The sequence below is a fragment of the Pseudomonas sp. FA-1 genome, assembly GCF_056856075.1.
In genome coordinates this window covers 1-111886 of the sequence record NZ_JBWXTH010000001.1, presented here as the reverse complement: position 1 = coordinate 111886, position 111886 = coordinate 1, and the positions used below count along the sequence as shown (strand labels likewise).

Annotated in this window: 102 protein-coding genes and 2 pseudogenes (1 of these 104 cut by a window edge); 44 read left to right on the top strand and 60 right to left on the bottom strand. The window is 64.9% G+C overall.

Going from position 1 to position 111886, the window contains the following annotated elements:
* From AC1MHZ_RS00520 to AC1MHZ_RS00495, 6 genes are all read left to right on the top strand, one after another.
* On the top strand, positions 1 to 430 hold the 3' end of the coding sequence (locus AC1MHZ_RS00520; RefSeq protein ID WP_084854231.1) for a branched-chain amino acid ABC transporter substrate-binding protein. It extends 707 nt beyond the left edge of the window; the window shows 430 of its 1137 coding nt (coding positions 708-1137); its start codon lies beyond the left edge, outside the window; its stop codon occupies positions 428 to 430.
* Between the two features lie 157 nt (positions 431 to 587).
* Positions 588 to 1502 carry an ABC transporter permease subunit gene (locus tag AC1MHZ_RS00515; RefSeq protein ID WP_084854233.1) on the top strand — a complete coding sequence of 305 codons (915 nt, stop codon included), beginning with the start codon at positions 588 to 590 and terminating at the stop codon, positions 1500 to 1502.
* A gap of 2 nt (positions 1503 to 1504) precedes the next feature.
* On the top strand, positions 1505 to 2809 hold the full coding sequence (livM, locus tag AC1MHZ_RS00510; protein ID WP_324817887.1) for a high-affinity branched-chain amino acid ABC transporter permease LivM: 1305 nt from the start codon (positions 1505 to 1507) through the stop codon (positions 2807 to 2809).
* Complete coding sequence (locus tag AC1MHZ_RS00505) at positions 2806 to 3681, top strand: ATP-binding cassette domain-containing protein (RefSeq protein WP_084854238.1); 876 nt, start codon at positions 2806 to 2808, stop codon at positions 3679 to 3681. Before livM ends, AC1MHZ_RS00505 begins: the two co-directional genes overlap by 4 nt.
* Complete coding sequence (locus AC1MHZ_RS00500) at positions 3678 to 4394, top strand: ABC transporter ATP-binding protein (RefSeq protein ID WP_084854241.1); 717 nt, start codon at positions 3678 to 3680, stop codon at positions 4392 to 4394. Before AC1MHZ_RS00505 ends, AC1MHZ_RS00500 begins: the two co-directional genes overlap by 4 nt.
* A 660-nt stretch (positions 4395 to 5054) precedes the next feature.
* Positions 5055 to 5822, top strand: a complete 768-nt coding sequence (locus AC1MHZ_RS00495; protein ID WP_482965923.1) for an SDR family oxidoreductase — start codon at positions 5055 to 5057, stop codon at positions 5820 to 5822.
* Positions 5823 to 5869: 47 nt separating this feature from the next.
* Here AC1MHZ_RS00495 and AC1MHZ_RS00490 read toward each other — a convergent pair whose 3' ends face one another.
* The 4 genes from AC1MHZ_RS00490 to AC1MHZ_RS00475 all read right to left on the bottom strand — a co-directional run bounded on the left by AC1MHZ_RS00490 (position 5870) and on the right by AC1MHZ_RS00475 (position 8652).
* Positions 5870 to 6121, bottom strand: coding sequence for a hypothetical protein (locus AC1MHZ_RS00490; RefSeq protein ID WP_084854249.1), 252 nt, complete (start codon positions 6119 to 6121; stop codon positions 5870 to 5872).
* 52 nt (positions 6122 to 6173) lie between these two features.
* Positions 6174 to 7292, bottom strand: a complete 1119-nt coding sequence (locus tag AC1MHZ_RS00485; RefSeq protein WP_084854251.1) for an AGE family epimerase/isomerase — start codon at positions 7290 to 7292, stop codon at positions 6174 to 6176.
* 105 nt (positions 7293 to 7397) lie between these two features.
* A complete protein-coding gene (locus AC1MHZ_RS00480; protein ID WP_084854253.1) occupies positions 7398 to 8030 on the bottom strand; it encodes a TetR family transcriptional regulator in 633 nt (210 codons plus the stop codon).
* Positions 8031 to 8151: 121 nt separating this feature from the next.
* The gene (locus AC1MHZ_RS00475) at positions 8152 to 8652 is read right to left on the bottom strand and encodes a phage infection protein (RefSeq protein ID WP_482965922.1); all 501 of its coding nucleotides are present in this window, start codon (positions 8650 to 8652) and stop codon (positions 8152 to 8154) included.
* A gap of 320 nt (positions 8653 to 8972) precedes the next feature.
* Here AC1MHZ_RS00475 and AC1MHZ_RS00470 point away from each other — a divergent pair, with 320 nt between their 5' ends.
* Positions 8973 to 11036, top strand: a complete 2064-nt coding sequence (locus AC1MHZ_RS00470) for an AsmA family protein (RefSeq protein WP_084854255.1) — start codon at positions 8973 to 8975, stop codon at positions 11034 to 11036.
* Between the two features lie 64 nt (positions 11037 to 11100).
* On the opposite strand, the gene AC1MHZ_RS00465 is transcribed toward AC1MHZ_RS00470, so the two are convergent.
* Together AC1MHZ_RS00465 and osmE are read right to left on the bottom strand one after the other, a co-directional pair.
* Entirely contained in the window at positions 11101 to 11631 is a 531-nt protein-coding gene (locus AC1MHZ_RS00465; RefSeq protein WP_084854306.1) for a ferritin-like domain-containing protein, read from the bottom strand.
* Positions 11632 to 11678: 47 nt separating this feature from the next.
* Positions 11679 to 12020 (bottom strand): osmotically-inducible lipoprotein OsmE, encoded by a 342-nt coding sequence (osmE, locus tag AC1MHZ_RS00460; RefSeq protein ID WP_084854257.1) that lies wholly within the window; start codon positions 12018 to 12020, stop codon positions 11679 to 11681.
* Between the two features lie 125 nt (positions 12021 to 12145).
* On the opposite strand from osmE, the gene AC1MHZ_RS00455 reads away from it, so the two are divergent.
* Positions 12146 to 13036, top strand: coding sequence for an esterase/lipase family protein (locus tag AC1MHZ_RS00455; RefSeq protein ID WP_084854260.1), 891 nt, complete (start codon positions 12146 to 12148; stop codon positions 13034 to 13036).
* Here the strand turns inward: AC1MHZ_RS00455 and AC1MHZ_RS00450 are convergent.
* Positions 13017 to 13910: a DMT family transporter gene (locus AC1MHZ_RS00450; RefSeq protein ID WP_482965921.1), complete on the bottom strand. Its 894-nt coding sequence runs from the start codon at positions 13908 to 13910 to the stop codon at positions 13017 to 13019. The two genes, AC1MHZ_RS00455 and AC1MHZ_RS00450, sit on opposite strands and share 20 nt — an antisense overlap.
* 137 nt (positions 13911 to 14047) lie before the next feature.
* Here AC1MHZ_RS00450 and AC1MHZ_RS00445 point away from each other — a divergent pair, with 137 nt between their 5' ends.
* From AC1MHZ_RS00445 to AC1MHZ_RS00435, 3 genes are all read left to right on the top strand, one after another.
* Positions 14048 to 14833: an AraC family transcriptional regulator gene (locus AC1MHZ_RS00445; protein ID WP_324818518.1), complete on the top strand. Its 786-nt coding sequence runs from the start codon at positions 14048 to 14050 to the stop codon at positions 14831 to 14833.
* A 73-nt stretch (positions 14834 to 14906) separates the two neighbouring features.
* Complete coding sequence (locus AC1MHZ_RS00440; protein WP_084854266.1) at positions 14907 to 15179, top strand: PsiF family protein; 273 nt, start codon at positions 14907 to 14909, stop codon at positions 15177 to 15179.
* Positions 15180 to 15250: 71 nt separating this feature from the next.
* Positions 15251 to 16258, top strand: coding sequence for an AI-2E family transporter (locus AC1MHZ_RS00435; protein ID WP_084854268.1), 1008 nt, complete (start codon positions 15251 to 15253; stop codon positions 16256 to 16258).
* A gap of 134 nt (positions 16259 to 16392) precedes the next feature.
* On the opposite strand, the gene AC1MHZ_RS00430 is transcribed toward AC1MHZ_RS00435, so the two are convergent.
* Positions 16393 to 17664, bottom strand: coding sequence for an Hsp70 family protein (locus tag AC1MHZ_RS00430; RefSeq protein WP_084854271.1), 1272 nt, complete (start codon positions 17662 to 17664; stop codon positions 16393 to 16395).
* 164 nt (positions 17665 to 17828) lie between these two features.
* Here AC1MHZ_RS00430 and cbpA point away from each other — a divergent pair, with 164 nt between their 5' ends.
* Together cbpA and AC1MHZ_RS00420 are read left to right on the top strand one after the other, a co-directional pair.
* A complete protein-coding gene (gene cbpA, locus AC1MHZ_RS00425; RefSeq protein WP_084854273.1) occupies positions 17829 to 18776 on the top strand; it encodes a curved DNA-binding protein in 948 nt (315 codons plus the stop codon).
* Positions 18777 to 18778: 2 nt separating this feature from the next.
* The gene (locus AC1MHZ_RS00420; protein WP_084854275.1) at positions 18779 to 19084 is read left to right on the top strand and encodes a chaperone modulator CbpM; all 306 of its coding nucleotides are present in this window, start codon (positions 18779 to 18781) and stop codon (positions 19082 to 19084) included.
* A gap of 204 nt (positions 19085 to 19288) precedes the next feature.
* Here the strand turns inward: AC1MHZ_RS00420 and AC1MHZ_RS00415 are convergent, their stop codons facing one another.
* The 12 genes from AC1MHZ_RS00415 to cbiE form a co-directional block, all read right to left on the bottom strand.
* Positions 19289 to 19807: a GNAT family N-acetyltransferase gene (locus tag AC1MHZ_RS00415; RefSeq protein ID WP_084854277.1), complete on the bottom strand. Its 519-nt coding sequence runs from the start codon at positions 19805 to 19807 to the stop codon at positions 19289 to 19291.
* A gap of 39 nt (positions 19808 to 19846) precedes the next feature.
* A complete protein-coding gene (cycA, locus tag AC1MHZ_RS00410; protein WP_084854279.1) occupies positions 19847 to 21262 on the bottom strand; it encodes a D-serine/D-alanine/glycine transporter in 1416 nt (471 codons plus the stop codon).
* 228 nt (positions 21263 to 21490) lie between these two features.
* Positions 21491 to 22855: a PepSY-associated TM helix domain-containing protein gene (locus AC1MHZ_RS00405; protein WP_482965920.1), complete on the bottom strand. Its 1365-nt coding sequence runs from the start codon at positions 22853 to 22855 to the stop codon at positions 21491 to 21493.
* A gap of 57 nt (positions 22856 to 22912) precedes the next feature.
* Entirely contained in the window at positions 22913 to 24952 is a 2040-nt protein-coding gene (locus tag AC1MHZ_RS00400) for a TonB-dependent copper receptor (RefSeq protein WP_482965919.1), read from the bottom strand.
* Between the two features lie 68 nt (positions 24953 to 25020).
* Positions 25021 to 25455 (bottom strand): DUF2946 domain-containing protein, encoded by a 435-nt coding sequence (locus AC1MHZ_RS00395; RefSeq protein ID WP_416767202.1) that lies wholly within the window; start codon positions 25453 to 25455, stop codon positions 25021 to 25023.
* A 16-nt stretch (positions 25456 to 25471) separates the two neighbouring features.
* Positions 25472 to 25954, bottom strand: a complete 483-nt coding sequence (locus tag AC1MHZ_RS00390) for a copper chaperone PCu(A)C (protein ID WP_084858777.1) — start codon at positions 25952 to 25954, stop codon at positions 25472 to 25474.
* Positions 25955 to 26000: 46 nt separating this feature from the next.
* Positions 26001 to 26390: a DUF2946 domain-containing protein gene (locus tag AC1MHZ_RS00385; RefSeq protein ID WP_084858776.1), complete on the bottom strand. Its 390-nt coding sequence runs from the start codon at positions 26388 to 26390 to the stop codon at positions 26001 to 26003.
* A 172-nt stretch (positions 26391 to 26562) separates the two neighbouring features.
* Complete coding sequence (gene vapC, locus AC1MHZ_RS00380; protein ID WP_084858775.1) at positions 26563 to 26973, bottom strand: type II toxin-antitoxin system tRNA(fMet)-specific endonuclease VapC; 411 nt, start codon at positions 26971 to 26973, stop codon at positions 26563 to 26565.
* A complete protein-coding gene (vapB, locus tag AC1MHZ_RS00375) occupies positions 26973 to 27203 on the bottom strand; it encodes a type II toxin-antitoxin system VapB family antitoxin (RefSeq protein ID WP_084858774.1) in 231 nt (76 codons plus the stop codon). The genes vapC and vapB overlap by 1 nt, the downstream gene beginning before the upstream one ends.
* Before the next feature lie 45 nt (positions 27204 to 27248).
* Positions 27249 to 28013 carry a cobalt-precorrin-6A reductase gene (locus AC1MHZ_RS00370; protein ID WP_084858773.1) on the bottom strand — a complete coding sequence of 255 codons (765 nt, stop codon included), beginning with the start codon at positions 28011 to 28013 and terminating at the stop codon, positions 27249 to 27251.
* The gene (locus AC1MHZ_RS00365; protein ID WP_084858772.1) at positions 28010 to 29104 is read right to left on the bottom strand and encodes a cobalt-precorrin-5B (C(1))-methyltransferase; all 1095 of its coding nucleotides are present in this window, start codon (positions 29102 to 29104) and stop codon (positions 28010 to 28012) included. Before AC1MHZ_RS00365 ends, AC1MHZ_RS00370 begins: the two co-directional genes overlap by 4 nt.
* Positions 29097 to 30308: a precorrin-6y C5,15-methyltransferase (decarboxylating) subunit CbiE gene (gene cbiE / locus AC1MHZ_RS00360; protein ID WP_084858771.1), complete on the bottom strand. Its 1212-nt coding sequence runs from the start codon at positions 30306 to 30308 to the stop codon at positions 29097 to 29099. The genes AC1MHZ_RS00365 and cbiE overlap by 8 nt, the downstream gene beginning before the upstream one ends.
* Before the next feature lie 177 nt (positions 30309 to 30485).
* On the opposite strand from cbiE, the gene cobG reads away from it, so the two are divergent.
* The 7 genes from cobG to AC1MHZ_RS00325 all read left to right on the top strand — a co-directional run bounded on the left by cobG (position 30486) and on the right by AC1MHZ_RS00325 (position 37045).
* A complete protein-coding gene (gene cobG, locus AC1MHZ_RS00355; RefSeq protein ID WP_084858770.1) occupies positions 30486 to 31811 on the top strand; it encodes a precorrin-3B synthase in 1326 nt (441 codons plus the stop codon).
* Positions 31804 to 32430 carry a precorrin-8X methylmutase gene (locus tag AC1MHZ_RS00350; protein WP_084858769.1) on the top strand — a complete coding sequence of 209 codons (627 nt, stop codon included), beginning with the start codon at positions 31804 to 31806 and terminating at the stop codon, positions 32428 to 32430. Before cobG ends, AC1MHZ_RS00350 begins: the two co-directional genes overlap by 8 nt.
* Positions 32430 to 33161, top strand: a complete 732-nt coding sequence (locus AC1MHZ_RS00345) for a precorrin-2 C(20)-methyltransferase (RefSeq protein ID WP_084858768.1) — start codon at positions 32430 to 32432, stop codon at positions 33159 to 33161. The genes AC1MHZ_RS00350 and AC1MHZ_RS00345 overlap by 1 nt, the downstream gene beginning before the upstream one ends.
* On the top strand, positions 33149 to 34855 hold the full coding sequence (gene cobJ, locus AC1MHZ_RS00340; protein WP_084858767.1) for a precorrin-3B C(17)-methyltransferase: 1707 nt from the start codon (positions 33149 to 33151) through the stop codon (positions 34853 to 34855). The genes AC1MHZ_RS00345 and cobJ overlap by 13 nt, the downstream gene beginning before the upstream one ends.
* Before the next feature lie 117 nt (positions 34856 to 34972).
* Complete coding sequence (locus AC1MHZ_RS00335; RefSeq protein ID WP_084858766.1) at positions 34973 to 35662, top strand: hypothetical protein; 690 nt, start codon at positions 34973 to 34975, stop codon at positions 35660 to 35662.
* Between the two features lie 50 nt (positions 35663 to 35712).
* On the top strand, positions 35713 to 36399 hold the full coding sequence (locus tag AC1MHZ_RS00330; protein WP_084858765.1) for a hypothetical protein: 687 nt from the start codon (positions 35713 to 35715) through the stop codon (positions 36397 to 36399).
* Positions 36392 to 37045 carry a hypothetical protein gene (locus AC1MHZ_RS00325; RefSeq protein WP_084858764.1) on the top strand — a complete coding sequence of 218 codons (654 nt, stop codon included), beginning with the start codon at positions 36392 to 36394 and terminating at the stop codon, positions 37043 to 37045. Before AC1MHZ_RS00330 ends, AC1MHZ_RS00325 begins: the two co-directional genes overlap by 8 nt.
* Here AC1MHZ_RS00325 and AC1MHZ_RS00320 read toward each other — a convergent pair.
* The 14 genes from AC1MHZ_RS00320 to AC1MHZ_RS00255 form a co-directional block, all read right to left on the bottom strand.
* Positions 37038 to 37634, bottom strand: coding sequence for a MarC family protein (locus AC1MHZ_RS00320; RefSeq protein WP_084858763.1), 597 nt, complete (start codon positions 37632 to 37634; stop codon positions 37038 to 37040). The two genes, AC1MHZ_RS00325 and AC1MHZ_RS00320, sit on opposite strands and share 8 nt — an antisense overlap.
* 210 nt (positions 37635 to 37844) lie before the next feature.
* Entirely contained in the window at positions 37845 to 40616 is a 2772-nt protein-coding gene (locus tag AC1MHZ_RS00315; RefSeq protein WP_482965918.1) for a hybrid sensor histidine kinase/response regulator, read from the bottom strand.
* A gap of 134 nt (positions 40617 to 40750) precedes the next feature.
* Entirely contained in the window at positions 40751 to 42043 is a 1293-nt protein-coding gene (gene purD / locus AC1MHZ_RS00310) for a phosphoribosylamine--glycine ligase (RefSeq protein ID WP_416767194.1), read from the bottom strand.
* Between the two features lie 182 nt (positions 42044 to 42225).
* Positions 42226 to 43833 (bottom strand): bifunctional phosphoribosylaminoimidazolecarboxamide formyltransferase/IMP cyclohydrolase, encoded by a 1608-nt coding sequence (gene purH, locus AC1MHZ_RS00305; RefSeq protein ID WP_224457041.1) that lies wholly within the window; start codon positions 43831 to 43833, stop codon positions 42226 to 42228.
* A gap of 76 nt (positions 43834 to 43909) precedes the next feature.
* The gene (gene fis, locus AC1MHZ_RS00300; protein WP_008093076.1) at positions 43910 to 44230 is read right to left on the bottom strand and encodes a DNA-binding transcriptional regulator Fis; all 321 of its coding nucleotides are present in this window, start codon (positions 44228 to 44230) and stop codon (positions 43910 to 43912) included.
* Entirely contained in the window at positions 44227 to 45240 is a 1014-nt protein-coding gene (dusB, locus tag AC1MHZ_RS00295; protein ID WP_084858759.1) for a tRNA dihydrouridine synthase DusB, read from the bottom strand. The genes fis and dusB overlap by 4 nt, the downstream gene beginning before the upstream one ends.
* Before the next feature lie 370 nt (positions 45241 to 45610).
* Positions 45611 to 46930 carry a DUF3426 domain-containing protein gene (locus AC1MHZ_RS00290; RefSeq protein ID WP_416767191.1) on the bottom strand — a complete coding sequence of 440 codons (1320 nt, stop codon included), beginning with the start codon at positions 46928 to 46930 and terminating at the stop codon, positions 45611 to 45613.
* 39 nt (positions 46931 to 46969) lie between these two features.
* Positions 46970 to 47848, bottom strand: coding sequence for a 50S ribosomal protein L11 methyltransferase (prmA, locus tag AC1MHZ_RS00285; protein ID WP_084858757.1), 879 nt, complete (start codon positions 47846 to 47848; stop codon positions 46970 to 46972).
* A gap of 253 nt (positions 47849 to 48101) precedes the next feature.
* Positions 48102 to 49457, bottom strand: a complete 1356-nt coding sequence (accC, locus tag AC1MHZ_RS00280; RefSeq protein ID WP_084858756.1) for an acetyl-CoA carboxylase biotin carboxylase subunit — start codon at positions 49455 to 49457, stop codon at positions 48102 to 48104.
* A 17-nt stretch (positions 49458 to 49474) separates the two neighbouring features.
* Positions 49475 to 49942 carry an acetyl-CoA carboxylase biotin carboxyl carrier protein gene (gene accB, locus AC1MHZ_RS00275; RefSeq protein ID WP_084858755.1) on the bottom strand — a complete coding sequence of 156 codons (468 nt, stop codon included), beginning with the start codon at positions 49940 to 49942 and terminating at the stop codon, positions 49475 to 49477.
* 98 nt (positions 49943 to 50040) lie between these two features.
* Positions 50041 to 50493 (bottom strand): type II 3-dehydroquinate dehydratase, encoded by a 453-nt coding sequence (gene aroQ / locus AC1MHZ_RS00270; RefSeq protein ID WP_070090423.1) that lies wholly within the window; start codon positions 50491 to 50493, stop codon positions 50041 to 50043.
* 180 nt (positions 50494 to 50673) lie between these two features.
* The gene (locus AC1MHZ_RS00265) at positions 50674 to 52458 is read right to left on the bottom strand and encodes a protein-disulfide reductase DsbD (RefSeq protein ID WP_482965917.1); all 1785 of its coding nucleotides are present in this window, start codon (positions 52456 to 52458) and stop codon (positions 50674 to 50676) included.
* A 118-nt stretch (positions 52459 to 52576) separates the two neighbouring features.
* Positions 52577 to 53356 carry a methyl-accepting chemotaxis protein gene (locus AC1MHZ_RS00260; RefSeq protein WP_482966031.1) on the bottom strand — a complete coding sequence of 260 codons (780 nt, stop codon included), beginning with the start codon at positions 53354 to 53356 and terminating at the stop codon, positions 52577 to 52579.
* A 1394-nt stretch (positions 53357 to 54750) separates the two neighbouring features.
* Positions 54751 to 56124: a diguanylate cyclase gene (locus tag AC1MHZ_RS00255; protein WP_084858752.1), complete on the bottom strand. Its 1374-nt coding sequence runs from the start codon at positions 56122 to 56124 to the stop codon at positions 54751 to 54753.
* Positions 56125 to 56370: 246 nt separating this feature from the next.
* Between AC1MHZ_RS00255 and AC1MHZ_RS00250 the strand changes: the two genes are divergently transcribed.
* The 5 genes from AC1MHZ_RS00250 (at position 56371) to AC1MHZ_RS00230 (ending at position 61360) form a co-directional block, all read left to right on the top strand.
* Positions 56371 to 57438, top strand: a complete 1068-nt coding sequence (locus AC1MHZ_RS00250; protein WP_224457033.1) for a DUF2333 family protein — start codon at positions 56371 to 56373, stop codon at positions 57436 to 57438.
* Positions 57439 to 57440: 2 nt separating this feature from the next.
* Complete coding sequence (locus tag AC1MHZ_RS00245) at positions 57441 to 57977, top strand: NUDIX hydrolase (protein ID WP_324817699.1); 537 nt, start codon at positions 57441 to 57443, stop codon at positions 57975 to 57977.
* A gap of 297 nt (positions 57978 to 58274) precedes the next feature.
* On the top strand, positions 58275 to 58646 hold the full coding sequence (locus AC1MHZ_RS00240) for a translation initiation factor Sui1 (RefSeq protein WP_084858749.1): 372 nt from the start codon (positions 58275 to 58277) through the stop codon (positions 58644 to 58646).
* Between the two features lie 152 nt (positions 58647 to 58798).
* Positions 58799 to 60712: an arginine decarboxylase gene (speA, locus tag AC1MHZ_RS00235; RefSeq protein WP_084858748.1), complete on the top strand. Its 1914-nt coding sequence runs from the start codon at positions 58799 to 58801 to the stop codon at positions 60710 to 60712.
* 192 nt (positions 60713 to 60904) lie between these two features.
* The gene (locus tag AC1MHZ_RS00230) at positions 60905 to 61360 is read left to right on the top strand and encodes an REP-associated tyrosine transposase (RefSeq protein WP_482965916.1); all 456 of its coding nucleotides are present in this window, start codon (positions 60905 to 60907) and stop codon (positions 61358 to 61360) included.
* A gap of 33 nt (positions 61361 to 61393) precedes the next feature.
* Here the strand turns inward: AC1MHZ_RS00230 and AC1MHZ_RS00225 are convergent, their stop codons facing one another.
* Positions 61394 to 62731 (bottom strand): MATE family efflux transporter, encoded by a 1338-nt coding sequence (locus AC1MHZ_RS00225; protein WP_482965915.1) that lies wholly within the window; start codon positions 62729 to 62731, stop codon positions 61394 to 61396.
* A 202-nt stretch (positions 62732 to 62933) separates the two neighbouring features.
* Between AC1MHZ_RS00225 and AC1MHZ_RS00220 the strand changes: the two genes are divergently transcribed.
* Positions 62934 to 67835 (top strand): alpha-2-macroglobulin family protein, encoded by a 4902-nt coding sequence (locus AC1MHZ_RS00220; protein WP_482965914.1) that lies wholly within the window; start codon positions 62934 to 62936, stop codon positions 67833 to 67835.
* A gap of 121 nt (positions 67836 to 67956) precedes the next feature.
* Here AC1MHZ_RS00220 and AC1MHZ_RS00215 read toward each other — a convergent pair whose 3' ends face one another.
* The gene (locus AC1MHZ_RS00215; RefSeq protein ID WP_084858744.1) at positions 67957 to 68250 is read right to left on the bottom strand and encodes a hypothetical protein; all 294 of its coding nucleotides are present in this window, start codon (positions 68248 to 68250) and stop codon (positions 67957 to 67959) included.
* An 83-nt stretch (positions 68251 to 68333) separates the two neighbouring features.
* Here AC1MHZ_RS00215 and pbpC point away from each other — a divergent pair, with 83 nt between their 5' ends.
* Together pbpC and AC1MHZ_RS00205 are read left to right on the top strand one after the other, a co-directional pair.
* Entirely contained in the window at positions 68334 to 70682 is a 2349-nt protein-coding gene (gene pbpC, locus AC1MHZ_RS00210) for a peptidoglycan glycosyltransferase PbpC (RefSeq protein ID WP_143515246.1), read from the top strand.
* Between the two features lie 113 nt (positions 70683 to 70795).
* Complete coding sequence (locus AC1MHZ_RS00205; RefSeq protein ID WP_465001469.1) at positions 70796 to 72448, top strand: ShlB/FhaC/HecB family hemolysin secretion/activation protein; 1653 nt, start codon at positions 70796 to 70798, stop codon at positions 72446 to 72448.
* Here the strand turns inward: AC1MHZ_RS00205 and AC1MHZ_RS00200 are convergent.
* The 3 genes from AC1MHZ_RS00200 to AC1MHZ_RS00190 all read right to left on the bottom strand — a co-directional run bounded on the left by AC1MHZ_RS00200 (position 72436) and on the right by AC1MHZ_RS00190 (position 73590).
* A complete protein-coding gene (locus AC1MHZ_RS00200; protein ID WP_482965913.1) occupies positions 72436 to 72846 on the bottom strand; it encodes a hypothetical protein in 411 nt (136 codons plus the stop codon). The genes AC1MHZ_RS00205 and AC1MHZ_RS00200 overlap by 13 nt on opposite strands.
* Before the next feature lie 101 nt (positions 72847 to 72947).
* The gene (locus AC1MHZ_RS00195; RefSeq protein WP_084858740.1) at positions 72948 to 73355 is read right to left on the bottom strand and encodes a response regulator; all 408 of its coding nucleotides are present in this window, start codon (positions 73353 to 73355) and stop codon (positions 72948 to 72950) included.
* Positions 73356 to 73392: 37 nt separating this feature from the next.
* Complete coding sequence (locus tag AC1MHZ_RS00190; protein ID WP_482965912.1) at positions 73393 to 73590, bottom strand: Flp family type IVb pilin; 198 nt, start codon at positions 73588 to 73590, stop codon at positions 73393 to 73395.
* 294 nt (positions 73591 to 73884) lie between these two features.
* Here AC1MHZ_RS00190 and cpaB point away from each other — a divergent pair, with 294 nt between their 5' ends.
* From cpaB to AC1MHZ_RS00150, 8 genes are read left to right on the top strand one after another with little or no spacing between them, the layout of a single operon-like run.
* The gene (cpaB, locus tag AC1MHZ_RS00185) at positions 73885 to 74823 is read left to right on the top strand and encodes a Flp pilus assembly protein CpaB (RefSeq protein WP_482965911.1); all 939 of its coding nucleotides are present in this window, start codon (positions 73885 to 73887) and stop codon (positions 74821 to 74823) included.
* A gap of 18 nt (positions 74824 to 74841) precedes the next feature.
* Entirely contained in the window at positions 74842 to 76083 is a 1242-nt protein-coding gene (locus AC1MHZ_RS00180; RefSeq protein WP_416767181.1) for a type II and III secretion system protein family protein, read from the top strand.
* Complete coding sequence (locus AC1MHZ_RS00175) at positions 76080 to 77267, top strand: CpaE/TadZ family protein (RefSeq protein WP_482965910.1); 1188 nt, start codon at positions 76080 to 76082, stop codon at positions 77265 to 77267. The genes AC1MHZ_RS00180 and AC1MHZ_RS00175 overlap by 4 nt, the downstream gene beginning before the upstream one ends.
* Complete coding sequence (locus tag AC1MHZ_RS00170) at positions 77264 to 78520, top strand: TadA family conjugal transfer-associated ATPase (RefSeq protein ID WP_084858735.1); 1257 nt, start codon at positions 77264 to 77266, stop codon at positions 78518 to 78520. The genes AC1MHZ_RS00175 and AC1MHZ_RS00170 overlap by 4 nt, the downstream gene beginning before the upstream one ends.
* Positions 78517 to 79398: a type II secretion system F family protein gene (locus AC1MHZ_RS00165; protein WP_084858734.1), complete on the top strand. Its 882-nt coding sequence runs from the start codon at positions 78517 to 78519 to the stop codon at positions 79396 to 79398. Before AC1MHZ_RS00170 ends, AC1MHZ_RS00165 begins: the two co-directional genes overlap by 4 nt.
* Before the next feature lie 2 nt (positions 79399 to 79400).
* On the top strand, positions 79401 to 80288 hold the full coding sequence (locus AC1MHZ_RS00160; RefSeq protein WP_324816579.1) for a type II secretion system F family protein: 888 nt from the start codon (positions 79401 to 79403) through the stop codon (positions 80286 to 80288).
* A 12-nt stretch (positions 80289 to 80300) separates the two neighbouring features.
* Positions 80301 to 80972 carry a tetratricopeptide repeat protein gene (locus AC1MHZ_RS00155; protein ID WP_084858732.1) on the top strand — a complete coding sequence of 224 codons (672 nt, stop codon included), beginning with the start codon at positions 80301 to 80303 and terminating at the stop codon, positions 80970 to 80972.
* Between the two features lie 19 nt (positions 80973 to 80991).
* A complete protein-coding gene (locus tag AC1MHZ_RS00150; protein WP_084858731.1) occupies positions 80992 to 81252 on the top strand; it encodes a DUF3613 domain-containing protein in 261 nt (86 codons plus the stop codon).
* A 140-nt stretch (positions 81253 to 81392) separates the two neighbouring features.
* On the opposite strand, the gene AC1MHZ_RS00145 is transcribed toward AC1MHZ_RS00150, so the two are convergent.
* Both AC1MHZ_RS00145 and AC1MHZ_RS00140 read right to left on the bottom strand, forming a co-directional pair.
* On the bottom strand, positions 81393 to 82169 hold the full coding sequence (locus AC1MHZ_RS00145; protein WP_084858730.1) for a response regulator transcription factor: 777 nt from the start codon (positions 82167 to 82169) through the stop codon (positions 81393 to 81395).
* A gap of 113 nt (positions 82170 to 82282) precedes the next feature.
* Complete coding sequence (locus tag AC1MHZ_RS00140) at positions 82283 to 82753, bottom strand: A24 family peptidase (protein WP_084858729.1); 471 nt, start codon at positions 82751 to 82753, stop codon at positions 82283 to 82285.
* Between the two features lie 74 nt (positions 82754 to 82827).
* On the opposite strand from AC1MHZ_RS00140, the gene AC1MHZ_RS00135 reads away from it, so the two are divergent.
* Both AC1MHZ_RS00135 and AC1MHZ_RS00130 read left to right on the top strand, forming a co-directional pair.
* Positions 82828 to 83262 carry a TadE/TadG family type IV pilus assembly protein gene (locus AC1MHZ_RS00135; RefSeq protein WP_084858728.1) on the top strand — a complete coding sequence of 145 codons (435 nt, stop codon included), beginning with the start codon at positions 82828 to 82830 and terminating at the stop codon, positions 83260 to 83262.
* Positions 83259 to 85886 carry a PAS domain-containing sensor histidine kinase gene (locus tag AC1MHZ_RS00130; protein WP_482965909.1) on the top strand — a complete coding sequence of 876 codons (2628 nt, stop codon included), beginning with the start codon at positions 83259 to 83261 and terminating at the stop codon, positions 85884 to 85886. The genes AC1MHZ_RS00135 and AC1MHZ_RS00130 overlap by 4 nt, the downstream gene beginning before the upstream one ends.
* Here AC1MHZ_RS00130 and AC1MHZ_RS00125 read toward each other — a convergent pair.
* From AC1MHZ_RS00125 to AC1MHZ_RS00095, 7 genes are all read right to left on the bottom strand, one after another.
* Positions 85871 to 87808, bottom strand: a complete 1938-nt coding sequence (locus AC1MHZ_RS00125; RefSeq protein WP_482965908.1) for a pilus assembly protein TadG-related protein — start codon at positions 87806 to 87808, stop codon at positions 85871 to 85873. The genes AC1MHZ_RS00130 and AC1MHZ_RS00125 overlap by 16 nt on opposite strands.
* Positions 87809 to 88024: 216 nt before the next feature.
* Entirely contained in the window at positions 88025 to 88585 is a 561-nt protein-coding gene (locus AC1MHZ_RS00120) for a DUF4136 domain-containing protein (RefSeq protein WP_084858726.1), read from the bottom strand.
* A 19-nt stretch (positions 88586 to 88604) separates the two neighbouring features.
* Positions 88605 to 89240, bottom strand: coding sequence for a DUF4136 domain-containing protein (locus tag AC1MHZ_RS00115; protein WP_084858725.1), 636 nt, complete (start codon positions 89238 to 89240; stop codon positions 88605 to 88607).
* A 22-nt stretch (positions 89241 to 89262) separates the two neighbouring features.
* The gene (locus AC1MHZ_RS00110) at positions 89263 to 90012 is read right to left on the bottom strand and encodes a methyltransferase domain-containing protein (RefSeq protein ID WP_084858724.1); all 750 of its coding nucleotides are present in this window, start codon (positions 90010 to 90012) and stop codon (positions 89263 to 89265) included.
* Positions 90009 to 90314 (bottom strand): MazG-like family protein, encoded by a 306-nt coding sequence (locus AC1MHZ_RS00105; RefSeq protein WP_084858723.1) that lies wholly within the window; start codon positions 90312 to 90314, stop codon positions 90009 to 90011. The genes AC1MHZ_RS00110 and AC1MHZ_RS00105 overlap by 4 nt, the downstream gene beginning before the upstream one ends.
* A 97-nt stretch (positions 90315 to 90411) precedes the next feature.
* Positions 90412 to 91272 (bottom strand): MaoC family dehydratase, encoded by an 861-nt coding sequence (locus AC1MHZ_RS00100; protein ID WP_368829885.1) that lies wholly within the window; start codon positions 91270 to 91272, stop codon positions 90412 to 90414.
* Positions 91273 to 91274: 2 nt separating this feature from the next.
* The gene (locus tag AC1MHZ_RS00095) at positions 91275 to 92627 is read right to left on the bottom strand and encodes a 3-oxoacyl-ACP reductase (RefSeq protein ID WP_482965907.1); all 1353 of its coding nucleotides are present in this window, start codon (positions 92625 to 92627) and stop codon (positions 91275 to 91277) included.
* 110 nt (positions 92628 to 92737) lie between these two features.
* Here AC1MHZ_RS00095 and AC1MHZ_RS00090 point away from each other — a divergent pair, with 110 nt between their 5' ends.
* Complete coding sequence (locus AC1MHZ_RS00090; protein WP_324818865.1) at positions 92738 to 94015, top strand: acetyl-CoA C-acetyltransferase; 1278 nt, start codon at positions 92738 to 92740, stop codon at positions 94013 to 94015.
* Between the two features lie 139 nt (positions 94016 to 94154).
* Here AC1MHZ_RS00090 and AC1MHZ_RS00085 read toward each other — a convergent pair.
* From AC1MHZ_RS00085 to AC1MHZ_RS00065, 5 genes and pseudogenes are all read right to left on the bottom strand, one after another.
* A pseudogene (locus tag AC1MHZ_RS00085) lies at positions 94155 to 94754 on the bottom strand (methyl-accepting chemotaxis protein); the annotation flags it as partial.
* A gap of 258 nt (positions 94755 to 95012) precedes the next feature.
* Positions 95013 to 95942, bottom strand: a pseudogene (locus tag AC1MHZ_RS00080) (HAMP domain-containing protein); the annotation flags it as partial.
* A 397-nt stretch (positions 95943 to 96339) separates the two neighbouring features.
* Entirely contained in the window at positions 96340 to 96744 is a 405-nt protein-coding gene (gene cueR, locus AC1MHZ_RS00075; RefSeq protein WP_084858718.1) for a Cu(I)-responsive transcriptional regulator, read from the bottom strand.
* Positions 96741 to 99140: a heavy metal translocating P-type ATPase gene (locus tag AC1MHZ_RS00070; RefSeq protein WP_084858717.1), complete on the bottom strand. Its 2400-nt coding sequence runs from the start codon at positions 99138 to 99140 to the stop codon at positions 96741 to 96743. The genes cueR and AC1MHZ_RS00070 overlap by 4 nt, the downstream gene beginning before the upstream one ends.
* 53 nt (positions 99141 to 99193) lie before the next feature.
* On the bottom strand, positions 99194 to 99580 hold the full coding sequence (locus AC1MHZ_RS00065; RefSeq protein ID WP_084858716.1) for a hypothetical protein: 387 nt from the start codon (positions 99578 to 99580) through the stop codon (positions 99194 to 99196).
* Positions 99581 to 99729: 149 nt separating this feature from the next.
* Between AC1MHZ_RS00065 and AC1MHZ_RS00060 the strand changes: the two genes are divergently transcribed.
* Together AC1MHZ_RS00060 and AC1MHZ_RS00055 are read left to right on the top strand one after the other, a co-directional pair.
* Positions 99730 to 99927 (top strand): heavy-metal-associated domain-containing protein, encoded by a 198-nt coding sequence (locus AC1MHZ_RS00060; protein WP_084858715.1) that lies wholly within the window; start codon positions 99730 to 99732, stop codon positions 99925 to 99927.
* Positions 99928 to 100056: 129 nt separating this feature from the next.
* Positions 100057 to 101238: a multidrug effflux MFS transporter gene (locus tag AC1MHZ_RS00055; RefSeq protein ID WP_084858714.1), complete on the top strand. Its 1182-nt coding sequence runs from the start codon at positions 100057 to 100059 to the stop codon at positions 101236 to 101238.
* On the opposite strand, the gene AC1MHZ_RS00050 is transcribed toward AC1MHZ_RS00055, so the two are convergent.
* Positions 101189 to 101386: a hypothetical protein gene (locus AC1MHZ_RS00050; RefSeq protein WP_084858713.1), complete on the bottom strand. Its 198-nt coding sequence runs from the start codon at positions 101384 to 101386 to the stop codon at positions 101189 to 101191. The two genes, AC1MHZ_RS00055 and AC1MHZ_RS00050, sit on opposite strands and share 50 nt — an antisense overlap.
* Before the next feature lie 577 nt (positions 101387 to 101963).
* Between AC1MHZ_RS00050 and AC1MHZ_RS00045 the strand changes: the two genes are divergently transcribed.
* The gene (locus AC1MHZ_RS00045) at positions 101964 to 102677 is read left to right on the top strand and encodes an ArsR/SmtB family transcription factor (RefSeq protein ID WP_084858712.1); all 714 of its coding nucleotides are present in this window, start codon (positions 101964 to 101966) and stop codon (positions 102675 to 102677) included.
* Between the two features lie 24 nt (positions 102678 to 102701).
* Here AC1MHZ_RS00045 and AC1MHZ_RS00040 read toward each other — a convergent pair whose 3' ends face one another.
* The 6 genes from AC1MHZ_RS00040 to AC1MHZ_RS00015 all read right to left on the bottom strand — a co-directional run bounded on the left by AC1MHZ_RS00040 (position 102702) and on the right by AC1MHZ_RS00015 (position 108566).
* The gene (locus tag AC1MHZ_RS00040; protein WP_084858711.1) at positions 102702 to 103652 is read right to left on the bottom strand and encodes an adenosine deaminase; all 951 of its coding nucleotides are present in this window, start codon (positions 103650 to 103652) and stop codon (positions 102702 to 102704) included.
* Between the two features lie 95 nt (positions 103653 to 103747).
* Complete coding sequence (locus tag AC1MHZ_RS00035) at positions 103748 to 105103, bottom strand: 8-oxoguanine deaminase (protein WP_482965906.1); 1356 nt, start codon at positions 105101 to 105103, stop codon at positions 103748 to 103750.
* A 120-nt stretch (positions 105104 to 105223) separates the two neighbouring features.
* On the bottom strand, positions 105224 to 105910 hold the full coding sequence (locus AC1MHZ_RS00030) for an SDR family oxidoreductase (RefSeq protein WP_084858709.1): 687 nt from the start codon (positions 105908 to 105910) through the stop codon (positions 105224 to 105226).
* Between the two features lie 385 nt (positions 105911 to 106295).
* The gene (locus AC1MHZ_RS00025; RefSeq protein ID WP_084858708.1) at positions 106296 to 106886 is read right to left on the bottom strand and encodes an IMPACT family protein; all 591 of its coding nucleotides are present in this window, start codon (positions 106884 to 106886) and stop codon (positions 106296 to 106298) included.
* 9 nt (positions 106887 to 106895) lie between these two features.
* The gene (locus AC1MHZ_RS00020) at positions 106896 to 107558 is read right to left on the bottom strand and encodes a TetR/AcrR family transcriptional regulator (protein WP_084858707.1); all 663 of its coding nucleotides are present in this window, start codon (positions 107556 to 107558) and stop codon (positions 106896 to 106898) included.
* Positions 107559 to 107648: 90 nt separating this feature from the next.
* On the bottom strand, positions 107649 to 108566 hold the full coding sequence (locus AC1MHZ_RS00015) for a LysR family transcriptional regulator (RefSeq protein WP_084858781.1): 918 nt from the start codon (positions 108564 to 108566) through the stop codon (positions 107649 to 107651).
* 262 nt (positions 108567 to 108828) lie between these two features.
* Here AC1MHZ_RS00015 and aptA point away from each other — a divergent pair, with 262 nt between their 5' ends.
* Both aptA and AC1MHZ_RS00005 read left to right on the top strand, forming a co-directional pair.
* Positions 108829 to 110175, top strand: a complete 1347-nt coding sequence (gene aptA / locus AC1MHZ_RS00010) for an omega-aminotransferase AptA (RefSeq protein ID WP_482965905.1) — start codon at positions 108829 to 108831, stop codon at positions 110173 to 110175.
* Between the two features lie 69 nt (positions 110176 to 110244).
* Positions 110245 to 111738: a CoA-acylating methylmalonate-semialdehyde dehydrogenase gene (locus AC1MHZ_RS00005; RefSeq protein WP_084858705.1), complete on the top strand. Its 1494-nt coding sequence runs from the start codon at positions 110245 to 110247 to the stop codon at positions 111736 to 111738.
* The last annotated feature ends 148 nt before the right edge of the window (positions 111739 to 111886 follow it).

Below are 111886 nucleotides of genomic sequence, written 5' to 3'. Positions count from 1 at the left end.
GGTACGCCAACTGCGCGAGCAGGGCCTGAAGGACGTCAAGTTCATGTCCGACGACGGCATCGTCACCGACGAACTGGTGGCCACTGCCGGCGGTGCCCAGTACGTCAATGGCGTGTACATGACCTTTGGCGCCGACCCGCGCCTGCTGCCCGACAGCAAGGCCGTGGTGGAGGAGTTCCGCAAGGCCGGCACTGAGCCTGAAGGCTACACCCTGTACGCCTACGCGTCCTTGCAGGCGCTGGCTGCCGCATTCAACGGCGCCAAGTCGAACAAGGGCGAAGACGCCGCCGAATGGCTCAAGGCCAACCCGGTCAAGACCGTCATGGGCGAGAAGAAGTGGGACAGCAAGGGTGACCTGACCGTCTCCGATTACGTGGTCTACCAGTGGGATGCCAACGGCAAGTACCACCAGCTGGAAAAACAAAAATAACAATGGCTGCCGGCCCGGGCGTGCACTGCCCCGGGCCGCTGCCCCGCGGTACCTGTCTTTATCCGAAGATCTGCACAGTTCTGCGCTGCGAGGGCCGCTTTACCCAAAGCCCGCCGTGGTCGGCGCTCGTGCAATCTCAATCAGGTGAGATTGCGTTATGGATGGTATTTTCCTGCAGCAACTGATCAATGGGCTGACCCTCGGGTCTGTCTATGGTCTGATCGCCATCGGCTACACAATGGTCTATGGCATCATCGGCATGATCAACTTCGCGCACGGCGAGGTGTACATGATCTCCGCGTACCTCGCGGCGATCAGCCTGGCATTGCTGGCCTATTTCGGTATCGAGTCGTTTCCGCTGCTGATGTTGGGAACCTTGTTGTTCACCATCGTCGTGACCGGCGTCTACGGCTTCACCATCGAGCGCATCGCCTACAAGCCCCTGCGTAACTCCACCCGCCTGGCACCTTTGATCAGTGCCATCGGCATTTCGCTGATTCTGCAGAACTACGCGCAGATCAGCCAGGGCGCCCGCCAGCAAGGCGTGCCAACCCTGCTCGAAGGCGCTGTACGCGTCGAAGTGGGCACCGGTTTCGTGCAGTTGACCTACACCAAGATCTTCATCCTGGTGGCAGCCTTCATCGGCATGGCCCTGCTGACCTACGTCATCAAGTACACCAAGCTCGGCCGCATGTGCCGTGCTACCCAGCAAGATCGCAAGATGGCCTCGATCCTGGGGATCAACACCGACCGGGTGATCTCCTACGTGTTCGTCATCGGCGCGGTGATGGCCGCCCTGGCTGGCGTGCTGATCACCATGAACTACGGCACCTTCGACTTCTATGCTGGCTTCATCATTGGCATCAAGGCGTTCACCGCCGCGGTGCTCGGCGGGATCGGCTCGCTCCCCGGCGCCATGCTCGGCGGCATCATCCTGGGGATCTCCGAGTCGTTGTTCTCCGGCCTGATCAACTCCGACTACAAGGACGTGTTCAGTTTCTCGCTGCTGGTGATGATCCTGATCTTCCGTCCCCAAGGCCTGCTGGGTCGCCCGCTCGTGGCTAAGGTGTGAACATGTCTGCTGCCAATCCTGTTTCGCCCAATACTGTTTCTTCCGGTTTCGACATCAAGCGCAGCCTGCTGGAGACCATCGTCGCCGGCTTGCTCGCCCTGATCGTGTTCGGCCCCGTGGTCGGCGTGGTGCTCGATGGCTACAGCTTCAATGCCGAGCCTCGTCGTGTGGCCTGGCTGGTCGGTGGCGTGATGATCGGGCGCTTCATCCTCAGCCTGTTCCTTCAGTCCCCGACGGGGCAACGCATGCTCCAGGGCTTCGAAAGCGGCGGCTCGGGGGTACATGTGCTGGCGCCGGACTACAAGTCGCGGCTGCGCTACATCATCCCGGCGCTGATCGTCATCGCCATCGTCTTCCCGATCTTCGCCAACAAGTACCTGCTCACGGTGGTCATCCTCGGCCTGATCTATGTGCTGCTGGGCCTGGGCCTGAACATCGTGGTGGGCCTGGCCGGCCTGCTCGACCTGGGCTACGTGGCGTTCTACGCCATCGGCGCCTACGGCCTGGCCCTGGGCTACCAGTACCTGGGCCTGGGCTTCTGGAGCGTGCTGCCGCTGGCGGCGATCGCCGCGGCGCTGGCCGGGTGCATACTCGGGTTCCCGGTGCTGCGCATGCACGGGGACTACCTGGCGATCGTGACCCTGGGCTTTGGCGAGATCATCCGCCTGGTGTTGAACAACTGGCTGTCGTTCACCGGCGGCCCGAACGGCATGCCGGCACCGGCGCCGACCTTCATGGGCCTTGAGTTCGGCCGTCGGGCCAAGGACGGCGGCGTGCCGATCCATGAATTCTTCGGCTTCGATTACAACGCCAACCTCAAGTTCGTGTTCATCTATGCAGTGCTGTTCATCGTCGTGCTGGCGGTGCTGTACATCAAGCACCGCCTGACCCGCATGCCGGTCGGCCGTGCCTGGGAAGCCTTGCGCGAAGACGAGATCGCCTGCCGTTCCATGGGCTTGAACCATGTGCTGGTCAAACTCTCGGCCTTCACCATCGGCGCCTCTACCGCAGGGCTTGCAGGGGTGTTCTTCGCCACCTACCAGGGCTTCGTCAACCCATCCTCGTTTACCTTCTTCGAGTCGGCGCTGATCCTGGCCATCGTGGTGCTCGGTGGCATGGGTTCCACCGTGGGCGTGGTGATCGCAGCGTTCGTGCTGACCGTGGCACCAGAACTGCTGCGCAGCTTCTCGGAATACCGGGTGCTGCTGTTCGGCGTGCTGATGGTGTTGATGATGATCTGGCGACCTCGCGGGTTGATCCGTATCAGCCGCGCCGGTGTAGTTCCGCGTAAAGGAGTGGCGCCATGAGCGACGATATCATTCTCTCGGTCGACAACCTGATGATGCAGTTCGGTGGCATCAAGGCGCTCAGCGATGTCAGCCTTAAGGTCCGGCGCAACCAGATCTTCGCCCTGATCGGCCCCAACGGTGCCGGCAAGACCACCGTGTTCAACTGCCTCACCGGGTTCTACAAGGCCAGTGGCGGGCGCATCGAGCTGAACGTGCGCGGCGGCAAGACCAACGTCATCCAGCTGCTGGGCGAGCGCTTCCAGCCAGGCGACTTCGTGTCGCCGGCGCGTTTTGCCAACCGTATGTACTACAAGATGTTCGGCGGTACCCACCTGGTCAACCGCGCCGGCCTGGCCCGCACGTTCCAGAACATCCGGTTGTTCAAGGAAATGTCGGTGGTGGAAAACCTGCTGGTGGCCCAGCACATGTGGGTCAACCGCAACCTGCTGGCGGGCGTGCTCAATACCAAAGCCTACCGCAAGGCCGAGAGCGATGCCCTGGACCATGCGTTCTACTGGCTGGAGGTGGTCGACCTGGTCGACTGCGCCAACCGCCTGGCGGGCGAGTTGTCCTACGGCCAGCAGCGCCGCCTGGAAATCGCCCGGGCCATGTGCACCCGGCCGAAGATCATCTGCCTGGACGAACCGGCCGCCGGCCTCAACCCCCAGGAAACCGAGGCGCTGAGTCGCATGATCCGGGTGTTGCGCGACGAGCACGACATCACCGTGGTGCTGATCGAACACGACATGGGCATGGTCATGAGCATTTCCGACCATATCGTGGTGCTCGACCATGGCAACGTGATCGCTGAAGGCGCCCCGCAGGACATCCGTAACAACCCGACGGTGATCGCCGCCTACCTGGGTGCCGACGAAGAGGAACTGGTATGAGCGCACCCATTCTCGAGCTCAAGGATCTGGACGTGTTCTACGGGCCGATCCAGGCGCTGAAGAAAGTCAGCATGCACATCAACGAAGGCGAGACGGTGAGCCTGATCGGAGCCAACGGCGCTGGCAAGTCGACCCTGCTGATGTCGATCTTCGGCCAACCGCGGGCGGCCTCTGGGCATATCGTGTATCGCGGTACCGATATCACTCGCAAGTCGTCGCACTACATCGCCTCCAACGGCATCGCCCAGTCGCCGGAAGGGCGCCGGGTATTTCCAGACATGACCGTCGAGGAGAACCTGATGATGGGGACCATCCCCATCGGCGACAAGCATGCCGATGCGGACATGCAACGCATGTATGAGCTGTTCCCTCGGTTGAAGGAACGCCGTAACCAGCGGGCGATGACCATGTCCGGCGGCGAGCAGCAAATGCTCGCCATCGCCCGGGCGTTGATGAGCCGGCCCAAGCTGTTGCTGCTCGACGAGCCATCGCTGGGGCTGGCGCCGATCGTGGTCAAGCAGATCTTCTCGACCTTGCGCGAACTGGCCCAGAGCGGGATGACCATCTTCCTGGTGGAGCAGAACGCCAACCATGCGTTGAAGCTTTCCGACCGGGCCTATGTAATGGTCAACGGGCAGATCCGCATGAGCGGGACGGGTAAGGAGCTGCTGGCCAACGAGGAAGTGCGTAACGCCTACCTGGGCGGGCATTGACCTTATCGTTCAATCGCCGGCAAGCCGGCTCCCACAGGTTTGGCGCTGTTCTTCCCTGTGGGAGCCGGCTTGCCGGCGATCGTGCGCCTTAAACGTTATGTGGACAACTTGTCGCACAGCTCGCAGAAAACCCCGCAAAACCGCTTCGCAAGTCGTTGTTTCCACAGGCTTCGCTTTGTCCACGGATCGTGTGGAACCGGCTGTGGAAAACATGGTGGCATGTGCCGCAAAGCCTTTGTTTTCAAGGCTTGCAGCGTTCTGTATATTTTTTGACCAAAAGCATTTCAGGGATGATTTTCCGTTGGTTTCATAGACCTGGGGAAGGCATGCAGACGCCTGGAAAGGTTTGTGGATAACTCTGTGCAAAAGCCTTGGACAGACGGCTGCAGACGGCGTCGCTGAAAGCCTTGGGCCATCACGGCAGAGGGTTTTCGAGAGCCTGTCGGGAGAAAAGAGTTCCGCAGGATGGACAAGTTGCCCCCAATCCGTGGGGAAAGCTTTGTGGATAACATGAGCATAGGCGGGCCCGAGGCCTCTGCCGCAAGGATTTCAGATATCTGGCTATTTCTTGATCAGCAGTTGGATTGGCTTGCTGGCAACCGAGCCGGCGGGCATGCTGCAAGCCTGCCTACCAACTTATCCACCTGAAAGGAGATCAGCATGACGTCCACCGTATTCATTACCGGCGCCACTTCCGGGTTCGGTGAAGCCACCGCCCGACGTTTCGCAAAGGCCGGTTGGAAGCTCGTGCTCACCGGTCGGCGCAAGGAGCGCCTGGATGCCCTGTGCGCCGAGCTGTCGAGCCAGACCGAAGTCCATGGCCTGGTGCTCGATGTGCGTGACCGCAAGGCCATGGAACAGGCGATTGCCAATCTGCCGCCGGCGTTCGACAAGCTCCAGGGCCTGGTCAACAACGCAGGTCTGGCCCTGGGCGCTTCGCCTGCGCAGGACTGCGACCTGGACGACTGGGAAACCATGGTCGACACCAACATCAAGGGGCTGATGTACACCACCCGGCTGCTGCTGCCACGCCTGATCGCCCATGGCCGTGGCGCGAGTATCCTCAACGTGGGCTCGGTGGCAGGTAACTATCCCTACCCGGGCAGCCATGTGTATGGCGGCACCAAGGCCTTCGTCGGGCAGTTTTCCCTGAGCCTGCGCTGCGACCTTCGCGGCACGGGCGTGCGCGTCAGTAATATCGAGCCGGGTCTGTGTGAAAGCGAGTTCTCGCTGGTGCGCTTCGGCGGGGACCAAGCGCGCTACGATGCCACTTATGCAGGCGCCGAGCCGATCCAGCCGCAGGACATCGCCGAGACCATCTTCTGGATTCTCAACCAGCCAGCGCACATCAATATCAACAGCCTCGAGCTGATGCCGGTGAGCCAGGACTGGGCAGGGTTCTCGGTCCACCGCTCGAGCCAAGGCTGAACGGATGCGAACCGGCCTTGGCCGGTTCGCGTAGTGCCTTCGACCCCTTATTTGATCAGAGACAGATAGGTTTGGTTGGGCTCGACGATGCCCAGGGCCTGGAGCACATCGTTGATCGCGTCCTGTCGGCCGAGATCCTCGGCGCTGGCTTGCTTGTTTATGATGCGCCGCAAGCTCAGCAGATAGCTAAGTTTCCCGTGGGCGTGTTCATCGTAGCGCTGGCTGCTGCTGTCGATGATCTTCTGTGCGGCCCTGTTGATCTGCTCTTCTACGAATGCTGCAAAATCGTTGTCGTTCATCGTCATTGTTCCTCCCAGATGGAAGAACAAGGGTGAACCGTGTGATTGCTGGTCAGCAGAGGGAAGTGATGTCTGCACAGGCACTCTTCAGGCCTTCCAGACAGGTCGCCAAGTGATAGGGCGTGGTGGACGGCATGTCGTGCCGGCTGACCTCGCCTTGGCCATCGCGGCATTCATACCAACCCCCAGGATGCAGGAATCGCCCCTGTAGCGCGTGCAGCTGCGCCAGCAACGTTGTCTCGCTTCCCGGCCGCAATGCCAGCGCCCGCAGGTATTCGGCCTGGGCCCAGATGCGTTGGGTGGGGTCGATCACCTTGCCGTCCACATCCAGCATGGCTAGCACCGCCGAATCCTTCACGCCGGACTGTTCGGCATAGGTGAACGCACGATCGATGGACGCATGCAACGGGGTGCCGCGCAACAGCGGCGAGGTGTCGAGCAAGTAGAACCATTCGAACTGGTGGCCCGGTTCGAACCAGTTATCCACAGCCCCACGGGGCTTTTCCAGCATCAGGCCGTGGGCCGGGTCGATGAAGTGGGCTTGCAGGGCCTCGCACAGGTTCAGCAGGGCCTGGCGGGTAGCGTCATCGCTGCGTACCGCCAGCGTTTGCAGGAAGGCCTCGGCCAGGTGCATCTGTGGGTTCTGCAACGGGCCGCTGCCCAGGTCCGACCAGTCTTCGTCCAGGCTGGCCTCATACAGCCCGTCATCCCGAGCGAAACGCTCGGCGACGATATCCAGGGCGGCATTGAGCGCGGACTCCACCAGACCCTCGCGCACCTTGCCCCAGTAATGGGCGCAAGCGAAGACGATGAAGGCATGGGTATAGAGGTCCTTGCGCCGGTCCAATGGCTGGCCTTCGGCATCGATGCTGTAGAACCAGCCGCCGTGTTCGGCATCGTGGAAGTGACGTTGCAGCGAGCGGAACAACGCCGCAGCCCGTTCGGCCGCGCCCGGTTGCTCGATCCGGCTGCTGAACAGGTACAGCTGACGGGCGCAGGCCATGGCTCGGTAGCGTTGGACCGGCATGGGCCGGTGCGTGCCGTCGAGCGCCTCGAAGGGCAGAGCCAATTCGGCGTTCCAGCCCGGGCCTTGCCACAACGGCACGATACGTTCGGCGAAATGCTGGTTGAAGCGGGCCAGTTCGGGGAAAGGGAGGCGGGGGTTGGGCATGAAGGCGCTCGTCGCTATCGGGCAGTGCGCCATGGTAGCAGAACGGGGTTGTGGGTTGCTTTCGCCTTCACGTTCACCAGTGCGGGCTGTCGACGGAGAGCAGGATCAGCCCGGATTGCCGAGCCCTTGCCAGTGCCGAGCGCCGACGAAGATGAAGCGCAGTTGCTGGGTGATCTTTTCCTGTGGCGTCAGGGCCTGGGGGTTGTCGGGATCCGGGCAGTCGATCAGCTCCGGCAAGGTGGCGAATACGGTCTTGACCACCAGGTCGGCCATGACCGCCAGGGCCGCGTTGTCCAGGTGCTGCCAGCGCGCCATACGGGCAAGGTCGGTGGCCAGGTCATCGCTGATATCCTGGCGCAGGCGGGCGATGGCCTGGCGCACGGCCTGGGAGCCGCCGTACTGCTCGCGGGCCAGGAACAGGAACTGGGCGCGGTGCGCGGCGACCACGTCGAGGAAGATGCGCACCGAGGCGTCGGTGATGCCTCCGAGCTCGAATTCGTTGTGCCGCACGAGGCGGATGGTCTGGCGGAAGGTGGCATCGACTTCGGCGACCAGGGCCAGGCCCAACGCGTCCATGTCCGGGAAGTGGCGGTAGAAGCCCGTGGGGACGATGCCGGCGGCCCTGGCCACCTCGCGCAGGCTGATGCTGCCGAAACCCCGGCCGCTCTCCATGAGCTGGCAGGCGGCATCCAGTAGGGCCTGGCGGGTCTGTAGCTTTTGTTCGGCGCGCGGCAGCATGGGGCGGATTCTGTGGCTGTACGGCTGGGCACTCTAGATAAAAAAACGAAGCCCGGTCAATGGACCGGGCTTGGAGGGGAACAGCCAGTGCAGGGAGGGTTGTTGTTCTTGGCCATGGCGATCAGCCCATGCGGCTGAGTTCGACCAGGCGATCGGAACCACCCTCGGCAACACGGTTGTTACGCTCGATCAGGCGATCGGAGCCGCCTTCGGCGACGCGGTTGTTACGCTCGATCAGGCGATCGGAGCCGCCTTCGGCGACGCGGTTGTTACGTTCGATCAAGCGATCGGAGCCGCCTTCGGCGACGCGGTTGTTACGTTCGATCAGGCGATCGGAACCGCCTTCGGCGACGCGGTTGTTACGTTCGATCAGGCGATCGGAACCACCCTCGGCGACGCGGTTGTTACGTTCGATCAGGCGATCGGAACCACCCTCGGCGACGCGGTTGTTACGCTCGATCAGGCGATCGGAGCCACCTTCTGCCAGGGTGTTCAGCGGTTGCGAAACAGTGGCGGCGCTGGAGCGCGACTCGGCGTTCAGGTGTTGTTCCTCGGCCGGCAGGGCGAAGGCGTTGACGGCAAGGGCAGACAGGGCAAGGCTCAGCAGCAGGTGGCGTTTCATGATCTCGGTGCTCCTCTGGGGGGCTGGAAAGTGGGTACGAGGCCAATGCTACGCTTGGTAACTCCAGAGAGAAGTTCATACGGATAATGGTAACAATCGACGGCATTGATACAGCGGGCGAAGGCTCTGACCCGGCCATTTCAGCGCCTCGAGAGATTGTGTGCGCCTGATGCAGGGCCGGTGACGGCCGACCAAAAGCTGAGAAAGGCGCCAGGAAAATCTCCGTTATCATCGCCATTGATAAAACCCAGCGGGTTTTCGTCAGTCCGACATACTAAGTTCGCACCCGCTTCGTGCCATGCAGTCAGGAGAATCACGCAATGACGCGTCCCGTCCGAATCCTCGCCTGGATCTTCACCAGCCTGTTGACCCTGCTGGCGATACTGGTGGTGGTGATCGCTACATTCGACTGGAACCGCGTCAAGCCGCTGCTCAACGAGAAGGTGTCCGAAGCCCTGCACCGGCCATTCGCGATCAACGGCAACCTCGCCGTGCAGTGGCGCCGCGAACCCGAGGAGGGCGGCTGGCGGGCCTGGGTGCCCTGGCCGCACTTCATCGCCGAAGACCTCACCCTGGGCAACCCCGACTGGCTCGAGGAGCCACGCATGGTCGGCCTGGAGCGCGTGGCCTTCCGCCTGGCGCCGTTGCCGCTGGTATTCCAGCAGATCGTCATCCCGCGCATCGACCTCACCAAGCCGACCGCAAGCCTCACTCGGCTGGCCGACGGCCGTGCCAACTGGACCTTCGACTTCGGGCCCAAGGATGAAAATGCCGAGCCGTCCAAGTGGGTATTGGACATCGGCGCCATCGGCTTCGACCAAGGCAACGTGCGTTTCGACGACCAGACCCTCAAGACCCGCATGAGCGTGCAGATCGACCCCTTGGGCAAGCCGATCCCCTTCAGCGAAATCGTCGGCAAGGCCAGTGCCGAGAAAGCCGGTGGTGCCCAGGACTACGCCTTCGGCCTGAAGGCGCAGGGTACCTACAAGGGTCAGGCCGTGTCCGGCACTGGCAAGATCGGCGGCCTGCTGGCCTTGCAGGATGCCAGCCAGCCATTCCCGCTGCAGGCCGATGCACGCATCGGCGATACCCGGGTGGCGCTCGCCGGCACCCTGACCGACCCGCGCAACCTCGGCGCGCTCGACCTGCGCCTGCGCTTGTCCGGCAGCAGCCTGGGCAATCTCTACCCGCTGACCGGCGTGACCCTGCCCGACACCCCGGCTTATGCCACCGATGGCCACCTGATCGCCAACCTGCACGAGCCTGAGGGGGCGCGATTCCGCTATGAAGGTTTCAACGGCAAGATCGGCGACAGCGACATCCATGGTGACCTTGCCTTCGTCGCCAGCAAGCCGCGGCCCAGGCTCTCCGGCACGCTGGTGTCCAATCAGCTGCTGTTCAAGGACCTGGCACCGCTGATCGGTGCCGACTCCAACGCCGAGCAGAAGGCTCGTGGCGGGGCGAGCAAGCAGCCAGCAGGCAAGGTGCTGCCGGTGGAGGAGTTTCGTACCGAGCGCTGGCGGGCCATGGATGCTGACGTCACCTTCAGCGGCAAGCGCATCGTTCACAGCGAGCAACTGCCGTTCAAGGATTTGTCCGCCCATGTGGTGCTGGAGGATGGCGTGCTGCGCCTGGAACCCCTGCGCTTTGGCGTGGCCGGCGGCAACCTGAATTCGAACATCCGCCTGGATGGCCGCAGCGTGCCGCTGCAGGGTAGGGCACGGTTGTCGGCCCGTGGCTTCAAGCTCAAGCAGTTGTTCCCGACCTTCGCACCGATGCAGACCAGCTTCGGCGAGCTCAATGGCGATGCTGACCTGAGTGGGCGCGGCAATTCGGTAGCGGCCTTGCTGGGCACCTCCAATGGTGACCTGAGCCTGTTGATCAATGATGGCGCCATCAGCCGCAGCCTGATGGAGATCGCCGGGCTCAACGTGGGCAACTATGTGCTGGGCAAGTTGTTCGGCGACGAGGAAGTGAAGATCAACTGCGCGGCGGCCGATGTCGGCATCAAGGATGGCCTGGCGACCACCCGATTGTTCGTCTTCGACACCGAGAACGCGATCATCTACGTCAACGGCACAGCGAATTTCGCCAGTGAGCACCTGGACCTGAAGATCACGCCTGAGTCCAAGGGGGTACGCCTGTTCTCCCTGCGTTCGCCGCTTTATGTGCGTGGCACCTTCGCCAACCCGCGCGCGGGGGTGCAAGCGGTACCGCTGGCGCTGCGTGGCGCGGGGATGGTGGCCTTGGGTGTGGCGATCGGGCCGGCGGCGGGGCTGCTGGCGCTGATCGCGCCCAGTGGAGATGTGCCCAACCAGTGCACGCCGTTGCTCGAGCGGATGAAGGCGGGCAAGGCGCCGGCTGCGGTGAAGAGCAAAAAGTAAGGGGCCGCTTCGCGACCCCTGTGTGAATCACTCGGCCCTTCGGGCTGCGCTGCAGCCCGGTAACCTAGAGCCCCTTCAACAGGTCCGCCATATCGTCGGCATGCTCTTCTTCCTGGGCCAGGATTTCTTCGAAAATGCGCCGGGTGGTGGGGTCCTTCTCGCCGATGTACTGGATGATCTCGCGGTAGCTGTCGATGGCGATGCGCTCGGCCACCAGGTCCTCCAGCACCATCTCTTTCAGGGAATTGCCCGCCACGTATTGGGCGTGGGCATTGCTGCTCAGGTTGTCCGGGTTGAAGTCCGGCTCGCCACCGAGCTGGACGATGCGCTCGGCCAGCTTGTCGGCATGCTCGGCTTCCTGCCCGGCATGTTCGAGAAACTCGTCGGCTGCCACACTGGCCTTGATGCCGCTGGCCATGAAGTAGTGGCGCTTGTAGCGCAAGTTGCACACCAGCTCCGTGGCCAGCGCCTCGTTGAGCAGGCGCAGGATCGTGTCGCGGTCGGCACTGTAGCCTTCGGTCACGGCGCCTTGCTCGACATGGTGCCGTGCGCGCTCGCGCAGGGTTCGCACGTCGGTCAGTTCAGTCGTGTTCATGTTCATCTCCGAAAGGATCAGGTGGGTCACGGTCAATCAGGGAGGGCTCAGGCGCCAGGGACGGCCTCGCGGTCCTCTTCTCGTTGCTTGCAGGTCTTGAAGCCCTTGGCGTCGACATGGCCGGTGGCGTCGAAGCGCACGTAGTACGGCTGCTGATGGCCGTCACGGTTGAGGATGTAGTCGTTGCAGGTGCCGCCGTTGGGCAGGTCGGTGGCGCTCGAAGGGCTGCCGCCGATGGCGATGACCTTCTGCATGGTCATGCCGTTCTCCACCTGCTTGACCAGCGGTTCGTCGCGGTAGGTCACGTAGTCCACCGGGTTTTCCGGGTGGCTGCCGCAGCCGGCCAGGGCCGCGCTGGTCAAAAGGATTGCCAGGGTCTGTTTGTACATGGTCCCGCTCCTTGCTCAGGGGTCTGTTCTGGTTTGGAACCGCACCGTGCGCCAGGAGTTCGATTGCGATGGCCAGACCCTGCGCGGTAGTGTTGGGCGCATCGCCCAGGAGAGGGGAGGGAGCCATGAACCAGGCGCTGGCCACGCGCTACCCGCTGGTGCTGGTACCGGGCATGCTCGGTTTCGTGCGGGTGCTGCTCTACCCCTACTGGTTCGGTATCGTGCCAGCGCTGCGCCGGGGCGGTGCGCAGGTGTTCCCTGTGCAGGTCTCGCCGCTGCATTGCAGCGAACTGCGCGGCGAACAGTTGCTGGCGATCATCGAGGATATCTGCCAGCGTACCGGCACCGAGCGGGTCAACCTGATCGGCCATAGCCAGGGCGCCTTGAGCGCCCGCTACGCCGCGGCCAAGCGCCCTGACCGGGTGGCCTCGGTGACCTCGGTTGCCGGACCCAACCAGGGGTCGGAGCTGGCCGACTACCTCGAGCGCAAGGCACCGGCCGATTCACCCAAGGGACGACTGCTCAAAGCGGCCTTGCATGCCCTGGCCGTATTGCTGGTATGGCTGGAGACCGGCTGGCGCCGTGACCCGCTGCCCATCGATGTGCACGCTTCGCACCAGTCCTTCACCACCGCCGGGGTCGCTCGCTTCAACCAGGCCTATCCACAGGGCCTGCCGACGACCTGGGGCGGTGAAGGTGCCTACGAAGTCGATGGGGTGCGCTATTACTCCTGGTCCGGGACCTTGCAGCCTGGGCGCACCGACCAGGGGCGCAACCGCTTCGATGGCAGCAACCGTTTCTGCCGGCTGTTCGCGCGTACCTTCGTGCGCGAACGGGGCCAGTGCGACGGCATGGTTGGGCGCTACAGCTCGCACCTGGGCCAGGTGATCGGCGACGACTACCCGTTGGACCACCTGGACATCGTCAACCAGTCCCTCGGCGCCGTGGGCAAGGGCGCCGACCCGGTGCGCTTGTTCACTGAGCATGCCGCAAGACTCAAGGCTGCGGGGCTGTAGCGACCTTGCGCAGCGGCGTGGTCCAGCGCTCGGCAAGGAGCACGCCCAGCAGAGTCAGCAGGCCGCCGTACAAGTGGTAGCTGGCCAGGCGCTCGTCCAGCACCACGGCGGCGATCAGCGCAGTGACCACCGGCAGCAGGTTGAAGAACAGCGTGGTACGGCTCGGGCCCAGGCGGTGCACGGCCTGCATCCATACCCGGGGGGCGACCATGGAGGCGAGGATACAGGCATACAGCACCAGGCTAATGTTATGCGCGTTCAGGCCGATCTTCGGCGACAGCACGAACAGCGGCAGCAGCACGATGATCGCCACCAGCACCTGCAAGTACAGCAGCTGCATCGCGGGTACGCGCAGTTGCCATTTCTTCAGCAGGAAGCTGTACAGCGCATAAGCGAAGGTGGCCACCAGCATCATCAGGTCGCCGCCGTTCAGGCCTTGCTGCAGCAGCGCCGCAGGCTGGCCTGCCGAGACCACTTCCAGTACGCCGACGAACGACACCAGGGCGCCGAACAGCGCACCGAAGGTCAGCCGCTGGCCGAGCCAGGCGATGGCCAGGGCCAGGGACATCAGCGGCATCAGCGAGAGGATGATGCCCATGTTGGTGGCACTGGTGATGCCGGCGGCGAAGTAGGCCAGGCTCTGGTACATGGCCATGCCCAGCACGCCGAGGATGAAGACCTTGCCCAGATGGGGAGCGATGGCCGCACGGTTGCGCCAGACCTGCGGCAACAGGAATGGGGTGAACAGCAGGCCTGCCAGCAACCAGCGGTAGAAGCCGATTTCCGCAGGGTGGATAGCGCCTGCGGACATCTTGGTGACTACGGTATTGCCGGCCCAGATAAGGATCGCCAGCAGGGGGAACAGGTAATTCATGCAGCAGTGAATCTCTTGTAGGAGCGGTCTTGTGCCGCGAAAGGGTCGCGCAGCGACCCCGACTGGCAGCCATTATCTCTTGTCCGTCCATATGCCTATACTTGCAAACGGACAATCCACCCCACGAAGCAGCCAACATGGCCCGCAAATACCTCGACATCCCAACCTTCGACCACCTCCCGGCCCCGGTGTACTTCCGCTACGATGAGTTCGGCGCCGACACCCACAGCGCCCCGCACCGTCATCCCTGGGGGCAGCTCAATTACGCTGCCCACGGCGTCATGCACCTGGATGTCGAGGGGCAGCGCTTCGTCTCGCCGCCGCATTACGCCGTGTGGGTCCCGCCGGGCACCGAGCATGGCTGCTATAACCCCCAGGCCATCGTCTATCGCTCGGTCTATCTCGACCGGGACGTGTGCCAAGGCTTGCCGGCAAGCCCTTGCAGCCTGGTCATCAGCGACATCCTCAAGGCCATCCTCGGCGACTTCGCCCAGCGCGACCTCAAGGTCGCGCAGGACGAACGTGATCTGCGCCTGGTCCAGGTGCTGCTCGACCAGTTGCACCTGGCGCCGACCCAACGCTGCTACTTGCCCTTCGCCCGCAGCGAGGGCCTGCGCCAGGTGCTCGACGCCTTGCATGCCGAGCCCGGGGACAACCGCCCGCTGGCCGACTGGGCCAGCCAGGTGTTCGTCAGCGAACGGACCCTGGCGCGCCAGTTTCTCCGCGAGCTGGGTATCAGCTTCGGCGAGTGGCGCCTGCGCCTGCGTTTTTTGCGTGCGATCGAGGCGCTGGAGGCGGGCCTGCCGATCCAGGCCATCGCATTCGACCTCGGCTACAGCACCGCGTCGGCGTTCATCGCCATGTTCCAGCGCCAGGCCCATTGCACGCCGGAGCAGTACCGGCGGCGGGCACGCATGGGCTGAGCAGGGAGTAACAAATTTTGTCTACACTCTGCTCGACGACCGCGCACACAGCGTGGAGACAAGGAGATGCTTCATGAAGATGCTGCACGTACCATTGCTGGTATTGGGTGTGATGATCAGCGCGCAGGGATTCGCCGCCACTGCGCAGCAAGAAAAAATGAAGACCTGCAACGCCGAAGCCACCGCGCAAACCCTCAAGGGTGACGAGCGCAAGGCCTTCATGAGCAAATGCCTGAAGACCACCCAGCAGGAGAAAATGAAGACCTGCAACGCCGATGCCACCAGCAAGGCGCTCAAGGGCGATGAGCGCAAGGCCTTCATGAGCGACTGTCTCAAGAAGAAGTGACCTGCGCCTATGTTTGTACGGCGAAGGCTGGCAGACTGCGGATCTTTCCCGTTGTCTGCCGTTGAGGCTGTATGACCTTCACCCCCCGCCAGGTCACCCTGGCCAGCTGGATCATCGTGTTTGCCGGCCTGCTGCTGGCGTTGCCCCTGAAGCTGTTGCCCAGCCTGTTGGCCGGCCTGCTGGTGTTCGAGCTGGTCAACATGCTCACCCCCCGGTTGCAACCGGTCATTGCCGGGCAGCGTGCGCGCTGGCTGGCCGTGGCCCTGCTCGGCACCCTGGTGGTCAGCACCCTGACCCTGCTGATCGCAGGTGCCTTCAGCTTCCTCTTGCACGAGGCGGAAAACCCTGGCGCTTCGCTGGACAAGTTCATGGGGCTCGTAGAGCGGGCTCGCAGCCAGCTGCCGCCGTTCATCGAAGGCTACCTGCCGGCCAGCGCTGCCGAGTTCAAGGTGGCCATCGGCGACTGGCTCAAGAGCCACCTGGGCGAGCTGCAACTGGTGGGCAAGGGCATGGCGCACATGTTCGTCACCTTGCTGATCGGCATGATCCTGGGGGCCATCGTCGCCCTGCAGCGGATCCCCGACATCTCCCGGCGCAAACCGTTGGCCGCGGCGCTGTTCGAACGCCTGAGCCTGCTGGTGCAGGCGTTTCGCAATATCGTCTTCGCGCAGATCAAGATCTCCCTGCTCAACACCTTCTTCACCGGGATCTTCCTGGCCGTGGTGTTCCCGCTGTTCGGCGTGCACCTGCCGTTGACCAAGACCCTGATCGTGTTGACGTTCCTGCTGGGCCTGCTGCCGGTGATCGGCAACCTGATGTCCAACACGCTGATCACCATCGTCGGCCTGTCGCTGTCGATCTGGGTGGCGGTGGCGGCGCTGGGCTACCTGATCGTGATCCACAAGGTCGAGTACTTCCTCAACGCGCGGATCGTCGGCGGGCAGATCAGTGCCAAGTCGTGGGAGCTGCTGCTGGCGATGCTGGTGTTCGAGGCGGCGTTCGGGCTGCCGGGGGTGGTGGCGGGGCCGATCTACTACGCCTACCTCAAGAGCGAGCTGAAGCGGGCGGAGTTGGTCTGAGTTCGGTGGTGGCCTGCACTGGCCCTATCGCCGGCAAGCCGGCTCCCACCGAGATTGCGCCGCTCTCAAGGCTTGCGAAATCCCTGTGGGAGCCGGCTTGCCGGCGATAGGGCGGTGCAGACAGACGCCGGTTATCAGGCTACTCCGTAGCGCTTGCGCGCCTCGATCGCCAACCCGCTGCCGATGCTGCCGAAGATGTTGCCTTCCACATGGCGGGCATTGGGCAGCATCGCTGCCACGCTGTTGCGCAGCGCCGGGATACCGCTGGAGCCGCCGGTGAAGAACACCGTGTCCACTTGCCCCTCGCTCACGCCGGCCTTGTTCAGCAGCTCGCTGACGCTTCCGCGCACCCGTTCCAGCAGCCCTTCGATGGCCTCCTCGAACAGCCCACGGGTCAGGTCCACGGCCAGCGCCGGCTCGATACGGCCCAGGTCGATGCGCCGGCTTTCGTGCTCGGTCAGCTCGATCTTGCTCGCTTCCACTTCCATGGCCAGCCAGTGCCCGGCACGCTCCTCGATCAGCTTGAACAGCCGGTCTATCCCCAAGGTGTCCTCGATGTCGTAGCGCATGCTGCCCAGGGCCAGTTGCGACTTCTGCGAATACAGCGAGTTGATGGTGTGCCAGGTCGCCAGGTTGAGGTGGTAGCTGGTGGGCATCAAGGCCTGGCTCTTCATCCGGCTGCCATAGCCGAACAAGGGCATCACGCCTTGCAGGCTCAGTTGCTTGTCGAAGTCGGTACCGCCGATGTGCACGCCGCCAGTGGCGAGAATATCGCTCTGGCGCTCGGCCACCAGGTGGCGTTGCGGTGACAGGCGGATCAGGGTGAAGTCCGAGGTACCACCGCCGATGTCGACGATCAGCACCAGCTCTTCGCGGCTGATGCCCGACTCGTAGTCGAACGCTGCGGCGATCGGCTCGTACTGGAACGAGACCTCCTTGAAACCGATCTTGCGGGCCACCTCGGCCAAGGTGTCCTCGGCCTCCTGGTCGGCGGCCGGGTCGTCGTCGACGAAGAACACCGGGCGGCCCAGCACCACTTCGTCGAAGCTGCGGCCGGCATTGGCCTCGGCGCGTTTCTTCAGCTCGCCGATGAACATGCCCAGCAGGTCCTTGAACGGCAAGGCGGTCCCCAGCACGCTGGTGTCGTGCTTGATAAGCTTGGAGCCGAGCAGGCTCTTGAGCGAGCGCATCAGGCGCCCTTCGTAGCCTTCCAGGTATTCGTGCAGGGCCAGGCGGCCATAGACCGGGCGCCGCTCCTCGATGTTGAAGAAGACCACCGAGGGCAGGGTGATCTTGCCGTCTTCCAGGGCGATCAGCGATTCCACGCCGGGGCGGTGCCAGCCGACCGTGGAATTGGAGGTGCCGAAGTCGATGCCACAGGCACGGGCCGGGGATACGTCAGACATGGGGAGCAGCTTCCGGAGGCAAAACGGCCGCGCAGTTTATGCCAGTGGCCGGCTAAATCAAGACCGGTCGTCTGCTCTACAGCAACCCCAGGCGAACCTTGAAAGGCTATGCTTGACCCCAATCTTCAGAAACATCGTAAAAATTTCCAACGGTGATGCCTTAGATGGACTTCAAAGACTATTACAAGATACTCGGCGTGGAGCCGACGGCGGATGACAAGGCGATCAAGGCCGCCTACCGCAAGCTCGCGCGCAAGTATCACCCTGACGTCAGCAAGGAACGCGACGCCGAGGAAAAATTCAAGGAGGCCAACGAGGCCTACGAAGTGCTGGGCGACGCCCAGAAACGCGCCGAGTTCGACGAGATCCGCAAGTACGGTGGCCAGCACGGCAGGCCGTTCCAGGCGCCGCCGGGCTGGGAAAGCCGTGGCGGCGGCGGTGGTTTCGAAGGCGGCGACTTCTCCGATTTCTTCAGTTCGATCTTCGGCGCCCGGGGCGGCAACCCGTTCGGTCGTGGTCAGCAGCGCAGCGCGGGCAGGCGAGGGCAGGACGTGGAGCTGGAACTGGCGATCTTCCTTGAAGAAACCCTGAGCAAGGAATCCAAGCAGATCAGCTTCCAGGTTCCGCAGACCAACGCGGCCGGGCAGCGTACCGGGTTCACCACCAAGACCCTGAACGTCAAGATCCCTGCCGGGGTGACGGACGGTGAGCGCATCCGCCTCAAAGGCCAGGGCGCCCCGGGTATCGGTGGTGGAGCCAATGGCGACCTGTTCCTGACCATCCGCATGGCCCCGCACCCGCTGTTCGATGTCGAAGGGCACGACCTGATCATCACCGTGCCTCTGGCGCCGTGGGAGGCGGCCCTGGGAGCCAAGGTGGCGGTGCCGACGCTGACCGGCAAGATCAACCTGACCATCCGCCCCGACAGCCAGAGCGGCCAGCGCCTGCGGGTCAAGGGCATGGGCCTTGCGAACAAGCAGGGCGAGCGCGGCGATCTCTACGCCCAGCTCAAGGTGGTGATGCCCAGCCAGTCGGACGCCACCACGCGCGAACTCTGGACCAAGCTCTCCGAGAAGGCCGCGTTCAATCCGAGGACACAATGGAGTAGTTGATCATGAGCAACACCCTGATCGTTCAACTGGACATGCGAACCCTCTGCCAGGAAGCCGACATCACGGCCGACTGCGTGATCGAAATCGTCGAACACGGCATCGTTGAACCCTCAGGGCGAACGCCGGAGGACTGGTTGTTCGATGACCAGGCGCCGTTGCTGGCCAAGCGGGCGGTGAAGCTGCACCAGGAGCTGGAGCTGGAATGGGAGGGCGTGGCCCTGGCATTGGAGCTATTGGACGAGGTGCAGCAACTGCGCAGCGAAAACAGCATGCTGCGCCAGCGGTTGGGCCGGTTCATCCATATGTGAGCCTGCTTGGATTGATTGTGCAGGCGCCTTGCGGGCCCCTTGTGGGAGCTGGCGGAGCCTGCGATGGGCCGCAAAGCGGCCCCTTAAGTCCACCGTTTGAGGGCTTGGGGCTGCTTTTCAGCCCATCGCAGGCTGTCGCCAGCTCCCACCGAGATTACGCGCAGAGGTTGTGCAAAACCCAATAGTTGGCGAACTGACAGGCCTTCAGTCCCTTGGCTCGGCCCCTGGGTCGAGCATCAGTTGCATGAAGGTCAGGTCCAGCCAGCGGCCGAACTTCACTCCCACCTGCGGCATCTGCCCGGTCACCACGAAGCCCAGCCGCTCGTGCAGGCGGATCGAAGCGGCATTGCCGCTTTCGATCGCCGCGACCATCACATGCTTGCCGCACGCCCGCGCCCGTTCGATCAGGGCCTCCAGCAGCATCAGGCCCAGGCCCCTGCCGCGCTGGTCGCTGCGCACGTAGACCGAATGCTCGATGGTGTGGCGAAACCCTTCGAACGGCCGCCAGTCCCCGAACGAGGCATAGCCCAGCACCCCGCTGTCATCCACCGCCACCAGGATCGGGTAGCCCTGTTCGGCTCGTGCGGTGAACCAGGCCAGGCGGTTGGCAAGATCCACCGGCGCTTCGTTCCAGATCGCCAGGGTGTTGCGCACGGCGTCGTTGTAGATATCGAGGATGCCGGGGATGTCTTCGGGCTGGGCTTCGCGGATTTCAGGGTGCATGGTGGCGGCTCGCAAGGGAGAGTGCGGGTTGGGGCAGCTTCAGCTGCCCTGGTTGCCACGCACGGCGGTGCGTGGGTGGCGTTTGTTCCGCACCACCTGGTAGGTCACGGCCAGGATCAAGAACCACAGCGGCGTGACGACCAGCGCAGCGCGGGTATCGGCCTCCAGGCTCAGCAATACCAGGATGAAGGCGAAGAACACCAGGCATACATAGCACATCAGGCGCCCGCCAGGCATCTTGTAGGTCGAGGCCTGGTGCAGTGCGTGGCGGTGCTTGCGGTAGGTCAGGTACGACAGCAGGATCAGCGTCCAGACGAACATGAACAGCAGCGCCGAAACCGTGGTGACCAAGGTGAAAGCCTCCACCAGGTCGGGGATCACATAGATCAGCACGGCACCGAGCAGCAGGCAGGTGCAGGAGAAATACAGGCCGTTGGCCGGCACGGCCCGCCGCGACAGCTTCTCGAAGGCCTTCGGCGCGTCGCCTTCCTGGGACAGGCCGTAGAGCATGCGGCTGGTGGAAAACACGCCGCTGTTGGCCGAGGACGCCGCTGAAGTCAGCACCACGAAGTTGATGATGCTCGCTGCCGCCGGCAGGCCGGCCAGGACGAACAGTTCGACGAACGGGCTCTTGCCCGGCACCACGTCGCGCCACGGAGTGACTGCCATGATGGCGATCAAAGCCAGCACGTAGAACACGATGATGCGCACGGGGATGGAGTTGATCGCCCGTGGCAGGGTGCGTTCGGGGTTCTTCGCCTCAGCGGCCGTGGTGCCTACCAGCTCGATGCCGACGAAGGCGAACACGGCGATCTGGAATCCTGCAAAGAAGCCCATCACGCCGTTGGGGAACATGCCGCCATCGTTCCACAGGTTGGCCAACTGCGCCGTGCGCCCGGCGGGCGACTCGAAGCCGGTGATCACCATGTACAGGCCCGTTGCGACCAGGCCCAGGATGGCGACGATCTTGATCATGGCGAACCAGAACTCGATCTCGCCGAACATCTTCACGGTGATCAGGTTCAGCGACAGCAGCACCGCCACGCAGGTGAGCGCCGGTATCCACTGGGGCAGGTCGGGGAACCAGAACTGCGAGTAGGCGGCGATGGCGATCACGTCGGCGATGCCGGTGATGACCCAGCAGAACCAGTAGGTCCAGCCGGTGAAATAACCGGCCCAGGGGCCCAGCAGGTCGGCGGAGAAATCGATGAAGGACTTGTAGTTGAGGTTCGACAGCAGCAGTTCGCCCATGGCGCGCATGACGAAGAACAGCATGAAGCCGATGATCATGTAGACGAAGATGATCGACGGGCCCGCCAGGCTGATGGTCTTGCCCGAGCCCATGAACAGGCCGGTACCGATGGCGCCGCCGATGGCGATCAGCTGGATATGGCGGTTGGTGAGGTTGCGTTGCAGATGGGTGTCGTCTGCCGGTGTGGAGGAGGTCCGGGTCATGGGCTGCATTCCATTGAGATCGGTCTTCTTGCGGGAAAGCCAGGTAGGCTAACACGCGCGTTCCAGATCGTGGCGCGACAGATCGACTCCATTTTGCCTGGGCTGAGCGAGTGCAAGAGGGGCTGCTGTGCAGCCCTTTCGCGGCACAAGGCCGCTCCTACAGGGGCACGGCTCGTTTGTAGGAGCGGCCTTGTGCCGCGAAAGGGCCGCACCGCGGCCCCTATGGAGTCACGCCCTGGCGAGCACCTTGCGGCGCACCACCAGGCTGTCGACTGCCCACATCACCAGCATCGACATTCCCACCAGCGGGAACGCGACACCCAGCACCAGCATCACCCCTGTGGCGGTCTTCCAGCGTGGCAGGTCATGGCGCAGCGGCGGCACACCCAGGCCACCGTTGGGGCGGCGCTTCCACCACATCACCAGCCCGCTGACCGAGCCCAGCAGGATCATCAGGCACACCAGCAGGATGATGAGCTGGTTGAGCGGCCCGAACATCTTCCCTTCGTGCAGCATCACCCCAAGCTCGGTAGCGCGGGCGACCGGGCTGTAGTCCTGCCAGCGCACATCGGCCAGCACCCGGCCGGTGTACTGGTCCACGTGCAGGGTGGCGTCATTGCGAGGGTCGTCGGCGAACACCGCGATGGTGAACACGCCTTCGGCGGTGGTCGGCAGGGTGATGCTGTAGCCTGGCTCGACCTTGCGCGCGGTGGCCACGTCCTCGACCTGTTGCAAGGTCACCTGGGGGGCTGCGGGGCCGCTGGCCATGGCGTGGTGGCCTGCATGCTCGGCATGGGCGCCGGACACCGGCATCGGCGTATTCTCCACGGCCCAGGGCACGGTCTGGCGGTGGGCATTGTTCAGCTCGCGGGCCTGCTGATCGGACTTGGGCACGTCGTTCCACATGGCCGCCGGGAAGCGATTCCACAGGTCGGCGTACTGCTTGCCCCACAGGCCCGTCCAAGTCATGCCGCTGAGCAGCATCAACAGCAGCAGGAGCGAGCCCCAGAACCCCGTGACCGCATGCAGGTCGCGCCACAGCACCCTGCCGCGTGCCGACAGCCGTGGCCACAACACGCCAGCACTGCTGCGTCCGCGTGGCCACCACAGGTACAGGCCGGACACCACCAGCACGATGCCCCAGCCGGCGGCCAGCTCCATCAGCCGATCACCCACGGTGCCGACCATCAGCTCACCGTGCAGGGCCCTGGCCACTGCCTGCAGGTTGTTCTTGCCGTCCTGCTCGCCGAGTACCTTGGCGCTGTACGGGTCGATGAACACGTTCAGTTCGCGCCCGCCGTCGTGCACCACGAACTGCGCGCTGCGTTCGGCACTGACCGGCGGCAGGTACTGGCCCACATGCCCCTGTGGATAAGCCCGACGTACCTCGGCCAGGAGCGTGTCGGCGTCCTGCCGGTGGTGGCCGGCCTCGACCACCATCAGGTCGCGGTAGAGCAGTGGGTCGAGCTGGGGCTTGAACAGGTAGATGATCCCGGTGATTGCCAGCAGGATCATGAAGGGCGCGACGAACAGACCGGCATAGAAATGCCAGCGCCAGGCCAGGTTGTAGAAGGAGATGCGTTTTTCGTTCATGTGAACCTCCCGAGAGACCGGTCAGGCGCGGGGGCGGCCGCGCCTGGGTCGTTGTTGTCAGAAGCTGATGTCGACCTTGGTCCAGAAGGTCCTGCCGGGCTCCATCACCGGCTGCGGGTCGCTGGCCGGGTAGCCGAACCCGGCGTTCCCGGCCAGGTTCAGATGCTCGGCGTAGGCCTTGTCGAACAGGTTGTCGACGCCTGCGCTGAGCTTGAGGTTGCGGTTCACCTTGTAGGCGCCGTTGAACGAGAACACGCCGAAGCCCGCGCTGTTCTCGTAGTCCTTGCCGACCACGTTGCCCTGGTTCTCGGCGATGCGGTTCTGCGCCGCCACCAGGCGCCACAGGGCTCCGACGCTCCAGGTGTCGCGGCTGTAGGTCAGGCCGAGGCGGCTTTCCAATGGCGGCATCTGCGGCAGGGCCTTGTCGTCGCTGCTGTTCTTGCCCCAGGCGTAGGCTACGGTGGCGTCGGCTTTCCAGTTTTCGTTCAGCTTGTAGGCCGCGCCGAGTTCGCCGCCCATGATACGGGCGTCGATATTGCGTGCCTGGCTGTTCATGCCTTGATAGTCGAACAGGATGTAGTCACGGATCTGCCCGACATAGCCCGAGGCCCAGGCGTCCAGGCGCTCATCGCGGTACTGGATGCCGAAGTCCAGCTGGGTGGTCTTTTCCGGCTTGATGCTGTCGAAGGCATTGCGCGAACCGTTCGGTCCCTGTTTGGGCGAGAACAGCTCCCAGTAGTCTGGGAAGCGTTGGGCATGACCAAGGCCGATGTAGGTGGTGGCAGGAATCGCCATCAGGTCGTGCTCGTAGCGCACGAAACCGCTGGGCAGGGTGTCGGCGCGGGTGTCCCCGGCGGTAGGGCTGTTCTTGCGGAAATCGCGGGCCGAGGCGCGATCGAGGCGTGCCCCGGTAACCAGGCGATCCTCACCGGTGGCGTACCAGGTCAGCTCGCTGAACAGCCCATAGTTGTGGAAGTCGGCGTCCTTGGTCCAGGGCTGGCCCTTGTGTGCGTCCACCGCCATGCCACCGCGCTTGCGGTGTTCGTTGGTCTGCGCATCGATACCGGAAACCAACTGCACATCGGCCCAGCGCCAGGTGGCCTTGACGCGTGCGCCCATGGTGCGACGGTCGACGTTGCTGACCATCGCCATCATGCCCGGTGTGCGCAGGCTGTAGTTGTCCATCACATGGTCGGCGTAGTTGTAGTAGACCTGTGCCTCGACCTTGTCGAGCACTTCGCCCAGGTTGGACTTCTCGAAACGCAGGCCCAGGCTCTCGCGCTTGAACTGCGAGCCGTCCATGCCGCGCCCGGCGTAGCGGGCCTCGCCGTCGCCCTTGCCGGCGGTGAGTTCCAGCAGGGTGTCCTGGTCCGGCGTCCAGCCGAGGGTGACGTCGCCGTTCCACTTGTCCCAGCGTGAGGGCACCGTGTCACCGTTACCGTCGTCGTAGTCATCGGCTCGCGACTGATTGCCGACGAAGCGGGCGTAGCCCTGGCGGGTGCCGGCAGCGGCATCGAGCACTTTGTCGAAGCGGCCATGGGAGCCGGCCAGCAGGCTGGCGTTGACGCGGCTGCCGAGTTCGCCGAACTGCTCCGGCTCGCGCTCGAAGAGGATGGTTCCGGCCGAACCGCCCGGGCCCCAGATCACGCTCTGCGGGCCCTTGATCACTGTCAGTCGGTCGTAGGTTTCCGGCGAGATGTAGGACGTTGGTGCGTCCATGCGGCTGGGGCAGGCGCCCAGCATCACGCCGCCGTTGGTGAGGATGTTCAGCCGCGAGCCGAACATGCCACGCAGCACTGGGTCGCCATTGGTGCCACCTGCGCGGATGGCCGAGAAGCCGGGGATGGTCTTGAGATAGTCGGCACCGTCGCTGGCCGGCACGGGCTGGCGTGGGTCCTTGGGGTTGGCGACCACGGTCAGCGGCGAGCTGGGGGCGATGGCGGTGACCACCGTCGGGCTCAGCTCGGCCGGGTCATGCACATGGCCTTCGAGGCGGCCGGTTTCGGCGGCCAAGGCCACGGGGGCAAGCAGCGAGCCGCACAGGGCGGCGAGGGTGCCGCGCAGGGAAAGTGCAAAAACAGGGGTACAGCCGGACATAGTGATTCCAGTCGATCAGTCGTGAACAGGCGCGAAGCTCTGTGGCTCCGTGCGTTGGCAGGTTGTGTTCAGGCGATGATCGAAAGGGGTGGAGCGCGGCTGCGAGCGCCCGGGAATATGGCCTGGCGAGCATGCCCTTGGCGAACCGGGGCGGGCGTGAGCAGTGGGGGGAGGGTGGCCGCGGCGTTGAGCGGGCTGAGGGTCTGGGGCAGGGCCGGGCAATTGAACAGCAGGCTGCAGTAGCCGCATTTTTCCCAGACCACATGCAGCTTGCCATCGGCCTGGCCGTGGTGGCCTGCACTGCCATGGTCGTGCTCGGCCGCCATCGCCATGTCCATCGGCATGGACATGGTCATGCCGGCGTGGTGCTCCATCGGCATCGACTGGGAAACCAGCGGGCCGATGAAGATCATCCACATGGCGAACAGGCTCAGCCAGCCACCCCCCAAGCGCCTACGGTCAGGGCGGGAAGTGCGGGCGAACCGGTTGCGCGGCAGGCTCATGACTGTTCGTCGACGATCAGTGGCTATGTGTGTGCGTTTGCTGCTCGGCAGGTGGCTGCTGCTGCACGGCCACCTCGACGGTGACATCGCCGGCTTTCTCGAAGTGCAGGGTCAGCGGGAAGCGCTTGCCATCGCTGAGCAGGCTGCGATCTTTGGGTTGCATCAGCATCACGTGATAGGCGCTGGGGGCAAAGATCAGGTCCTTGCCTGCCGGCACCGGGACGCTGGGCACCTGCTGCATTTTCATCAGGCCATCGGCAGTCCTGGCGTGCTCGTGCAACTGGGCGTCGTCGGTGATGGGGCTGTCGACCGAGAGCAGGCGGTCGTCCTGCTGGCCGTTGTTGTGCACGACGAAGTAGGCCGCGACATTGGGGGCGTTGGGCGGCAGCGCCAGGGACCAGGGGTGGGCGATATGCAGGTTGCCCACGGTGTATTCATGGGCATTGGCGAAAGCGCCGGGCAGCATCAGGGCGGCCAGGACGAGGATGTGCTTGAGCATGGTGAGTCTCCGATCTGTACAGGTTCAGGCAGACAGCGGGGTGAACTCAGGCCAGGGGGGACGCGCGGGGATTGAGCGCCGGCCATAGCTGGCGCGGCGTGGGTCGGTAGTCGGCAAGAGGCGCTACGAAGCCGGCTTGCATCAGCGGCGGGTTATGCAGCTGCGCAGGGTAGCCGGGCAATGCGAGCAGGGGCGCGGCGCCGGAGCAGCACCAGCAATTCATCATGCTGGCGCTGTCGTCGCTCTGCGGCCCCAGGTCGATCTTGGCCAGGGCCTGGACATCGACCTTGCTCTTGTTCGCCATGCTCGAACAGAAGGCACCCCACAGCAGCTGCTCGGCCGGCCCTTTGGGCGCGGCCGACGACAGCGGCATGGCCAGCAGGTTGAACAGCACTGCCAGGCAGGCTATCCACGCAATGTGCCGACGTGGGGTCATGGGAGAGATCCGGTCAGGAATCAGGTGGCTATTGTAAGGGCGAGTATAGGTAAAAAAGCCCGGGTGCGATGAAGTGTCGCACCATGGGTGAGGGTTGGGTGTAGGGGCTTTCTCAAGGTGGTCCCCGTAAAAGCTGGCGCTGTGAGCGATGCCCGCCGAAATACCTGACAGGTCAACGGGCAGAAGACAGCCAGTCTTCTACACGTAACCCCGGCACACGAAGGAATGCTCGCCGGTTGTTGGTGACCAGTACCAGGCCGCGCGCTCTGGCGTGGCCCGCGATCATCTGGTCGTAGGGCCCGATGGGGCGACCTTCACGTGCAAGTTCCGCTCGTAGTTGACCTGTGTGAGCTGCAGCATGGTTGTCGTACTCCAGAACCTCCAGTCGTGCAGCGAAACCTTCGATGACCGCCAGATTACGCTCGGGGGCGGCGGATTTTTCTGCGCCGTAAACCAGTTCCATCAAGGTGACGGTGCTGATCGACAATTGGCCATGGTGGCGATTGAACGCTTCACGCACACATTGCGGTTTGTTCTTGATCGTGAAGATGCAGATATTGGTATCGAGCATGTACCTGAGCATCAGAACCCTTCGCGCTCCTGGTCGGCAGGTTGGTCGCGGCTGGCCATGAAGTCCTGGCTTGCATCCTCTCCATCGAACCAGCTATCCCACGCTTCTCCAGCAGGCGTAATGATGCGGGCACGGCCAACAGCGACGATATCCACGCGAGTGACTTCTTCGGGAAGGGCTAGTGATTTGGGCAAACGGATGGCCTGGCTGCGGTTGCTTTTGAAGACAGCACCTTGATCCATGACGAGCCTCCTGGGAAGCAAGAATGTATGTCCGACGTTTGGGCTTCAGTTGGTATATGTCAATGGGATATACATCGGGCGAGGCTGGCCAAGGTCGGCAATGGCGTTCAGAAGCAAGCGTACCTCTTCATACTCCCGGTCGACTTTGGGCAATACCGGCCGCTTGAGCACCAGTACCGGCACCCCCAGCTCCCGGGCCACCTCGAGCTTGGGCTCGGTGGCGGTGCTGCCGCTGTTCTTGCTCACCAGCACATCGATTCGCCGCCGGGCGAACAAGGCGCGCTCGTCCGCGAGGTGGAACGGCCCGCGTGCACCGATCACCTCACAGCGCTCGTTGCCGGGGCAGGCCTCAAGGGCGCGCAACGTCCAGAACTGGTGGGCAGGGATTTCATGCAGGTGCTGCAAGGGCTCGCGACCGAGGGTGAACAAGGGCCGCTCGAAGGGTGCGAGGGCCTTGATCAGCTCGGCCCAGCCGTCCACCTCGCGCCAGTCATCGCCCGCCTGGGGCTGCCAGGCAGGCCGGCGCAGGGCCCAGCAGGGAATTCCGACGGTGGCGGCGGCCTGGGCTGCGTTGGCGCTGATCTGCGCCGCATACGGGTGAGTGGCGTCGATCAGCAGGCTGATGCGTTCCTCGCGCAGGTAGGTGGCCAGGCCATCGGCGCCGCCATAGCCGCCCACGCGCACCTGGCAGGCGAGGTCCTGGGGCACGCGGCCGATGCCGGCGAGGCTGTAGATATGTTCAGGCCCCAGCTGGCGGGCAATGGCCAGGGCTTCGCTGACGCCGCCAAGCAGCAGGATGCGCATGCTCATTGCACGCCCGCCCTGCCGACGATGCCACCTTGGCGATCGATGGCGAACACCTCGACCTGCACCTGGGCCGGCACCACGCTGCGCGCGAACGCCAGGGCGTGGGCGCACACTGTATCGCCCAGGGCGATGCCCGCCGTGTGGGCCAGGGCCAGGGCCTGCTGGCTGGTGTTGGCGCCGATGATGGCCGCCTGTAGCGTTGAGTCCGCGCCGATGTCGGCAGCCCAGCGCGCCAGCTGGGGTAGGTCGATGCTCGAGCTGCGGCTGTGCAGGTCCATGTGCCCGGCGGCGAGCTTGCTGATCTTGCCGAAGCCGCCACACAGGGTCAGGCGCGGTACCGGTACCTTGCGCAGATGCTTGAGCACGGCGCCGACGAAGTCGCCCATCTCGATCAGGGCGATTTCCGGCAGGCCGTAGACCTGGCGCATGGTGTCTTCGCTGGCGTTGCCGGTGCAGGCGGCGATGTGGGTGTAGCCGTTGGTGTGGGCAACGTCGATGCCTTGCTGGATCGAGGCGATGTAGGCCGAGCAGGAGAATGGCCGGACGATGCCGCTGGTGCCGAGGATCGACAGCCCGCCGAGGATGCCCAGGCGCGGGTTCATGGTCTTGAGGGCAAGCTGTTCGCCGTCGCGCACGTTGACGGTCACTTCGAAACCCCCTGCATGGCCGCACGCGTCCGCCAGGCGTTGCAGGTGTTCGCTGATCATGCGCCGCGGTACCGGGTTGATGGCTGGCTCGCCCACCGCCAGTACCAGGCCCGGGCGGGTGACCGTGCCCACGCCCGCGCCGGCGACGAAGCGCACGCCTGGCGCATCGAGCAGGCGCACCTGGCTGTAGAGCAGGGCGCCGTGGGTCACGTCGGGGTCATCGCCGGCATCCTTCAACGTGCCGGCCTCGGCGCCTGCGGCGGTGAGGCGGCAGAATTCCAGGCGCATCTGCACCTGCCTGCCCTTGGGCAAAGTGATCTCCACGGCATCGGCAGGTTCGCCGGTGAGCAGCAGGCGCGCCGCTGCCAGGCTGGTGGCCGTGGCGCAGCTGCCGGTGGTCAGGCCGCTGCGCAGGGGCGCGGCGTTCTCGCGGGTTTCTTCACGCATCGAGAGGTTTCACCACGTCGAGCAGGGTGATCGGCAGGGCCTGGCGCCAGGTGTCGAAGCTGCCCAGGGGCTGGGCATGGGCCACGTGGAGGCGGGTCAGCTCGCCGCCATGGGTGTCGCGAAACGTGGCCAGGGCCAGTTCGCTCTGCAGGGTCACGGCATTGGCCACCAGACGCCCGCCAGGGCGCAGCCGCTCCCAGCACGTGGCCAGTACGCCATCGCCGGTGACGCCGCCACCGATGAAGACCGCATCGGGGTGCTCAAGCCCGGCGAGCGCTTCGGGGGCCTTGCCGCGGACCAGTTGCAAGCCGGGTACGCCGAGGGCGTCGCGGTTATGCTCGATATGCGCCTGGCGCCCTTGGTCGGCCTCGATGGCCAGGGTGCGGCAACTGGGGTGGGCGCGCATCCACTCGATGCCGATCGATCCGCAGCCGGCGCCCACATCCCACAGCAGCTGACCAGGGCGAGGGGCCAGGCGGGCGAGGGTGATGGCGCGCACGTCGCGCTTGGTCAGCTGGCCGTCATGGCGAAAGGCGTTATCGGGCAGGCCGACAACGGGCGACAGCTGCAGGGTGGTGGCCGAGGCCTGGCATTCGATGGCCACCAGGTTCAGGTCTGCGGCCCGGCCGTGGGGCCAGTCTTCTGCGCTGCCGGACAACTGGCGTGCCTGGGGGCCGCCCAGGTGTTCGAGGACCTGCAGCCGGCTGGGGCCGAAGCCGCGCTCGCAAAGCAGATGGGCGATGGCCGCCGGGCTGTCGCCGTCGTTGCTCAGCACCAGCAGGCGCAGGCCGCTGTAGAGGTGGGCATTGAGCGCGGCCAGGGGGCGGGCGACGAGCGACACCACCTGCACGTCCTGCAACGCCCAGCCCAGGCGGGCGGCGGCCAGGGCGCAGGACGATGGCATCGGCAGCACCAGCAGCTCTTCGGCGGGTAGGTGGCGGGCGAGGCTGGCACCGACGCCGTAGAACATCGGGTCGCCGCTGGCCAGCACGCACACCGGCTCGCCACGCAGGGCCAGGACCGGAGCCAGGGAGAACGGGCTCGGCCAGTTCAGGCGTTCGCCAGCCACGCAGCGAGGCAGGAGCGCCAGCTGGCGCGGGCTTCCAAAGATCCGTGGGGCACTCAGCACGGCGCGTCGGGCCTGCTTGCCCAAGCCGTTGAAGCCGTCTTCGCCGATGCCCACTATTGTCAGCCAGGGTGCCATCTGTTGTTGATCCGCCATGTTGGGGCTGCGCTGCAGCCCATCGCGGGGCAAGCCCGCGGCTACAGAGTCCGCGTGTACCGCCCTGAAATTCTGTGTCGTGTTCGACCGCCGGTTTTTCATGCCGCCGGACAAAGCAGGCATAATACCGCGCCTTCTACACTCAAGCGCATTTTCAAGATGCCGGATGCCCCCTTGACGCAGCCACCAAGCACCCTCGTGTCGCCCCGCCCCTCGGCCTGCCCGGGGTTGTGGCGCATCGTCGATGCGCGCGACGGTGGGATCTGCCGCATCAAGCTGCCTGGTGGCGTGCTGCAGGCCGGGCAGGCCGAGGCCGTAGCCGACGCTGCCGAGCGTTTCGCCACGGGCGTGATCGAAGCGACCAACCGCGCCAACCTGCAGATCCGTGGCATTGGCCACGACCGCCAGGGCCTGGTGCAGAACTTGCTCGATGCCGGGCTCGGGCCGCGTGATGCCGCATTCGACGATGTGCGTAACCTGATGCTCAGCCCGCTCGCAGGTCTCGACCCCGCCATGCTGCTCGATACCCGCCCATTGGCCGGGGAAATGCTGCGGATGCTGGAAACCACCCCTCGCTTGCATGAACTGTCGGCCAAGTTCGCCATCCAGCTCGACGGCGGCGAAGGCCTGGCGATGCTCGAGCACCCCCATGACCTGTGGCTGTCGGCAATGACGCTCGACCAGCACACCTGGCTTGCGTTCGGCCTGGCCGGGTGCCCTGGCCAGGCGATGGGCGCCGTGCCGGTCGAACAGGGGCTGACGCTGGTGCAGGCAGTGCTGGTGCGCTTCCTCGACCTGGCCGGGCCGCAGCAGTCGCGCATGCGCCAGTTGCTCGCCGATTGCCCGGTCGACGCGTTCATCGGCGGCCTGGGCCTGGATATCCGCCGTGATGCAGCGGTACTCGGCTGGCGCCGCGCGCCGGCCCGGGCCCCTTGGCTTGGCCCCTTGGCCCAGCGACAGGGCATGGCCCTGGGTATCGCTCCGCCGTTGGGGCGCCTGACCTCGAGCCAATTGCGCGGCATTGCTGGCGTGGCCCATACCGCGGGTGATGGCAGCCTGCGCCTGAGCCCTTGGCAAAGCCTGGTGATACCCAACCTGAACCCGGCGCGGCTCGAGCAGGCCCAGGCAGCATTGCACGCCCTGGGGCTGCTTTGCCACGCCGATCACCCCCTTGCCCGGCTCACCGCCTGTACCGGCTCAACGGGGTGCGCCAAGGCCTTGGCCGACACCAAGGCTGATGCCCTGGCGCTCGCGCCCTTGCTGCAGGCCGGGCGCCCCGGCAGCGTGCACCTGTCCGGCTGCCCCCGCTCCTGCGCTGCGGCCCACGTCGCCCCGGCCACCTTGCTGGCCCGCTCACCGGGCCGATACGACCTTTATCTGCGCGACAGGCACCAGCCGGGTTTCGGCAGGCTTCGCGCAACCGACATCACCCCAGAAGAAGCAGGCGCCATGCTCGACCTGCCGACGGAGCACCTTGATGATTGACTACATCCGCGATGGTCAGGAGATCTATCGCAATTCCTTCCGGATCATCCGCGAGGAAGCCCGGCTCGAGCGGATACCCGCCGACCTGGAGAAGCTCGCCGTACGGGTGATCCATGCCTGTGGCATGGTCGATGCCATCGACGGCCTGCAGTTTTCCGAAGGTGCCGGGCGTGCCGGCCGCGAAGCCCTGGCCAAGGGCGCGCCGATCCTCTGTGACGCACACATGGTCGCCGAAGGCGTGACCCGCGCGCGCCTGCCGGCCGACAACCCGGTGATCTGCACCTTGCGCGACCCCAGCGTACCGGACCTTGCCAAGGCGCAGGGCAACACCCGCTCGGCCGTGGCCCTGGAACTGTGGCGCCCGTACCTGGAGGGCAGCGTGGTGGTGATCGGCAACGCCCCGACCGCATTGTTCTACCTGCTGGAGATGCTCGACGCCGGCGCGCCCAAGCCTGCACTGATCCTGGGCTTCCCGGTGGGCTTCGTCGGCGCCGCGGAGTCCAAGGCGATGCTGGCCGCCGACAGCCGCGGCGTGCCGTTCGTGATCATGCAGGGCCGCCTGGGCGGCAGCGCGATGGCCGCCGCCGCGGTCAACGCCCTGGCCACGGAGGTGGAATAATGCAGCCGCGTGGACGTCTGTTCGGCCTGGGCGTAGGCCCCGGCGACCCGGAACTGATCACGGTCAAGGCCCTGCGCCTGCTGCGCGAGGCCCCCGTGGTGGCCTACTTCGTGGCCAAGGGCAAGCGGGGCAATGCCTTCGGCATCATCGAGGCGCACCTGCAGGCGGCGCAGACCTTGCTGCCACTGGTGTATCCGGTGACGACCGAAGTGCTGCCGGCGCCGCTGTCCTACGAACAGGTGATCAGCGACTTCTACGACGAGGCCGCCGTGCAGGTGGCCGCGCACCTGGACGCTGGGCGTGACGTGGCGGTGATCTGCGAGGGCGACCCGTTCTTCTACGGCTCCTACATGTACCTGCACGACCGTCTGGCCCAGCGCTACGAGGCCGAGGTCGTCCCTGGCGTGTGTTCGATGCTCGGAGGGGCCTCGGTGCTGGGCGCGCCGCTGGTGTATCGCAACCAGAGCCTGTCGGTCCTCTCCGGCGTGTTGCCCCATGACGAACTCAAGCGGCGCCTGGCCGATGCCGACGCTGCCGTGATCATGAAGCTTGGGCGAAACTTCCCCAAGGTGCGCCAGGTGCTGGGCGAACTGGGCCTGGACGAACGTGCGCTCTACGTGGAGCGTGCGACCATGGCCAACCAGAAGATCGTCCCGCTGGACGAGGTGGACCCGCAATCCTCGCCATACTTCTCGCTGATCGTCGTGCCGGGTGAAAAATGGCAGGGCTGAACATGCAGAAGGCCCCGGCGATCGTCATCCTCGGCCCCGGCAGCCTGGCTACCGCGCAGCGGATCCAGCGGTGTTATCCACAGGCGACGATCCATGGCCTGCAAGGGCGGGTCGAGGACGTGGATGCACGCTACGACAACTTCGGTGACACCCTGCGCCAGCTCTACCGGCAGGGCTCACCGATCATTGCTTTGTGTGCTGCCGGCATCGTGATTCGCAGCCTGGCCGGCCTGCTCGCGGAAAAGGGCGCCGAGCCACCGGTACTGGCGGTGGCCGAGGATGGCAGCGCCGTGGTGCCGCTGCTGGGTGGCCTGGGCGGGGTCAATGTCATGGCCCGGGAGATCGGCCTGGCGCTGGATGTAGCACCGGCCATCACCACCAGTGGCGAGCTGCGTTTCGGCACCTGCCTGCTCAACCCGCCGCCAGGCTACACACTGGCGGACCTGGAGCAGGGCAAGCGCTTCGTCTCCGACCTGTTGGCCGGTGAGGCGGTACGCGTGGAAGGCGAGGCGCCCTGGCTTGCCCAGGCGCACCTGCCGCAGGACCGGGCTGCCCAGCGCGCCATCCATGTGGGCTGTGAAGCGCGGCCAGCCAGCCGTGACGAGTTGTTGATCCACGCCCACTGCGTGGTCGTGGCGGTCGAGGGCGGTGGTTCGGGTGTCGTCGAGCGGGTACGTGAGGGGCTGCGCAAGGCTGGTATCGCCGAGCAATCGCTGGTCTGCCTGCTGGCCGCGGAGCAGGCCATGGCCGACCAGGGCCTGCACGATGCGGCGCAAGCACTGGGCGTCGAACTGCGCTTCGCCACCCTGGCCTCGGACCTTGCCGGGATGGTCGCCGAAGCCGTGCCCGGAGCCCGGTTGATCGAACAGGATGGTCTCGTCGTCGCAGTGGCTGCGGCGCCCGTGGATGCCCTGCAGGTGGGCAGGCGTCGAGGGCGCCTGGCCGTGATCGGGCTTGGCCCCGGCGCGGCCGAGCTGATGGTTCCGGCGGTCAAGGCCGAGCTGGCCCGTGCCCAGGACGTACTCGGCTACGAGACCTATGTGCGTATGGCCGGCCCGTTCCGTGAGGACCAGGTACTGCATTGCACCGACAACCGCGAAGAGATGCAACGCGCCCGTCATGCCTTCGAGCTGGCGGCCCAGGGGCGTTCAGTGGTGGTGGTGTCCTCCGGGGACCCGGGGGTGTTCGCCATGGCAGCCGCCGTGCTCGAAGCCTTGCACGAATCCAGTGACCCGGCCTGGCATCGGGTGGACCTGGAGATCCTGCCCGGGGTCTCGGCTTCGCTGGCCACCGCTGCCCAGGCGGGGGCGCCGCTGGGCCATGACTTCTGCGTCATGTCGTTGTCGGACAACCTCAAGCCTTGGTCGATCATCGAGCGGCGCCTGGACCTTGCCGCCCAGGCTGACCTGGTGCTGGCCTTCTACAATCCGATATCACGTTCGCGGCCCTGGCAGCTGGGGCGTGCCCTGGACATCGTGCGCCAGCACCGTGACGGGCAAACACCTGTAGTCCTTGGCCGAGATATCGGTAGGCCAGGGCAGACGCTCAGGGTCGTCACCTTGGCCGAGCTGGAGCCGGAAATGGTCGACATGCGCACCATGGTGTTGGTGGGGTCCTCGACCACCTGCCGGTTCGAGCGCCCTGGCGGCGGCGAATGGGTCTATACACCGCGTTGGTACGGCGCCCGACCCTGAGGGTTGGAGGCTTACCGGGCCAGGAAGCCTTTCGCGGCAGGCACGGCCTGTCGCGCTCGGTAGGTTGATGGCTGGAGTCACCCGGCTCCAGCTTCAACCTACCGAGGAACCATGGCCATGAGCGAAAAAATCGAGAATCAGCGCGTCGAAGTGCTGGCTGACAAGAACCTGTTCGTCTTCCCTGACCACATGAGCAAGGCGAACTGTGACGCTGCCAAGGAATGTCATGTCTTCGCCACCCAGGCGGCCACCGCGCAGTTTCACCCGACGAACCAGGCGGACCAATGGTTCGGCTTCTACATCGACATCATGCAGCAAACGGGGTGGATACCGGTTCGCTATGAAATGAACCGCACCGTCAGCAGTAATGTGCAGTTGCAGGTCAGCAACTTGCTGGGCAAGGGGTTGCAGGTGGCGCTGGGCTTTCTGTCCGGTGGCATCATCGGTGCTGCCAAGGAGGTCGGCACGGCGGCGATCGACGCGCTTGCCAATAGCCCCGAAGCCATCGAATTGCTTCAGCGCGACACCCTCGAAAAGGATCGCAGCGGCCTGAGCCTGGCACAGTGCAACCAGTCGGCCAACGGTGAGGTGGTCATGCTGCTGACCGCTGTCCATACCGATGCCGAGCCGGACGTGAACGGCAACTTCCTGCTGTTCAAATGGAACAGCAATGGCAGCACCACGTATACCGGTGTTGCTGCGCTGGTCTTCCATCGTGGCCTCTACGAGCAGAACCGCGATGTCTTGATCGACCGCGTGAGCAAGAATGCCCGCTCCACCCTGCTGAGCCTGAAACTCAAGCGTTGAGTCCATACGCATCGGGAATCGTTCCCGATGCGCCTTTGGAGGGATGAATCATGCCCCATGATTACACCTTGTGGCTCAACGGCAACAGCCTGGTGCTGATGTCCAGTACGTTGAGTGCGCAACAGATCGAGACTCTGCTCGACCTGCAATTGGCTGCCTACCTTCAGGCGAGCGCGGAATATTCCGTGTTCGATGACTACACACGGTGGCGGTTGGAATACCGAAACACCCAGTTGGACCTGGGTTGCCCCTTCACCGAACTGGCGTCGCCCGACAAGCCTGTGGTGTCGGTCGAACCTTTCAAGGCATTGTGCGGTAGTGTATTGAGCAAGCTTGCACCTGCGTACCGAGCGGGAGCAGCCCGTTGCCTGAAGGCTGTCGACCTGCCTGAGGCGCACCCAGCCTTGCAGGCCCTATGGACCGAATGCGTCCAACCTCCCCAGCGGGACCTTTGCGCCACCTTGGTGACCGAGCTGCGGGTGGTGTTGCCTGACGCGTCGATCGTGAGCGGGGAGATGCGCTTCAAGAGCCGTGAGGGCATCGAACGACGTTGGCCCTGGCAGCGGTTCGATGTATTGGCGTTGGAACAATTGACGTTGCACGCCACCCGTTACCTGGTTTCCGAACGTGCGTTGGCGGACATCCGTGACGGGCTTCGGGAGAAGTATGCGCATGTGCGAGCCCAGTACGTATGCCAGGTCGCCTTGCCCAGTGCGGGAGGGCGACGCCATGAATGACGCAAGCAGTGCCAGTGTCGTTTCCGGCAGCCTGGCGGCGTTCATGCCTGGTGTAAGCCCTGAGGATCGGGAGGACATCCTGCTGGTGAACCTGTTCGCGCAGCGCGCGACGCGCGACGAATTCACCTCTGGCTTGAACAGCAACTGGTTCGACAACTACCGGCGCAAACTGAGCTACCTGGGGTGGGATGCCACGCCGCCACCCAATGTGCAACGTCGGGGCCCGGACCGTGGGCGGCTGGTGGACCATGCCGTGATGCAGATCGAACAGGCGGGCTCAGGCGTGCATGCCGAGTTGACCGGCCAAGCGTTGAACGCGCTTGAAAACGACCCGAAGGCGATGCGGGTATTCGAGATAAACGCGCGAGCCGGGAGCACGTTGCATTTCCAATTGTTGCCCTGCGTGCGTCATTCGGGCGATTACTTCGACATGGTGCTTTATCACATGGAGTTGAATGTGCCGCTCGATACCAGGTTGGGAGGGGTTCTGTTCTACAGCTTCGACCACAAGTCCCAGGTACGCATCCAAAGTGCGGAGCTGATCCGCTTCAATCTGCGGATCTTCCGGGATGAGTTCAAGGCGAAGATTCAATCCCGGGTGACAGCGCAAAGTCGTCGATCGATTCTCGACCTCAAGCTCAGGTGAGCAGGTAGCCCTTGATCCCGGTGAAGATGATCTGCGCCGCCAGTGCACAGACGAACAACCCCATCAGGCGGCTGACGATCTGCAGGCCCTGGTCGCCGAGGAGGCGTTCGATGTGGTACGAGAGATAGAGCACCAGGCCTACGGTGAAGCTGGCCAGGGCGATGCTGACTATGGCCAGCAGCTTGTCATCCCAGTGTGGCTGGCCCACGCCCATCACCAACAATGCACCGATGGTGCCGGGGCCGACGGTGAGCGGGATGGTCAGCGGCACGATGGTCACGTCCTGCTGCACGTTGTCGGCCTGTACCGCCGACTTGCCCTGGGCCATGCCCAGGGCTGAGATGAACAGCACGCTGCCGGCGCCGATACGGAAGGCGTCGGCGGTAATGCCGAATACGCCGAAGATCACCCGCCCGAACAGGTAGAGCAGGACGCTGGCTACCAGCACGGCGACGGCCACGCGCCAGGCCAGTTGCTTGCGCTCCTTGCTGGAATAGCCGCGGGTCAGGCTGATGAAGCAGGACAGCACGAAGAACGGGCTGTAGAGCACGAGCATTTTCAGGTAGACGCTGAACAACTCATGGAGCATGGCGCGGATCCATGGCGGAGAGAGGTGTGGGCAAGTGTATCAGCACTCCGGGGACAACCCTCTGATTCTGAATGGGGAGCGGGGTTGCCGGTGAGGGATGGCACTGGCGTTGCCGGTGATCGCGGGGCAAGCCCGCTCCTACAGGTAACAGCTGGATTACCGGGGATCTGTAGGAGCGGGCTTGACCCACGATGAAGCCTGCGCCGCTGTTCAGGGGGTGTGTAACGGGTCCGAGGCAGCTGCGCGTTGGCTGGCCCAGTATTGGACCGTTTCGCGCAATTGCGACAGCTCCACCGGCTTGGCCATGTGCCCGTCCATGCCCGCCTGGCGCGCGCGATCCTTGTGTTCGCTGAGGATGTGCGCGGTCAGCGCCACCACCGGGGTGCGCTGACGCTGGTTGGCAGCTTCCCAGGCGCGCAGCTGCTCGGTGGCGGAGAAGCCATCGAGCACGGGCATCTCGCAGTCCATCAGCACCAGGTCGTAGCGCTGTGCCTTCATTGCCCGCAGGGCCTCCTCGCCATTGCTGGCGGTGTCCGGCTCCAGGTTGAGCTTGCCGAGCATGCCACGGATGACCTTGGTCGAAATGCTGTTGTCCTCGGCCACCAACACGCGAAAGTCGCTGGGCAGGTCCAACGGCCCGGATGGGCCTGTCGGGCCGGGCGCGGATGGCTGTTCGCGGCCGCGCAGGGCAAGCTCTTCGGCCAGGGTAGTCTTGAGGGTGTAGCCAGCCACCGGCTTGGCCAGGATGCGCTTGACCCCGGCATTGCGGGCGATGATCTTGCTCGGCGCGTTGCTGATACCGGTGAGCATCACCACGAGGATGTCGTGGTTCAGGCTGGGGTCCTCCTTGATCTTCGCGGCCAGTTGCATGCCCGTCATGCCTGGCATGTTCTGGTCCAGCAGCACGGCGTCGAAATAGTCGCGCAGGTGCGCCTTGGTGCGCAGCAGGGCCAGGGCCTCCTTGCCCGACGGCACGGCGCTGACATTCATGCCCCAGGCGCTGCACTGCTGCACCAGCACCTTGCGACACGTGTCGTTGTCGTCCACCACCAGTACGCGGGCGTCGCGCAACGGGCCGTTCAGGTCGGTAGGCGGTTGCTCCAGGCGCGAGGGATCCAGGGGCAGGGTGAGCCAGAGGGTGTTCCCGGTATTGTTGCTGCTCTTGATCCCGAACTCGCCTTGCATCAGGCCGATCAATTGCTTGGCAATGACCAACCCCAGGTGGCCACCGAGCTTGTTGCTGGAGAGGAACTGGTGGCTGTGCAGCTCGGCCTGCAGCAAGGCTTCGCGCTCGGCAGGCGGCATCGCATCGCCGCTGTCCTGCACGGCGATGCGCAGGCGCGGCACGCCACCTCGTTGGTCGAGGGCCACCACCAGCAGGATCTCGCCCTGCTCGGTGTTCTTCAGGGCATTGTCCAGCAGGCTCGATAGGGCCTGGCGCAGGCGTGTCGGGTCGCCGCTGATCACTTGCGGAACCTGCGGCTGGGTGAAACTGATCAGCTCGATGTTCTGCTGCTCGGCCTTGGCCCGGAAGATGTTCAGGCAATCCTCGATCAACGCGTTGAGGTCGAACTGCACATCGTCCAGTTCGATCTGGCGGGACTCGAGCTTGGAAATGTCGAGGATCTCGTTGATCAGGGTAAGCAGCTCATTGCCGGCGCTGTGGATGGTCTGCACATAGTCACGCTGCTTGACCGACAACGGCGTGCCCAGCAGCAGTTCGGTCATGCCCAGCACGCCATTCATGGGGGTGCGGATTTCGTGGCTGATCTTGGCCAGGAACTCGGCCTTGGCGTTGATCTCGGCATCGCTGGCGGCCAGGGCGCGGCTGGCGCGGAAGCGTTCCTCGCTGATCCTGCGCAGGCGCTCGCTGACCGCCAGGTTCAACAGCAGCCCGCTGGCCACGGTCAGCCCCATGAGAATGCACAGCAGCCAGGGGGTCGTGGTGCGGGTAAGGCCCAGCAGGGCAGGCAGCAGCACCAGGCCTCCCAGGTTGAATACCAGCATGGCCACGGCGAACAGACGCGCAGGCCCATAGCCCTTGTACCAGTGGTAGGCACTGACCAGCAGCATGGTGACGCTGCCCAGGGCCATCAGGGCGTAGGTCATCAGGTTCAGCGGCAGGGTATCGACGAACAGCAGCACCAGGCCACTGACCGCGACGATCAGCATCTCCCCATGCAACAGGCGGTTGCACCGCAGCGAGCTGCAGGGGCTGAAGAAATGTTGGGTGAAATACAGCCCGGCCAGGCCTGCCAGGACCAGGGTCAGGTAGGCTGCCGGCGTCTGCGCGCTGTGCCACAGGTGCCACCAGGGGCCGCTGAGGTTGAGCAGGATCAGGGCGCTGAGCAGCATCAGGCCATGGTAGAGGGCCAGGATCAGCGTGGTGTTGGAGCGGGTGTAGAGGAAGCGGATCAGGTTGTGCAGGATCAGCATTGCCAGGCCGCCGAACAGCAGGCCGAACAACAAGGGGCGTGTCTGGTCGGCGGCGACCGACACAGCAGGCTCGAGGCTGATGGCAGGGCGCAACTGGTGTTCGGAGACCAGCCGTACGTAGATTTCCAGGGCGTTGGGGCTGTTGGGCAATGGCAACAGGTGGTCGCTGCTGCGCAGGGTCGGGCTGGCATTGCCGGCCTGGCGGCCATGGTGCATCTGGCGCACCAGCTTTTCGCCATCCAGGGCGTAGAAGTCCAGGCGCGAGAGGTCTGGGGCGAAGATGCGCAGCAGTTGTTCCTGCTCACCGGGTTCGAGCCGGTAGTGCAGCCAGAGGGCCTGGTCGGCCGGTGCGGCGTCGAGCTCGAGCAGCTGGATGGGGCTGAACTGGTTGCGGTAGCGCTCCGAGCGCACATCGCTCAATTGCAGGTTGGCCTGTTCATCGAGCAGGACCGACCAGCCTGCGCCTTGCTCGGCTGAGGCAGGAGGCAGGCAGAGCAGTGTCAGCAGGCTGACGATCAGGGCAATGGCAATCCGAAGCCGACGCACGACGAGGTCCTTCCTAGCTAAGATGCCGGATTACAACTATGCGCGGGGCGCCAAGACCGAGGCAAGCCCCCGGGGAGGCCTTGTCGGCGGGCCGAAGGCCGTGCGCCAGGGGCGACACGGCGATTCGGTGTAGGTTACTGGTGCTCGCCACGCTCGCGGGCGATGGCCCGGTAGCCAATGTCGGTGCGGTAGAAGCTGCCGTTCCAGTCGATCTGCTCGGCCAGGCGATAGGCCTGCTGCTGGGCAGCCTCGACCGTGGCGCCCATGGCGGTGGCGCAGAGCACACGGCCGCCAGCGGTGACGACCTGGCCGTCCTTCAGGGCGGTGCCGGCATGGAAGACCTTGCCTTCGAGCTTGGCGGCCGCATCCAGGCCGTTGATGACGTCACCCTTGGCATAGTCGCCCGGGTAGCCGCCGGCAGCCAGGACCACGCCCAGGCTCGGTTGCGGGTTCCACTGGGCCTCGACTTTGTCCAGGGCCTTGGCGAAGGCGGCTTCGACCAGCAATACCAGGCTCGATTCCAGGCGCAGCATGACCGGCTGGGTTTCCGGGTCGCCGAAGCGGCAGTTGAACTCGATGACCTTGGGGTTGCCCGCCTTGTCGATCATCAGGCCTGCGTACAGGAAGCCGGTGTAGACGTTGCCCTCCTCGGCCATGCCACGCACGGTCGGCCAGATGACCTGGTCCATCACGCGCTGGTGCACGTCCGGGGTGACCACCGGAGCCGGGGAGTAGGCGCCCATGCCACCGGTGTTCGGGCCGGTGTCCTGGTCGCCGACGCGTTTGTGGTCCTGGCTGGTGGCCATCGGCAGCACGTTATGGCCATCGACCATGACGATGAAGCTGGCTTCCTCGCCGTCGAGGAACTCCTCGATGACCACGCGCGAACCTGCGTCGCCGAAGGCGTTGCCGGCGAGCATATCGCGTACGGCGGCTTCGGCTTCCTCGAGGGTCATGGCGACGATCACGCCCTTGCCCGCGGCCAGGCCGTCGGCCTTGATGACGATCGGCGCGCCCTTTTCCTTCAGATAGGCCAGGGCCGGCTCGATTTCGGTGAAGTTCTGGTAGTCGGCGGTCGGAATCTTGTGACGTGCCAGGAAGTCCTTGGTGAAGGCCTTGGAGCCTTCCAGCTGGGCTGCGCCCTTGGTTGGGCCGAAGCAGTCCAGGCCGCGGCTGCGGAACAGGTCGACGACGCCGGCGACCAGCGGGGCCTCTGGGCCGACGATGGTCATCTGTACGTGCTGCTCGGCGAAGTCGGCCAATTGCTCCAGGGCGGTGACGTCGATGGCGACGTTCTCGCACTTGGCTTCGGTGGCGGTGCCGGCGTTGCCTGGGGCAACGTAGACCTTCTCGACCCGTGGGTCCTGGGCGACTTTCCAGGCCAGGGCGTGCTCACGGCCGCCGCTGCCGATGATCAAAACTTTCATGTCAAAACCTCGAATGCTTTCGGGCGGGAGGCAAAGCCTCACGCTGTACGAGGTCGCAATGAAGCAGGTAGGTGCAAGGCGGGGCCGGTTCCGATGAGCGGAGTTGCCTTTTGGCAATGAGCATCAGCGGAAGCGGCCCCAACGCAGCAGATGCCTGCTTCAGAGCGGCCGATTGCCGTAAATCAGTGGCGGAAGTGGCGCATGCCGGTGAACACCATGGCGATGCCAGCTTCGTCGGCAGCGGCGATGACTTCGGCATCGCGCATCGAACCACCTGGCTGGATCACCGCCGTGATACCCACTTTAGCCGCATTGTCGATGCCGTCACGGAACGGGAAGAACGCATCCGAGGCCATGACCGCGCCCTGTACCTGCAGGCCGGCATGCTCGGCCTTGATGGCGGCGATGCGGGCGGAGTTGACGCGGCTCATCTGGCCGGCGCCCACGCCGATGGTCTGGCGTTGCTTGGCGTAGACGATGGCGTTGGACTTGACGAACTTGGCCACTTTCCAGGCGAAGACCAGGTCATGAATCTCCTGCTCGGTCGGGGCGCGCTTGGTCACGACCTTCAGGTCTTCGGCAGTGATCATGCCGATGTCACGGCTTTGCACCAACAGGCCACCGTTGACACGCTTGAAGTCCCAGCCGGCAGCACGCTCGGCAGGCCATTCGCCGCACTCGAGCAGACGCACGTTCTGCTTGGCAGCCACCACCTCGCGGGCAGCCTGGGAGATCTTCGGCGCGATGATCACTTCGACGAACTGGCGATCGACGATGGCCTTGGCGGTTTCGCCATCCAGTTCACGGTTGAAGGCGATGATGCCGCCGAAGGCCGACTCGGTGTCGGTGGCGTAGGCCAGGTCGTAGGCCTTGCGGATGCCGCCTTCGTCTTCCGGAACCACGGCCACGCCGCATGGGTTGGCGTGCTTGACGATGACACAGGCCGGCTTGACGAAGCTCTTCACGCACTCGAGCGCGGCGTCGGTGTCGGCCACGTTGTTGAACGACAGCTCCTTGCCCTGCAGCTGAAGCGCGGTGGAAACGCTGGCCTCGCCCTTCTTGGCCTCGACGTAGAACGCCGCGCTCTGGTGCGGGTTCTCGCCGTAGCGCATTTCCTGGGCCTTGACGAACTGGCTGTTGAAGGTGCGCGGGAACTCGCTGCGGCCTTCGGTGGACAGGGTGTCCTTGGCCTGGTCGATGGTGCCCATGTAGTTGGCGATCATGCCGTCGTACGCGGCGGTGTGTTCGAAGGCCTTGAGCATCAGGTCGAAGCGCTGGGCGTAGGTCAGGCCGCCGGCCTTGAGGTTCTCCAGGACGCTGGCGTAGTCGCTGGCGTTGACCACGATGGCGACGTCCTTGTGGTTCTTCGCTGCAGAACGGACCATGGTCGGGCCGCCGATGTCGATGTTCTCGATGGCGGTCGGCAGGTCGCAGCCGGGCTTGGCGATGGTTGCCTCGAACGGGTACAGGTTGACCGCGACCAGGTCGATCGGCTTGATACCGTGTTCGTTCATGATGGCATCGTCGATGCCGCGACGGCCCAGGATGCCGCCGTGGATCTTCGGATGCAGGGTCTTGACCCGGCCATCCATCATTTCAGCGAAGCCGGTGTAGTCGGCCACTTCCACCGCGTTCACACCGTTGTCCTTGAGCAGCTTGTAGGTGCCGCCGGTGGACAGGATCTCGACGCCGAGCTGTTGCAGCTCACGGGCGAACTCGAGGATCCCGGTCTTGTCGGAGACGCTGATCAGGGCGCGGCGGATCGGCAGGCGGGTAGTCTGGTCGGTCATTTCGGATTCCATAACGCGGTGGATTCAGCAAAAAAGGCGCCTCTTGGGAGAGCCGCCTTTTCTGGTTGGGGTTCGGTTACAACAGGTCGTACTGCTTGAGCTTCTTGCGCAGGGTGCCACGGTTGAGCCCGAGCATCTCGCTGGCCTTGGTCTGGTTGCCCTTGACGTAGTTCATCACGCTTTCGAGCAGCGGTGCCTCGACTTCCGACAGCACCAGGTTGTAGACGTCCGTGACGGTCGCCCCTTCCAAGTGTGCGAAGTAGTTGTGCAGCGCCTTCTCCACGCTGTCGCGCAGGGTCTGGCCCTCTTCGCTCGGCGTATTGAGGTGCTGTTTCAGGTTGGCGTTGTCGCTCACGGGCGTTGTTCCACTCACTAATGTCTCGGTCATCATCGTCATGCGGCCACCCCTTGTCCGTCCTCTGTCTCAAGGCTCTCTCGACGTTCGCGAAAAAACGCGCGAACGTTGGCGCACTGCGCTTGTGTGTCTTCCAGCGCATTGAACCGGGCGCGGAACTCCTTGCCGCCCGGTCGTGTTGCCAGGTACCAGCCAACGTGCTTGCGGGCGATACGTACGCCCATCACATCGCCATAGAAGGCATGCAACGCCGCCAAGTGCTCCAGCAGAATGTGTTCCACTTCCTCCAGCGCCGGAGCAGGCAGGTGCTCGCCCGTACGCAGGTAATGCTCGATCTCGCGGAAAATCCACGGCCGCCCCTGGGCGGCACGGCCGATCAGCAGGCCGTCGACACCGGTGGCGTGCAGCACCGCCCGGGCCTTTTCTGGCGAAGTGATGTCGCCATTGGCGAAAACCGGGATCGACACCGCCTGCTTGATCGCAGCGATGGTGTCGTACTCGGCTTCGCCGGTGTACAGGTCGGCGCGTGTGCGGCCATGTACCGCCAGCGCCTGGATGCCGGCCTGCTCGGCGATCTTCGCCACGGTCAGGCCGTTCTTGTTCGCCCGGTCCCAGCCGGTGCGGATCTTCAGGGTCACCGGTACTTCCACTGCGCCGACCACGGCGTGGAGGATTTCGCTGACCAAGGCTTCATCTCTCAATAAAGCAGAACCGGCGGCCTTGTTGCAGACTTTTTTCGCCGGGCAGCCCATGTTGATGTCGATGATCTGGGCGCCAGCCTCGACATTGGCCCGGGCCGCCGCGGCCAGCATCTGCGCATCGCCACCGGCGATCTGCACCGAGCGTGGCTCGGGATCGCCATCATGGATGCGGCGCAGGCGCGACTTGCGGCTGTTCCACAGGCTCATGTCGCTGGTCACCATTTCCGAGACGACCATGCCGGCGCCCAGGCGCTGGCAAAGCGTACGGAAAGGTTGGTCCGTGACCCCGGCCATGGGCGCGAGGATCAGGTTGTTTCGCAGTGTGTAAGGGCCGATGCGTACCGCCGACATAGGTGTTCCCTGTTGTGGGGCCGAATCATTGGAGTCCGAAAAAGGGTTGGCATGATACCCGCTCTCGATGACCGGATAAAGATGAATCTGGATAAAATCTGAACAGCTGTGGGCTTATGACTTTGCGGTCCAAGCTGCAAATTTTGGGCCGTTGACGGGTTTTTCCGGGCTGCTTCGCGGGCCATCGCGACACGAGACTGCTCCCCAGGCGCGGTGGAAATCTACTGGCCCTTGAGGGAACCCTGTAGGAGCGGGCTTGTCCCGCGATTAGGTCGGGCCCGATATCTCCGTCGCCTGGCAAGGGCTTCGCCCTTGATCGCGGGGCAAGCCCGCTCCTACAGGTGTTCGGGCGCAAGGCGCCTCTTGTGGGTCATTCCGGCGAGCGGAAGCTCAGGCTGTAGTTCACGGCCTTGGGACCGGGGTCGAGGATATCCAGGGCGATGTGGATCGGCGTCTGGCTCGGCATGTCGCCGCGCCCGGCCAGCTCCCCCGAGAGGTATTCGCTGGGCTTGAAGCGACGGCTGGCGATCAGTTGGCCGTTGAGGTCGGCAAATCGCAGCTCCAGCAGCGGGAACGGCTGGGAGAACGGGGCCCGGTTGTAGATGATCGCATCGACGATCAGTGCGCCCTTGAAATCCGGATGACTACGCACCACCAGGTTGCTGCTCTTGATCCGGCTGACATCCACCCGGGTCGGTACCTGGCAACCAAGCATCGGGCACAGTTGTTGGAACCAGGGGCGGTACTGGTCCTGGCGAGCCATTTCGTCGAAGTGGTAGCTGATGTACTGGAACGCCAGCAAACCCGCGGCCAGCAGGGTCAGCACACCCCACAGCAGGCGCTTGGCCCAGTTGGGCCTGGCCTTTTGCCAGTCGAGCTGCAGCGGGTCGTCCACCACATGCACCAGCGGTTCCTTGCGCGTCGGGCGTTCGGCCTTGGCCGCCAAGGCAGGCTCGGGCCGCTCGTCGGCGAGGCGCTCGAGCTCGTCGTCGCGGGCCGACAGGCGCAGTTGGCCATGCTCGTCATCGTCCCGTGCGGAGAGCCCTTTTTCAGGGATATCGTCATCCAGGCCAGTGAAATGGTCGCCCCGCCCGTCGTCGTGATGGGGCTCGGCCTGGCCGAATGCTCGCGGCTCGTCGTCGTCCAGGACCAGGCCATTGCCCAGGGTCGGCTCGGTGCGGTCACCGGGCTGCGGTTCTGCCTGGAGGTCGAGGACCTCTTGTTCGACCAACACCGGAGCCGGTTCGTCGGCGGCCTGGAGTGCCGGCGGCTCGCCGGTTGCCGTACCGAAGGGTTCGTCGGCATGGTCGTCAGGACCATGCTCGTCACGACGGGCCTGCAGGGCATCCTCGCGAGGCGGGGCCTGGCGTTCTTCGGGCGCATCGCGACGCTCCAGGCGAGCCAGTTCCTGGTCCAGGTCCAGGTTGTCCAGCGCCTGGGCGGTGATGGCCCAATCCTCGGGCTCGGTATTTGGCCGTTCGTTGATCGTCGGTTGCGTCGCCTCCGGTGCCTGTATCGGTGCCGCCGGGGCAGGGGAGGTGCGGTTCTGCTCCAGCAACTGCTTGGCGGCGTTGAACACCTGCAGGCAATGGCCGCAGCGCACCACGCCCCGGGCCACGCTCAACTGATTGTGCGTGACGCGAAAGCTGGTCTGGCAATGAGGACACTGGGTGACGAAACTGTCGGTCATGCGGCGATCCGGGTTGTGCAGAAAGTTGAGTCTAGTTGGCTAGCGGCGGCGACCACTGATGCGTACCCAGCCGTCGCGCACGACGATCGGGTCCAGTTCGAAGTCGCCCGCGTAGGCTGCGGCCACTTCCTCGCCCTGTTCGGCGAGGATGCCCGAGAGCGCCAGCAGGCCGCCGGGGCGGACCAGGCCGGACAGTTGCGGCGCCAACGAGACCAGCGGGCCGGCCAGGATGTTGGCGACCAGTACGTCGGCTTGCATGGCGGGCATCTGCTCGGGCAGGTACAAGGCCAGGCGCTGTTCGGCGATGCCGTTGCGCCCGGCATTGTCGCGAGAGGCTTCGAGGGCTTGCACGTCGATGTCGGTGCCGACCGCTTCGCGGGCGCCCAGCAACAGCGCGGCAATGGCCAGGATCCCCGAGCCACAGCCGAAGTCCAGCACCTGGGTGCCTTCGAGTTGCTGGCCGTCGAGCCATTCCAGGCACAGGGCGGTGGTCGGGTGGGTGCCGGTACCGAAGGCCAGGCCCGGGTCGAGCAGCAGGTTCACCGCGTCCTTTTCCGGCGCCTCGTGCCAGCTGGGCACGATCCACAGGCGCTGGCCGAAACGCATGGGCTGGAAGTTGTCCATCCAGCTGCGCTCCCAGTCCTGGTCTTCGATCACCTCGGCATGGTGCTCGGGCAACTCGGCGCCGGTCAGCAGGCGCAGGTGGGCGAACACGGCCTCGGGCTCGGCATCGGCTTCGAACAGGGCCAGCAGGTGAGTGTGCGACCAGAGCGGCGTGGTGTTGAGGTCCGGTTCGAAGATGGGCTGGTCCTCAGCGTCCATGAAGGTCACCGAGACAGCGCCGACTTCGAGCAGGGCGTCTTCGTAGGTTTCGGCTTGGTCTGGGCTGATGGCCAGGCGAACTTGCAGCCAGGGCATGGCGGGCACCTTTGGTAAATCGACAGGGGCAGCCAGGGCTGCGCGGAGCTAGGCAGTTTACTTGAGTGCGTAGGGTTTGTAGAGGTCGTCGCAAGGGGGGGCGGCACCTGGCATTTTTGCGATTCCTGCACCGGCCTGCAAGATAGGCTGTGCGAGCCATCGCCGGCAAGCCGGCTCTCAAGGCCCGTGTATGAAACGCAGCCAATAAAAAACCCCGGCACCAGGCCGGGGTTTTTTCATCACGCTAACGCGATCACTCCTGGTTGGCCAGTTTGTGCTCGAGGTAGTGGATGTTGACGCCGCCTTTGCAGAAACCTTCATCACGCACCAGGTCGCGGTGCAGCGGGATGTTGGTCTTGATGCCGTCGACGACGATCTCGTCCAGGGCGTTGCGCATGCGCGCCATGGCTTCGTCGCGGTCCTTGCCGTAGGTGATCAGCTTGCCGATCAGCGAGTCGTAGTTCGGCGGAACCGAGTAGCCGCTGTACAGGTGCGAGTCGACACGCACGCCATTGCCGCCCGGGGCATGGAAGTGCTTGACGGTACCTGGGCTCGGGATGAACTTCTTCGGGTCTTCGGCGTTGATACGGCACTCCAGGGAGTGACCGCGGATCACCACGTCTTCCTGGCGGATCGACAGCTTGTTGCCAGCGGCGATGCTCAGCATCTCCTTGACGATGTCGATGCCGGTGACCATCTCCGAAACCGGGTGCTCGACCTGGACGCGGGTGTTCATCTCGATGAAGTAGAAGCGGCCGTCCTCGTACAGGAACTCGAAGGTGCCGGCACCGCGGTAGCCGATCTCGATGCACGCGTCGACGCAACGCTTGAAGACTTCCTGGCGGGCCTTCTCGTCGATGCCCGGAGCCGGAGCCTCTTCCAGCACCTTCTGGTGACGGCGCTGCAGCGAGCAGTCGCGGTCGCCCAGGTGAATGGCGTTGCCCTGGCCGTCGGACAGTACCTGGACTTCCACGTGGCGTGGGTTGGTCAGGAACTTCTCCAGGTAGACCATCGGGTTGCCGAAGGCGGCACCGGCTTCGGTACGGGTCAGCTTGGCCGAGGCGATCAGGTCCTCTTCCTTGTGCACCACGCGCATGCCGCGACCACCGCCACCACCGGCAGCCTTGATGATCACCGGGTAGCCGACGTCACGGGCGATCGCCAGGGCGACTTCCTCGTCTTCGGGCAGCGGGCCATCGGAACCAGGCACGGTCGGTACGCCCGAACGAATCATCGCGTCCTTGGCCGAGACCTTGTCGCCCATCAGGCGGATGGTGTCGGCTTTAGGGCCGATGAAGGCGAAACCGGACTTCTCCACCTGTTCGGCGAAGTCGGCGTTTTCCGCCAGGAAGCCGTAACCGGGGTGGATCGCGGTGGCACCTGTCACTTCGGCGGCAGCGATGATCGCCGGGATGTGCAGGTAGGATTCCTTGGACGATGCAGGGCCGATGCAGACCGACTCGTCTGCCAGGCCCAGGTGCATCAGTTCGCGGTCGGCCGTGGAGTGAACAGCGACGGTCTTGATACCCAGCTCTTTGCAGGCACGCAGGATCCGCAGGGCAATTTCCCCGCGGTTGGCGATCAGGACTTTTTCGAGCTTCCCAGACATCGTTGGCTCTCCGCGATTCAAACGATGGTGAACAGCGGCTGGTCGAACTCAACCGGCTGACCGTCTTCCACCAGGATGGCGTCGATGACACCACCGACATCGGCTTCGATGTGGTTCATCATCTTCATGGCTTCGACGATGCACAGGGTGTCGCCCTTCTTCACGGTCTGGCCGACTTCGGCGAAGTTGGCAGAGGTCGGCGAAGGCTTGCGGTAGAAGGTGCCGACCATCGGCGAGCGGATCACGGTGCCTTTGAGGGCCGGGGCAGCGGCGGCGGCTTCGGCGGCCGGGGCAGCGGCAGCGACCGGGGCGGCAGGGGCAACCGGGGCGGCTACTGGAGCCGGGGCTGCGAAGTACTGGGCGCCTGCCGGGGTCTTGCTGTGACGGCTGATGCGAACGGACTCTTCGCCTTCCTTGATCTCCAGTTCGTCGATGCCAGACTCTTCCAGCAGTTCGATCAGCTTCTTGACTTTACGGATATCCATTAATCATCAACTCCCAAGGTTCGGTCGGGGACGTAATTTAAAAAACGTGGCTAGAACGTTTATCCAGGCCCTGGCCCGAAGGGGCCAAGGCCTTGTCATCAGGGCTGTGCGTTGGCAGCCAGGTATTCCAGTGCAGACTCCAGGGCCAACCGGTAGCCGGTGGCGCCCAGGCCGCAGATCACCCCTACGGCGACATCGGAAAAGTAGGAGTGATGACGGAACGGTTCACGCTTGTGCACGTTGGAAAGGTGCACTTCGATGAATGGGATGCTCACAGCCAGCAATGCGTCACGTAATGCGACGCTGGTGTGGGTGAAAGCAGCCGGGTTGATCAGGATGAAGTCCACGCCTTCGTTGCGCGCGGCGTGGATACGGTCGATCAGCTCGTACTCGGCATTGCTCTGCAGGTATTGCAGGTGGTGGCCAGCGGCGCGGGCGCGCTGCTCCAGGTCCTGGTTGATCTGGGCCAGGGTCACGGCGCCATAGTGGCCTGGCTCGCGGGTACCGAGCAGGTTGAGGTTGGGGCCGTGTAGCACCAGTAGGGTTGCCATCTGCGAATTCCTTGGTCTTGTAGGGCAATACGACATGAGCGCGGCGACTATGCCGCAAGAGGGCGTCGGGTGTCCAGTTCCCGGCAATAGCCAGCACGTTGTCCGAGATTCGCGCAAAGTATGTGACCAGATGATTAAGTCTGGTCACTAATGGCGGGAAAATTGCCGGCTCGCGGGAAGTTATAGACCCAGATCGCGACGCACGCGCGCCAAACGATCGGCAAATTCGACGGCATTCACTTCGCCAATGACCCGATCGGCGGTTATTTCGCTGCCGTTCGCGGCAAAGAACAGCAATGCGGGAGGGCCGAACAGCTGGTAACGGTCGAGCAGGGTGCGTTGCTCGGCATTGCTCTCGGTGATATCGAAGCGCAGCAGCTTGAAGCCGGCGAGCTGGGGCTGCACCTGGGGCGCATTGAGCACCTCGTGCTCGATCACCTTGCAGCTGATGCACCAGTCGGCGTACCAGTCCAGCAGCACCGGCTGGCCGGCCGCCTTGGCCTGGGCCAGGGCGGCGTCCAGCGCAGCTGGGGTGGTGACGGTCTGCCAGGCATCGACCTGGCTGGCTGGCGTGCCAGTGGCGGTTGCGATGGCCGGTGGTGGCAGGGGGCGCAAGGGGTCGCCTTGGCCATTGAGTGCGCCATACCAACAGGCCAGGGCATAGACCAGCAGGGCCAGGCCAAGAAGCTGCGCCAGGCGCTGGCGTGGCGTCTTGACCACGAACTCCAGGGCACCGAGGAACAGCGCCACGCCCGCAGCCAGCAGGCCCACCAGCAACAAGGTGGCCGGCCCCGGCAGCACGCGGCTGAGCAGGCCGATGGCCAGGCCCAGCAGCAACACGCCGATGGCGTTCTTGACCGTGTTCATCCATGGGCCGCTTTTCGGCAACCAGGCCGCACCACCGGTGGCGACCACCAGCAATGGCGCTCCCATGCCCAGGCCCAGGGCGAACAGCTTCAGCGCCCCGCCCAGGGCATCGCCGCTGGCACTGATATACAAAAGCGCTCCGGCCAGCGGTGCCGATACGCAGGGTGAAACCAGCAGGCTGGACAGCACGCCCAGCACCGCAGCGCCCAGCAGCGAGCCGCCTTTGGTGCGGTTGGCGACGTTGTTCAGACGGCTGCTCAGGGCCTGGGGCAGCTTGATGTCGAACAGGCCGAACATGGCCAGGGCGAAGAGCACGAAGAACAGGGCGAAGGGCACCAGCACCCAGGCCGACTGCAGGCGTGCCTGCAGGTTCAGGCTGGCGCCGAACACCCCCATCAGGGCGCCGAGCACGGCGAAGGAAATGGCCATCGGCAACACGTAGGCCAGCGACAGGCTCAGGCCTCGCCAGCCGCCCACCTGGCCGCGCAGTACCACGCCGGAGAGGATCGGCAGCATGGGCAGTACGCATGGCGTGAAGGTCAGCCCCACGCCTGCGAGGAAGAACAACAGCAGCGATTGCCAGTTCCAGCCCAGTTCGGTGCCGGTTGGTGCGCTACCCGCTGGGCCGCCTGTGCCGTCGATGCTCAGGCGTTCGGTTTCCGGGGGGTAGCACAGGCCCTTGTCGGCGCAGCCCTGGTAGCCCACCAGCAGGGTGAAGGGGCGCGGGTCGTTGGCCGGGCGGGGCAGCTCGATGTCGAGCACGCCATGGTACACCTCCACGTCGCCGAAGAATTCGTCGTGCTTGGCTTCGCCTTTGGGGATACTCGGCGTGCCGAGGGGCACATCGGCAGGCTCGGTGCGGAACTGGAAACGATGGCGGTAGAGGTAGTAGCCCTCGGTAGCGACGAAGCGCAGCTTGATGGACTGGGCGTCGGCCTGCACCAGGCTGAGCTTGAAGGCTTCATGGACGGGGAGGAAATCGGCGTTGTTGCCCAGCGAAGCGGCGCCGAGGGTGGCGCTGGGGCGATTGTCGAGCAGGCCCGTGGCGAACGCAGGGCTGGCCAGCAGCAGGAACAACAGGAAAAACAGGCGGCGCATGGCGGTCTCGCTAGGTGAAACGTGGGGGCATGATAGCGGAGTTGCCGTGGGTTGGGGGCGTAGTGCTCGACATCGTCATCGCCTGGGAGACCAAGCGCCGTCCGCGCGGCGCTCGGTCTCACACCCTGAAAGCCTGCACCGCCCGGTTCAGTTCCCCTCCCAGGCTCAGCAACTGCTCCCCTTGCGCCCGCCCTTCGCCGATGCGTTGCAGGTTGTCTTCGCCCAACGCATGAATCCGTTCGCTGTGATCGCGGATCTCGCTCACAGCGCCCGTCTGCTGCGCTGTCACATCGGCAATACGTACGGCCGTATCGGCAATGGTACGAATCGCCCCGACGATCTCATCCAGCGCGCCATCGGCCGCCTGGGCCTGGCTGGCCGTGGCCTCGGCGTGCGCGAGCTGGGCGCGCATGCCGTTCACCGACTCGCGGGCGGCTTGTTGCAGGCGGTCGATCAGTGCCTGGATTTCGCCGGTGGCGCCGGTGGTGCGCTGGGCCAGGGAGCGCACTTCGTCGGCGACCACGGCGAACCCCCGGCCCATCTCGCCGGCCCGTGCCGCTTCGATGGCGGCGTTGAGGGCCAGCAGGTTGGTCTGTTCGGCGATGGCGCGGATCACCGTCAGCACGCCACCGATGGTGGCCGATTCCTCGGCCAGTTGCTCGATCGCCTGGGCGTTGCCTTGAACCTCGTCCACCAATGCCCGTAGGCCGGACAGACTCTGGCCGATCACCGCCTGCCCCTGTTCCACCGCGCGGCCAGCGTCACGGCTGGCATCGGCGGCGGCGCTGGCGTCACCGGCCACCTGCTGGATGGTCGCCTCGAGCTCGCCAAGGGCGTCACGGATCTGCCCCGTGTCCCCGGCCTGGCGTTCGGCACCTTCGTGCAGGGCACTGCTCATGCTGGCCAAGGCATGGCTGCTGCCTGCCACCTGCTCGGCGTTGTGGCGCAGTGTACCGACCAGCTCCACCAGGTACTGGCGCAGGCGGTTGAGCGAGGCCTGGATATCGTGCAGCTCGCGGTTGGTGCGGCCCAGGGCGACCGGCCGGGCGAAATCGCCATCGGCCCAGCGCGACAGGGCCGGGGCCAGGTCGCTCAGGGTGCGTGCCAGGCGGCGCTGGAGCGTGTCGATGAGCAGGGCGATAAGCAGAATCAGGCCGATCATCAGGCCCTGGATCAGGCGCACTTCGCTGGCGATCTTGGCATGCAGGCCGCGCACTTCCGGTTCCAGCCCGGCGATGGCCTGCTGCACGGCGCCCAGGCGTTCGCGGGTGCTGGCGGCCAGGGCCGCGCGGCGCTCGATCTGCTCGCGGGTTCGTTGCAGCTCGGCCGGGTAGCGCGCCAGCAGGCTCTGCAGTTCGCGCTTGAGGCTTACCGCGACATCTTCCTGCTGGGCGCTGGTTTGGGTATCCAGGCCCATCAGCGCGGCGAAATCGTCGGCGTTGGATTCGGTGGCACGGGTCACGCCGAGCAACGGCAGCCCATCGACCACCTGGGCCTGTGCCCGAATCAGCTGCAGTTCGCGCTCGACTTCCTCGGCAAGCTCCGCGCGGCCGCTGGCGACCAGCTTGCCACGGGCCAGCGACAGGCGCCCCAGGTGTACCGAAGCGTCCAGCAAGGGTGCCAGGTAGCGGGCAGCGTCCGGGTTGTCGCTGTTGCGGGCATACTCGGCCAGTTGCTCGAAATGGGCGCCCAGCTCGCGTTCAGCCTGCAACAGTAAAGCCTGCGGGTCGCCGGCCAGCTTGCCGGCGGCGAGCAGTTCGTTGGCGGTGAAGGCCTGCAGGTCGTCCAGGCTGGGGCGTAGCGTTTCGGCCAGGTTCGCCGGCCAGTCGGCGAGCGCTACTTGCAGCGCTTGGGTGGCCTCGGTGGCTGCAGCGTGCCGCAGGGCGTCGCCGCTGGCCAGGTAGGCCTGGATGTTGCGCACCGCATCGTTCTGGAACTGCTGGGAGAGGCCCAGGTAGCGTTCCATCAGTTGATAGGGGCGCTCCAGTGCGCGCTGCGACCACCACAGGGTCGCGCCCAGTGCGATGCAGACAGTTACCAGCAGCAGGGTATTGAAATTGGTCAGCCACTTCAGGCGCATAGCCGTGAACTTCCAGCAATAGAGGTGGAACGGTAGGTGCCTGAAGTTATTTCGGTTTTGTGACCGGGTGATGACCGAGAGCGAAAAAAGTGGCGTTTTGCCTGTATTGGTCCAATCGCCGGCAAGCCGGCTCCCACCTGTTCTGCGCTGTTTTCAAAGACACCGCCATACCTGTGGGAGCCGGCTTGCCGGCGATTGAAGCTTCACGGGGCTCAGGGTTCTACACGCATCACGCAATTGCGCCCGGCATGCTTGGCCCGGTACAGCGCTTCGTCGGCGGCGCTGGCCATGGTCAGCGCATCGAGCCTGTGGTCCAGTTGCACCACCCCTGCGCTGAAAGTGCAGCGCAGGTCATGGGGTTGGGCCGGGTAGAGGATCTCGGCGAAGCGCTGGCGAATCTCGTCGAGGACCTTGTGCGCGGCCTCAAGCGGCGTGTCGGGCATCACGATGGCGAATTCCTCGCCGCCATAGCGGCCGATGAAGTCGGTCTTGCGCAGGCGCTGCTTGAGGAACAGCGCCAGGCTCTTGATCACCCGGTCGCCCATGGGGTGGCCATGGCGGTCGTTGATCTTCTTGAAGTGGTCGATATCGAGCATGGCGAAGCTCAGCGGCTGCATCTCGCGGCGAGCGCGAAAGCTGCAATCTTCAAGGAGCTGGAGGATATGGGTGTGGTTGTACAGGCCGGTGAGACTGTCGCGCACCATGCGGGCCTTGAGGTGGCGAGCGCGGGCGGCCCGGTTGCGCACTGTGGTGATCAGGTGTCGGGAGCGGATCGGTTTGGTCAGGAAATCGTCGCCGCCCTCGCTCATGGCGTCCAGCTGCTTGTCCAGGTCATCTTCGGCGGAGAGGTAGATGATCGGCACGCTGACGTAGCGGTCGTTGTGGCGAATCACCTTGGCCAGCTCGGTGCCGGTGCAGGCCGGCATGTACATGTCCAGGATCACCAGGTCGGGCTGGAAGTCGGCCAGTTCGGCCATGGTGCGGATCGGGTCGGTGAGGGTGCGGGTGATCATGCCAGCGCCGTTGAGCAGGCGCTCGGTGAACATGGCCTGGGCCCGCGAGTCATCGACGATCAGCACACGTAGCGGGTCGTACTGGGTGACATTGGTCAACAGCTCGACTTTCTCCAGCAGGCTCGAGGCATCCAGGGGGCCGGTGAGGAATTCCTGGCCGCCGGCGCGCACAGCGGCCAGACGGGTAGGGGTGTCGGCCTCGAGGTGGCTGAAAAACAATAGCGCAACCTGCGGTTCGCTACCGAGCAGGGCTTGGGTCGCCAGGTTCAGGCCCTGGCCTTTGCCGGTGAAGTCGACGTCCATGACGATGGCGCATGGCGGGCGGTCGTTCATCGCGGTGCCAAAGGCCTCGGCACTGGGCAGGGCTTGTGCAGGCAGGCCGAAGAATTCCAGTTGCTGGGCCAGCCGCTCGGCGCGGTCATGTTCCTGAAGCAGGATGTACACCGGTTTGCGCAAGGGCGGCAGGGCCATGTGGTCGAGCGGGTCGCCCTTGCGCAGGCCGGTGCGCAGGAGGCGTTGCATCAGGCGGTGCTGCTGGAGGCGCTCATGGCTCGACTCGGCTGGCTGGGTCATGTCCTGGCTGCTTGTTGGAGGGTTATGCAGGTGCAATGCTGGCTCTATGCTAGCACCGCTTCCCGGTGCCCGTGTGTCCTATATCAACAAAGTTCGTAAGGATGAATATTCAGTTGTCGACCCATTGGTCGCTTATGCGTAAGGCGGTGTCTGCTTTATAGTGCTGCCACGCGGGCTTGCCGTGGCACCCTGGCTGGGGCTGGTGGTCCAAGCCCCTGAACTGTCGAGACTGATAAGGACAACGCCATGCTGGACTGGAAAAACCGCGAGGCCAAAGCCGAGCCTCGCGAGCGTGTCGACGCCCGTGGTGCCGCCACCCGTAGCTACCTGGGCGGGCTGTGGAGCCGCGCATTGGGTACCCTGATCGGCCTGTACCTGCTGGTGTGCATCGGCCTGGGGTGGTACTGGAGCCAGGAGCCGGACCTGTTCCCGGTGCAGCAGAGCGCCCAGGCTGCCGCCGAGCAGAGCGGCCAGCAGATGGTGGTCGGCTACACCACCATCGAGACCCTCAAGAGCGTCGCCAATACCCTGCTGACCAAGCCGGGCGGCTACATCTCCAACGACCGCTTCCCACCAGGGTTGTGGATGGACAACATGCCGAGCTGGGAATACGGCGTGCTGGTCCAGGTGCGCGACCTGTCCCGTGCCCTGCGCAAGGACTTCGCCCGCTCCCAGTCGCAGTCCACCGAGGACGCGGACCTGGCCAAGGCCGAGCCGCGCTTCAACTTCGACAACAAGAGCTGGATCCTGCCCTCGAGCGAGTCGGAGTTCGAGGAAGGCATCAAGTCCCTGACCCGTTACCAGAAGCGCCTGGCCGCCGGTGACCAGGGCGCGATCTTCTATACCCGCGCGGACAACCTGAACAACTGGCTGGGTGACGTGGCCACCCGCTTGGGCTCGCTTTCCCAGCGCCTTTCGGCCAGCGTGGGCCGGGTCAAGCTCAACAGCACCCTGAAGACCGAGTCGGTGGTCGCCGGCCAGGCGCCACAAGTGGACGAGGAGCTGGTGGAAACGCCGTGGCTGCAGATCGACAACGTGTTCTACGAGGCCCGTGGCCAGGCCTGGGCCTTGTCGCACCTGCTGCGCGCCATCGAGGTGGACTTCGCCGATGTACTGGCGAAGAAGAACGCCACGGTCAGCGTGCGGCAGATTATCCGTGAGCTGGAGGCGTCCCAGGAAGCGCTGTGGAGCCCGATGGTGCTCAACGGCAGCGGCTTTGGCATGTGGGCCAACCACTCGCTGGTCATGGCCAACTACATTTCCCGCGCCAACGCCGCCGTCATCGACCTTCGCCAACTGCTGTCGCAGGGCTGACGGTGGCCATCAGCCCCGCGGAGGCCGCGCATCGCGCAGCCTCCGACCGCGAACTGGTGGCCTGGGTCGACGAGGCCGACCAGCTGCTTGGCGTGCGGCCCCGGGCCGAGCTGCGTGAACTCGGCCTGATCGGTCGTTGTACCTTCATCCTGTTGTTCAACGGTGCCGGTGAGCTGTGCGTACACCGGCGCACGCTGAGCAAGGCCTTGTACCCGGGGTACTGGGACGTGGCCGCCGGCGGTATGGTGGCGGCGGGCGAGAGCTACGCCGAGTCGGCTGCCCGGGAGCTGGCCGAAGAACTCGGTATCGCGGGCGTCGAGTTGCGTTTCCACGAGCGGTTCTATTTCGACCAGCCAGGCAACCGGTTGTGGTGCGCGGTGTATTCGGCGGTGTCCGATGGGCCGCTCAGGTTGCAGCCCGAAGAGGTGAGCGAGGCGCGGTTCATTGGTTTGGAGCAGGCGGAACGAGAAAGCCTGAGCGAGCCCTATTGCCCGGATTCGTTGGCGGCGTTGCAGCGGTATAAAGCAAGCCTCAAATAGATGCGTGGGCCGTGCTGGCCCCTTCGCGGGTAAACCCGCCCCCACAGGGATTTCGCAGGCCGTGAAACCTGCGCAGTACCTGTGGGAGCGGGTTTACCCGCGGAGGGGTCGCAAAACATTCGCAAAATGCCGCATTCCAGTACTTAGCAACAGCCAAATTTATCGTTACACTGCGCGCCCTTTTCGGGCTGCCGCAGGTCTTGCGGCAGTAGCGCTGCCCCTGCCAGAGTGGGGCTTCGCGGTCGGCCCTGGCCCCAGGCGCCGACCAGTATTTTGTCCTCAGCAAGAGGAACAAAAGTGGCCAAGAAAGCTTCTTCCTTCGCCGCCCTTGGCGGTCTCGTTTATTCCACCGATGCCGGTCGGCATTGCCCGGATTGCGGCAAGCCGGTGGACGCCTGCATCTGCAAGCAACAGGTCATCCCCGAAGGTGATGGTATTGCCCGCGTGCGCCGCGAAAGCAAAGGCCGTGGCGGCAAGACCGTGACCACCATCAGTGGCGTCCCGCTGCCCCTCGACCAGCTCAAGGAGCTGGCCAGCACCCTCAAGCGCCGTTGCGGCACCGGGGGCGCGCTGAAGGATGGGGTCATCGAGATCCAGGGCGACCATGTCGAGCTGCTGCTCGGCGAGTTGACCAGGCAGGGTTTCAAGGCGAAGAAATCCGGCGGTTGATCCGGCTCGCGCGATTTTTTGCCCAGTGCTTTCTAAACTCGTTCCCGTGGCAGGGGTCTACCCTGGGCACGGACGAATCGTCATTTTCGGTTTCTACACTGCCTGCGCGCCCATGTGGGGCAGTGTCTTCGACTTATCTACAGGGGACTTGAATGTCCGTACGACGCACACGCAAAGACGATGGCAGCCAATGGACCGTGGCCGACAGCCGCAGTGTTTATGGTATCCGCCATTGGGGCGCTGGTTATTTCGCCATCAATGAGGCCGGGCGCGTCGAAGTGCGCCCCAACGGCCCGGGGAGCGCACCGATCGACCTGTACGAGCAGGTCGACGAACTGCGCCAGAGCGGCTTGTCGCTACCGCTGCTGGTGCGTTTCCCCGACATCCTGCAAGACCGCGTGCGGCAGCTGACCGGCGCGTTCGACGCCAACATCGCGCGCCTGGAGTACCAGAGCAAATACACCGCCCTGTACCCGATCAAGGTCAACCAGCAGGAAGCGGTGGTGGAGAACATCATCGCCACCCAGAACGTCTCCATTGGCCTGGAGGCAGGTTCCAAGCCCGAGCTGCTGGCGGTACTGGCGCTGGCGCCCAAGGGCGGCACCATCGTCTGCAACGGCTACAAGGACCGCGAGTTCATCCGCCTGGCGCTGATGGGCCAGAAGCTTGGTCACAACGTGTTCATCGTCATCGAGAAGGAGTCCGAGGTCGCCCTGGTGATCGAGGAAGCCGCGGAGCTCAAGGTCAAGCCGCAGGTCGGCCTGCGCGTGCGCCTGTCGTCGCTGGCCTCGAGCAAGTGGGCCGATACCGGTGGCGAGAAGTCCAAGTTCGGCTTGTCCGCCGCCCAGCTGATCTCGGTGGTGCAGCGCTTCCGCGATGCCGGCCTGGACCAGGGCATCCGCCTGCTGCACTTCCACATGGGTTCGCAGATCGCCAACCTGGCCGACTACCAGCACGGTTTCAAGGAAGCGATCCGCTACTACGGCGAACTGCGCGCCCTGGGCCTGCCGGTCGATCACATCGACGTCGGCGGTGGCCTGGGCGTGGACTACGACGGTACCCACTCGCGCAATGCCAGCTCCATCAACTACGACATGGACGACTATGCCGGCGTGGTGGTGGGCATGCTCAAGGAGTTCTGCGACGCCCAGGGCCTGCCGCACCCGCATATCTTCTCCGAGAGCGGCCGCTCGCTGACCGCGCACCACGCCATGCTGGTGATTCAGGTGACCGACGTCGAGAAGCACAACGACGAAGTGCCGACCATCGAGGATAAGCAAGCGCTGCCCGAAACCGTGCAGTGGCTGGCCGACCTGCTCGGCCCGACCGACATCGAAATGGTCACCGAGACCTACTGGCGCGCCACCCATTACATGGGGGACGTGGCCGCGCAGTATGCCGATGGCAAGATCAGCCTGGCCGAGAAGGCCCTGGCCGAGCAGTGCTACTTCGCCGTGTGCCGCCGCCTGCACAACTCGCTCAAGGCCCGCCAGCGCTCGCACCGCCAGGTGCTGGACGAGCTCAACGACAAGCTGGCCGACAAGTACATCTGCAACTTCTCGGTGTTCCAGAGCCTGCCGGACACCTGGGCCATCGGCCAGGTGCTGCCGATCATCCCGCTGCACCGCCTGGATGAGGAGCCGATGCGCCGCGCCGTGCTGCAGGACCTGACCTGCGACTCCGACGGCAAGATCAACCAGTACGTCGATGAGCAGAGCATCGAGACCAGCATGCCGGTGCACGCGGTCAAGGAAGGCGAGGACTACCTGCTGGGCGTGTTCCTGGTCGGTGCCTACCAGGAAATTCTGGGCGACATGCACAACCTGTTCGGCGATACCGATTCGGTGAACATCTACCAGAACGCCGATGGCAGTGTGTACCACGCCGGCATCGAGACCCACGACACCATCGAGGACATGCTGCGCTACGTGCACCTGTCGCCGGAGGAGTTGATGACGCACTACCGCGACAAGGTCGCCAGCGCTCGCATCACGGCGCGTGAGCGTACCCAGTTCCTGGATGCGTTGCGTCTGGGGCTGACCCGCTCGTCGTACCTCTCGTCATAAACCTGGGGCCGCTTCGCGGCCCTTTCGCGGCACAAGGCCGCTCCTACAGGGGATGCTTGATCCTTTGTAGGAGCGGCCTTGTGCCGCGAAATGAGGGCGCAGCCCTCACAAACGCACAACCGGAAACATTTTACCTGCAGGCACTCCGGTTCAAGCGCCTACCTTTGAATGCAATGTTCAAGGGAGCAAGACATGGACGGTCAAGGCAACCACCGCCTACGCAGGGGGCGTTTTTCCGAGGCTGGTCGCCTCTACCTGCTGACAACCGCTACCCGCAACCGCGCACCGCTGTTCAGCGAGCTGCGTTTGGCCAGGGCAGTCGTCAGGCAACTTCGTTTGAGTGAGCAGCAAGGCGCTTGTCGATCTCTGGCATGGGCACTGATGCCTGATCACCTGCATTGGCTGGTCGAGCTGGGTCGAGGTAGTTTGAGCGACCTGATGCGTGCGTTCAAATCCCGAAGCAGTTGTGCGCTCTATCGGGCGGGGGCAGATCGCCAGCGTATCTGGCAGTCTGGTTTTCATGACAGGGCATTGCGCAGGGATGAGGATGTCAAGGCCGCTGCGCGATACATCATCGCCAATCCCATTCGCGCGGGTTTGGTGAAGCGGGCTGGCGAGTATCCCCATTGGGATTGTGTCTGGCTGTGACCTGGCAGGTGAGGGCGCAAAACGGCCTCAACTTCAGCGAACCCACTGCCCCTTCGATTGCAACCGCCAGCCCACCCATCCCAGCGTCACCGCCCGCAACCCCATGAACGCCAGAAACGCCAACCACAACCCATGGTTGCCGAGCCCACTCATGAGCAGCGCCAAGGGCAGCGCGATCACCACCGACAGCAACATTGCATTGCGCATCTCCCGCGCCCGCGTCGCGCCGATGAACAGGCCGTCGAGCAGGTAGCTCCACACTGCGATCAACGGCAATACCGCCAGGTAGGGGAGGAACGGGTAGGCCGCCATGCGCACGCTGTCGATGTCGGTCTGCAGGTCGATGAACAGATGCCCTGCGAGCAGGAACAGCGCGGCAAAGCCCAGGCTGACGATCAGCGACCAGCCGCAGGCCACCACCAGCGAGCGGCGCAGGGTCTGGTGGTCTCGGGCGCCGATGGCGTGGCCGCACAGGGCTTCGACCGCATGGGCCAGGCCGTCCAGGGCGTAGGCGGTGAGCATCAGGCCATTGAGCAGCAGAGCGTTGGCCGCCACCGTGGCTTCGCCCAGTCGAGCCCCCTGCACGGTTACCAGGAGGAACACCAGCTGCAGCGCCAGGCTGCGCAGGAAGATGTCGCGGTTGACCGCCAGCAGCGGCCGCCACGACTTCCAGTGGCTGAGCGCGGCCCAGGCGATGTGCCCCGGGTAGGCACGCAGGGCCGGACGGGTCAGGGCCAGGCCGAGCAGGGCGGCACTCCACTCGGCGATCACCGAGGCCCGTGCCGAGCCCAGCACGCCCCAGTCCAACCCGAGCACGAACCACAGGTTGAGGACGATGTTCAGCACGTTGGTCGTCAGCAGGATCGCCATTGGCGCCCGGGCGTTCTGGGTGCCCAGGAACCAGCCGACCAGGGCGTAGCTGGCCAGCGCCGCCGGCAGGCCTAGCAGGCGGGTATGGAAGAAGTCTTCGGTGGACTGGTGCAGCGCCGCACTCGGTTGTATCGCCTGCAACGCCAATTGGCTGAACGGAATCGCCAACAGACCGATCAGCAGTGCGAAGGCCAGGGCCAGCAACAAACCCTGCACCAGCACCTGGCGTAACGCCGCGCCATCAGAGCGCCCGGCGGCCTGGGCGGCAAAACCGGTGGAGCCCATGCGCAGGAAACCCATCAGCCCGACCATGAAGGTGAACAAGGTCGACCCCACCGCCACGGCGCCCAGTTGATGGGCATGGGGCAGGTGGCCGATCACGGTGCTGTCGACCAGGGCCACCAGTGGTACCGAGATGTTGGATAGAATCATCGGTGCGGCCAGCGCCCAGACCTTGCGGTGGGTACGGCGATCGTGCCAGTCGGTGGTCAGTTGCAACATACGGGCTCCGGGGTCAATGCGCTGGTGCAGCGTTGCGGTCTTTGTGGGAGCGGCGGTGCGGCGGTCCCACAGGAACCCCGCCAGCTGGCCTGGCATTCTAGCGGCCAGCGCGAACGAGGTCTCACTCGGCAGCAGGTAGCCCGCCTGCCAGTGCGCTATAGTTGCGCCCTTATCGACACGCTGCCCGAGAGTTCCCACTCCCATGCTCAACAAAGGATTGTTACTGGCCTGTGCGCTGGCTTTGATCAGTGCCTGTGATACCTCTTCCACGGATACCCCGGCACCGGCCCAGAAGCCTGCCGCGAGCGTACCGGCCGAAACCCCGGCGCCCAAGCGCGAAGACCCGGCCGTGCTGGCCAAGCGCTATGCCGACCGCGAACTGAGCGTGCTGGATGTCTCGGAAGTCCAGCTCGACGGCGCCGCCACCTTGTCGATCAGCTTCTCCGCGCCGCTGGATGCCGAGCAGGACTTTGCTGCCAAGGTGCACCTGGTCGACACGGTTAAAGGCAAGCTCGATGGTGCCTGGGAGCTCTCCGACAACCAGATGGAGCTGCGCCTGCGTCACCTGGAGCCGCAGCGCAAGCTGGTGCTCACCGTTGACAAGGGCTTGTTGGCGGTCAACGGCAAGCGCCTGGAGGCCGAGTCGGTCAGCCGCCTGGAAACCCGCGACATGCAGCCGACCGTGGGCTTCGCCAGCCGCGGCTCGCTGCTGCCTACCCGCCTGGCCGAAGGCCTGCCGGTGATCGCTCTTAACGTCGACAAGGTCGATGTGGAGTTCTTCCGCATCAAGCCGGACATGCTTTCCAGCTTCCTGGTCAACTGGGGCCGCAACAGCAGCTTGTACTACTACCAATCCAAGGAAACCCTGGACATGGCCGAGCTGGTCTACAGCGGCCGCTTCGACTTGAACCCGGCGCGAAATACTCGTGAGACCGTGCTGCTGCCGATCGCCGGAATCAAGCCGCTGCAGGAGGCGGGCGTGTACCTGGCGGTGATGCGCGCCTCCGGTACCTACGACTATTCGCAACCGGCAACCCTGTTCACCCTCAGCGACATCGGCGTTTCCGCCCACCGCTACCGCGATCGGGTGGATGTGTTCGCCCAGGCCCTGGAAGGCGGCAAGGCGCTCAAGGGCGTCAACCTCGCGCTGCACGACGACAAGGGCAAGCTGCTGGCCCAGGCCGAAACCGACGGCCAGGGCCATGCGCGGCTGCCGATCACCGCCAAGGCCGACACCCTGATCGCCACCCAGGGCGTGAACACCACTTTGCTGCGCCTGAACACCGCGGCCCTGGACCTGGCGGAGTTCGACATCACCGGCCCCCAGGCCAACCCCCTGCAGTTCTTCATCTTTGGCCCGCGTGACCTGTACCGCCCGGGCGAGACCGTGCTGCTCAACGGCCTGTTGCGCGACCAGGACGGCAAGCCGGTCAAGGCCCAGCCGGTGACCGTGGAAGTGCGCCGGCCAGATGAACAGGTCAGCCGCAAGTTCGTTTGGGAAGCCGACCGCAACGGCTTGTTCCAGTACCAGTTGCAACTGGCGAGCGAGGCACCGACCGGTCGCTGGCAACTGCTGCTCGACTTGGGCGGTGGGCGCAAGCAGGTCTATGAGTTCCTGGTCGAGGATTTCCTCCCCGAGCGCCTGGCTCTGGAGCTCAAGGGCAGCAGCACGCCGCTCTCGCCCGAGCAAACCGCGCATATCAAGGTCAATGGTCGCTACCTCTATGGCGCTCCGGCCGCTGGCAACCGCCTCAGTGGCCAGGCCTACCTGCGCCCGCTGCGCGAGGCGGTGCCGGCGTTGCCGGGCTACCAGTTCGGCTCGGTCACCGAGACCGAACTCAGCCAGGACCTGGAGCTGGACGAGGTCACCCTGGACGACGCCGGCAAGGCCACCCTGGATATCGAGAGCCGCTGGGCCGAGGCCCGTTCGCCGCTGCAACTGACCGTGCAGGCCAGTTTGCAGGAGTCCGGTGGCCGGCCGATCACCCGACGCCTGGAGCAGCCGATCTGGCCTGCCGAGCGCCTGCCTGGGCTGCGTGGCCTGTTCGAGGGCGAGGAAACCGACAGCGACGGCCCAGTGACATTCGAAGTGCTGGTGGCCGACCGCGAAGGCCGCAAGCTGGCTGCCGACGACCTCAAGGTGCGCCTGGTACGCGAGCGTCGCGACTATTACTGGAACTATTCCGACAGCGATGGCTGGAGCTACAACTACAACGAGAAATTCCTCACCCAGAGCGAGGAAACGGTCAGCGTCCAGGCCGGGGGCACGGCCAAGCTGAACTTCCAGGTGGAATGGGGCCCGTATCGCGTCGAGGTGGAAGATCCGCAGACCGGGCTCGTGTCCAGCGCGCGCTTCTGGGCCGGCTACCGCGCCCAGGACAATGCCGAGGGCGGCGCGGTGCGCCCGGACCAGGTCAAGCTGGCACTGGACAAACCGGCCTACACCGACGGTGCCACGGCCAAGGTTACGGTCACCCCGCCCGCCGCAGGCAGCGGTTACCTGATGATCGAATCCAGCGACGGCCCACTGTGGTGGCAGGAGATTGAAGTGCCCGCCGAGGGCAAGACCTTCGACGTGCAGCTGGACGAGCAATGGGCACGCCATGACCTGTACATCAGCGCCCTGGTGATCCGCCCCGGCGAGCGCAAGGCCAATGCCACGCCCAGGCGTGCCGTGGGTGTGCTGCACTTGCCGCTGGACCGTGCCGAGCGCAAGCTCGCGGTGACCCTGCAGGCGCCGGAGAAGATGCGGCCCAAGCAGCCATTGACCGTGAAGTTCAAGGCCGCCAATGCCGACGGCAGCGTGCCGAAGCAGGTGCACGTGCTGCTGTCGGCGGTGGACGTGGGTATCCTCAACATCACCGATTTCAAGACCCCGGACCCGTATGCCAGCCTGTTCGGCCGCAAGGCCTACGGCGCCGACCAGCTGGATATCTACGGCCAGCTGATCGAGGCCGGCCAGGGCCGCCTGGCCAGCCTGGCCTTCGGTGGCGACGCGGCCATGGCCAAGGGCGGAAAGCGCCCCAACACCACGGTGACCATCGTTGCCCAGCAAAGCCTGCCGGTGACCTTGAACGAGCAGGGCGAGGGTGAGGCGAGCGTCGACATCCCCGACTTCAACGGTGAGCTGCGCCTGATGGCCCAGGCCTGGACCGACGAGCATTTCGGCATGGCCGAAGGCAAGACCGTGGTCGCCGCGCCATTGATCGCCGAGCTCTCGGCTCCGCGTTTCCTGGCCGGTGGCGACCGCACCAGCCTGGCACTTGACCTGGCCAACCTGTCCGGCCGTACCCAGCAACTGAACGTGCAGGTCAGCGCCTCCGGCCAATTGGGCCTGGCCGGTGAGGGGCAGCAGAGCGTCAACTTGGCCGAGGGCCAGCGCAAGACGCTGATGATTCCCGTACAGGCCCAGGGCGGCCTTGGCCAGGGCAAGGTAGTGGTGCGGGTCGACGGCTTGCAGTTGCCGGGTGAACCGAACAATGCCTTCGAGCGTGAGTGGACCCTGGGTGTACGCCCCGCCTACCCGGCAATGCTCAAGCACTACCGGGTCGCCTTGAAGGACCAGCCCTGGACCCTGCCGGAAAGCGAGCTGGCCGAGTTCGAGCCAGCAGGCCTGGAGGCCAGCCTGGTGCTCTCGAGCCGGCCACCGCTGAACCTGGCCGAGCAGATCCGTGCGCTCGAAGCCTACCCTTATGGCTGCCTGGAGCAGACCACCAGCGGCCTGTACCCGTCGCTCTATGCCGATGCCGAAAGCCTGAAGCGCCTGGGAATCAAGGGTGAGCCGGCCGAGGTGCGCAAGCGCAAGATCGAGATGGGCATCGAACACCTGCTGGGCATGCAGCGCTACAACGGCAGCTTCGGCCTGTGGAGTTCGGACAGCGAAGAGGAATACTGGCTCACCGCCTATGTCACTGACTTCCTGCTGCGGGCTCGCGAACAAGGCTTCGGCGTGCCCGCCGAGGCATTGAAGAAGGCCAATGAACGCTTGCTGCGCTACCTACAGGAACGCAACCTGATCGAGGTGGACTACAGCCAGAACGCCGACCACACCCGTTTCGCCGTGCAGGCCTACGCGGGCCTGGTACTGTCGCGTAACCAGCAGGCGCCGTTGGGTGCGCTGCGCAGCCTGTTCGAGCGTCGCAGCGACGCCCGCTCCGGCCTGCCGCTGGTGCAACTGGCGGTGGCACTGGACAAGATGGGCGACAAGCCGCGTGCCCAGCAGGCCTTGCAAGCCGGCCTGGGTATCGGCCGTGGCGACGGCTGGCTGGCCGATTATGGCAGCGAGCTGCGCGACCAGGCGCTGATCCTGGCATTGCTGCAGGAGAACACGCTGGCCAGCAACCAGGTCGACCAGCGCCTGTTCGCCCTCTCGGATGAGTTGGCGGCCAACCGCTGGTTGTCGACCCAGGAGCGCAATGCCCTGTTCCTGGCGGGCCGTGGCTTGCTGGGCAAGCCAGAAGGCCAATGGCAAGCGCGCCTGGACAGCGCCGGCGAGGTCCGTCAGTTCAGCAATGCCGAGGCGGGCATGAAGCTTACGGGGCCGCTGTTGAGGTCGCCGCTGACCGTGCAGAACCAAGGCGGCGAGACGCTCTACCAACAGCTGACGCTCTCCGGTTACCCACGCCAGGCACCGCCGGCCGGGGGCAACGGCATGCAGGTGCGCCGTGAGTACCTGGGCATGAACGGCCAACCGCTGGATCTAGGCAACCTGCGCAGCGGCGATCTGGTGCTGGTGCACCTGGCGCTGAAGGCCGATACCCAGGTGCCCGATGCCCTGGTGGTGGACCTGTTGCCGGCAGGCCTCGAGTTGGAGAACCAGAACCTGGCCCAGAGTGCGGCCAGCCTGGACAATGCCAGCAGTGCGGTGAAGGCGTGGCGAGAGTCGATGCAGAACGCCAACCTGGTGCATCAGGAGTTCCGCGATGACCGGTACGTGGCGGCGCTCAAGCTCGATGGCTATGGCACCCAGCACCTGCTGTACCTGGCCCGCGCGGTGACGCCAGGTATCTATCGCGTGCCGCCGCCGCAGGTGGAGTCGATGTACCGGCCGAACCTGCAGGCGGTTGGAGAAGGGCAGGGAGAGATGGTGGTGCGCGGCAGATAAAGTTGCGCTTCTCCCTGTAGGAGCGGGCTTGCCCCGCGATTGCGCCAGGTCGGCAAACGCACTCGACCTGGCTGACGCAATCGCGGGGCGACCCGCTCCTACAGGGGAATGTGCAAAGGCTTCAGTGGATCACCCAGCTCAACACCCACAACCCCAGCAGCAACCAGACGATCCCGAGGATGACCGAAGCGCGCATGAAGGCGCGGATCGCCGAGTAGAGCAGCATCAGGCCGACCACCAGGGCCAGGATGCTGACCAGCGAGGTGTCCATGCCCAGTGTGCGTGCCAGACCATCGATGAAATTGCCCCCGGCATTGGCCAGCAGGTTGAACAGGCCACTCAATGCGTCGACGATGAAACGGATCAACGACCCCAGTGCCTGGCCCAGCCACTCGAAAAAACCTTCTACATGCATAGTTGCTTCCTGATGATCGAATCGGCATGGGTGCCGTTCCCTAGCCTTTGGCCATTACCTGGCCAAGTCGGTTCCCGGTGCCCATGTTAGCCTGCCTGCCTACGCGTACCGCAAGGGCCCTGCGTGCTGTCGGCATTGTCTGCCTGCTGGTAGTGGGGGCGTTGTGGCTGGCCGACCGACTGTGGCCACTGCCCATGCCGGACGATGACCTGGCGCGGGTGGTGCTGGCCGAGGACGGCACGCCCCTGTGGCGCTTCGCCGATGCCGACGGCGTGTGGCGTTACCCGGTCAGCCCTGACGAGGTCTCGCCGCTGTACCTGGAGGCGCTGCTCACCTATGAGGACCGTTGGTTCTACCGCCACCCCGGGGTCAATCCGCTGGCCCTGGCGCGGGCCGCGTGGCTGAACCTGCGGGGCGGGCGGGTGGTGTCGGGTGGTAGCACCCTGTCGATGCAGGTCGCGCGGCTGCTCGATCCACACGCGCGCACCGTACCGGGCAAGCTGCGCCAACTGTGGCGCACAGCGCAGCTGGAATGGCACCTGTCCAAGCGCGAGATTCTCCAGCTCTACCTCAACCGCGCACCGTTCGGTGGCACCCTGCAAGGCGTGGCGGCTGCCAGCTGGGCCTACCTTGGCAAGTCGCCCAGGCACCTCACGCCGGCCGAGGCGGCGCTGCTCGCGGTGCTGCCCCAGGCGCCCAGCCGCCTGCGTCCCGACCGGCACCCCGAGCGTGCCCAGCGGGCACGCGACAAGGTGCTGCAGCGCCTGGCCGACTACCAGACCTGGCCGGCGCAGCGCATCCAGGAGGCACGGGAAGAGGCCTTGCTGCTGGCGCCGCGCCAGGAGCCCGCGCTGGCGCCACTGCTCGCCCGTCGCCTGAACCGCGCCGACAGCCCGCCACTCATTCGCACTACCCTCGACGCCTCACTGCAGCGGCGCCTGGAAGACCTGTTGCTGGGCTGGCGCGCCCGCCTGCCGGAGCGCACCTCGGCAGCGGTGCTGGTGGTGGAGGCACAGAGCATGGCGGTACGCGCTTACCTGGGCTCGATCGACCTGGGCGATGCGCGTCGCTTCGGCCATGTCGACATGGTCCAGGCCCTGCGCTCGCCAGGCTCGACCCTCAAGCCGTTCCTCTACGCCATGGCCATGGACGATGGCCTGATCCACTCCGAGTCGCTGCTGCAGGATGTCCCGCGCCGTTATGGCGACTATCGTCCCGGTAACTTCTCCATGGGCTTCAGCGGCCCGGTCTCGGCCAGCGCTGCCCTGGCCTTGTCGCTGAACCTGCCGGCGGTTCAGCTGCTGGAAGCCTACGGGCCGAAACGTTTCGCCGCGCAGATGCGCATGGGCGGCATGCCGCTGGTGCTGCCGCCGCTTGCCGAGCCGAACCTGTCGTTGATCCTGGGCGGGGCCGGCAGCCGCCTCGAGGACCTGGTCGGCGGCTACGCGGCGTTCGCCCGTGACGGCAAGAGTGCACGGATCCGCCTGCAACCGACGGACCCACTGGTAGAGCGCAGGCTGCTGTCGCCCGGGGCTGCCTGGATCGTGCGGCGTATCCTCAGCGGCCAGGCCCGCCCGGACCGCGACCCCCATGCCGAGCTGGTGCAGCGCCCGCAACTGGCCTGGAAGACCGGTACCAGCTATGGCTTTCGCGATGCCTGGTCGGTGGGCGTCGGGCCGCGCTACCTGATCGGTGTGTGGATCGGGCGCCCGGATGGCACGCCTGTGCCGGGGCAGTTCGGCCTGGCCTCGGCGGCGCCGTTGATGCTGCAGGTGCATGACCTGTTGAACAATCGCGACAGCCAGCGAGGCATCAGCGCTCCGGTAGTGCGTGTACCGCAGAGCGTCGGTGTGGCTGCGATCTGCTGGCCCTTGGGCCAACCCATGAGTCGCCAGGACCCCAACTGCCGCCGGCAGCGCTTCGCCTGGACCTTGGACGGCACCACGCCGCCGACGCTGCAGGCTGCCGACCAACCGCTGGGGCTGGGCCTGCGCGAGGCCATCTGGGTCAATGACCGGGGCCTGCGCGTCGATGCCGGTTGCCCTGGCGCCAAGGCTCGGGAGGTGGCGCTGTGGCCGGCGCCGCTGGAGCCGTGGCTGCCGCGGGCTGAGCGGCGTGCCGCGCGCCTACCTGCGCTGGAGAGTGCCTGCCCGCCGCAGGCACCGGCCAGTGCGCCACCGTTGTCGATCGTTGGCGTGCGCTCCGGTGACCACCTGCGCCGCCCGGCCACCAGCCGCGAGCCATTGCAGTTGCCTGTGTCGGCGCTGGGCGGGGGCGGGCAGCGCTGGTGGTTCCTCAATGGCCGGCCTGTGGGTGAAACCCGCGGGCAGGAGAACTTGCTGGTGCGCTTCGAGCAGGCCGGGCGCATCGAGCTCAGCGCCTTGGACGAAAGTGGCGAGACGGCGCGGGTGGAGTTTCAGGTCAGTGAATGATTGGAACGCCCTGGGGGCCGCAAAGCTGTTCGACGACCGACGTACTGGCGCCTAAGCTTGAGCCTGAGGGCGGTGTCGACGCGCCCCGTCTTCGGCGGATCATGGAGCGTCCCATGCGTTCTCTGGCCATCACCCTGCTGATGCTGTCCTTCGCCTGCCATGCCGGCCCCCTGCCGCCAGCCCTCGACAGCAACGAAACTGCACGTCGGCTGCCCACGCCGAACCTTCCATTGGACGCCTACCGCCCCGCCGGCTATGCCGTGCCCCTGCCGGCCCCGTCTATTCCGGCGCAGGACGCCATAGGCATGGACACGCCGATCCCCGTGCACAAGGTGCGCTTCGAAGGTGGCACGGTTTACCTGCTGAGCGAACTGCGCGAGCACTACCAGCCGCTGGTGGGGCACGTGGTGACTTTGGCGCAGTTGACGGCGGTGACCGAACGCCTGACCCAACGCTACCAGCGGGATGGCTATATCCTGTCCCGCGCCTACCTGCCACGGCAGGACTTCGCCGACGGGCGTGTGCAGGTGATGCTGGTGGAAGGCTACATCAGTGGCTATCGGCTCGAGGGTGACATCGGCGCGGCGGCGGCGTACGTGGAGCGCTTGCTGGGCAAGCTCATGGCCGAGCGTCCGCTGACGCGCGCATCCTTCGAGCGCTACATCGGCCTGATCGACCGCATACCGGGTGTGAGTGCCCAGGTCGAGTGGCTACCCGGCACAGGCCGTGAGGGCGCCGTGCCGTTGTTGGTGCGCGTATCACGCAAAGCGTTCGACGCTACCCTGACCCTGAACGATGGCAGCCGTGACGCTGCCCAGGTGGGGATGGGCATCACCAGCAACGCCCAGACCCGCTTCGCCGAGCAATGGGCGGCCCGCGTGCTATGGCCTCCGGGCGATGACAAGGCGCATTTCTACGCGCTCGACTACAGCCAGTACCTGGATGGCGAAGGGAGCCGGCTGTTGCTTTCTGCCTCGCGCTACCGCAGCCAGCCGCGCACCTACGTGCGCCTGGAACATGGCGCTGACCTGCGCCAGCGCTGGGAGAGCGAACGTTTCGACGTCGGCATCAGCCAGGCGCTTATCGCCAGGCCCGGCGAGTGGCTCGATGTGGTCGGGCGTTTCTATACGGCGGCCGACCATGTCCGCGACCAGGTACAACAGGGGAAGCGCGACACCTATATCCGTGCGGTTTCGTTCGAAGGGGACTGGCGTACCCTCGAGGCCGAGCGGCTGCGTATCGTCAGTGCTGGCGTGTACCAAGGCCTGGACTACTTCGGTGCCCGCAGCGACAGCAACCGCGACGTGGACTTCCTGCGCTTGCGCCTGTCGGCCTTGCAGAGCGATCGATGGTTCGGCGATTGGCAGGGCGTGGCGTCGGCGGCCCTCTACTGGAGCGGCAACGACTTGCCCGACAGCGAGCGTGTGCTGTTCGGCGGCCAGCATTTCGGCCGGGGATACCCTGCGGACCAGGCCTCGGGCGACAAGGGCTGGGGGCTGGCATACGAGGTGAACTACAGCGTCCATGCAAGCAGCACCTGGGCACGCTTGGTACAACCGTACCTGGCATTCGATGCCGCCCGGACCTGGACCAATGGCCTCGATGTGCAGGATGCACGCATGGCGTCCATGGCCATGGGCGTGCGCCTGGGGGATGGGCGTGGCGCCAGTCTCGCCCTGGAGTTCGCCAAGCCGCTTGCGGATGTCGCGCTGGACAGCCGTGAGCGCAAGGCGCGCTTTACCGTGAGCCTCGACTACGCGCTATGAGCCGTCGTTCGGTCTGCAAGCTTGCTTTCACTGACGGACGCCACCTCACTTCTGCCACGCTCTACTTGCACTGAGCTGCGCAACGCATGTTGTCGCTCGTCGACCCCGAGCACCTGCTCAGGCCCTTGCGCCGAAAAATGCCCGCTGCCGCATTCGCGTGCCTGGATTTCGTTGCCGTTGAAAGAGGAGAAGAGGCAGACATCGCCTGGCAGCGGGCCATTGCTGGCCTTGGTAGGGTTGCCTTTCGAGGCCGAGACGCCTTGTGGACGAGCGCCCGTATCCTTGCTCGCCTGCCTATGCTCGACGGCCACGGCCAGGTCGTCGGCGACCGAGACGGTGGTGAACAGGTAGGGGAAGGCAGTGATCAGCGAAATGCCGAGATAGCCCATATGTTTCATCGTATGTTTCCTTTGCTTGGAACAGGAGCAATGGAGCGTACGAGGGCACGAGCAGAGGGGTAACTCCTACATGTCTCAGGGCGGTGCAGGTCTGCCGGGCTTCAGCCTGCCACCAGCATCCGTGGCTTTGGGAACAGGTTGTCCAGGGTTTCCAGCAAGCGCGCGTGGTAGATCGGCTTGCGGAACAGGTCGAGCACCTGCAGGCGCAGCAGGTCGCTGATATCGTCCATGTCGGCGTGGCCGGACATGACGATCACCGGCAGGTGTTGCCGGGCGGTGTGGTCGCGCAGGCGCTTGATCAGGCTGATGCCGCTTTCTTCGGGCATGCGCAGGTCGGTGATGACCAGCGCCATGTCCGGGTGGCGGGTGAGTTGGAGCAGGGCGCCCTTGACCGAGGTGGCGGTATGGCAGATGAAGCCTTCGTTTTCCAGCAGTTCGGCGAGTTCGAGCAGCGCCTCTTCCTCGTCGTCCACCAGGAGGATCTGTTGACGCAAGGAAGAGGTTGGCATGGTGGGTTCCTTCTAGAGGAAAACAGCAAGCTTAGGCTCAATTGTTAGTAGGGGCTGGGGTCGTAATACCGTCTTTGATCGCCGTCATGATCTTATCGACTTCAGCAGAAATGTCCGTCGTGAACCCCGCCAGCACCACCGCGACCATCGCCGCGATCAGCGCATATTCGATACCGGACGCTCCATCCTTGCGTTGCAGGAAGACTTTGCAGTGGACAAACAGTTTCAGCAGCATGGCAACACTCCTCGCGCAATCAAGCGCCGGTAGCGGGGTTTCGCCTAAGTGATACCCCTTTGCCATCACAGAATCGCCAACCCGTGGAAACCTGCAAATGTAAGAAGGTATTAATCCTAAAGTATTGATTTCAAACAGGCGCGCTAACCTGCTGTTTTGCTTGTGCGTCAATTTTATGTCTCGAAAAAACGGCATGAAAAAATGGCGAAACAGACGCCCTCGGCTACCTTCCACTAGCAAGGTGGTTACTTTTTGCCATCATTTCCTGGCAGTTGGCGCAAGGGGTTAGCGGAAATGAGCAGTCGCTTGACCATGGTTCTCGCCGCCGTGTTCCTGGTCGCGGCGATTCTGGCCGGATACTGGGGCCTGGTGCTCAGCCGTCCGCCAGCGCCTGTCGTGCAACCGGCACCGGCGCTCGCCCAAGGGCCTGCTCCTGTCGTCGCACCCGTGCCTGCCAAGGCCGAAGAACCCGCCCGTTCACAGATCGTCGTGGTGCGCCGCGACGTTCCCGCCAATACGCCCCTGACTGCGGACGACCTGTTGCTCGACCGCCTGCAGATAGTGCCTGCAGGTGCCTTCCAACGTATCGAACAGGCCTTGGGGCGTAGCAGCAGTCGCCCTTTGGCTGCAGGCAGCTGGCTCGACGAATACAGCTTCCAGGCCGGAGGGCCACTGGCGCGGATGATCCGACGCCACGAGCGTGCGGTGGCCGTGGCGGTCGACGATGTGGCCGGCGCAGCCGGGCAGGTGCGCCCGGGCGATTACGTGGATGTACTGCTGTTCCTGCGTGAAGAGAACAACAACCCGCAATCCTCCGCCCAGGTCGTGCTTCCGGCCTTGCGGGTGCTCAGTGTCGGCGAGCAGACGGGCCTGGCCAACGATGGCCGCCCGGCACAGACCGCCGATGAACAGAAGGCGCAACGCAACCAGCTAGGTGTCGCCACCAAGACCGTCGCCCTGGCCGTGCCGCAAGCCCTGGCCAGCCGCCTGATGCTGGCGGCCCAGGCCGGTACCTTGCGCCTGGCGGTGCGCAGCGCCGACGAGCAATTGCTGGCGCGCTACTGGTCCGACCCGCAGGGCGCTGCCCAGGTGGAAAGTGCCAACCGCGAACTCTATCGCTTCAGCCAGCTGTCCCAGGTACCCATCGCCAAGGCGGTGGTACCCGGCAACCGTGCGCCCGGCATGCAGATCATTCGCGGCGCCCAGGCAGACGACACTACCAAGACTCCATGACCTAGCAAGGACGCCGCCATGCGTAGTATCGAGCGGATACTCAGTCAGTTGTGCCAGGCCCTGCCGTTGATGCTGGCAGTGCCCCTTGCCCAGGCGGCCGACGGCTGCGCGGCGTTCGGCGAGTTGCCCTCGGTGATCGAGATGGACCAGGGCCTGCAGCAGGAGCTGCGCCTGCCTGTGACCATCACCCGGGTTGCCATCGGCGAGCCCAAGGTCGCGGACGTCCAGGCCAGCGGCGAGCGTGCCGTGCTCCTGACTGCGGTGGGGCCGGGCAACACCAGCCTGATGCTGTGGACTGCCTGCGCCCCCGCGCCCCACCGGGCCATGTTGTTCGTCAAGGGGCGGGCCAGTGTGGACATGGCCGAAGGCGCGCTGCTGCCCTCCCAGGACGAACAGTTGCCCAGCCAGGTGCAGGCCGATATCCGCTTCGTCGAGGTGCAGCGTACCAAGTACAAGGAAGCCGGGGCGCGGTTGTTCTTCAAGGGTTCCAACAACAGCCTGATCGGCTCGCCCGGCACCGTGCCGGTCACCGGCGTGAGCCCAGGCGAAGTGCCGATCAACCGCCCGGTGATCCCGCTCGACAACAACGTGTTCAACATCGTCTGGGGCGGAGGCAGCAGCCGCTTCCTGGCCGCGATCAACGCCTTGGAGAACAGTGGCTTCGCCTACACCCTGGCGCGCCCCAGCCTGACCGTGCTCAGCGGCCTGACCGCAAGCTTCCTGGCCGGCGGTGAAATCCCCATCCCGGTACCCAGCAGCGGCAGCGACAACGTCTCGATCGAATACAAGGAGTTCGGTGTGCGCCTGGCACTGACGCCCACGGTGGTCAGCCGCAACCGCATCACCTTGAAGGTGGCGCCGGAGGTCAGCGAGCTGGACTACACCAATGCCGTGAACATTGCCGGCACCCTGGTGCCGGGTCTGAAGGTGCGGCGCACCGACACCAGCATTTCCCTGGCCGATGGCGAGAGCTTCATCATCAGTGGCCTGGTAAGCAGCAACACGCGTTCGGCCGTGGACAAGCTGCCCGGCCTTGGCAACCTGCCGATCCTGGGTGCGTTCTTCCGCCAGTCGACGCTCAACCGCGAAGACACCGAGCTGCTGATGATCGTCACGCCGCACCTGGTCCAGCCGCTGGCCGCCAATGCGCGCCTGCCGGAGCTGCCGGGCGAGCGCCTGCGCACCTACGACCCCAGTTGGGGCCAGCTGTTCTTCCTGGAAAACGGCAATTTCGAAGGCCGCAGCGGGTTATCGCGATGAACGAGCTGAACCAGACCTACCTGGCCATCACCCGCAACGAAGAGGACCTGCAGTGGCTGCAAGGTGCCCTGACCCCACTGGGCCAGGTGATCGGCGCCAACAGCGGCAACCTCGACGAGCTGCTGGCATTGATCGATGTGACCTTCAGCAACCTGGTGTTCATCGGCCTGGACCGCGAACAACTGGTCAGCCAGTGCGCCTTGATCGAAGGCGTGCTGGAGGCCAAGCCGATGCTGGCGATCGTCGCCCTGGGCGATGGCATGGACAATCAGTTGGTATTGCACGCCATGCGTGCTGGCGCCCGGGACTTCGTGGCCTACGGCTCGCGCGCCAGCGAAGTGGCCGGGCTGGTGCGCCGGCTGGGCAAGCGGCTGCCGGCGGTGGCCAGCAACCCCAACCTGGGTGGCCTTACGGTGCTCTATGGCGCCCAAGCGGGTGCCGATGGTGCATTGCTCACCTCCCACCTGGCGCGGGTGGTGCAGGAGAGCGGCCAACAGACCCTGCTGCTGGACCTCGGCCTGCCGCGTGGTGACAGCCTGGCCTTGCTCGGAATGGAGGAGTCGTTCTACTTCGGCGACGCCCTGCGCCACCTGCGGCGGCTCGACGCGACACTGATCGACAGCGCGTTCGCCCGCGACAAAGGCGACCTTCGTATCCTGGCCTATGCCGACAGCGACGAACCGCTGCAACAGACCAGCGCGGCCGAGCTGTACATGCTGCTCAGCGCCTTGCGCCAGCACTTCCAGCACATCGTGATCAACCTCACCGGGCAAACCGACAGCGAAGCCTTGCGCACCATCGTCAGCCACTGCGACAAGCTGATCGTCTACACCGACCAGAACATCCTCGATTGCCGCCGCACCCTGGACGTGCTCGAGCAATGGCGCGATCGCGGCATCAAGCTGGACCATGCGGTGCTGCTGGTGGACCGTTACCTGCGCAATGTGGCCCCCGATGCCGACGCCCTGGCCAAGCGCTATGGCCTGGCGCTGCTCAAGGCGTTGCCCTATAGCCCAGAGGTGCGCCTGAACGCCAAGAACCAGGGCCTGAGCCTGTTCGAGCTGGCCCCGCGCGAAAGGCTGACCCAGGCCCTGCGAGGCCTGGGCGAGCGCCTGGCACGGCGCTCCGAGAAGCTGCCGGCACCGACCTTCACCTGGCTGCGTCGCCTGTGGGGTAGCAAATGAGCGCCGACGAACCCTTTGGCGGCCCACGCCACGCCACCGCCGACCCACAGGCGCTCAAGCGGGCCCTGCACCGTTTCGTCATCGACGCCATGGAAGACAGCGGCCGCAACCTGCTGGAAGGCGCCCGGCCGGCGCTGACCCAGTTCGTCGTGGAGCAGGTGGGCGACTATATCGCGCGCCTGCACCTGGCCCTGTCGCGCTACGAGACCGAGCGCCTGGCCGAGGAGCTGGTGGACGAACTCACCGGCTTCGGCCCGCTGGAGGTATTGCTGCGCGACCCCAGCGTCACGGAGATCCTGGTCAACGGCCCGCATCGGGTATTCGTCGAGCGGGGCGGGCTGCTGCAGCGCACCGACCTGCGCTTCATCGATGCCCACCATGTGGAGCGGGTGATGCAGCGTATCCTCGCACCGCTCGGTCGGCGCCTGGACGAGTCGTCGCCGATGGTCGACGCGCGCCTGCCCGACGGCAGCAGGGTCAATGCGATCATCCCGCCGGTGGCGCTGGACGGGCCCTGCCTGTCGATCCGCAAGTTCCGCCAGGACATGCTCAAGAGTGCCGACCTGCTGGCCACTCGAGCCATTGACCAGGCGATCTTCGATTTCTTCGAAAATGCCGTGGGGCGCCGTTGCAACATCCTGGTCAGTGGCGGCACCGGCACCGGCAAGACCACCCTGCTCAACATCCTCAGCCAGATGATCGCGCCCCATGAGCGGCTGGTGACTATCGAAGACGTGGCGGAACTGCAATTGCATCATCCCCATGTGGTACGCCTGGAAACCCGTCCGCCGAATGCCGAGGGGCATGGCGAGATCAAGGCCAGCGAGCTGATCCGCAACGCCTTGCGCATGCGCCCGGACCGCATCCTGCTCGGCGAGATCCGCGGCGCCGAGGTGCTCGATGTACTCACGGCGATGAACACCGGACATGACGGTTCGATGAGTACGGTGCACGCCAACACCGCCCAGGATGCCCTGCTGCGCCTGGAAACCCTGGTGGGGCTGACCGGGCGGCAGATTGCCGAGAAGACCTTGCGGCAGATGATCTGCGCGGCGCTCGACGTGGTGATCCAGCTGACCCGTCTGGCCGATGGGCGCCGCTGTGTCAGCGAGGTGCTCGAAGTGGTCGGGGTGCGCGACGATGTGTATGTCACCAATACGTTGTTCCGCCTCGACCGGCGTGGCGGCGACGGTTTCCTGCGCGAGGCGCCGAACCCGGCGGGCGCCAAGCTGCGCAACGAGGGCCTGTCGTGATGGGCCCGTTGTTGCTGGGGTTGTCGCCGCTGCTGCTGGGCATCGCCCTGCTGCTGTGGCGCCGGGGCCTGCACAAGCGCGGCGAGGAACGCATCCTCCAGCGCCTGGGCCGCGCCTACCAAGTGGTGCGTGCGGGCAGTGCACGGCGCGATTGGCTCGACCCACTGCTGCAACGGGCGGGGCTGGCTCCAGGCGAGCTGCGCGTGCGCCCTTGGTTGCTGGGTTGGCTGGCCGTGGTGGCCTTGAGCGGGTGGTGGGCCGGCTGGGTGGCGGCACTGATGCTGCTGGTGGGTTTGCCGCTGCTTGGCTATCTCTACCTGAGCCTGCGCTATCGTCGCCGGGTGGCGCAGATCATCAACCAATTGCCTGGCCTGCTGGACTACAGCGTGCGCAGCCTCAAGGCCGGGCGCACCCTGAGCGATGCCGTGCTCGGTGGTATCGACGGCACCCGCGAACCCCTGCGGTCGGCCATGGGCCGGGTGCGGCGCAACGTGCAGTTGGGCGTGCCTCTGGAAGAGGCGGTGAGTGAACTGGCCGAACTGTACGAGCAGGACGAGTTGCGGTTGTTCGCGTTGGGGCTGCGGATCAACCAGCATTACGGTGGCAATGCCAGTGAGCTGCTGGAGAACTTGATCAAGCTGATCCGCGAACGCGAACACGGCGCGCGCCAGCTCAAGGCCATGACCGGTGAGACGCGGGTCACCGCGTGGATCTTGGGAGCCTTGCCGCTGGCGATGGTCGTCTATTTCCTGATGGGCAACCCCGGCTACCTGCTGGCCATGTGGCGCGACAGCCACGGGCAGATGATGTTGTTGTTCGCTTTCGTGCTGCAGGCGGTCGGTTGCCTGGTGCTCTGGCGCATGATGAGGAGCCTGTGACCATGGCGTTGTTGCTCTGTGCCCTGTGCCTGCTCGTCGCCTCCCTTTTGCTGGGCCTGCAGGCCTTGCGCCAGTTGCGCGCGCGGCAGCTGGTCGCCCGTCGTCTGCAAGGCCAGCTGGCGCGCGAGGAGCGCTTGGAGGACTGGCTGCATTGGCTGGGCAGCACCTCTCTGGGGCAACGGTTGCAGAAGCTGGACGGCGAAACCCAGGCCCTGCTGGACCGCGTGGGCTGGCGCCGCAGCCGTCAGCGCGCCTTGTTCGCTGCCCTGCAACTGGGGTTGCCGGTGGTGGCCTTGGCCATGGCCTTGTTGCTCCAGCATGGCCTGGCAGGTGGTGGGGGCGGCCATTGGTTGGTCTTGCCGTTGTGCGCCCTGTGCATCGGCTATTTGTTGCCCAAGCGCGTGCTGGCGATAGCAGCGTTGCGCCGCCAGCAGCGTATCGCCCTGGAGGTGAGCCTGTTGATTCCGCTGCTGCGCATCCTGTTCGAGACCGGCCTGGCCGTGGAGCAGGCCCTGCGTGTGCTGAGCCATGAAGGCCGTAGCCTGGTGCCGGAAATCAGTGAGGAGCTACGTCTGGTCCTGCAACGGGTGGACTCGGGCCTGGCCCTGGGCCCGGAGCTCGAGAAAACCGCCCAGTTGCTGGCGGTGGATGAGTTCATCGACACCTGCGTGATCCTGCGCCAGTTGCTGGTGCAGGGCAGCGGCGCGATGAAATCGCTGCAGGCACTCAAGGCCTTGCTCGATGACCGGCGCCTGACCCGCTTGCAGGAGCGGGTCTCGAAGATGTCGGCAAAGATGTCGGCCGTGATGATGATGTTCTTGTTCCCGGCCCTGCTCATTGTCCTGGCCGGGCCGGGGTTCACCGCACTGACGCGGGCCTTGGCGTCCTGAGGGGGGAGTTGGATGAAAGCGATCCTGTTGTTCACCGGCCTGTTGCTGCTTGGCGGCTGCGCGGGCCAGCCACCTGAGGGCATCGCCCGGTTGCTGGGCACGCCCGCGTGCGGTAAGCCCGATGCCGATCAGCAACTGGCCTTGAACCTGGCCGACGAGGTGCTCAACGAAGGCCGTCCCCACGCAAGCCTTGCGCACCTGCAGCAGCTACCGGACGACCTCGATCAGGTGCGCCTGCGCAAGGCGCGCGTGCTGCGCTTGCTGGGGCGCAGCGAGGCCGAGCCGTTGTACCGCAGCCTGCTCGGCGGCTGCCTGGCGGCAGAAGGTGAGCATGGCCTGGGGCAGCTTGCCTCGGCCCGCGGCGACGATGTACAGGCCCTGCGCAACCTGCAGCGGGCCGTGCGCCTGGCGCCGACCGATGAGAAGGTGCGCAACGACCTGGGCGTGGTGCTGATGAACCTGGGCAATCACGAGCAGGCGCGGTTCGAATTCCTGACGGCCATCGAGCTCAAGGACGACAACCCGCTACCGGCGGTCAACTTGGTGACCTTGTCGCTGGTCGAGGACAACTGGCAGCAGGCCACCGACCTGGTGGCCCGCCTGCGCCTCAAGCCGGAGCAGTTCGCCGAAGCGCAGGCTCGGGCCAGGCAGTTGAAGGCGACCGGGCGTGGCTCGGTCGGTTGATGGAAAGGAGGGGTGTACCATGCGCATGCTGATGATGACCCTGGCCCTGCTGGCCAGCCCTTTTTCGGCTCTGGCCGACGACCCCCTCCGCCAACCACCGCCGGATTCGGCTGCCGAAGCCTGGTTGCGTGTGCAGGCGAGCAACCAGCAGGCCTCGCCCCGGCTGCAGGTGCAGACTGCGGCCGAGCGGGATGCCACCCTGCAGCGATGGCTGGACACCTACAAGTATCCGATCCCCGAGGTGTTCCGCTGGCAGAAGGTGAGTTCGTCCGATGATTGAAGGCCATGCCGGCTTCTGTAGGAGCGGGCTTGCCCCGCGATTAGGGCGGGCCCGATATCACCTTCGCCTGGCAAGGGCATCGCCCTTTATCGCGGGACAAGCCCGCTCCTACAGGGGGCGGCGCGAACAGCTCTTTGGGGTCAATGGGCGGTAAAGCGTTGGTGCACGGGCGACGTGCGTGGCGCCAGCGCCAGGGCCAGCTGCGTGCGGTTGTGCATGTGGGTCAGGCGCAGCACCTGGGACACGTACAGCTTCACGGTGTTCTCGGTAATGCCCAGTTCACAGGCGATCTGGTAGTTGGTCTTGCCCTTGCCCACCAGCTTGGCGACTTCCAGCTGGCGCGGCGAGAGCTTCTCGAAGGCTGGCGGTAGCTCGGGTTCGGCTTCCTCGACGTCCGTCGAGCGCCGATGCAGCCCCTGCCCACGGGCTTTTTCCAGGTCCTGGTAGAGCCCATCGATGGATTCGGCCAGCTCCTGCAGGCGTTGGTTGAGGTTGCCCAGTTCCCGCACATTGCGGCGTCGCTCGATCAGCGCCTGCTCCTGGTGGCGCACGCCTTCGAGCAACGCCTTCAGGTCGATGGGCTTTTGGTAGTAGTCGGCAAAGCCTTCGCGCAATGCGCGGATCACGTCCTGCTTCTCGGCGCGGCCCGTCAGCATGATCGCCTCGAACACACGCTGGCGGCCATTGATCCCTTTCAAGGCATGGACCATTTCGACGCCATCGATGTCGGGCATGTCCAGGTCACAGAGCACCAGGCCGATATGCTCGTCGGCCTGGTAGCGTTCGATGGCCTCGATCGCCGAAAAGGCTGGAATGCAGGTATAGCCATTGCCTTCAAGAAACTCACACAACTCTTCGACAACCAATGGTTCGTCATCGACAACCAGTATTTTCACGGCGCTGGCGTACTTGTTCACGATCAACTCCCTGTTCACTTCGGCCGTTGCATCTGTGCCCTGGCCGCCTAAGAAAGTAGTCGCACTTTGCGATTATGTACAAGAGTTGTACAACCGAAATGACCACTAGGTCACTATTGAATCCATACCGCCGTCAACAGGAAGCCCATCAACACGTACGGAGCGAAGGGTTGTTTGTCACCGACCTCTTCGGCCAGGGCCTGCAGGCGCTTCTTCACCTTTGGGTTGAGCAGCAGCCAGAGCCGGCGACGGCCCAGCAGCCAGGCCACCACGGTCAGCCCGGCCCCGATGAAGGTGCCCAGGACATATTGCGGGCTGGTGGCCAGGGCCAGGGCGCCCATCAGCTTGACGTCGCCGGCGCCGAAACGGCCGAGCATGTAGCCGGGGAGGGTGAGCAGCATGACGATGGCCAGCGCCCAGCCCGCCTCGCTGGCATCGGCGCCGATCCAACTGTGGCCGGTGGCGAACAGCCAGGCCAGTGCACAGGCTGCGACACCCAGGGTGAGGGTGTTGGAAAGCTGGCGTTCACGGAGATCTTGTTCGGTGCACAAGGCAAGCCACATCAGGAGAACAATGCTTTGCATTGGCAAATTGCCATCCCTATTCGTTGAACGGTTCTATGCTTTCAGCAAGTGTCATAGTCAGGGTAGACGCGAACATGAAAGCAAGCCTGGCAAGACGGCAAAAAGGCGCGGCAGCCATCGAGTTTGTCGCAGTCTTCATGGTGTTTTTCGCAGTGTTCTACGGGTTGGTCAGCTACGCGCTGCCAATGCTCATGCTGCAGTCGTTCAACCAGGCCACCAGCGAGGCGGTACGCCGCTGCGTGGCGCTGGAGCCGGGCAGTGGCAGCGCTGGCTACGAGACCCTGGCGCGTCAGGTGATCGACCAACAGCTGGCATGGATGCCTGCGGCGCTGGGTTTCTCGGCCGCCAGCCATGCGCGGGTGGCTTTGGTGGACAACCTGCTGACCGTCTCGATCGACTACCCCCGGGAGCAGTTGACCAATGTGCTGCCGGTCCTGGTGCTGCCGCTGATAGGTGACGTCCCTCGGTTGCCTGAGCATCTGCAGGCCGAAGCGAGCCTGCAACTGTGACGGGCCTGTTCGATCGTTGGCTGGGGGCGCCACCGCCTGCAGCCGAAGCCGAGGTGCCCGTGGCGGTGGGCTTGCAGCTGTGGCTCGACCCGCAGGGCACCGTACTGCGGTTATCCGGCCCCCTGCGTACGTTGTTGGCATTGCCGCTCAAAGGCGGTGGCCGCGTGCACGACTACCTGCAGCGGCACAGCTGGTTGGTGCTGGAAGGGGAACCGGCGGACTGGCAAGGGCAAGCGCTGGACCTGGATTTCCATACGGTCACCGGTCACCCCCTGCGCACCCGTGGCTGGCTGATGCGCCAGGGTGATGGCTGGTTGCTGCAACTGTTCGATATCGGTGACCTGTTGCGCGAAGGGGCCCATGCCAGGCAGCACCAGGACCAGAGGCAACTGACGCTGGAGATCGGCCGCGCCGTACGCGAATGCAGCGAAGACCACTTGGTGGCTTGCGTCACCGAGCAGCTGCAGCGCCTGGCCGTGTGTTGGCAGGTGCAGGCCGTGCGTGTGCTGCTGCGCGAGGCCGAGGGGTGGTGCGGTTTCGCCGACAACGGCTGCGACTGGCCCTGGCCTGAGGACGTGCGCCTGCAACCTTGGTTGTCGACACAGGCGTTGGACAGCGTTGTGCCTGACGAGCTGCTGGCCTTGTGCGGGGGTGTGTCGCTGTCGCTGCTGCCTTACCGCGAGGGCCCGGATGTCCAGGCCTGGCTGCTGTGCGCCGGCGGCGCCTTGTCCGAGGGCGATGGCCCGCACCAGGCGTGGTATGCCTTGGCGCAGGTGCTGCTGGGCCGCTACCGGCATGCCCGATTGCAGCACCAGGCCCACTACCTGAATGAGCTGCAGCAACAGCTGGGCGCCGGTTGGTGGGCATGGTCGGCTGAACGCGGCCTGCAGCTGGATCATGCCTTGGCCGCACGCTTCGACCTGCCTGGCCAGCCGGGCCTGGAGCAGTGGCTGGCGCGCCTGCACCCGGCCGATCGCGAGCCGGCGCAGTTGGCCCTCGAGCAGGCGCGCAGTGGCGCGGACCTGAGCCTGAGTGTGCGCATGCCGGAAGGCGACGGCCAGACGGTGAGCTGGTTCCATTGGGTGGGCCGTTGGCAGAACCGCCAGTTGCAGGGTTTCTTGCTCGACATCAGCGCGCTCAAGGCCCAGGAGCTGCAGGCGGGCGCGGCCCGGGCACGGCTGGAGAACCTGATCGCCAGCTCGCCCGCGGTGATCTACATCCAGCGCTATGCCGAGGGCGCGCTGCACAGTGAATTCTTCAGCGCCAGCCTGATGCCTTTGCTCGGCTGGGCCATGGACAGCGAACAGGCCCGCCAGCCGGGCCTGGCGGTTCACCCCGAGGATCGCCCGTTGTGGCTCGAGCGTACCCGCACCTTGCTGCGCGATGGCCAGGCCCGTTGCCGCTATCGCCTGCGCGATAACTTGGGCGGGTACCACTGGGTGCTGGATGAGGCGCGCCTGTTGCGCAATGACCTGGGCCTGCCGGTGGAGGTGGTCGGCCTGTGGCTGGATGTCACCGAGGCGACCGAGGCCGCCGAGCGGGTACGTCAGAGCGAGGAGCGATATCGCGTGCTGGTGGAGGACTCTCCGGCGATGATCTGTCGCTACCGCCCGGACCTTGGCCTGGTGTTCGGCAATCGGCCCCTGGCCGATTACCTGCAATGCGCACCGGCGGACCTGGTGGGCATGAACCTGGGCCAGTGGCTGTCGGACGAGCAGCGCGAGGCATTCCAGGCACGCCTTGCGGCGCTGACCCCGGAGCAACCCGTGAGCAGCGCAGAGATCTGCCTGCAATTGCCCGGCCGCGAGCATGCCTGGTGGGTCTGGGCCGACCGTGGCCTGTTCGATGAACAGGGGCAGCTGTTGGAGATCCAGGCCGTGGGCCGCGACAATACCGAGGTGCGGCGCAGCCAGCGGCAATTGTTCCAGGGCGCCAAGATGGCCACCCTGGGCGAGTTGACCACCGGCTTGCTGCACGAGATCAACCAACCGCTCAACGTGATGCGCATGGCCGCCGCCAATGCGCTCAAACGCCTGGAAAACGGCACGGCCGAGCCGGCCTACCTGGAAGACAAGCTGCACCGCATCGAGGCGCAAGTCGAACGCACTGCGCGCCTGGTGGACCACATGCGCGTGTTTGGCCGCCGTTCGGAAGTCGAGCGCCAGCGCTTCGTCGCCTGGGGCGCAGTGGCCGAGGCGGTGGCGCTGCTCGAAGACAACCTGCGCGGCAAAGGTGTGGCCCTGCGCATCGAGGTCCCCGACGAGCAACCTGAGGTGCTGGGGCATCAGGACCAGCTGGAGCAGGTGCTGATCAATCTCATCATCAACGCCCGCGACGCCCTGCTCGAACAGCGCCGGGGCGAAGCGTGGATCAACATCCGCCAGACCCTGCTGCCCGGTGAGCTTTCCCTGTGGGTGGAGGACAACGGCGGCGGTATCGACCCACGCTTGATGGTGCGGATCTTCGAGCCGTTCTTCACCACCAAGCCGGCGGGCGTGGGCACTGGGTTGGGGTTGTCGGTGAGCTATGGAATCGTCGAAGGGATGGGCGGGAGCTTGAGTGTGGCGAATGGGGCGGAAGGGGCTTGTTTCAGGGTTTGTTTGCCGATTCACAGCACCAATTGAGCGTGGCCGCTGGAACAGGTGAGGTTGGCGCCGACTTCGGCGTTGACCAGATCGATGCCCAGGACTTCGAGCAGGGTATTGACCAGCGGATCGACCAGCGGGCTCAGCAGGTTGCGAAGTGCGGGCTCCAGGATGGCCTTCACGCCACCAAGCAGCGCAGCAGCGCCTGGCAGGATATCTCCGAGACCATTGTTGACGGTGGGTTTGTAAGCCTCCAGGTGAATACCTTGCAGGGTGTCGCTCACGCTTGCGGCGATATGGTCGTTGACGTTCGGAATGGCCTTGTAGACAGGCGCATGGCCGATGTCGGGAGCCGAAGCACCTGTGAAATCCAAAATGGTCCCTTGGCTTGCGCTGAGTAGCTGGGTGTCGATACGTACTCCAATGCCACCACCGACGCTTGGGATACGAGTACCACATGTTGGAAACAGCCCAAGCACACTGGTACAGATATTGGTACCGATATCAATCAAGCGCAGGGCGTCCACAGGGGTGTTCTCATCGTTGAGAAAATTCTCCGGGATTTTGCCTAGCGCCAGTTTTACCGCCGAACTCTGGTTGCTGGTCGTTAAACGTTTTGGGGCACAGCTGAATCCTCCAGGTGGTGCCAGGAGTCGGCTGCTCGCCTGTCCGACTTGCAAACCAATATCTACATGCAATTGGTCGGGAACCAGCTTTATGTCGCTTACCTTGCACGGTACCCCCAGCGCGCAGGTCAATGACGTGATCGTTCCGCGCAGGTCCAGCTTCAGCACATTGTTGAGCACGTTGGTCAGGGGCGCTGCAAGATCGGCCACGGCATTGGCGAGTCCGATGATCGGATTGAGCAGGGGCAGGTCCAATGACACGAGAGCCCGAACTTGGGCGGTCTGGATTTTTATGTCATCGAACCGAGGATCGCCGATTGCGGAGAACTGTTGGGGTTCGATGACCTTGACCCGCAGACGCGTATTGATCAGGCCGGGTACATCACTCGTGAGATCAATACTCAAAGCGTGTTCGCTGGCGGCAGCCAACAACATGCTTTGAACGAGTTGAAGCAGCTGTACGCTCGTATCCAGGCCTGCACTGGCGGTGCCATTCTGGATAGCGAGAACGTCTCCGAGGCTCAGGCCAGGTATATCGAGGGTCGCTGCCACGCTGTCCAGATCATCGGTAACTTTCGCTGTAGCATTGTTTTGTTTCAATACTTCCACGGCCGTGTGCAACAACGTGGACAGTTGTGCATAGGTGCTCAGAACTTCCTGGTAATTTCCAATGTCCGCATTCAACTCGATGGCGCGCTGCTCCATATACTCAAGCAAATTGATCTGCGTACTGGCGATCCCTTGCCAGCTTGCCAGGTCCAGTTGCACATCGCTGCCAAGTGCTCGTAACAGGGCATTGAGCAAGGCGGAGTGGCGTGAGTCGAGCTTCAACAACGTGCTTTTGATGCTCAGCATGGCCTGGGGGGGCTGAGGTTTGGATGCAACTGCGCTGGCACGCAAGGTCGTCTCCATGGAAAGCCCGCCGTGTTCTACTAACGCGAACACACCCGATGCGACACTCGTGGGAACGGTCTTGTCCACTTCAACCTTGATTGCCTCATTCCGCGACGCATCAACCGTAAACGCCCGCAACTGATCGGCACCGGTCTGCACATACCCACAGCTGGCCACCAACGGGTTACCCGCATCATGGCCGTTCCGGGTGGCAGCGGTGCGAGCGATAGTCGTGGCCTGGGGGCCGGTGCCCGTGCACACGGCGTTTTGCCCAGCGGCCTCCAACGCCGCCATATCGGCAATCCGTTGCAACTTGCGTTGTTCCAGATACAACCTGCCGCTGTCGACCACCAACAACATGAAGAGCAGCGCCAAGCCCAGGGTGAGGGCGGCCATCAGGCCGATCGCGCCGCGTTGGTGGATAGCGGAATGAGGAACCACGGAGCACTCCTTTGCTGGCCTTTGACCATGCAGCGCAGCGGCGGTGAAAGGAGTGTAGTAAAGGTGATGGCGAATTGCCTTGGTTCGGTGAAAGGTGGCTTCTGGGTGGGCGGTCTGGGGGGCCGCTTTGCGGCCCTTTCGCGGCGCAAGGCCGCTCCTACAGGAGAGTGCGGTTTCCTGTGGGCGGCTTTGTGCCGCGAAAGGGCAGCCCTAAGCTCAGCGAGGAGGATAGTTGGCCATCACCTGCGCCACGGTCTTCTGGATCGCGGTGTTACGTTCCTGCGGGCTGGGTGGGTAATTGTTCATGATCTGCTCGGCACTGCCGCGCCAGACCAGCTTGCCGTCGCGGCCGTCGAACAGGTCCACCTGGATGGTCGCTACCTTGTAGTCGACGCTGCGGGTTTCGTTGTACATCGGCCCGCCCCAGTAGCCGCCCCAGTAACCCCCCCAGGCGCCGCCATAATTGGTGGTGATCTGCTGCTGGCGGTCCTCGACGATCAGGTAGGTGCGCACCCGCACATCCGGCCGCGCAGTGCCTTGCACCGGGCGCAGGCCGCGCTGGTCGAGCTGGCCGGCCACGGCCTGGCGGATGCGTTGCTCGGTCAGGTCGCTCTTGATCCGCGGGTCGTCCGGGCGGTACTGCAAGGCCGGCTCCTGCCAGGCCCAGCTGCGGTACGCGGCGAAATCGCGGCTGGCATCGAAGTCTTGGGTGACATTGTTGTTGGCGCACGCGGCGAGCAGCAACGTGAAAGACAACAGGGCGAGGCGGCGCAACATGATGGTTCTCCGTTGAAAGCTAACTGGGAGGATAGCCGCTGAGCGCCTTGCTCACCGATTCGCGCAAGGCATCTTCACGGTCCCGTGGCGAGTCCTTGCCGCTGCCACTTTCGGCACTGGCGCTCCACACTGGCTGGCCGCTGCGGGCATCGAACAGGTCGATGCGCACCACCATCACTTCCACTTCGTAGGTGCGCACCACTGGCACGCTGCCGTAGGCACCATAGCCATTGTGGTAACCGCCAAAACCGACACCACCGTACGGGTACGGGCCGTAGTAGGGGTCGTAGTAATCGTAGTCACGCACCTGGCGCAGGCGTCGTTCCAGGCGCACATCGGCGCTGACCAGCAGGTCGCCGCTGGCACCACGGGCCGGGCGCAGGCCATGCTGATCGAGGGCGCCGCTGATGGCGTCGGCCAGTTGTGCCGGGTCGGTGCTGGCGCTGGCGCGGGGCAATTGGCCGTTGCGCCAGCTCCAGCTGCGATAGCGACCATAGTCGCGTGGCGCGGCGGGGTAGGCGCTGGCATCGAACGTGGTCGCCGCCTGCGGCGGCGCTGGTGGCAGCGGCCGGCTGCTGGCGACATAGGGGTTGCTGCCCTGGCATGCGGCCAGGGTCAGGGTGAACAGTACCAGGCACAGTTGCGGGTACGGCATGTGGTCCTCCCGGCAAGCGGTGTCAATGCGGGCGACAAATCCAGTGCAGGTAGCGGCCCAGGCCGGCGAAGCTGGGGTGGCGGCGGTGCGCCAGTTCCATTTCCAGTAAGTCGAGCAGCTCGGCCTTGGCCTGGAATTCCTTGGGCATGTAGTCGTGGAACACCCGTACGCCACTTTCGCTTTCGACCTGCCACATGGGTTCAAGTTGCGCCTTGAGGGCCCGGGGATCAAGCGGTTTTTGCGGGGTTAGGCTCTGCTTTTCGCCTGCCAGGCGGTTGCTGCGCAGCTTGCGGAAATGGCCCTTGAGCAGGTTGCGGTAGACCAGCGCGTCGCGGTTGTAGAAGGCCAGCGACAACCAGCCGTCGGGGGCCGTCAGCTGGTGCAGCACCGGCAGGATGCTCTCGGGCTCGGCCAGCCATTCGAGCACAGCGTGGCACAGCACCACGTCGAACGGTTCGGTCAGCTGGCCGAGCAACGCCTGCCAGGGGGCCTGGATGAAGGTGGCCGTCTGGCCAGCCTCGGCGAAGCGCGCGCGGGCGCCTTCGAGCATGGGCGCGGCCGGTTCGGCCAGGGTCAGCTGGTGGCCTCGTTCGGCCAACCACAGGGCCATATGGCCCAGGCCCGCGCCGATATCGAGCACGCGCAGGGGGCGGTCGGGTAGCGTTTCGGCGAGGTCGGCCTGGAGCACCGCCAGGCGGATCGCACCCTTGGCCCCGCCGTAGATCTTCTCGGCGAAGCGGGTGGCCAGCTCATCGAAATGACGGTCGTTCATTTGGCAAAGCGCCTCTCGCTGTCGGCCAGCTTGGCACGCACCACTTCGTTCATGTCCAGGCCCAGCTCGCTGCACAGCAGCAACAGGTACAGGACGATATCGCCGATTTCCTGGCCGGCGTGGGCGAGTTCTTCCGGGGGAAGCTGGCGCGACTGGTCTTCGCTCAGCCATTGGAAGATCTCTACCAGTTCGGCCATCTCGACACTGGCGGCCATGGCCAGGTTCTTCGGGCTGTGAAAGCCGCGCCAGTCGTTGTTGTCGCGGATCTGGTGCAGGCGGTCGGTCAGTTCTTGCAGATTCATGGGGGCTCTCCTGATGGCGTATAGCTTCGGGGGAGCGTGGGGGCAAAGCAAGCGGCGTGGGCCGCGTCGCGGCCCGATCGCGAAAGCAGGCCTGCTTTTACAGGGGGGTGAGGGGGCGCCATTGGCCGAGCATGTGCAGCAGGCCGCCATGGCTGTCCAGGCGCAACACGCCTGCCGGACCGGCCTCACTGGCGCTGAGCACCACCTCCGAGGGCAGGCGCACCGGTTTGCGAAAATCCACTTCGAAGACGTAGCCGCTGGTGGGCAGGTGGCCTTGCAGCGCGGCCATCGCCATGGCCTGGGTCCACAGGCCGTGGGCGATGGCCATGGGGAAGCCGAACAGCCGAGCGCTGGCCGCGCCGAGGTGGATCGGGTTGTAGTCGCCACAGACCTTGGCGTAGCGCCGGCCGATGTCAGCATCGGCGTACCAGCGCGTAACTTCGGGCAGGTTGCCGGGCTCGAGGTCTGCTTCTTCCTCGGCGTGCCCTTCAAGATGCAGGCCGCGCACCAGCATACGGCTGGTTTCACGCCACAGAGGGCCGAGCACATCCTGTGCTTCGGTCACCAGGTCGAAGGTGCCGCCCTTGGGGTGCGGGCGCAGGTTGTCGGCATGGACCGAGAAACGCAGGCCATCGACCCCGCCCAGCGGGCGATGGACCTGGGTTTCGTTGTACAGGTGCACCAGGCCGAGGAGTGGGAAGGGGAAGTCCGGGGCGGTGAGCAACTGCAGTTGCAGGGGGAAGGCCATGACATGGGGATAGGTCGGCGGCAGGCGGCCGTGGTCGGGGTAGTGGCACAGCCGACGGTAAGCGGACAAATTGTCGGGCTGTACCCGCAGGAAGCAGCGCAGGCCGGCTTCGGGCAGGCGTTCGCCGCTGATCTTGCGCTTGGCCAAAGCCCGCAGGTAGAGGCGGGTGCGCGAATCGGGGCTGTGCAGATCATGCCATGGCCGTGTCATTGTCATGCTCCCATCAGTGCCTGGCCACAGACCCGCAGGACCTGGCCGTTGACCGCGCCGGTGCCGGGCTGGCTGAGCCAGGCCACGGCCTCGGCAACATCCTGCGGCATACCGCCCTGGCCCAGGGAGCTCAGGCGTCGCCCGGCTTCGCGCAGGCCCATGGGCATGGCGGCGGTCATGTGTGTCTCGATGAAGCCAGGCGCCACGGCGTTGATGGTGCCGCCGTGCTCGGCCAGCTTCGGCGCCCAGGCCTGGGCCAGGCCGATCAGGCCGGCCTTGCTGGCAGCGTAGTTGGCCTGGCCGCGGTTGCCGGCGATGCCGCTGACCGAGGCGAGCAGGGTGATGCGGGCGGCGTCGTGCAGCTTGCCGGCTTCGAGCAGGGCCTGGGTCAGAACCTGGGGGGCCTTGAGGTTGACGGCCATGACGGCGTCCCAGTAGTCGGGCGTCATGTTGGGCAAGGTCTTGTCCCGGGTGATGCCGGCGTTATGTACCACGATGTCGATGCCCTCGGGCAAGGCCTCGAGCAGCTGCGCCGGGGCGTCGGCTGCGCAGATGTCCAGGGCCAGGGCGCGGCCACCGAGGCGGGCGGCGAGAGCATCGAGGTCGTTCTGCGCCGCCGGTACGTCCAGCAGGGTCACCTCGGCACCATCGCGGGCCAGGGTTTCGGCGATGGCCGCACCGATGCCGCGGGCGGCGCCGGTGACCAACGCCCGGCGCCCGGCCAGCGGGCGCGTCCAGTCTTGCACCTGCGCAGCGCAGGGCGCCAGGTGCAGCACCTGGCCGGAAATGAATGCGCTGCGGGGTGACAGGAAGAAGCGCAAGGCGCCTTCGAGCTGATTTTCGGCGCCTTCGTCGACGTACAGCAGCTGCACCGTGGCCCCGTCGCGCAGCTCCTTGCCCAGCGAGCGGCTGAAGCCTTCCAGGGCACGCTGGGCCACGCTGGCCAAGGGGGCGTCGAGGCCTGCCGGGGCTCGGCCGAGGATGACGACATGGGCACACGGTGCCAGGCTGCGCAACAACGGCTGGAAGAATTCACGCAACTGGCGCAGCGCGTCGATGTCGGACAGGTGACTGGCGTCGAACACCACGGCTTTCACCTTCGGGCCCAGGCCTGCGACCCAGGGTTGGGCTTGCAGGCCGTCGCCATTGAAGCTGTAGAGGGTGTCGGTCAGGCACGGGGCGATGGCCTCGACCTTGGCGGCCAATGGCCCGCCGCCCAACACTAGGGCGCCCTCCACCGGCCGCAGACGGCCTGCCTGCCAGCGCTCCAGCGGCACCGGGCGCGGCAGGCCCAGGGCATCGACGAGGCGCCGGCCCAGGTTGGAGTTGGAAAAGCCGAGATAGCGATCGCTCATGTGCGGGTCTCCCTGAAGGCAAGCATGCAGTGTGGACCAACTTTATGTCAGGGTCGTTCGAACGCGGTACTAGGCTGTACGGATCAAATTGTTTCAGGAGGAGGATGGGCATGGCTTCACCTCGGCGGGTCGCGATCCTGGGCGGTAACCGGATCCCTTTCGCACGCTCCAACGGCGCCTACGCCAATACCAGCAACCAGGCGATGCTCACCGCCGCGCTCGAGGGCCTCATTGAGCGCTATCGCCTGCATGGCCTGCGCCTGGGCGAGGTGGCCGCCGGCGCGGTGCTCAAGCATGCCCGGGACATGAACCTGACCCGTGAGTGCGTGCTTGGCTCGCGGCTGTCGGCACAAACCCCGGCCTATGATGTCCAGCAGGCCTGCGGCACGGGCCTGGAGGCGGCGCTGTTGGTGGCCAACAAGATCGCCCTCGGGCAGATCGACTCCGGCATCGCCGGAGGCGTAGACACCACGTCCGACGCGCCGATCGCCATCAATGAAGGGCTGCGGCGCATCCTGCTGCGGGCCAACCGTGGCAAGCACCTGATGCAGCGGCTGCAGCCCTTCCTCAAGCTGCGCCCGAAACACCTCAAGCCCGAGCTGCCGCGCAACGAGGAGCCGCGCACGGGGCTGTCGATGGGGGAGCATTGCGAACGCATGGCCCAGGCCTGGCAGATTGCGCGCATCGAGCAGGACGAGCTGGCCCTGCTGAGCCACCGGCACCTGCAGGCATCGTTCAATGAAGGCTGGCATGACGACCTGCTCACTCCCTACCTGGGACTGACCCGGGACAACAACCTGCGCCCCGACCTGACCCTGGAGCAATTGGCCAGGCTCAAGCCGGTATTCGACCGTAGCGGCCTGGGGACCCTGACGCCGGGCAATTCCACGCCGCTGACCGATGGCGCCTCACTAGTGCTGCTCGGCAGCGAGCGGTGGGCCCAGGACCGTGGGTTGCCTGTATTGGCCTACCTGGTCGATGGTGAAACCGCCGCGGTGGATTTCGTCACCGGGCAGGAGGGGTTGCTGATGGCCCCGGTGTACGCCGTGCCACGCCTGTTGGCACGCAACGGCCTGAGCCTGCAGGACTTCGACTACTACGAGATCCATGAGGCCTTTGCCGCCCAGGTGCTGTGCACGCTCAAGGCCTGGGAAGACGAGGCCTATTGCCGTGACCGCCTGGGACTCGATGGGGCGCTGGGCAGCATCGACCGCAGCAGGCTCAATGTGAAAGGCAGCTCGTTGGCCGCGGGACATCCGTTCGCGGCGACCGGCGGGCGGATCCTGGCCAACATGGCCAAGTTGCTGGCCAAGGCAGGCAAGGGGCGGGGACTGATCTCGATCTGCGCGGCGGGAGGGCAGGGGGTTACGGTCATCGTCGAGCGATAGGGGCTGGCTTTATCCGCCGGCCTGTGGGCGTGGGCTTGTCCCGCGATCAAGGGCGTAGCCCTTGCTCTGCAGCCGCGATGGCAGCTCGGTGCCATCGCGGGACAAGCCCGCTCCTACAGAGAGGTGATATCGGATGGGATCAGGTGCGGAACCTGCGCACCAGGGCATCGAGCTCGTTGGACAGCCCCGCCAGGCTCTCGGAGTCCTGGCGCGCGGCCTGGGCCAGTTCGGCCACCAGCTGTGCGTCGCCGTGTATCTGGCTGATATGCCGGTTGATGTCCTCGGCCACCTGGTGCTGTTGCTCGGCTGCAGTGGCGATCTGGGTGTTCATGTCGCGGATGATGTCCACCGACTCGCGGATCTGCCCGAAGCTGTCACGGGCCAGCCCGATGCGGCTGACCGACTGTTGCGAGACCTCCAGGCTGGCATGCATCTGCTCGGCAACCTGGGCAGTGCGTGAGGCCAGGTTGCCCAGCAGGCCGTCGATCTCGGCTGTGGAGTCAGCGGTGCGCTTGGCCAGGGCACGCACTTCGTCAGCCACCACCGCGAACCCGCGGCCTTGCTCTCCGGCGCGGGCCGCCTCGATGGCGGCGTTGAGGGCCAGCAGGTTGGTTTGCTCGGCGATCGAGCGGATGGTGCCCAGGATCGATTGGATAGCATTGCTGTCGCGCTCGAGTTGCTGGATCGACAGGGCCGACTGCTCGATTTCCTGGCTCAGGCGGTCGACGCTCTGCACTGCCGCGTCGATCTGCTGCTGGCCTTCGCGGGCCTGCTGCTGGCCGCTGTCGGCTGAGTCGGCCGCCTGGCTGCACGAGCGGGCGACTTCGTTGGCGGTGGCGACCATTTCGTGGAAGGCGGTGGAAACCATGTCCACCGCCTCGCGCTGGCGCCCGGCGGCTTCGGCCATGTCGCCGGAAACGCGGGTCGAGCTGCTGGAGGTATGCAGGATCTGCCCGGCGGCCGTGCCGATGTGCTGGATCAGGCTGCGAATGGCACCGAGGAACTGGTTGAACCAGCTGGCCAGCTGGGCGGTTTCGTCACGCCCGCGGATCTCCAGGCTGCGGGTCAGGTCGCCCTCGCCCTGGGCGATGTCCTCCAGGGCGCTGCTGACGCTGTTGATCGGGCGTACGATGACTTTGGCGAATGCAGCGCCGACCCCTGCGAAGATCACGGTCAGGGCCAGGGCGATGGAGCCGATCAACCAGCTCAGGTGGGTGGTGGTCTGCATGACTTCGTCATGGCGGATCAAACCGATGAAGGTCCAGCCTGATTGGGCGTCGGGGTAGACATTGGCCATGTAACGCTCGCCGCCCAGCTCCACTTCGACCAGCCCCTTTCCAGCCTTGGCCAGTGCGACGTAGCCTTCGCCGAAACTGTCGAGTTGCTTGAAGTTATGCTTGGGCTCGCGAGGGTCGACGATCACGTTGCCGTTGTTTTCCACCAACATCAGGTAGCCGCTTTCGCCCAGCTTTATCTGCTTGAGCAGGTCGGTCAGGCCATTGAGCGACACGTCGATGCTGACCACGCCGGCCAGGCTGCCGAGACTGTTGTCGACGGCGCGTACGACACTGATCTGCACCACGTCACCGGACGCCCAGTAGTAGGGAGCCGTGCGCAAGGTCTTGCCGGGGTTGGCGACTGCCAGCTGGTACCAGGGGCGCTGGCGTGGGTCATAGTTGGCAAATGTGTCGTCGTTGGGCCAGCCGACATAACCACCATCGCTTACGCCGTAGGAAATATAAGCATAGCTGGGGTGGGTTTCGGCCAAGCGGGCCATGAAATCGAACACCTGCTTGTCCTGTTCCCCCAGCTCGCGGGACGGGGTGGCGGTCAGGTACTTGTTCAGGTTGCTACCGGTGGCAGCGATGACCGGTTGCGCGGCCAGGTAGTCCACGTTCTGTTCGATGCCCTGGAAGAAAAGGTGCATCGCGTTGCTGACCTGGCGGATTTCCCGGCTGCTATTGGCCAGGAAATCGTCACGGGCTTCGCTGCGCAGGTTGAGCATCACCAGCGCGGCGACGAGGACAATGGGTAGGCCCGCGATGATGGCGAAGGCCCATGTCAGTTTCTGCTTGATGTTCATCCACGCTCCCGGTCTTGTTCTTGTTCGTTGCTAGAGGCAGGTGATGTGTAGATCGGCAGCGGTTGGTTTTTTTATAGGGCGGGGCCCCGTATTTGTGGCCTGAAGTCGTGTTTGGAGGGGGGCTGGTCGTGTTTGGTGATGCCAGCCATCTGTTCTGTCGCCTGCACGGACCCTATCGCCGGCAAGCCGGCGATAGGGTCCGTGCAGCCAACTCAAGGCAGAGGCACAGGTTCACAGTTGCTCAATGGCAACACCCCTTGCCATTGGCCAGGTCCTTGAGGATCGGGCAGTCCGGCCGGTCGTCGCCCTGGCAGTGGGCGACCAGTTCACCCAGGGTGTCGCGCAGGCTGACCAGTTCCTCGATCCGCCGGTTCAGCTCGTCGATGTGCTGCATGGCCAGCGCCTTCACGTCGGCGCTGGCGCGCTGGCGGTCCTGCCAGAGGGTCAGCAGCCGGGCCACTTCCTCGAGGGAGAAGCCCAGATCGCGCGAGCGCTTGATGAACGCCAGGGTATGCAGGTCGTCCGCCTGGTAAAGGCGGTAGCCGCTGTCGCTGCGCAGAGCCGGCTTGAGCAGGCCGATGGACTCGTAGTAGCGGATCATCTTGGTGCTGAGCCCGCTGCGGCGGGCGGCCTGGCCGATGTTCATGGATGCTCCTGCCGATTGTCGGTGGGTTTCCAGGTTTTCAACCATAGGGCATTGCTCACCACGCTGACACTGGACAGGGCCATGGCGGCGCCGGCCAGCACGGGGTTGAGCAGGCCGAAGGCGGCCAGAGGGATGCCTATCAGGTTGTAGATGAAGGCCCAGAACAGGTTCTGGCGGATCTTGGCGTAGGTCTTGCGACTGATCTCCAGCGCCGCTGGTACCAGGCGCGGGTCGCCACGCATCAGGGTGATACCGGCGGCCTGCATGGCCACGTCGGTGCCCGAGCCCATGGCGATGCCGATATCGGCGGCGGCCAGCGCCGGAGCGTCGTTGATGCCGTCGCCGACCATGGCCACCACGCCGTCGCGCTTGAGTGCGGCCACTGTGGCGGCCTTGTCGGCGGGGAGCACTTCGGCATGCACATCATCGATGCCCAGGGCCTGGGCCACGACCTGGGCGCTGCCGCGATTGTCGCCGGTCAGCAAGTGGCTGCTGATGTGCTGTGCGTGCAGTGCGGCAATGGCGTGATCGGCACCGGGTTTGAGGCTGTCGCCGAACGCGAACAGGCCCAGCACACGCTGTTGCGGTGCGCGCTCGATCAGCCACGACAAGGTGCGGCCTTCGGCTTCCCAGGTTTGTGCCCAGCGGGCCAGCTCGCCCGGTTGCACGCCGCTCTCGTCGAGCAGGCGACGGTTGCCCAGGGCCAGTTCACGGCCCTCGACTTGCCCGGCGATGCCTCGGCCGGTGAGGGACTGGCTGTCGGCAACCTGCGGCACCAGCAGGCCCTGCTCTGCGCAAGCATCGAGCACGGCTTTGGCCAAGGGGTGTTCGCTGCCGCGCTGCAAGGCTCCGGCGAGGCGATGCAGGTCGCCCGTGTTCCCGTCCACTGCCTGGCTGTGCACGACCCGCGGGCTGCCGGAGGTGAGGGTGCCGGTCTTGTCGAAGACCACCCGGTTGACGGCGTGGGCACGCTCCAGCGCTTCGGCGTCCTTGATCAGGATGCCGTGGCGGGCAGCGACCCCGGTACCGGCCATGATCGCTGCCGGGGTCGCCAGGCCGAGTGCGCAAGGGCAAGCGATCACCAGCACGGCGACGGCATTGATCAACGCGGTTTCAAGCGGTGCGCCGGCCAGCCACCAGCCGCACAGCGTGGCCAAGGCCAGTACCAAGACCGCCGGGACGAACACCTGGCTGACCCGGTCCACCAGTTTCTGAATGGGCGCCTTGGCCGCCTGGGCGTCCTCGACCAGGCGGATGATACGGGCCAGTACGGTCTCGGTGCCCAGGGCCTGGGTGCGCACCAGCAGGCGACCTTCGCCATTGATGGCGCCGCCGGTGACCGAATCGCCAGGCTGCTTGGGCACAGGCAGGCTTTCTCCGCTGATCAGTGCCTCGTCGGCATGGCTGCTGCCCTCGAGCACTTCACCGTCGACCGGGAAGCGTTCGCCGGGTTTGACCAGCACCAGGTCGCCCAGGCGCAGCTGGCTGATTGCAACGTCTTCCTCGCGGCCATCGACCATGCGCAGGGCACGCTCGGGGCGCAGTGCCTCGAGGGCACGGATGGCGCTGGCGGTCTGGCGCTTGGCTCGGCTCTCCAAGTACTTGCCCAGCAGCACCAGGGCGATGACCACGGCGGAGGCCTCGAAGTACAGGTGCGGCGCCATGCCCGCCGATGCCCGGGCCCATTCATACAGGCTCAGGCCGTAGCCGGCGCTGGTGCCCAATGCGACCAGCAAATCCATGTTGCCGGTGCCTGCGCGCACGGCTTTCCAAGCGGCGACGTAGAAGCGTGCACCGAGGATGAACTGCACCGGTGTGGCCAGCAGGAACTGCACCCAGGCCGGCAGCATCCAGTGCAAGCCGAACGGCTGGACAATCATCGGCAACACCAGCGGCAAGGCCAGCAGCAGCGCCACGCCTACCGCCAGGCGCTCGTTGCGCAGGCGACGCTGGGCCTCGGCCTGGTCGTCGCGGGCGGCCTTGGGCAGGCTGGCGCTGTAGCCGGCTTTTTCCACCGCCGCGATCAGCTGGTTGTCGTCCAGCGCCTTCAGAACTTCGAGGTGGGCACGTTCGCTGGCCAGGTTGACGCTGACCTGCTCGACCCCCGGCAGCTTGCCCAGGGCGCGTTCGACACGGCCCACGCAGCTGGCGCAGGTCATGCCGCCGATCTGCAGTTCGACAGTGCGGGTGGGGACGCCGTAGCCGGCCCCGCGGACGGCATCGACCAGGGCGGGCAGGCTGCCGGCCGGGGCCTGGACCCGGGCCTGTTCGGTGGCGAGGTTGACGCTGACCTGTTCAGCGCCGGTGACCTTGCGCAGGGCGCGCTCGACCCGGCCAGCACAGCTGGCGCAGGTCATGCCGGAGATCGGCAGGTCGAACGTGGTAGGTGCGGACATGGGCTCTCCTCCTTGGACAGGCCTTCAGCATCAACCTTGCCACGTGGGTAAGGTCAATAGCCGAGGCCGGCGCGCTTGAGCTGGAGGCCAGCATGGCCCATGGCGATGCGGTACTTGCTGATTTGCCCGGCTTGCAGGGTCAGGCGGGTGCTGCGTTGGTCCTCGATGCCCGGCGCGCAGCCGGGCATCTGGCCGGGCAGCAAGCGCAGGCGTACGTCCACCGGCCCGGGTGGCAGGTTGAAGGAGGTCGTTTGCTCCTGGAACAGGCGACCGGAAAGCTGGTCGTTGAGGTAGATACCGATTTCGCAGCTGGTGGCGACTTCCAGGCGTTCCCGGGAAATGATCAGCACGCTGTAGTCCGAGTTGCCCTCGGCGTTGGCCGGTGGTACCGCGGCCAGCGCGCCCAGCAGCCCAACCAGGCCCAATGCTGCCCTGAACATGAAGAATCTCCTGCTTGCCAGATCGTCAAAGGCGCAGCTTGGCCGAGCGGCGCACAGATTTCCACCCCGGCCGATTCCGCCAATACTTGACCTTGCCATGATGGCAAGCTTGAAACTGCAGGCAATCCCCATGAATGGAGAAAGACCCGATGCATGTATTCAACGTTCAAGGCATGACCTGCGGCCACTGCGTCAAGGCAGTGACCCGCGCGGTGCAGGAGCAGGACGGCGCTGCCCAGGTGGATGTCGACCTGGCCGCCAAGCAGGTAAGGGTGCACAGCCGCCTGGCGGCCGAGCAGATCCTGGCAGCGATTCGTGACGAGGGCTACCAGGCCGAGGTGGCCTGACGGGGCGGGCTGGCGCTGGTCCAAGGGCGGCGCCAGCGCTTGGGCGGGTAATCGTTACAAAGGTTTTCATCCTGACGCGGTCCGGTGCAGGTAGACTTACCTACTTGCTTAGCCTGCTATGGATTCCCGATGAACCTGCGAATTGTGTTGATCCTGGGCGCCCTCAGTGCGTTCGGGCCCTTGGCGATCGACTTCTACCTGCCTGCCTTCCCTGCCATGGCGCACGCCTTCGCCACGGACGAAAAACACGTCCAGACCACCCTGGCCGCCTATTTCCTCGGCCTGTCCCTGGGCCAACTGGCCTACGGACCGGTGGCTGATCGTTTCGGTCGGCGCAAGCCCCTGCTGTTCGGCATCACACTTTTCACCCTGGCCTCGCTGGCCTGCGCCTATGCACCCAATCTCGACACGCTGATCCTCGCGCGCTTCGTGCAGGCGTTGGGCGGCTGTGCCGGGATGGTCCTGTCGCGCGCGATCGTCAGCGACAAGTGCGATGCGGTGGCGTCGGCCAAGGTGTTCTCGCAGCTGATGCTGGTGATGGGGCTCGCGCCGATCCTGGCGCCGATGCTGGGTGGGGTGTTGGTCAACCTGGCGGGCTGGCAATCGATCTTCCTGGCCCTGAGCCTGTTCAGCGCGGCCTGCCTGCTGGCCGTGAGCCTGGGGTTGCCCGAGAGCCTGCCGGCAGGTATGCCGCGCCAACCGTTATCCGGTGCCCTGCGCCAGTACCTGCGCTTGCTGGGTGACCGGGTCTTCCTGGGCCATGCGTTGACCGGCGGCGTCGCCATCGCGGGCATGTTCGCCTACATCGCCGGTTCGCCCTTCGTGTTCATCAAGCTGTATGGCGTGCCGGCCGAACACTATGGCTGGCTGTTCGGTACCAACGCCGCCGGCTTCATTCTCATGGCCCAGGTCAATGCGCGCCTGCTGGCCAAGCGTGGCCCAGCCTTCCTGCTGGCACGGGCGGTGTGGATGTACCTGGCGGCGGCACTGGTGATGTTGGCCGTGGCGGCGCTACACCCCGCACAGCTGTGGCCGCTGCTGCTGCCGCTGTTCGTGTGCATCGCAAGCCTGGGCTGCATCATCCCCAACGCCTCGGCTTGCGCCATGAGTGGGCAGGGCGCTCGCGCCGGGAGCGCCTCGGCATTGATGGGTTGCCTGCAGTTCAGTGTCGCGGCGGGCGCAGCGGCGCTGGTGGGCGTGTTGCACGACGGTAGTGCAGTGCCCATGGCCCTGGTGATCAGCCTGTGCGGTGCACTGGTGGTCAGTGTGGCAATGTTGACTCGGCGTTTGCAGGCCAGGCGCCCGGTGTAAGGGTGTGGGGAGCCTGCAGGCGGCTCTCCAGCGTGGCGACGAACAGCCGTGCCTCCGCTTCGCTGCGAAAACTCACCACATGCTGGTCGAGCCGGACCTGCCAGGGGCAGTTGGGATTGCGGTTCGACGTACTGACGACAATCTTCATCGCGGCATTCCTCCGGTGGGTGGGAGCCGCTGAAGTTTAGCGCTGCCCCCAGCCTGCGCCATGTGCTGGCGCAGCTGTCCAGACTGACGGTCGTACCTTCTGTCTGCCTGAGTCGGCCTGTGGTCAAGCCATGGTGCACGAAGGCGAAACCTTCGCTTTGGGCTGCCGTATTTGAGGAAGGCCGATGTCGGCATTGTTCTTGGGCGTTTCGCTTGTCGGCGACCATCCAGGGGCCTCGCAGCCTCGTTGCGACGAGGCCCCTGGCGATATCGGCGGGGCGAACCCTGGGCTCACTGCCGAGGCAAGGGGCCGCCCACCCCCGGCCTGTCGCGGCCTGTAAGGGCGCACCAATGCGCAGGCACACGGCCTGGAGCGCCTTATACTGGCTGTCGCGGCCAATGCCAGCGAGAGATACTTCCCTGCCAGGGAATGGCACATGAGGGCTCCTTCGAGCGTGGCTGGAATGCCTCGCCTGTCGCGAACGCCAACGCCCGAAATCCGCCTACGCCATTCCCGAGGGTGATACCCGCTGCGCCGTTTGGCCACGGAACCAGATGTGATCATCCAGGGAGTTGAAATGAAAGCAGTCAGCAGTATCGCCCAGATCGCCGGCCTGATGGCCGACCCCAAGCGCAGCGCCATGTTGTGGGCGTTGATCGATGGCATACCTCGCCCGGCCGATGAGCTGGCCGTGATGACCGGGCTGACCTCGTCGTCGGCCTGTGCCCATCTATCATTGCTGTCCTCGGCCGGCTTGCTGAGGCTGGAGTCGCGTGGTCGAAAACGTTACTTCCGTCTGGCTACACCGGAAGTCGGAGCGGCGGTGGAGGCCTTGGCCAGTGTGCGGCTCGAGCGTCGAGGCCAGCGCAGCGGCCAAGCAACCCCACTGCAGGTCCCCTTGTCCATGCGCAGGGCTAGACGTTGTGGCGACCACCTCGGTGGGGAGCTGGCCGCCGAGCTTTACCACCGCCTGATCGTGGCCGGTTGGCTGGAGGGTAGCCAGGCGCAACTGCGGGTCACTGCCGAGGGGCGCTCGCAACTGGCTGCCATCGGCGTGTTCATCGAGGCGCTGGCCCCTGGGGACCGACACGGTTGCTCGATCTGCCATTGCAACGAGTGGAGCGACCAGGGGCCGCACCTGGGGGGCAAACTGGGGAATGCACTGTTCAGGCTGTTCATGCAATCCGGTTGGTTGCGTGAACAGGAAGCGTCCCGGGCCTTGCAGATTTCCTCGATGGGTATTCAGCAGATCAACCGTATCGCCCGCACGCCGGCCTTGCAGGTGGGCTAGACCGGACTGCAAGGCGGGGCGCGATCAGCGCACCAGACGGGCGTCCAGGCTGTTTTGTGCCAGGCGTCGGGCCTGGTCCTGGGTCATGCCCAGGTGGGTGTGCAGGGCATGGAAGTTCTCGGTGACATAGCCGCCGAAATAGGCCGGGTCGTCCGAATTGACGGTGACCTTCACGCCACGTTCGAGCATGTCGAGGATGTTGTGCTGGCCCATGTGCTCGAATACGCACAGCTTGGTGTTCGAGAGCGGGCAGACGGTCAGCGGGATCTGCTCGTCGATGATGCGTTGCATCAGGCGTTCGTCTTCGATAGCACGCACACCATGGTCGATACGCTGGATCTTCAGCAGGTCGATGGCCTCCCAGATGTATTCGGGCGGGCCTTCCTCGCCAGCGTGGGCTACCGCCAGGAAGCCTTCGCTGCGGGCTCGGTCGAAGACGCGCTGGAACTTGCTGGGTGGATGGCCTTTTTCGGAACTGTCCAGGCCGACAGCGATGAAGGCATCACGGAAGGGCAGGGCCTGGTCGAGGGTCTTTTGCGCCTCTTCTTCGCTCAGATGGCGCAGGAAGCTCAGGATCAGCCCGCTGCCGATGCCCAGTTGCTCGCGACCATCCTTCAAGGCCTGGCGGATGCCGTTGAGTACCACCTCGAAGGGGATGCCCCGGTCGGTGTGGGTCTGTGGGTCGAAGAAGGGTTCGGTATGGATGACGTTCTGCGCTTTGCATCGCTGCAGGTAGGCCCAGGTCAGGTCATAGAAGTCCTGCTCGGTACGCAGGACATCGGCGCCCTGGTAGTAGAGGTCGAGAAACTCCTGCAGGTTGTTGAAGGCGTAGGCGCTGCGCAGGGTTTCAACGTCCGCCCAGGGCAGGGCGATCTTGTTGCGCTCGGCCAGGGTGAACAGCAGCTCGGGCTCCAGGGAGCCCTCCAGGTGCATGTGCAGTTCAGCCTTGGGCAAGGCGTTGAGCCAGTCATACATAGGTGCAATCTCGGTCAGGTACGGTTGCCGTCATTCTACAGGGGCTGGCCGGATGCAGGGGAGAAGGGCTGCCGGGCAGCCCCTTCCGGTTCAGGTCAACCCGCGATCAGCTGGGCCGCGGCCTGGCGGTGATCGGCGATCAGGCCTTGTACGTCCAGGCCTTCGATCTGTCCGTCGATGACACGCCACTGGCCACCGACCATGACCCGGTCGGCACGGTCGGCGCCGCACAGCAGCAAGGCCGAAAGTGGGTCATGGCTGCCGGAGAAGCGCAGCTCGTCGAGCTTGAACAGGGCCAGGTCGGCCTGCTTGCCGACGGCCAGCTCACCGATGTCGCTGCGCCCCAGCAGGCGTGCCGAACCACGGGTGGCCCAGCCCAGGGCGCGTTCAGGCGTGATCTGCTCGGCGCCGTAGCGCAGGCGCTGCAGGTACAGGGCCTGGCGTGCCTCGAGGATCATGTTCGACGCATCGTTGGAAGCCGAGCCGTCGACACCGAGGCCCACGGGCGCGCCTGCCGTTTCCAGTTCCACGGTCGGGCAGATGCCGGACGCCAGGCGCATGTTCGAGCTCGGGCAGTGGCAGATACCGGTACCGGCCTGGCCCAGGCGGGTGATTTCCTCAGAGTTGAAATGAATGCCATGGGCCAGCCAGGTGCGTGGGCCCAGCCAACCCACGCTGTCCAGGTAGTCCACCGTGCGCAGGCCGAAACGCTGCAGGCAGAAGTCCTCTTCGTCGAGGGTCTCGGCCAGGTGGGTATGCAGGCGTACGTCCAACTCCTCGGCCAGGGTGGCACTGGCGCGCATGATCTCGGGGGTGACCGAGAAGGGCGAGCAGGGCGCCAGGGCGATCTGGATGCGGGCGCCGTCGCCGCGTTCGTGGTAGCTGTGGATAAGCCGCTGGCTGTCGGCGAGGATGACCTCTCCCTCCTGCACCGTCTGCTGCGGCGGCAGGCCGCCATCAGCTTCGCCCAGGCTCATGGAACCGCGGGTCAGCATGGCGCGCATGCCCAGCTTGCGCACGGCCTCGACCTGCACGTCGATGGCGTTGTCCAGGCCGGTCGGGAACAGGTAGTGGTGGTCGGCTGCGGTCGTGCAGCCTGACAGCAGCAGCTCCGCCAGGGCGACCTGGCTGGCCAGTTCCAGCTTGGCCGGGGTGAGCCGCGCCCAGACGGGGTAGAGGGTCTTGAGCCAGGGGAACAGCGGTTGGTTGACCACCGGCGCCCAGGCGCGGGTGAGGGTCTGGTAGAAATGGTGGTGGGTGTTGATCAGGCCGGGCAGCACCACGTGCTCGCGGGCATCGAAGACTTGGTCGCAGGGTGTGCTGGGGCTTTCGTCAAGGGCGAGCAGTTGGGTGATGCGGCCGTCTTCGATGACCAGGCCACCACGGGCGTCGGCACCGTTGGCGGTGAAGATGGCAAGGGGAGATTTCAACCAGATGCGGGTCGCAGGCATGGTGCCGGCTCCTCTGAAAGTGGGTTCAGGTTAGCCAGCTCAGTGTTGCCCTGTCTGCTGATCCAGGTCCGCCGCGGGGGCGAGGCGTCCAGTCTACTGCCTCGCCAGGCGGCTTTCAATTCACCAGGTGAGCGGGTCGCCCCGGTAGTTGATGAAATGCAGGCCAGGCTTGCCGCTGTACGTCTTGACCTGCTCGAGCATGCCTTGGGTGCTGGTGAAGACATCGATATCGGCCTGGTCGCTGCCCATGTCGGTGCGCACCCAGCCGGGGTGCATGGCGATCACTGAAAGCCCGGGGTGTTCCAGTTCGGCCACGAAGCTGTTGATCATCGAGTTCAGGGCCGCCTTGCTGGCCTTGTAGAAGCAGATGTGGTTGCTGGTAGGGTTGCCGACGCTTCCCAGCGCCGAACTCATGAATGCCAGCACGCCGGAACCTTCGCGCACTTGCCCGACCAGCCGACGCGCCACGCGAATCGGCGATACCGCATTGGTCATGAACAGTGCACCGATTTCCTGTTCGGTGGCGGTCTCCGGGTCGTGCGGTTCGCGGCCCATGACGCCGGCGTTGAGGAACAGCAGGTCGAATACTTCGCCTTGCAGGCGCTGTTGCAGAGCATCGAGTTGCCCGGCATCGTTCATTTCCAGGGTTTCCACGCGTACGCCGGGGATCGCACGCAGGGCATCGGCCTTCTGGGCGTCGCGCACGGTGGCGACGATGGCCCAGCCGTCTTCGTGCAGGCGTTGCACGAGGCCCAGGCCCAACCCGCGGGAGGCTCCGATGATCAGGGCGGTTCTAGCGTTGGGCATGACGGGCTCCTTGGACATCCGATATCAGGGTACAGAGCATACGCCAAGAGTGGGCCGGTTGCCTGGCCGAGGCTGATCAAAAAATGACCATCCTCCCTAAGCCCTTTGAATACGGGCGTTGCGCTCAAGGGTTCACGGGTTATCCACAGCACACTCCACATTATCTGTGAGCAAGCCTCTACTGTGGAAATCCATGCCGAAGGCGAGCCATGGCACCAGGAGTTGGGGATAACTTATTGTTATTCAGGTGCTTGCGACGTTGTCATGAAAATGTGATCAAAATATGATCAATGTCGTGCAGGCCTTGCAGCCCAAGGCCTGGAGATGAATGCCCCAAGCTTATCCACAGGCGGGCCCACAGTTGCTGTGAGCAATCTGGAGGGCTTCAACCTTCGCAGGGCTCCAGGCGGATCCGGCCACGGCTGAGGTCTGCCAACTGTTGTTGCAGCGCTTCGAGATGGGCGTCGCCGAGGGCCACCTGCAAATCCACACCGTTGGCGGTGAACCGTTCGTCCAGCACCAGGCCGTCCACGTCCGCCAAGCGCAGTTTGAGCAGTGCCAACTCACTGAAGCTGCAGCTGCAGCGGTACTCGCTGCGCTGCACCAATAGTCGCTTGGGCGCCTGCTGCAGGCACTTGTTGGCACCGCCGCCGTAGGCGCGGGCCAGGCCGCCGGTGCCCAGCTGGATGCCGCCATACCAGCGGATCACCAGCACCACCACCTGATCGCAATCCTGGGCCTCGATGGCCGCGAGGATCGGCCGGCCAGCGGTGCCGCCGGGTTCACCGTCGTCGCTGCTGCGGTACTGCGCACCCAGTTTCCAGGCCCAGCAGTTATGGGTGGCGGCCAGGTCGCTGTGGCGTTCGATGAAGCTCATGGCCTCGGCCGGGCTGCTGATCGGGCCGGCGAGGGTGATGAAGCGGCTCTTGCGGATTTCTTCGTGGAATTCGCAGAGGTCGAGCAGGGTAGAAGGCATAGGTCCGGGTCAGGCTGTCGGGGTGATGCCACAGCCTTTGAGAATGATGTGGATAAGGTTGTTGCTGGCGTCTTCCATATCTTGCTTGGTCAGGCGGCTACGGCCGGTGACCTGGCAGATCTGGGTGGCGAAGTCGGCATAGTGCTGGGTACTGCCCCACAGCAGGAAGATCAGGTGCACCGGGTCGACCGGGTCCATCTTGCCAGCATCGATCCAGGCTTGGAATACCGCCGCCCGGCCACGGAACCAGTCGCGGTAGTCGGCACTGAAGTATTCGCTCAGGCACTGACCGCCGCTGATCACCTCCATGGCGAAGATCCTCGAGGCCTGCGGGTTACGCCGGGAGAACTCCATCTTGGTGCGGATGTAGTGGCTCAGCGCCTGGGCCGGGTCGTCCTCGACGCTCAGGGCGTTGAAGGTGCTGTCCCACAGCTCGATGATGTTGCTCAGCACGGCGATGTACAGGCCAAGCTTGTTGGTGAAGTAGTAATGCAGGTTGGCCTTGGGCAAGCCGGCCTTCAGGGCGATGGTGTTCATGCTGGTGCCCTTGAAGCCATGGCGGGCAAACTCGTCTTCGGCGGCCTGGATGATGGCCTGTTCGTTTTTCTGGCGAATACGGCCGGCAGGTTTGCCCGAGGTGGAAGGTAGATGCGCAGGGACTTCGAGGGTCATGGACGGTTCCGTACGGTTCAGTGGCAACGGATGTCGGACAAGATTACCTTCCTGTGCCGAAGTGACAAGCATTGGCGGCACGCATAGGCATCAGCGTGTCGCAGCCAGGCTTTCGAGGAAGCTTTCCAGTACCAGGTTCGGTCGGCGCCCCTTGCGCGTCACCCAGCTCAGGCTCAGGTCATAGAAGCGCTCGGCCGGCTTCAAGGCGCGCAGGCGGCCCTGTTGGACCCAGAAGGACGCGTAGTGGTCGGGCAGGTAGCCGATGTAGCGCCCGGTGAGGATGAGAAACGCCATGCCCTCGCGGTCCGAGGCGCTGGCCGTGCAATGCAGGGCCTGGTAGTGCGCCTGGATGTCGGCGGGTAGGCGAAAGGTCGGGGCGATCGCGTCCTGGCTGTTGAGGCGCTGGTCGTCGATCTGTTGGTCGTCGGCGTAGAACAACGGGTGACCGACGGCGCAATAGAGCAGCGAACGCTCGCTGTACAGGGGCTGGTATTCCAGGCCCGAGAGCGGGCTGGTCTGGGGCACCACGCCCACATGCAGGCTGCCGTCCAGCACGCCCTGCTCGACCTGGCTGGGGGCGATCATGCGGATCTGGATGCGCACATCGGGGCCGCGGTCCTTGAGTTCGGCCAAAGCGTGGGTGATGCGCATGTGTGGCAGGGTGACCAGGTTGTCGGTCAGGCCGATGTTCAGCTCGCCGCGCAGGTGCTGGTGCAGCCCGTTGACCTCGGTGCGGAAGGTTTCCAGGGCGCTGAGCAGTTGCAGGGCCGAGTGGTAGACCTCACGGCCCTCCTCGGTCAACGAAAAACCGGCCCGGCCACGTTGGCACAGGCGCAGGCCCAGGCGCTGCTCCAGGTCGTTCATCTGCTGGCTGATGGCCGAGCGGCCGATGCCGAGCACGTTTTCGGCGGCCGAGAAGCCTCCGCATTCCACCACGCTGCGGTAGATCTTCAGCAGGCGGATGTCGAAGTCGCTGACCTGGGCGAGGGGTTGTGGGCGTTTCACGATGGGCCTTCGTTGGAGTGGGGACAGGAGCGCAACCTTAAAACCTAACCCTGTGGATAAAACAGTCGATCCATGCAATCGAGAGGTTGCGCGCGCATCCTGTGGGCAGCTCATTGATTGGCAAGGTGTTTCCCGCAGGGTGGTCTTAAGTTTAGCGGGTTCATATCCAAAGATTAGAAAAGCAGAGTTTTTCTTACGTTATCCCCATGACAACTTAGCTGCAACAACATCCATCGTTGCCTAATCGTCTTCCGAGGAACCGCCGATGAACATGCCCGAATTCGCCGCCACCGGCATCGCCAGCCAGCTCAAGCTGGACGCCCACTGGATGCCCTACACCGCCAACCGCAATTTCCAGCGCGACCCACGCCTGATCGTGGCGGCCGAAGGCAGCTACCTGTACGACGACAAGGGCCGCAAGGTGTTCGACGCCTTGTCGGGCCTGTGGACCTGCGGCGCCGGGCATACTCGCAAGGAGATTTCCGAAGCGGTGGCGCGCCAGGTGGGCGTGCTGGACTATTCCCCGGCGTTCCAGTTCGGCCACCCGCTGGCCTTCCAACTGGCCGAGAAGATCACCGAGCTGACCCCGGGTGACCTGAACCATGTGTTCTTCACCAACTCCGGCTCCGAGTGCTGCGACACTGCGCTGAAGATGGTACGCGCCTACTGGCGCCTGAAAGGCCAGGCGACCAAGACCAAGATCATCGGCCGCGCCCGTGGCTACCACGGGGTGAACATCGCCGGCACCAGCCTCGGCGGTGTCAACGGCAACCGCAAGCTGTTCGGCCAGTTGCTGGACGTCGACCACCTGCCTCACACCCTGCTGCCGGGCAACGCTTTCACCAAAGGGATGCCGGAAGAGGGCGGTATCGCCCTGGCCGATGAGATGCTCAAGTTGATCGAGCTGCATGACGCCTCGAATATCGCGGCCGTCATCGTCGAGCCACTGGCCGGCTCCGCGGGTGTGCTGCCACCGCCCAAGGGCTACCTCAAGCGCCTGCGCGAGATCTGTACCCAGCACAACATCCTGCTGATCTTCGACGAAGTGATCACCGGCTTCGGCCGCATGGGCGCCATGACCGGCTCCGAAGCCTTCGGCGTGACCCCGGACCTGATGTGCATCGCCAAGCAGGTCACCAACGGTGCCATTCCCATGGGCGCGGTGATCGCTACCAGCGAGATCTACCAGACCTTCATGAACCAGCCGACGCCCGAATACGCCGTGGAATTCCCCCACGGCTATACCTATTCGGCCCATCCGGTGGCCTGCGCAGCCGGCATCGCCGCGCTGGACCTTCTGCAGAAAGAAAACCTGGTGGAGTCGGCCGCCGAGCTGGCGCCGCACTTCGAGAAGGTGCTGCACGGCATCAAGGGCACCAAGAACGTCATCGACATCCGCAACTATGGCCTGGCCGGTGCCATCCAGGTCGCTACGCGTGACGGCGATGCCATCGTGCGTCCCTACGAGGCGGCGATGAAGCTGTGGAAGGCAGGTTTCTATGTCCGCTTCGGTGGCGACACCTTGCAGTTCGGCCCAACCTTCAACACCCAGCCGCAGGAACTGGACCGCCTGTTCGATGCGGTGGGTGAAGCCCTGAACCAGATCGACTGATCTTTTCCGACTCTGACGACAGGCGCGTTCCTACGCGCCTGCCTCTACCTTCTTTATCTGGAGTATTGCATGAGCATCGTTCAGCACCTGATCAACGGCGAGCTGGTTTCCAAGGGCGAGCGCACCGCCGATGTCTTCAACCCGTCCACAGGCGAGAGCACCCGCAAGGTCGAACTGGCCAGCCGCGCCACCGTCCAGGAAGCCATCGATTCGGCCAAGGCTGCATTCCCGGCCTGGCGCAACATGCCCCCGGCCAAGCGCGCCCAGGTGATGTTCCGCTTCAAGCAACTGCTGGAGCAGAATGAAGCACGTATCTCGCAACTGATCAGCGAAGAGCACGGCAAGACCCTGGAAGACGCTGCCGGTGAGCTCAAGCGCGGCATCGAGAACGTCGAGTTCGCCTGCGCCGCCCCAGAACTGCTCAAGGGCGAGTACAGCCGCAACGTTGGCCCGAACATCGATGCCTGGTCCGATTTCCAGCCGCTGGGCATCGTCGCCGGCATCACCCCGTTCAACTTCCCGGCGATGGTGCCGCTGTGGATGTACCCGCTGGCCATTGCCTGCGGCAACGCCTTCATTCTCAAGCCATCCGAGCGTGACCCGAGCTCGACCCTGTTCATTGCCCAGCTGCTGCATGAAGCGGGCTTGCCCAAAGGCATCCTCAATGTCGTGCATGGCGACAAGGAGGCGGTCGATGCACTGATCGAGGCACCAGAAGTCAAGGCCCTGAGCTTCGTGGGGTCGACCCCGATCGCCGAATACATCTATGCCGAAGGCACCAAGCGCGGCAAGCGTGTGCAGGCGCTGGGCGGAGCGAAGAACCATGCCGTGCTGATGCCCGATGCCGACCTGGACAATGCCGTCAGCGCACTGATGGGGGCGGCCTACGGTTCTTGCGGCGAGCGCTGCATGGCTATTTCGGTCGCGGTGTGCGTGGGTGACCAGGTGGCCGATGCACTGATCGCCAAGCTGGAGCCGCAGATCAAGGCGCTGAAGATCGGTGCTGGTACCTCCTGCGGCCTGGACATGGGTCCGCTGGTGACTGCGGCTGCCCGTGACAAGGTGGTGGGGTATATCGACGACGGTGTGGCTGCCGGCGCCAAGTTGGTAGTCGACGGTCGTGGCCTGCGCGTGAGCGGTCATGAGGATGGCTACTTCGTTGGCGGTACCCTGTTCGACCACGTCACGCCGCAAATGCGCATCTATAAAGAAGAGATCTTCGGCCCGGTGCTGTGCGTGGTGCGTGTGAACAGCCTGGAAGATGCCATGCGCCTGATCAACGAGCATGAGTACGGCAACGGCACCTGCATCTTCACCCGTGACGGTGAGGCAGCACGCCTGTTCTGCGACGAGATCGAGGTGGGCATGGTGGGGGTCAACGTTCCACTGCCGGTGCCGGTGGCCTATCACAGCTTCGGTGGCTGGAAGCGTTCGTTGTTTGGCGACCTGCATGCCTATGGTCCGGACGGGGTGCGGTTCTATACCCGCCGCAAGGCCATTACCCAGCGCTGGCCGCAGCGGGCGAGCCATGAGGCGTCGCAGTTTGCATTTCCTAGTCTTTAAATAGTGCTGATTGAGACGGGGAGGCCGTGAGGCCTCCCCGTTTTGTTTTTCGGCGATATTAAAGTTTTTTAAAAATAACGGTTGACGTGCCGTTTCAGGGGCCTATAATGCGCCCCACTTCCGACGCAGTCGAAACGCAAAACTCCTT

Excerpts from the sequence above, each read along its gene's own strand:
- cobG (WP_084858770.1), top strand. The coding sequence starts at position 30,486 with ATGCCGGATGCCCCCTTGACGCAGCCACCAAGCACCCTCGTGTCGCCC.
- pbpC (WP_143515246.1), top strand. The coding sequence starts at position 68,334 with ATGTTAGCCTGCCTGCCTACGCGTACCGCAAGGGCCCTGCGTGCTGTC.
- AC1MHZ_RS00255 (WP_084858752.1), bottom strand. The coding sequence starts at position 56,124 with ATGACCCAGCCAGCCGAGTCGAGCCATGAGCGCCTCCAGCAGCACCGC.
- AC1MHZ_RS00005 (WP_084858705.1), top strand. The coding sequence starts at position 110,245 with ATGAGCATCGTTCAGCACCTGATCAACGGCGAGCTGGTTTCCAAGGGC.
- AC1MHZ_RS00430 (WP_084854271.1), bottom strand. The coding sequence starts at position 17,664 with ATGTCTGACGTATCCCCGGCCCGTGCCTGTGGCATCGACTTCGGCACC.
- AC1MHZ_RS00035 (WP_482965906.1), bottom strand. The coding sequence starts at position 105,103 with ATGCCTGCGACCCGCATCTGGTTGAAATCTCCCCTTGCCATCTTCACC.
- AC1MHZ_RS00335 (WP_084858766.1), top strand. The coding sequence starts at position 34,973 with ATGAGCGAAAAAATCGAGAATCAGCGCGTCGAAGTGCTGGCTGACAAG.
- AC1MHZ_RS00150 (WP_084858731.1), top strand. The coding sequence starts at position 80,992 with ATGCGCATGCTGATGATGACCCTGGCCCTGCTGGCCAGCCCTTTTTCG.
- AC1MHZ_RS00420 (WP_084854275.1), top strand. The coding sequence starts at position 18,779 with ATGAGCAACACCCTGATCGTTCAACTGGACATGCGAACCCTCTGCCAG.
- AC1MHZ_RS00175 (WP_482965910.1), top strand. The coding sequence starts at position 76,080 with ATGAACGAGCTGAACCAGACCTACCTGGCCATCACCCGCAACGAAGAG.
- AC1MHZ_RS00325 (WP_084858764.1), top strand. The coding sequence starts at position 36,392 with ATGAATGACGCAAGCAGTGCCAGTGTCGTTTCCGGCAGCCTGGCGGCG.
- cueR (WP_084858718.1), bottom strand. The coding sequence starts at position 96,744 with ATGAACATCGGCCAGGCCGCCCGCCGCAGCGGGCTCAGCACCAAGATG.
- AC1MHZ_RS00400 (WP_482965919.1), bottom strand. The coding sequence starts at position 24,952 with ATGTCCGGCTGTACCCCTGTTTTTGCACTTTCCCTGCGCGGCACCCTC.
- AC1MHZ_RS00180 (WP_416767181.1), top strand. The coding sequence starts at position 74,842 with ATGCGTAGTATCGAGCGGATACTCAGTCAGTTGTGCCAGGCCCTGCCG.
- speA (WP_084858748.1), top strand. The coding sequence starts at position 58,799 with ATGTCCGTACGACGCACACGCAAAGACGATGGCAGCCAATGGACCGTG.
- AC1MHZ_RS00105 (WP_084858723.1), bottom strand. The coding sequence starts at position 90,314 with ATGAATCTGCAAGAACTGACCGACCGCCTGCACCAGATCCGCGACAAC.
- AC1MHZ_RS00055 (WP_084858714.1), top strand. The coding sequence starts at position 100,057 with ATGAACCTGCGAATTGTGTTGATCCTGGGCGCCCTCAGTGCGTTCGGG.
- AC1MHZ_RS00445 (WP_324818518.1), top strand. The coding sequence starts at position 14,048 with ATGGCCCGCAAATACCTCGACATCCCAACCTTCGACCACCTCCCGGCC.
- AC1MHZ_RS00250 (WP_224457033.1), top strand. The coding sequence starts at position 56,371 with ATGCTGGACTGGAAAAACCGCGAGGCCAAAGCCGAGCCTCGCGAGCGT.
- AC1MHZ_RS00405 (WP_482965920.1), bottom strand. The coding sequence starts at position 22,855 with ATGAACGAAAAACGCATCTCCTTCTACAACCTGGCCTGGCGCTGGCAT.
- AC1MHZ_RS00225 (WP_482965915.1), bottom strand. The coding sequence starts at position 62,731 with ATGTTGCAACTGACCACCGACTGGCACGATCGCCGTACCCACCGCAAG.
- AC1MHZ_RS00060 (WP_084858715.1), top strand. The coding sequence starts at position 99,730 with ATGCATGTATTCAACGTTCAAGGCATGACCTGCGGCCACTGCGTCAAG.
- AC1MHZ_RS00220 (WP_482965914.1), top strand. The coding sequence starts at position 62,934 with ATGCTCAACAAAGGATTGTTACTGGCCTGTGCGCTGGCTTTGATCAGT.
- cbpA (WP_084854273.1), top strand. The coding sequence starts at position 17,829 with ATGGACTTCAAAGACTATTACAAGATACTCGGCGTGGAGCCGACGGCG.
- AC1MHZ_RS00230 (WP_482965916.1), top strand. The coding sequence starts at position 60,905 with ATGGACGGTCAAGGCAACCACCGCCTACGCAGGGGGCGTTTTTCCGAG.
- AC1MHZ_RS00050 (WP_084858713.1), bottom strand. The coding sequence starts at position 101,386 with ATGAAGATTGTCGTCAGTACGTCGAACCGCAATCCCAACTGCCCCTGG.
- AC1MHZ_RS00465 (WP_084854306.1), bottom strand. The coding sequence starts at position 11,631 with ATGAACACGACTGAACTGACCGACGTGCGAACCCTGCGCGAGCGCGCA.
- purH (WP_224457041.1), bottom strand. The coding sequence starts at position 43,833 with ATGACCGACCAGACTACCCGCCTGCCGATCCGCCGCGCCCTGATCAGC.
- AC1MHZ_RS00020 (WP_084858707.1), bottom strand. The coding sequence starts at position 107,558 with ATGACCCTCGAAGTCCCTGCGCATCTACCTTCCACCTCGGGCAAACCT.
- AC1MHZ_RS00025 (WP_084858708.1), bottom strand. The coding sequence starts at position 106,886 with ATGCCTTCTACCCTGCTCGACCTCTGCGAATTCCACGAAGAAATCCGC.
- vapC (WP_084858775.1), bottom strand. The coding sequence starts at position 26,973 with ATGCTCAGGTACATGCTCGATACCAATATCTGCATCTTCACGATCAAG.
- AC1MHZ_RS00110 (WP_084858724.1), bottom strand. The coding sequence starts at position 90,012 with ATGAACGACCGTCATTTCGATGAGCTGGCCACCCGCTTCGCCGAGAAG.
- AC1MHZ_RS00115 (WP_084858725.1), bottom strand. The coding sequence starts at position 89,240 with ATGCCGTACCCGCAACTGTGCCTGGTACTGTTCACCCTGACCCTGGCC.
- AC1MHZ_RS00155 (WP_084858732.1), top strand. The coding sequence starts at position 80,301 with ATGAAAGCGATCCTGTTGTTCACCGGCCTGTTGCTGCTTGGCGGCTGC.
- AC1MHZ_RS00120 (WP_084858726.1), bottom strand. The coding sequence starts at position 88,585 with ATGTTGCGCCGCCTCGCCCTGTTGTCTTTCACGTTGCTGCTCGCCGCG.
- AC1MHZ_RS00345 (WP_084858768.1), top strand. The coding sequence starts at position 32,430 with ATGCAGCCGCGTGGACGTCTGTTCGGCCTGGGCGTAGGCCCCGGCGAC.
- prmA (WP_084858757.1), bottom strand. The coding sequence starts at position 47,848 with ATGCCCTGGCTGCAAGTTCGCCTGGCCATCAGCCCAGACCAAGCCGAA.
- AC1MHZ_RS00260 (WP_482966031.1), bottom strand. The coding sequence starts at position 53,356 with ATGAGCAGTGCCCTGCACGAAGGTGCCGAACGCCAGGCCGGGGACACG.
- aptA (WP_482965905.1), top strand. The coding sequence starts at position 108,829 with ATGAACATGCCCGAATTCGCCGCCACCGGCATCGCCAGCCAGCTCAAG.
- accC (WP_084858756.1), bottom strand. The coding sequence starts at position 49,457 with ATGTCTGGGAAGCTCGAAAAAGTCCTGATCGCCAACCGCGGGGAAATT.
- osmE (WP_084854257.1), bottom strand. The coding sequence starts at position 12,020 with ATGTACAAACAGACCCTGGCAATCCTTTTGACCAGCGCGGCCCTGGCC.
- AC1MHZ_RS00045 (WP_084858712.1), top strand. The coding sequence starts at position 101,964 with ATGAAAGCAGTCAGCAGTATCGCCCAGATCGCCGGCCTGATGGCCGAC.
- AC1MHZ_RS00490 (WP_084854249.1), bottom strand. The coding sequence starts at position 6,121 with ATGAACGACAACGATTTTGCAGCATTCGTAGAAGAGCAGATCAACAGG.
- AC1MHZ_RS00370 (WP_084858773.1), bottom strand. The coding sequence starts at position 28,013 with ATGAGCATGCGCATCCTGCTGCTTGGCGGCGTCAGCGAAGCCCTGGCC.
- AC1MHZ_RS00140 (WP_084858729.1), bottom strand. The coding sequence starts at position 82,753 with ATGCAAAGCATTGTTCTCCTGATGTGGCTTGCCTTGTGCACCGAACAA.
- cobJ (WP_084858767.1), top strand. The coding sequence starts at position 33,149 with ATGGCAGGGCTGAACATGCAGAAGGCCCCGGCGATCGTCATCCTCGGC.
- AC1MHZ_RS00070 (WP_084858717.1), bottom strand. The coding sequence starts at position 99,140 with ATGTCCGCACCTACCACGTTCGACCTGCCGATCTCCGGCATGACCTGC.
- AC1MHZ_RS00290 (WP_416767191.1), bottom strand. The coding sequence starts at position 46,930 with ATGACCGACAGTTTCGTCACCCAGTGTCCTCATTGCCAGACCAGCTTT.
- AC1MHZ_RS00135 (WP_084858728.1), top strand. The coding sequence starts at position 82,828 with ATGAAAGCAAGCCTGGCAAGACGGCAAAAAGGCGCGGCAGCCATCGAG.
- AC1MHZ_RS00030 (WP_084858709.1), bottom strand. The coding sequence starts at position 105,910 with ATGCCCAACGCTAGAACCGCCCTGATCATCGGAGCCTCCCGCGGGTTG.
- fis (WP_008093076.1), bottom strand. The coding sequence starts at position 44,230 with ATGACGATGATGACCGAGACATTAGTGAGTGGAACAACGCCCGTGAGC.
- AC1MHZ_RS00170 (WP_084858735.1), top strand. The coding sequence starts at position 77,264 with ATGAGCGCCGACGAACCCTTTGGCGGCCCACGCCACGCCACCGCCGAC.
- aroQ (WP_070090423.1), bottom strand. The coding sequence starts at position 50,493 with ATGGCAACCCTACTGGTGCTACACGGCCCCAACCTCAACCTGCTCGGT.
- AC1MHZ_RS00320 (WP_084858763.1), bottom strand. The coding sequence starts at position 37,634 with ATGCTCCATGAGTTGTTCAGCGTCTACCTGAAAATGCTCGTGCTCTAC.
- AC1MHZ_RS00455 (WP_084854260.1), top strand. The coding sequence starts at position 12,146 with ATGAACCAGGCGCTGGCCACGCGCTACCCGCTGGTGCTGGTACCGGGC.
- cycA (WP_084854279.1), bottom strand. The coding sequence starts at position 21,262 with ATGACCCGGACCTCCTCCACACCGGCAGACGACACCCATCTGCAACGC.
- AC1MHZ_RS00215 (WP_084858744.1), bottom strand. The coding sequence starts at position 68,250 with ATGCATGTAGAAGGTTTTTTCGAGTGGCTGGGCCAGGCACTGGGGTCG.
- AC1MHZ_RS00485 (WP_084854251.1), bottom strand. The coding sequence starts at position 7,292 with ATGCCCAACCCCCGCCTCCCTTTCCCCGAACTGGCCCGCTTCAACCAG.
- AC1MHZ_RS00195 (WP_084858740.1), bottom strand. The coding sequence starts at position 73,355 with ATGCCAACCTCTTCCTTGCGTCAACAGATCCTCCTGGTGGACGACGAG.
- AC1MHZ_RS00065 (WP_084858716.1), bottom strand. The coding sequence starts at position 99,580 with ATGTTCAGGGCAGCATTGGGCCTGGTTGGGCTGCTGGGCGCGCTGGCC.
- AC1MHZ_RS00435 (WP_084854268.1), top strand. The coding sequence starts at position 15,251 with ATGACCTTCACCCCCCGCCAGGTCACCCTGGCCAGCTGGATCATCGTG.
- livM (WP_324817887.1), top strand. The coding sequence starts at position 1,505 with ATGTCTGCTGCCAATCCTGTTTCGCCCAATACTGTTTCTTCCGGTTTC.
- cpaB (WP_482965911.1), top strand. The coding sequence starts at position 73,885 with ATGAGCAGTCGCTTGACCATGGTTCTCGCCGCCGTGTTCCTGGTCGCG.
- AC1MHZ_RS00350 (WP_084858769.1), top strand. The coding sequence starts at position 31,804 with ATGATTGACTACATCCGCGATGGTCAGGAGATCTATCGCAATTCCTTC.
- AC1MHZ_RS00495 (WP_482965923.1), top strand. The coding sequence starts at position 5,055 with ATGACGTCCACCGTATTCATTACCGGCGCCACTTCCGGGTTCGGTGAA.
- AC1MHZ_RS00330 (WP_084858765.1), top strand. The coding sequence starts at position 35,713 with ATGCCCCATGATTACACCTTGTGGCTCAACGGCAACAGCCTGGTGCTG.
- cbiE (WP_084858771.1), bottom strand. The coding sequence starts at position 30,308 with ATGGCACCCTGGCTGACAATAGTGGGCATCGGCGAAGACGGCTTCAAC.
- dusB (WP_084858759.1), bottom strand. The coding sequence starts at position 45,240 with ATGTCGGCGGTACGCATCGGCCCTTACACACTGCGAAACAACCTGATC.
- AC1MHZ_RS00365 (WP_084858772.1), bottom strand. The coding sequence starts at position 29,104 with ATGCGTGAAGAAACCCGCGAGAACGCCGCGCCCCTGCGCAGCGGCCTG.
- AC1MHZ_RS00475 (WP_482965922.1), bottom strand. The coding sequence starts at position 8,652 with ATGAAACGCCACCTGCTGCTGAGCCTTGCCCTGTCTGCCCTTGCCGTC.
- AC1MHZ_RS00040 (WP_084858711.1), bottom strand. The coding sequence starts at position 103,652 with ATGTATGACTGGCTCAACGCCTTGCCCAAGGCTGAACTGCACATGCAC.
- AC1MHZ_RS00440 (WP_084854266.1), top strand. The coding sequence starts at position 14,907 with ATGAAGATGCTGCACGTACCATTGCTGGTATTGGGTGTGATGATCAGC.
- AC1MHZ_RS00390 (WP_084858777.1), bottom strand. The coding sequence starts at position 25,954 with ATGCTCAAGCACATCCTCGTCCTGGCCGCCCTGATGCTGCCCGGCGCT.
- AC1MHZ_RS00205 (WP_465001469.1), top strand. The coding sequence starts at position 70,796 with ATGCGTTCTCTGGCCATCACCCTGCTGATGCTGTCCTTCGCCTGCCAT.
- AC1MHZ_RS00450 (WP_482965921.1), bottom strand. The coding sequence starts at position 13,910 with ATGAATTACCTGTTCCCCCTGCTGGCGATCCTTATCTGGGCCGGCAAT.
- AC1MHZ_RS00415 (WP_084854277.1), bottom strand. The coding sequence starts at position 19,807 with ATGCACCCTGAAATCCGCGAAGCCCAGCCCGAAGACATCCCCGGCATC.
- AC1MHZ_RS00385 (WP_084858776.1), bottom strand. The coding sequence starts at position 26,390 with ATGACCCCACGTCGGCACATTGCGTGGATAGCCTGCCTGGCAGTGCTG.
- AC1MHZ_RS00090 (WP_324818865.1), top strand. The coding sequence starts at position 92,738 with ATGGCTTCACCTCGGCGGGTCGCGATCCTGGGCGGTAACCGGATCCCT.
- AC1MHZ_RS00500 (WP_084854241.1), top strand. The coding sequence starts at position 3,678 with ATGAGCGCACCCATTCTCGAGCTCAAGGATCTGGACGTGTTCTACGGG.
- vapB (WP_084858774.1), bottom strand. The coding sequence starts at position 27,203 with ATGGATCAAGGTGCTGTCTTCAAAAGCAACCGCAGCCAGGCCATCCGT.
- AC1MHZ_RS00190 (WP_482965912.1), bottom strand. The coding sequence starts at position 73,590 with ATGCTGCTGAAACTGTTTGTCCACTGCAAAGTCTTCCTGCAACGCAAG.
- AC1MHZ_RS00160 (WP_324816579.1), top strand. The coding sequence starts at position 79,401 with ATGGCGTTGTTGCTCTGTGCCCTGTGCCTGCTCGTCGCCTCCCTTTTG.
- AC1MHZ_RS00265 (WP_482965917.1), bottom strand. The coding sequence starts at position 52,458 with ATGCGCCGCCTGTTTTTCCTGTTGTTCCTGCTGCTGGCCAGCCCTGCG.
- purD (WP_416767194.1), bottom strand. The coding sequence starts at position 42,043 with ATGAAAGTTTTGATCATCGGCAGCGGCGGCCGTGAGCACGCCCTGGCC.
- AC1MHZ_RS00095 (WP_482965907.1), bottom strand. The coding sequence starts at position 92,627 with ATGAGCGATCGCTATCTCGGCTTTTCCAACTCCAACCTGGGCCGGCGC.
- AC1MHZ_RS00200 (WP_482965913.1), bottom strand. The coding sequence starts at position 72,846 with ATGAAACATATGGGCTATCTCGGCATTTCGCTGATCACTGCCTTCCCC.
- AC1MHZ_RS00505 (WP_084854238.1), top strand. The coding sequence starts at position 2,806 with ATGAGCGACGATATCATTCTCTCGGTCGACAACCTGATGATGCAGTTC.
- accB (WP_084858755.1), bottom strand. The coding sequence starts at position 49,942 with ATGGATATCCGTAAAGTCAAGAAGCTGATCGAACTGCTGGAAGAGTCT.
- AC1MHZ_RS00470 (WP_084854255.1), top strand. The coding sequence starts at position 8,973 with ATGACGCGTCCCGTCCGAATCCTCGCCTGGATCTTCACCAGCCTGTTG.
- AC1MHZ_RS00100 (WP_368829885.1), bottom strand. The coding sequence starts at position 91,272 with ATGACACGGCCATGGCATGATCTGCACAGCCCCGATTCGCGCACCCGC.
- AC1MHZ_RS00480 (WP_084854253.1), bottom strand. The coding sequence starts at position 8,030 with ATGCTGCCGCGCGCCGAACAAAAGCTACAGACCCGCCAGGCCCTACTG.
- AC1MHZ_RS00515 (WP_084854233.1), top strand. The coding sequence starts at position 588 with ATGGATGGTATTTTCCTGCAGCAACTGATCAATGGGCTGACCCTCGGG.
- AC1MHZ_RS00395 (WP_416767202.1), bottom strand. The coding sequence starts at position 25,455 with ATGAGCCTGCCGCGCAACCGGTTCGCCCGCACTTCCCGCCCTGACCGT.